Here is a 115,343-nt window from a genome sequence, read left to right as displayed (position 1 = left end):
GCGACCTCCTGCGGTAGTAACATTGCGACGAGTGCATTTCACCGAGGCTAGATCGATGTCAGTAGAATACAATTCAATCTGTTCCAAGTAAGCAAGAGCCGCACCCACTGCCCCTGAACCGCAACATAGGTCAAGCACTATCGACTTTTGACGAATGAGGGCGGCAGCCTGTCTAACGAGAAATGCTGTACGTTGTCTGGGAACGAAAACTCCCTTATCCACAATAATCCGCAGTCCACAGAACTCAGCCCAACCAATAATGTGTTCAAGAGGCATGCCAGTTGTTCGCAGTTCTACCATGTCCGAAAGTTCAGTCGTAGTCCCTGCCGAGGCGATGAGTAACCTGGCCTCATCTTCAGCGAAAACACAACCAGCTTCCTGAAGTTTAGTAACGATAATAGAAAAAATTTGATCGCCATGAATCTCATAATCATTCAAAGACTAAATTCCCTCACTTCACAATTGATGTAATTTTGTGTAGTTGATTTTATTCTATCTTAGGAGGCAACACAACACATGATTTGATAAATGGAGGGAGGGGTGGGGATATTGTAACCTGCTGGATTCCTTGATGATGGACAACACAAAACGTTTGAAACTGGAGCAAAACGAGATCGGGCGCCAGGAAAAGGCTCTTATCCAAGAACGGTACACTAAGTGCAGATGGAAGGTATTTTACAAAATAGTAAATATTGACGTTTTAAAGTATAAGTAAAAGGGAGAACAAGATGAGTAGCAGGAACAAAAATTAAAGTGTCACGCGAGTCTTTTTAGAGTGGTATGAGGGAAAGGAATTTACTGAGAGATTAGAACATAAGAAGAGGCACACGTGTTAAAACAACCCTGTGCTTTTTTATTTGGGGCAATTGGAGCGAATATTGGTGCGAAACGTTAAATAAATGCTTTCGTATTAATGGTTTTGAGCACATTGGATTATCGGAGACCACCAAGTGATTCCTCTTGAAAGGAGGGCACTAGTTCGAACCCAGTCCCGATTACCAGAATAAAAATAAGAAAACCCTTGAGGAATACTCATAGTGGGGGGGAAGTGGGTAGGACTAAAGTAATTTTTCTTCAAAACTCGTACTTCTGTGCTCAATGGCGCTTGAACACTCTAAAATGTAAAAATTGGTAAATTAAAGCAGGAACATGTCGTTCCTAGTAGAATATAACACTCAATAAGTAATTGAGGTGAAAAAGTTAAATGCTGTTTGTTCTGTTTTCAACATTGGAATACCTCGCGATATTTGCTCTTATGACTACGCTATTTAGGTTTGGTTTTTTAGTACATATTAACCGGATTCTCTTTGTGAGTTTGGTCTTAATGCTTTTCTCGTTTGGGCTACGACAATTTACGCCATATGGAGACTATGCAACCATAGCCCAAGTCGTCATAATCTTTGGGGCATTAATTCTGGTATGGAACGTTAATTGGGGACATGCTGCCTTAATGACCATGATAACAGCAGGAATATACTTGGGGATTCAGATGGTAGAAGTGTTCTTCCTGACCGTCGTAGGAACCCTAGAAACAATTGAATCGTTAGAGGATCGAAGCATCAACACTGGGTTTATATTCCAGACAATCTCCGCATTACTTACCTTTGCATTATGCTATGGACTTAGGAAAATTGGACTGCAATTTACCTTTGTCAGAGACGGAGCGCCTTTCTCTATTTACCATAGAATCAACATGGTTATTTTGTCACTAATCATTGTAACAGGTGTATTGATAACGGTCTTGTTTAAATTAGCAAGTACATATGGAATTGCTTCCTTAGTCTGGATCTTCTTTGGGATGGCAATCGGAATCACAATACTGGCATGGTTGGCTATAAAAAGGGATGGGGAATATGATTGAAACTCTTGCTGAAAGAATAGCCATACAACTAAAGTCGATCAATCCACATGAAACGAAGTCAGTCCCTACAATGAAATTTGGGTTAATCCTTATCATCAACATGCTTCTCATCATTACGATTAGCCTTACCATTTCACTAATGATAGGGACATTTCAAGGAACATTAATCACATTGGCCGGATTTTTAGTACTACGCCAATTTTCAGGAGGATTTCACTATTCATCGTCTGTCTACTGCACCATGACAAGTATAGTGGGAGCTGTATTCATCCCTCTAATTACCCTACCTAATGATTTTGTCACCCCGATTATTATCATCACATTAGTCCTAGTAGCACTTTTTGCACCGCAAGAAATGGAAATGCAATCACGACTATTCAAACAGAATCAGACTTTGCTCCTCAAGGCCATTTCAATTCTCATCGTCAGTTCATTATTTTTCATAGACAGCGAGACACTGGTTAAGACCTTCTTTGTGCAATCACTGACGCTAATTCCACTGAAAGGAGGTGGAAAAGATGAAAAATAAAGCGATGATGTTCGTAGCGAAACATGTTTCTGCAATTGCTTCATTTGTTGCGGTACTGGCAGTATCTACAGCATCCTTCGGTTTCGTAGGGAAACCTGAAATTCCAGAAGAATTAAAGAAATAAGATGCAATGAACGACACAGACCATTTCTCACTCGACTTAATCTCGAACGGGAAAATTGGTTGCCCCATTGTGCTTTTGTAAATCATAATTTTATAAACAGATCCATGATTGTATTGTACTTATAATATTCCCAACCCCTTGGTAGACAAGGGGATTTCTTATTTTATTGCGCCTGGGTCATTGGATGAATCCAAACGGGCTGTCTCTTAGTCGGAAAATAGACTTTTGAGACAACCCATTTTTTTATATACGCCTAACGCTTGTTAAAACTTGGAAAGAGCGAATTTAGCTGTAAAATTCATTTTTTTCATATAGGAAGAATTCGCTCCGGCTTGAAATTGTACAGAAATATTGCCGTCTTTTTGTGCTTGGAATACACGTCCGTAAGGTGAATTCGCATGGTATGTACCAATCACTTGATTATCCGCATCAAAGACTGTATAAGAGATCGGGAATCCTGAATTGTTTACAAAAATCGTAAGTTCTTCTCCCTTTTTAAGCGGAAAGGATTCTTTTTGCGTCACTTCGTATGAACTCAGAGAATAGTATTTCGTAATCTCTTGAATGTCTAAAGCTGTTGCTGCTGCGCTAGCTTTTGAGACTTCCAATCCTGGCAAATTTGTACCCAAAAGTACTGCAATTCCTAATGCCCCTGCTAAAATGGCTTTTTTCATAATCGTAATGCCTCCTTTTTTGCTCATCCATGAGCGAAAGTAAATATTTGGAAATTATAACCATTATAGTCTCGTTGATAACGGTTATCAATAAGTTTTTTTGTTAGATTACCTCACCGCTCATTCTCCGCACACAACCTCTCCGTAAACCCAGGCTCCTCTTGCGCCAAAAACTTAAAATAACAAACAAATTCATGATTCCTTACAGCTAAACTATTCAACTGAAAATCCAACAAATACTTCCGAGCCACATGCCGATAGTACAATCCTTTCTTCGTAAACGGAGAAGGGTACACCTTGGATGGCAAAGTTGGAATAATATCATGAACATTCCCAATCCGAAAACTGTTCTTTACGGTCTCATTAAACCGCGAAGCAAAGACAGGATGGAAGGTTGCAATGGCGAACTACAAAGTGATGTGGGAGAAAAAGGAAAAGGGGCGCGTACGCAACGCTCCCCATTACAAAGGTTTTGAAAGAATTTCAATTCCCACATCAATTGTTTTCTCTACTCCCATGAAGGTTAGAAAGATTTTCGCTCTATTTTTGTGTTTATCTACTTTTTTGATAATGCCTTCCAGTCCTTTTAGGGGACCAGATTCTACGATCACCTTTGAATTTTCCAGATAAACTTTCGAGTAATCGACAACCTCACCGTTTCCCATGAGCTGGAGTATCGGAGTGATTTCTTTTTCGTCAATGCTCGAATAATAAGCGCCCTCATCCTGCGAATAGTAACTACCGTTATTGACCAAACGCAAACTTCTAGGAATTTTTTTGATTTTGTGGAACATATCGTTAGTCATTTCGGTCTTAATAAGTACATACCCGGGAAAAATATTCTTCATGACATTATACACAATGCCTGACTTTTTCTCAGGAACCAATCTCTTCGGTACAACGGACAATAATGATTGCTCATTAAAATAGAGTCTGAGGTATTTTTGAACGACTTCTTCTTTTCCGGATTCTACGAAGATAGCATACCATTTCAAGGTGGGTAATCCTTTCATTATGAAGTGTATTCGCAAGTATCTAGACCGCTCTAAGTTTCCCCCAAAAAATAGGAATGATGTAGTAGATATCTTTTTGAAAAATTGTGGTAGTATACTAAATATATCCAATTCTTTCGTATTATGCAATAAATGTGATATTATGGTATTAATGGAAAAAATATGGATATCAATCCATGAAAGTTTCTTATCGAAAGTAAAATCCCTTAGCGAATTTAATCGATGTTTCGGCACGTTAAAGGAACGTAGGGAGCTCATACAGAGAAAGAAACGGTAGTGTGTATATTTATTTACCCACGAACTGGGGAAGCTCTGCCCTTTGGCATAGTAGGAGAACGAGAAAAGGCGGAGATTGGATTGCATATGTTTCCACAGATTTCTACGAAAGAATTGGTTATAAAAGGTACGGATAGAGAGTTTCGTGCCAGTTTGTGCATGGGCTACTTTTCTGTTCCCGCAGATTTTTTAAAAATAGTAAAATTCCTGCACCCGAAAGAATTCGAGTACTATTTTCATCTGGAGTATGAGCGGAGAGTAAAAAGCTACCTGACAGGGAGATATGTCGCCAAAAGAGCCGTTTCGTGTCTGACTGGAGAAGACAGCTTAGAGCGAATATGTATTGAACAGGGCATTTTTCATCACCCTGTCGTGAACTTACCGCATACAACCAATGTTCAAGTGAGTATCACTCACTGTGACGATCTTGCAGCTGCCATTGCTTTTTCGGAAGAACTACCGTTGGGGATTGATATGGAGAGAATTAGCGTTGATAGAAATAAAGTTCTGGAAACGCAAATGACTGTGAAAGAGAGCAGCTTGTTGTCATGCTTGCCTTATTCCTATGAAACGACTCTCACTCTTTTCTGGACAGTCAAGGAAGCGTTATCCAAAATTTTGAAGACAGGCTTAACCACTTCTTTTCATATCTATGAAATAAGCCAAGTGGAGGCAAGGGATGGGGTTGTTTATAGTCTTTTTGATAACTTTCCTCAATACCGTACTGCATCCTATATCCTTGGTGACTATGTGTGTTCGATCACCTACCCGAAGAAGACAAAGTGGAGTGTTGCTGTCGTAAAGGATGTACTTCAGGAGATAGAACAATCCATGACAAATCGCTTATGAATTCCCCACAACGGTCAATTGACCAAGCTGTGGGGAGTTTTCTTTATAAAAACCTTTTTTAAAAACAAGGGGTGCATCATACATGGAAAATCCTGTTGTGTTTATGTTTTCTGGACAGGGGTCTCAGTACTATCAGATGGGGAAAGACCTTTTTGATCAGAATCCGGTATTTCGCAAATGGATGCTTAGGTTAGATGAAAAGGTACATTCCCTGATCGGGGAGTCTGTCCTTGCCCAGTTATATGATGACACGAAGCGTCGAGACGACATATTTGATCGCACCCTTTATACGCATCCCGCCATTTTTATGGTGGAATACGCTCTTTCCCAGGTTCTCTTGGAAAGTGGAATTAAGCCCGACTATTGTCTGGGGAGCAGCTTGGGGGAGTTTGCGGCGGCGGCTGTTTCTGGGATCATGCCTGTGGAAGAATTGCTGCAACTCGTGGTTGAACAAGCCACCCTATACGAAACGTATTGTCAGAAAGGGCGTATGCTTGCGATTCTCCACAATCCCGATTTGTATTATGAAGACCCGCTATTGCATCGAAATAGTGAGTTGGTAGCGGTGAATTTTCATTCGCATTTTGTCATTGCCGGGAGCAGTCATCAGCTACAACGCATGGAGGATTATATAAAAGGCAAAGGGATTATTTGTCAACGACTACCCGTATCGTATGCGTTTCACTCCGCTTACATCGATCCGGCTGAACCACATTATCGGGAGGTATTAAAACAGAAATCATTTGGAATTCCCAAGATTCTCTTTGTCTCGGGTGTTCATGGTGAAATCATGAAGGAACTGCCAGCTGACTACTTTTGGCAAGTGGTAAGAAAACCAATGCAGCTTCCAAAAGCTGTCCAAGAGCTGGAGAAACGGCAAAGCTACATCTATTTGGATTTGGGACCAGCAGGGAATTTGAGTAATTTTACAAAGCGAAATCTGCGGCAAGATTCGCAGTCAGAGTGCTACTCGATCATCACTCCTTTTAAAAAGGATGGTGAAAATGTAGAGCGCATCAAGCAACTATTCGCAAAGAAACGATTGAATACAAACAGAAAGGAAGACAGAAAAATGACCACATATGTTTTCCCAGGGCAGGGCTCCCAAATAAAAGGAATGGGGGGCTCTCTGTTTGATGAGTTTCCGGAAATAACGGCCAAGGCTGATCAGATATTAGGTTATTCCATCAAAGAGCTATGTCTGCATGATCCCGAAAAACAATTAAGTAAAACACAATTTACCCAGCCGGCTTTGTACGTGGTAAATGCGCTTAGCTATCTTAAAAAAGTAAAGGAAACCGGGAAAAAACCAGATTATGTGGCGGGGCATAGCTTGGGTGAGTACAACGCACTTTTTGCTTCAGGGGTGTTTGATTTTGAGACAGGGTTACACTTGGTGAAAAAAAGAGGCGAGTTGATGAGTCTGGCCGTCGGTGGAGGTATGGCGGCTGTGATTGGGTTTACTTTGGAGCAAGTGGAACGCGTATTACATGAAAATAATTTGACTAGCATCGATATTGCCAATCACAATTCTCCCTCCCAATTTGTGATTGCAGGTCGGAAAGAAGATATTGACCGTGCCAACCCTGTTTTTCAGGAAGCGGGCGTAAAAGTATACATACCGTTAAAGGTGAGCGGAGCATTCCATTCCCGTTACATGAGTGATGCGAAGCAACGCTTTGAGGACTATTTGAATCAGTTTGCGTTTTCCAGCATGAACATTCCTGTGATTTCAAATGTTTACGCAAGACCCTATAAAGAGCGCGATGTGAAACGGAATTTGGTGGAACAAATCACACACCCAGTGAAATGGAATGACAGCATTCGATATCTCCTGGCTTTGGGGGAAAACGAAATAGAAGAAGTTGGCCCTGGTACTGTTTTGACCAAATTAGTTACTACGATCCGAAATGAAGCAGAGCCGCTAATCATAGAAGAGGCAGAAGAGATATCGAACAGCATGGAGCAGCCAAAAGGGATTACCGCTTCTTCGCTGGGAAATCAGCAGTTTAAACAGGACTACAAATTGAAATATCCCTACCTGGCAGGAGCGATGTACAAGGGAATCTCATCGGAAAAGCTGGTCATTAAAATGGGGAAAGCCGGGATGATGGGCTTTTTCGGAAGCGGTGGCTTACAGCTGGATAGAATCGAGCGTGCCATCCAACAGATTCAACGTGAACTACAGCATGGCGAGCCATATGGGATGAATTTATTGCATCATCCAAGTGACCCGTCTATGGAAGAAAAAACCGTCGAGTTGTATCTTGGTTATCAAGTGAGGGTGATCGAAGCATCTGCCTTTATGGCGATTACCCCTGCGTTGATCATCTATCGGGCCAAGGGATTAAAGCGGGGGATGAACGGGCAAGTCGAGGCGGCAAACAAAATTTTTGCCAAGGTATCACAGCCTGAGGTAGCGGAAGCCTTTTTAAGTCCCGCACCTGAGTACCTGATAGAAAAATTGGTGCAAGAACATAAACTCACGAGGGAAGAAGCGAGTTTGTTACGGGAAGTTCCGATGGCGGATGAGTTAACGGTCGAGGCCGATTCAGGTGGAAATACCGATCACGGTGTAGCTTCTGCTTTGATGCCAGCGATGATCAGGCTACGAGATAACATGATGCACAAGTATGGATACCGTAAGCTGATCAGAATCGGGGCTGCGGGTGGCATTGGAACTCCTGAAGCTGCTGCGGTCGCTTTCATGCTTGGGGCGGATTATATTGTCACAGGCTCGATTAATCAGTGCACAGTGGAGGCGGCGACTAGCGAGTCGGTGAAGGATTCGTTGCAGTTGGCCAATGTTCAAGACACAGAGTATGCTCCAGCGGGTGAAATGTTTGAAATGGGAGCCAAAATTCAGGTGTTGAAAAAAGGCTTGTTCTTTCCAGCGAGAGCGAACAAATTGCACGACCTCTATCGTCAATACAACTCGCTTGATGAAATCGATGAGAAAACCAAGAAGCAGCTCCAGGAAAAATATTATAAACGCAGCTTTGAAGAGGTGTATGAGCAGATGAAAACCACATGCCCACCTCAGGAGCTGAAAAGAGCTGAACGAACACCTAAATACAAGATGGCGTTACTTTTCAAATGGTATTTTAACCGCTGTTTTGACTGGGCTTTGGATGGAGCCGAAAGCTATAAAGTGGATTATCAGATTTACTGCGGTCCAGCACTAGGTTCTTTTAATCAATGGGTGAAGGGAACGGCTGTTGAAAACTGGAGAGACCGTCATGTTGATCAAATCGGTGAAATGCTAATCAAGGAGACAGCCAGCCTTTTGAATCAGCGTATCCACGCCTTAACAGGTTCAAGCAAGTAGAGAAGCAATGACTCTCAAATAAGAAGGGAACGGCGAAAATGAATTTGGAACTAGTAGAATACCACCCTAAAGGCGTTTCTAGCGAAGCGCCTCTTCTTTTTGTGCATGGAGCATGTCATGGAGCATGGTGTTGGGAAAAAAACTTTCTTCCTTATTTTGCTGACAAAGGCTTTTCTTCCTATGCGCTGAGTCTTCGTGGACACGGTGAAAGTGACGGCTTTGAAAATCTTCATACCTACACACTTCAGGATTACACAGATGATGTTCTTGAAGTGATCGGGCTTCTGAAAAATAAGCCAGTGCTGATCGGACACTCCATGGGCGGAGGAATTGTGCAGAAGATTTTGCACCAGCATCCAAATATAATCTCAGGTACCGTTCTGGTTGCCTCCATTCCTCCGCATGGAGGAATGGGTGACTTATTCCGATTGATGTTCAAAAATTTTAAAGAAGCTATGCAATTATTTACATATAACGAAAAAAGAGATGCCTCATTGCTCGCCAATGTCTTTTTTTCCAAGGAGCTGCCGATTGAAAAAAAGGACGAGTGGGTGAAGCTCCTGCAGCCTGAATCACTGAAAGCAAGAACCGAGATGAATGGAAAAATTTTGCCAAAAACCATCCGTGCGAAAGCTCCGATGCTGGTTCTCGGCTCCAAGCAGGATCGGATGATTTCTGAGAAAACAACGCGCCGAATTGGCAAAACATACGGAATCGAACCTGTTCTGTTCCAAAATATCAGTCATGATATGATGCTTGATCCTGAATGGGAAGACGTTGCTGGCCACATTTTGGCTTTTTTGAACGAATCTATATCTGAATCGCGGAGGTAGGGAATAACATGGAAGGTTCTTATCAAATCGCAAATATTGCCACGAATGTTGAGGTAGAGATAGAACGTTTGAAATCGCAGGTGGAGTTGTTCTGGGATAAAGAGCTGAAGCATTATATCGAGTTTGGTCTGACAGATGGGATGTCGGTTATAGAGCTAGGCTCGGGACCAGGATTCGTGATGGAAAAGGTCATGCAGGAGTTTTCAAATTGCAGAGTGACGGGATTGGAGCTTGATCCTCTTCTTGTTGATTATTCAAGAAACTATTTGACACAAAAGCAATCTGATCGATTTGAGATTGTCGCGGGATCGATTATGGAAACCGGCTTACCAAGCGATTCCTATGATTTTTCCATTACTCGACTCGTATTGGAACATTTACCAGACCCAGTCGGCGCGGTTCGTGAAGTGGCGAGGTTGTTAAAACCAGGTGGCAAAGCGGTATTTATCGATAATGATTTCGAGATGCACATCATGACCACTCCACATGTACCAGAATTGAGAGAGCTGTATGATGCTTACTGTGCAGCACGCTATGCGGAAGGCGGCAACCCGAAAATTGGTCGTGAACTGCCAACGGTCCTCAAGCAAGGCGGACTTGGAAAAATAGATTTCGAAGTCATTTGTGCTCATAGCGAGCTACTCGGGTACGAAATGTTTCTAAAGTCGGAGGGTGTAGGCATTCCTGTGCAGTTGGTGCGTGACGGTTATTTATCCAGCAAGGCGCTGGGCAAGCTATCTGTTGCATGGAGAAATATGCTGAATACGGAAGGTCATTCTATTCTCAGACAGCTATACATGGCTGTTGGTGAGAAATCGGTGTAGAAGAAAGGGGGGAGTCGAGTATGAAGGTACTTTTTCATTCATTTCATGATATAGAAACCGTAGTGAAAGAAGTAATGACCGACTTATTAAAAGATACGACGAATCCCTTGGATTTCGATAAAAGCTTTGTGGAATTAGGTATCAGCTCGGTATTGTCTGTAGAAATGGTAGAGATGATGAATGAGAAGCTAGGCATTGACTTGGGGATTGAGGTCGTTTTTGATCATGAGAATACCAAGCAACTAGCCACGCACATTTTCGAAAAATATAAGCCAGCAAGTGCGAATGAAACGCTACAGAAAATCGCTCCAACAACAGAGCGTACCCAGGCCGATCACGGTTCATCAACGATTGCGAGCAAGATGGGGAAAATCATTGCTCAGCTATTGGATACACCTGTGGAAAGCTTGAATTTCGATAAAAGTTTCATAGAGCTGGGCATTAATTCTGTATTAGCGGTCGAATTAATAGAAGCAATCAATGCTGATTTGGGGATTCAACTTGGTGTAGAAGTAATTTTTGATTATACAGAGGTGGGTGAGCTGGCTTCATATATCTCTCTGCAATTTGCAACAAAGATGGCAGCAGAGGACAGCGAATTCCTGCCTACTGTTTCAGTAAATGAAATACGCCACTCCGATATCGCGATCATCGGAATAGCAGGCAGATTTGCTGGCTCGGATTCGGTTGAAGAGTTTTGGGAGCATCTTGCGTCTGGCGACAGCTGTATCGAGGAAATCACGCGCAGTGGTTGGGAGGCGGATCAATATTACGGCGGGCTTCTTAAGGACATTGATCAATTTGATTCAACCTTTTTCAATATTTCGCCTGACGAAGCAAAAAGTATGGACCCTCAACAACGTCTGTTCCTGCAAGAATCCTATAAAGCTTTTGAAGATAGCGGATACTCGGTTGAACAGTTATCAGGGAGAAAAGTAGGTGTATTTGTTGGGGGACGCCATTCAGACTACAAAGAGAAATCCGTGTTGGCTGAAGGTATCTCTTCACAAACGATGCTAGGCAATGAGATGTCGATGCTAGGGGCAAGACTCTCTTACTTTTTAAATCTCAAGGGACCAAGTCTTGCTGTTGATACAGCTTGCTCCTCTGCTTTGATAGCCATTCATTTAGCCTGCGACAGTCTGCGCAGGGGAGAAACGGAAATGGCTCTTGCAGGCGGAGTGGCGATTCACAGCTCCCCTGAATTTTTTGTGATGTCCTCGAAAATGGGCGTGGTCTCACCCGATGGGACATGCAACACCTTTGACAATCAGGCGAATGGAATGGTGTTTGGAGAAGGCGTTGGAGCCGTCGTACTGAAGCCAGTTGCGCAAGCAATGGAAGATGGCGACCATATATATGCGATCATCAAGGGCTCGACCGTGAATCAGACAGGAAAGTCAAACGGCATTACAGCACCGAGCATGCTTGCGCAAAAAGAATTGATTATGGATGCCTATAAAAATGCAGGGATTGATCCGGAGACGATCAGTTATATCGAAACGCATGGGACAGGAACGCAACTGGGTGACCCTATTGAAGTGAAGGCATTGATGGAAGCATTTCGTTCGTTTACCGATAAAACACAATTTTGCGCGATTGGCTCACATAAGCCCAACATCGGTCATACCACGATGACATCCGGACTGGCGAGTTTGTTTAAAGTGGTCATGGCGATGAAGTATAAGAAGATCGCTCCGACGATCAGCGTCAAGGAAGTCAATAAGCATATCAAATTGACCGGAAGTCCCTTTTTCATCAATACCGAGCTCATTGAATGGAAGACCAGTGATGCGACTCCGCGAAGAGCGGGAGTGAGCGCTTTAGGCTCGAACGGAACCAATTGTCATCTGATTCTGGAAGAAGCGCCGATGGTACCGCAATCAAGTAATCAGCAAGCAGGAGCATATTACTTGTTCCCGTTTTCAGCCAAGAGCGAGTCAGCTCTCACGCAAAAAATGGATGAAATGTCCCAGTGGTTAGCAAAAGAAGCGGGACGTTTTCACGAGCAAGATATTTCCTATACCTTGTTCACAGGAAGAAGTCATTTTTCGCACCGTTGTATGCTTATTGCCAAGGACGCAGATGAATTACGGCAAAAAATCGCGGAAGTAAAAGAAACGGGAACAGCTGCTGATTATTTTGTCGAGTATGAAACCGATTCCGTGCGGCTAGAAAAGAGCTTGAAAGAGTTCGGAGAAAAATTAATGGCAGAAGTAGCAGAGAACGGTTCGCTAACCACCTACGAAAGGAAAGAGAAGCTGTCCACGCTTGCCGATTTATTTGTAAAAGGATACAAGCTGGATTGGAGTTCCTTATATAAAAACGGCAGTTACAACCGGGTGCCTTTGCCAGCCTATCCATTTAGAGGGGAACGCTATTGGCTGCCCAAAACAAAGAGACAGGATCGCTTGCCCAATACCCACCCCAAATTGTGGAAGGAGATGGATGAGCTTCTCTGCAAGCTGTTATGGGGGCAAATGCAGTCCATCGGTTGGTTTACAGACAAGAGTGTGAATGTCGCCGACCTCAAGGCAAAAACAGGCTTCCATCACCGTTATGAAAAATGGATAGAAGAAAGTATGGCGATGCTAACTCGTCATGGCTATCTCGATGGCTTTGATGGAGAGCAATGCTTGGTGGTCGATCCGACTTTTATCGAGGTAGAAGCTGTATGGGAAGAATGGGATCGACGTAAGGCGGCATGGCGTGAGGATGCCAATCTGGAAGTGCGGATAAGATTGCTGGAAGCTACGATGAAATCTCTGCCGCACATTGTAACAGGCAAGCGACTTGCTACGGATGTCATGTTTCCAGGCTCTTCTATGGAATTGGTACAGCATATTTATAAAAATAACCCGGTGGCAGATCACTACAATGAAGTGCTAGCGGAGACAGTCGCAACCTATGTGGAAGAACGGTTGAAACAAGATCCTTCTGCCAAAATTCGCATCATGGAGATTGGTGCGGGGACGGGCGGAACGAGTACGTTTGTCTTTGAAAAGCTGAAGCCTTATCAGCAGTTTATTGAAGAATATTGCTATACGGACATCTCCAAAGCGTTTTTGATGTTCGCACAAAAGGAATATGGACCGCACGTTCCGTATCTGACCTATCAAATTTTTAATGTGGAAGCGCCTTTTGCTGAGCAAGGAGTTCGAGAGGGCTATTACGATCTGGTGATTGCGGCTAATGTGTTGCATGCCACCAAAGATATTCGCAAAACCTTGCGCCATACCAAAGCTGTTTTACGAGAAAACGGTTTGGTTCTTTTAAATGAGATTAGCAGTAATTCCTTGTTCCTTCATCTGACCTTTGGTCTTTTGGAAGGCTGGTGGCTGTCTGAAGATACAGATGTACGTATTCCTGGTTCTCCTGCCTTAACACCGACAAGTTGGCAAACGGTGCTGGAGAGTGAGGGATTCCACACGATCTCTTTTCCAGCTCGGGAAGCTCATGATCTGGAACAACAGATTGTGATTGGAAAAAGCGATGGCGTCCTTCACCCTGATGTTCGCGTCGGTTCGATTGTTTCGCCTATCGCGCGAGAGACTTCACATCAGGCAAAAGCAGAAGGGAAACTCCCTTCGCAGCCAGCACCCCAACACATTCCAGGCCAGTTTGTGGTGATCGAGCAGACGGTGACGGATTATGTAAAGGATATGATTATTGAAAAGCTGGTCACTGCATTGGAAGTCGATGTCGATTCGATCGATGTGGACGAACCTTTCAAAGATTATGGATTGGATTCCATTCTTGGCGTTCGATTGGTTCAAGAGATCAATCAAGCGTTGGTGATTGAAATTGAGACGACGATTCTTTTTGATTACAGTACGGTAAATCAACTTACCAGCTATATTTTGTCTGAGTACAAAGAGGTCATTGCTCAAGCGTTAGGGCAAAAGATCAGTCTATCCGAGCAGAGGGAAGATTCCGTCTCTGCTCTTCAGACTGAGATGTTCATTCAAGCAGCTCCACTGCTTTCAGAGGCAAAAGTGAGCGTGTCAGAAAAAGCTTCGTTCCTCACCGAACCCATTGCGATTATTGGAATGAGCGGTACGTTTGCCTCATCTGACAACGCTGACGACTTATGGGATCACTTGGTGAACGGCTCGGATTTACTTGCGAAAGTGACTCGTTGGGATTTATCAGCGTACGGCCTGGACGACGCAGAGGGCTATCAATACGGCGGGCTTGTAGAAAATATTGACTTGTTTGATCCGCTTTTTTTCAACATCTCCGGTCTGGAAGCTGACTATATGGACCCGCAGCAACGATTCTTTTTGGAGGAATCCTGGAAGGCGTTGGAGGATGCTGGCTATGCGGGTCAAGGCGTGCAAGGAATCCAATGCGGCGTCTACGCAGGATGTGCCAAAGGTGATTATGATCGTCTCGTGGGAGAAAATCCTCCTGCCCAAGCCTTCTGGGGAAATATGGAGTCTATTGTGCCTGCTCGGGTTGCTTATCATCTGGACTTGCAGGGACCAGCTGTCACGATTGATACTGCTTGCTCGAGTTCCTTGGTGGCGATTCATATGGCGTGCCAAGCCTTGCGTACAGGTGAGGTCGACATGGCATTGGCAGGTGGTGTCTTCATTCAATCTACGCCGGGCTTCTATTTGTCTGCCAAGCGAGCGGGTATGCTGTCACCGACAGGACGCTGCCATACGTTTGATGAGCGGGCAGATGGCTTTGCGACGGGGGAAGGCGCTGGTGTCGTTGTACTGAAACGTCTCTCGGAAGCGATCGCTTGTGGCGACCATATTTACGGTGTCATTCGAGGCTCGGGAATCAATCAGGATGGGACGACGAATGGGATTACTGCGCCGAGTGCGAAATCTCAGGAGCGCTTGGAACGCAATGTCTACGATACATTCGACATCAATCCTGAGCAAATTACGATGGTTGAGGCTCATGGAACAGGAACCAAGCTGGGAGATCCGATTGAGTATCAAGCGCTAACTCGTGCTTTTCGGGCCTATACGGATAAAAAAGAATATTGTGCGATTGGATCGATCAAGACGAATATTGGTCATACCCAGATCGCAGCAGGCGTTGCAGGGGTCATCAAAGTCCTTTTGTCATTGAAACACAAACAAATAGCGCCATCCCTACATTTTGAAGAAGGCAACGCCAACATTAAGTTTGCAGACAGCCCGTTTTATGTCAATACAAGCCTGAAGGAATGGTCAGTGGAGCCGCAAGCCAAACGTTGTGCGGCGATCAGTTCCTTTGGAGCCAGCGGTACAAATGCGCATATGGTAATCGAAGAGGCGCCTCAGGTAGAGCGGAATCATGCGAAAAAGCCGGGCTATTTGATTGTGCTGTCGGCGCGCACTTTTGAACAGCTACGCCAGCAGATTGCCCAATTGCTTTCGTTTTGTGAAAAAGCACCGGAGACGGATTGTGGAAATATCAGCTATACGCTGTTAGTAGGCAGAAAGCATTTCCATCACCGCTTCTCTTGCATTGTTCAACATACAACCGAGCTTGTTCAGCTTTTGAAAAAGTGGCTGGAAACAGGAAAGGCATCTCAGGCTTTTGTTTCCGAATTACATGAAAAAGATCATCGTGAACAAACCGCATTGAAACGTTACGGAAATCAGAGCATCGAGAATCTGCATGTGACGAGTCAGGCGAGCGAATATTTGGAACAGTTGTCTGTGATCGCGGAATTGTTTGTGCAGGGATATGGATTGGACTACGACAAGCTGTTTGCGAACGATCAGTATTCTCGTATTTCACTTCCCACGTATCCTTTTGCCAAGGAACGCCATTGGGTACTTGATAGTGAAACAAAAGCAAATGCAAGGGTAGCAGCAAAAAACACCACAACGTCCGTGATCCATCCGATGCTACATCAGAACACTTCTACTTTCTCCGAGCAACGGTTTAGCTCCACCTTCACGGGAGAAGAGTTTTTCTTGGCGGATCACGTAGTCAAAGGGCAGCGGGTGTTACCGGGAGTTGCCTATCTTGAGATGGCAAGAACCGCGATGGAGCAGGCTGTAGGAGAGAGAGTCCACGGGGATACGGCGATTACACTACAAAATGTCGTATGGGCTCGTCCGATCGTTGTAGGTGATCAGCCTGTTCGGGTACATACGGGTCTCGTTCTCGAAGAAGATGGTGAGGTATCCTACCACATCTATAGCGAGGCAGAGGGTAGTGATGCTGAGATCGTGGTGCACAGTCAAGGAAATGCTGTACTTACTCCGCACTCAGAGTTGCAAATGCTTGATTTGCCCGTTTTGCAAGAGCAGTGCAGCGAGCAGGTGATTTCATCCGAGGAATTCTATGAGTTCTTCAGAGCGATTCAAATCGATTATGGATTCGGACATAAAGGAATAGACAAGGTATATGTCGGGCCTGGACAAGTCTTGGCAAAGCTGATTTTACCATTATCGGTCACCGGCTCAGAGGATCAGTTTGTCTTGCATCCGAGCTTGATGGATTCAGCTTTGCAGGCCTCTGTGGAGTTGACGCTCTCTTCCCGCCACGTGATGTCGTCGGATCGTATGGCAAAACGCAAGCCAGTGATGCCTTTTGCCCTGGAGGAGATTGAAATTATCAGCCCGTGCACCTCTGAGATGTGGGCATACGTTCGCTACAGCGACGGCTGCCAAGCAGGGGATAAGGTAGAAAAATACGATATCGATCTATGTGACGACACTGGAACGATTTGTGTACGAATGAAGGGATTCACATCTCGGGTACTGGAAAGAGAAATCCAAACAGATCGTACAGCAGCAAAAGCGCCATCTGAGACCTCCGGCGAATCGCTGATTGGAACCATGCTGCTCAGCCCTGTGTGGGAAGAGGTTGTGATGGACCGTAGTTCGGAAACCCCACTTGCAAGCGATCATATTCTGATTGTTTGTGCAGATGACAAGAACCGAAGCCTTGTTCAACAACGCTATCCTCGGGCAGCTGTTATGGAGATTACGCCCGCAGAAAGTATGGATGAAATAGCGGTGAAGCTGGAGCAGATTGGTTCGATTGATCATATCATCTGGATTGCGCCATGGATTGATTTGGAATACCTGGCAGAAGAGGCGCTCATCATCGAGCAGGAGCGCGGTGTATTTCATGTGTTTCTCTTGCTAAAAGCCCTGCTCAAGCTGGGCTACGGTACCAAGGAGCTAGGATGGAGTCTTGTAACCTTCCAGACCCAGCCAATTCATCAAAACGATGTGGTCAACCCTATTCATGCCAGTCTTTACGGATTAGTCGGTTCGATGGCAAAAGAATACACAAACTGGCGTATTCGACTCGTTGATCTGGAAGCTGGTCGTGCTTGGCCAATGGAGGAGGTTTTCACCCTTCCGCCAGATGCCGAGGGGAATGCAACGGTTTACCGCGGAGGGAAATGGTATCGTCAGGAATTGATTCCATTACGTCAACCGCAATGGGAACAGGCTTCCTACAGGCAGGGGGGAGTCTATGTTGTGATTGGAGGAGCTGGCGGTATTGGCGAAGTCTGGAGCGAATACATGATCAGCACATATCAAGCACAAATCATCTGGATTGGACGCCGAGAAAAGAATCCAGAAATCCAAGCCAAAGTGGATCGACTTGCTAAGCTCGGACCTGCTCCTATTTATATGACGGCGGATGCGACGAATCGCAAGTCCTTGTATTTTGCCTATGAAGAGATCAAAAAGCGGTATAAACAAGTGAACGGAGTCATTCATTCCGCGATTGTCCTGCTCGATAAAAGCCTCGCGAATATGGACGAAGATCGCTTCCGTGCCGGACTTTCGGCAAAGGTAGATGTAAGTGTGCGGATTGCTCAAGTATTTGATCGGGAGCCGTTGGATTTTGTCATGTTCTTCTCATCGATCAACTCATTTACCAAGTCGCCTGGACAAAGCAATTATGCGTCAGGTTGTACGTTTAAAGATATATTCGCGCACCAGCTTTCATTGCATAGCCTCAGTGCAGTGAAGGTGATGAATTGGGGATACTGGGCGAACGTAGGCATTGTTGCCACCAAGGACTATCAGGAGAGAATGGCACAGGCAGGATTAGGCTCGATTGAACCTCGCGAAGCGATGGCGGCTTTGGAAAACCTGCTTGCGGGACCGATGAATCAAGTCGCGTTGGTGAAAACAACGAAATCGCAGGCCATGCTTACGGTAAATCCTGATAAATCGATTCACATCTATCCAGAAAAACTGGTATCACATATCGAAAGTGTAAAGAATGGTATGCCCAAACTAGAGTTTTCGTCTCAACGCAGACAATCTGAAATGGAGGCTTATAAATGAATACAATGGATAAGCTTCTCAGTGAACTACTCTATGGTCAATTACAGTCAATCGGGCTGTTCACGGTAAAAAAACAGACAAGAGCAGAACTCAAAGCCAAATTGCATGACAGGTACGGTAAATGGCTGGAAGAAAGCATAGCCGTTCTCGTGCAAAACCATTATCTTGCGTACGATGGAGAGTCACTCATCGCAAACGATACCACCCCTATTGATCTCGATACAGCATGGAAAAAATGGGAGGAAGAAAAAACAACATGGCTCAACGACCCGAATAGTAAAGCTCAGGTGATTCTAGTAGAGGCAACCATGCGTGTACTGCCAGAGATTTTACTAGGAAAGATTCCAGCTACAGAGATCATGTTCCCTAATTCCTCGATGGAATTGGTGGAAGGGATTTATAAACACAACGAGATTGCGGACTACTTTAACGAAGTGCTCGCCAATACGATTGTTACGTATGTGAAGCAGCGTACGGAGCAAGATGCTTCTGCACGGCTTCGGATTTTGGAAATCGGAGCAGGTACAGGTGGAACCAGTGCGATCGTACTACCAAGGCTAAAAACCTTTCAGAAGCATATTGAGGAATATTGTTATACCGATATTTCGCAAGCCTTTTTACTTCACGCCGAAAAAGAATACGGGGCCGAAAATCCATATCTCACGTATCGGATTTTTAATGTGGAAAAGCCTATTGAGGATCAGGGGATCGTTGCGGACACCTATGATCTGGTGATTGCCACGAACGTATTGCATGCGACAAAAAATATTAGCCAAACCTTGCTCCACGCCAAAACAGCTTTACAGAAAAATGGCTTGCTGATTCTGAATGAGTTGACGAGCAATACCTTGTTTGCTCACTTGACGTTTGGCTTGCTGGATGGTTGGTGGCGCTATGATGATCCAGAATGGCGTATTCCCGGCTGCCCTTTGTTAACGGTTGAAACATGGCAAAAGGTGTTGAAGAAGGCAGGATACCGATCTGTTTTCTTGCCAGCAGAAGAGCAGCTGGATTTATGTCAACAGATTATTGTGGCAGAAAGCGATGGGGTAATTCGTCGTAGCAGTCAGCCGAGGCAGTCGGCGGTTACAGTTGCGTATTCGCCTGCAAAAAAGCAAGCCACAAAATGGAAGGCGAAGCCACTCAAAAAACAAGTGCCTGTACGCACTACACCAGCGAAAAAGTCAGGCAGAGTCACAGAGGAATTGCTTCGCGAAAAAAGTACGGCTTATATGAAAAGGTTAATTGGCGAAACACTTAGAATACCGACCCATCAGATTAAATCATCAGCCCCATTAGAGCAATATGGGATTGATTCGATTCTGGTTGTGCAATTGACCAATTCGCTTCGCAAAGATTTTGCGGATATGAGCAGTACGATATTTTTCGAGTATCAAACGATTGATGCCTTGATAGAGTATCTCATAGAGACGCAAAAGGAAGCGTTGATCAAGGTAATAGGATTAGAAGCACAAGAAACAATTGACGAAACATACCAGAACGAGATAGAGAATGAGGAAATGACCGTCTCTGCTTCAACGGCGTACACCGATCTTCCTATGAGAAAAACGAGACGCTTTTTATCCGTTCGGGAACAAGAGAGCAAGGAATCGATTTCGCCTTCATCTGTGGTGCGGGATGTGGCGATCATCGGTCTTTCGGGACGTTATCCGCAGGCGAAAAATGTGGATGAATTCTGGAATCGTTTAAAAGAGGGGAAAAACTGCATTTCTGAAATCCCTAAGGATCGCTGGGATTGGAAAAGCTATTTTGATGAGGAAAAAGGCAAAAAGGAAACTATGTATACAAAATGGGGCGGATTTATCGATGATATGGATAAATTCGATCCCTTGTTTTTCCAAATCTCTCCAAAAGAAGCGGAAGAGATGGACCCGCAAGAACGGTTATTTTTACAAGAAGCCTATGCGAGTATCGAGGACGCTGGATATACGCCTACCACTCTGTGTGAAAGCAGAAAAGTAGGCGTTTTTGTCGGCGTGATGAATGGCAATTATCCGGCGGGAGCTACTTATTGGTCGATCGCGAATCGGCTCTCTTATCTATTAAACTTTCAAGGTCCAAGTGTGGCGGTGGATACGGCTTGCTCCGCTTCTCTCACAGCGATTCATTTCGCCTTGGAAAGCTTGTACAGCGGTACAAGCGAGTGTGCAATCGCAGGGGGAGTCAATCTCATTGTCGATCCCGTCCACTATATGAAATTATCAGCTTTGACGATGCTCTCTCCTTCGGATCAATGCAAGTCCTTCGGCGATCATGCGGATGGCTTTGTGGATGGAGAGGGTGTGGGCGCTATCGTCTTGAAGCCTTTTGATAAGGCGATAGCAGACGGTGACCATATTTACGGAGTCATCAAAGGAAGTATGATGAATGCCGGTGGGAAAACGAATGGCTATACCGTTCCGAATCCGCAGGCACAGGCGCAGTTAGTTACAGATGCCTTGCAACGTGCCAAGGTACATGCAAGAACGGTCAGTTATCTAGAAGCACACGGAACAGGGACGGAACTGGGAGACCCGATCGAGGTTGCTGGACTTACTCGGGCCTTTGAAAAAGACACACAGGACAAACAGTTCTGTGCATTGGGTTCAGCGAAGTCGAATATTGGACATTGTGAAAGTGCGGCAGGGATTGCTGGCATAACGAAAATATTGTTGCAGCTGAAGCACGCGAAATTAGTGCCATCCTTACATTCCAGCACGCTCAATCCCAATATTGATTTCAGCAAGACTCCGTTTGTGGTTCAGCAAGAGCTGGCGGAATGGAAACGACCAATCGTTGAGATCAATGGCACAATCAATGAATATCCACGAATTGCAGGGATTTCCTCGTTTGGTGCGGGGGGAAGCAATGCCCATGTGATTATTGAAGAATATATTCCGGAAGAGCGACAGCGATCCAGTAGGAAGATCACACCTCAGAACCCGGCTATTCTTGTTTTGTCAGCAAAGAATGCGGAGAGGTTGTATGAGAAAGCACAGCAGCTGTTAGCCTTTATCCAAGAACACTCCTTATCCGATGCGAACTTAGCCGACATGGCGTACACGCTTCAGGTAGGACGTGTAGCTATGGAAGAGCGTATTGCTGTCCTTGCTGGCTCTGTGAAAGAGTTGCAACAAAAACTAACAGCTTATGTAGAAGGGCAAGTGCATATTGCTGATTTGTATCGTGGTCAGGTAAACCGAAATCAGGAAATGCTGGATATTTTGACGTCCGATGATGAATGGGAAGAAACGATTGCGAGATGGATGGAACGCGGTAAATACAGCAAGCTTCTCGACCTGTGGGTGAAGGGCTTACATATCGATTGGAACAAGCTTTATCAGGAAGAGCAACCGAGTCGTATCAGTTTGCCGACGTATCCTTTTGCCAAGGAATCTTATTGGATCGAAGCCAAGTCTGGTAGCAGCAGTGCAGGGGTAGGCTCGATTCACCCTTTCTTGCATCAAAATACATCCGATTTCATGGAACAGCGGTTTAGCTCCACGTTTACGGGACAGGAGTTTTTCCTGAGTGACCATGTCATCAAGGGACAACGTGTCTTGCCAAGTGCGGCTTATCTGGAGATGGCACGGGCAGCGATAAAGCTTGCTGCGGGAGGGCTGGGTTCGGAGCAAGAACAGGAAGGACTTCGTTTCAAAAATGTGGTCTGGACTCAACCTTTGGTTGTTGGGCCAGAGCCCGTTCAGGCACATATCGAACTCTATCCTGAGGCGAATGGTGAGATTGTTTTTGAAATTTACAGCGATAGCATGCAAGACCAGGAGCAAACGGCGGAGATTGTACACAGTCAGGGAAGTGCCGTGTTATGTTCCATTCCAGACATTCCACCTTTCGATCTCACCGCATTGCGGGAACAGTGCAACCTCAGCACACTCAGCGCGGAACAATGCTATGAGGCTTTCAAAAAGATGGGAGTCGACTATGGGTCTGCACATCGCGGAATAGAGCAAATTTTGATTGGTCAGGGGCAGGTGCTGGCGAAGTTGTCTCTGCCTTCTTCCGTGTTGAAGACGCAAGGACAATTTGGTCTGCATCCGAGTTTGCTCGATGCAGCTCTACAGGCTTCGTTTGGCTTGATGATGGCAACGAATGATTTTTCGCTGATTCTTCCCTTTGCTCTTGAGGAATTGGAGATCGTAGGTGCTTGCTCCGCTTCTATGTGGGCACTCATTCGTTACAGTGAGGGTAGTAGCGCTGGAGATAAAGTGGAGAAGTTTGATATCGACTTGTGTGACGAGAACGGGAATGTCGGTGTGCGGATGAAGGGCTTTTCTACGCGCAAGACCACAAATGAATTGGTTGGATCAGGAGCAGAAGCGCCTAAAGATACCGTTACTTTTGAAGAGGAGAAGGCCCTAGATTCCTCCTCACTAATGGAACAGGCGACCCGTTATTTTAAAAAGCTGCTTTCCTCCGTCATCAAATTGCCAGCAACGAAAATGGAAGCAGACGCCTCGTTGGAAACATACGGTGTCGATTCCATTGTGGCTATGCAGATGACCAAGGAGTTGGAAAAGCGATTTGGTTCATTACCAAAAACGCTATTTTTTGAATACCAAACGATTAAAGAATTAACTGGGTATTTCCTTGAAAACTACCGTGAAAGCCTGATGCGCATCCTGGGGATGGGAGAAATTGCGGAAGTCCCCCTCACGCAAGAGCCGGAAGCAACGATTGTGGACGAGAGGACAGCACAGACAGAGCGCAGGAGCAAAAAACGCAGGTCTCAACGATTCGCTTCCCTGCGTATGGAAACCCAGCGAGAAAAAGGAGCGTTGGACATTGCCATTATTGGTATGTCTGGACGCTATCCGCAAGCATGGAATATACATGACTTTTGGGCAAATCTGCGCGACGGCAAGGATTGTATTACAGAAATCCCAAAAGACCGCTGGGATCACAGTCTGTACTTTGATGAAGCGAAGGACAAGGTCGGTAAGTCCTATTCCAAATGGGGCGGCTTCATAGATGGGGTCGATCAATTTGATCCGCTGTTCTTCCATATTTCCCCCCGGGAAGCAGAGTTGATGGACCCACAGGAGCGGTTATTTTTACAGTGTGTCTATGAAACGATAGAGGATGCAGGGTATACGCGCGATGCTCTTGGCAAGCATGAAGGCTTGGGAGGCAATGTAGGGGTTTACGTAGGAGTTATGTACGAGGAATACCAGCTCTATGCGTCCGCTGAACAGGCGTTGGGCAGAGCGCTTACGATTGCGGGGAGTCCAGCTTCCATCGCTAACCGCGTCTCCTATTTTTGCAATTTCCACGGTCCGAGCATGGCGGTCGATACGATGTGTTCTTCTTCATTGACGGGAATTCATTTAGCGTGTCACAGCTTGCAACGCGGTGAATGTGAGGTTGCGATCGCAGGTGGTGTGAATGTTTCTATTCATCCAAACAAATATCTGTATTTGTCGCAGGGTAAGTTCGCTTCCAGCAAAGGACGATGCGAAAGCTTTGGGGAAGGCGGCGACGGATATGTACCTGGTGAAGGAGTCGGAGCGGTACTGCTCAAACCTCTGGAAAGAGCAATCGCTGATGGAGACCACATCTATGGTGTGATCAAAGGAAGCGCCATTAATCATGGTGGAAAAACGAATGGTTATACGGTTCCCAATCCTCATTCTCAATCAAGAGTGATTCGTCGAGCTTTTGAAGAAGCAGGAATTCACCCGAGAACGGTCAGCTATATAGAGGCACACGGTACAGGGACTTCCTTGGGGGACCCGATTGAAATTGCTGGATTGACGAAGACTTTTCAGGAATACACGAAAGAGAATCAGTTCTGCGCGATTGGTTCGTCCAAGTCAAATATCGGGCATGGTGAGAGTGCGGCAGGGATAGCAGGGTTGACCAAGATATTGCTGCAAATGAAATACAAGAAGCTAGTTCCGTCCCTTCATTCCCGCACATTGAATCCGAACATTGATTTCAGCAAGACTCCATTTGTGGTACAGCAAGAGCTGGCGGAATGGAAGCGACCAGTGATTGAAATCAATGGGGTAACGAGAGAATATGCAAGGATTGCGGGGATATCCTCCTTTGGAGCAGGAGGGGCAAATGCTCATCTCGTCATTGAAGAATACATCGAAGAGGAACACCGCCCACCAATCAGCATCTCTGCAAAAAATCCAGCTGTCATCGTTTTGTCAGCGAAGAATAAAGACCGTCTTCGGGAGCAGGTACAGCGGTTGCTGTCTGCTATTCGGGAGCAAGTGCTGACGGACAACGAGCTAGCAGAGATTGCCTACACGCTTCAAGTAGGACGTGAGGCGATGGAAGAGCGCTTCGCTGTGATCGTCAAGTCGATCTCCGAGTTGGAAGCAAAGCTAACGGGTTATCTGGAAGATGAGGATGATAGACAAGACCTGTTCACGGGTCAGGTAAAGCGGAATAAAGAAACGATGGATGTTTTCGCCGCAGATGAGGATTTACAACAGGCAATCGATACATGGATCGCAAAAGGGAAATACGCAAAGATTTTGCAGATGTGGGTACAGGGACTTATTTTTGACTGGAACAAACTTTACGGGGATATGAAGCCTCGTCGAATCAGCTTACCTGCTTATCCTTTTGCAAGAGAGCGCTATTGGCTGCCAAAGGTGGAGTCAAAAGCCACTGGTCTTATCGCAGCAGGAGCGCTGGCAACCCTGCATCCCATGCTGCATCAAAATACGTCGACACTTTCGGAACAACGGCACAGCTCGACTTTTACAGGGCAGGAGTTTTTCCTGAGAGATCATGTCGTGAAGGGGCAAAAAGTCTTGCCTGGGGTAGCTTATCTGGAGATGGCGCGAGTGGCTGTGGATTTGGCAGCAGGTGTCCGATCTGATAACCAGTCGGCGATCCAATTGAAAAATATCGTGTGGGTCAAACCAGTTATTGTGGAAGATGCACCGATCCAAGTACACACAGGACTATACCCGGAAGAGAATGGTGAAATCGCTTTTGAAATCTACAGCCAGCCAAGGGAAGCCGAGGAGAATCTAGTAGTACATAGCCAGGGAAGAGCAGTACTACGATCAGCTATGGAAGCGCCAACTCTCGACCTTTCTGCCATTCAAGCACAGTGCACAGAGAGTAGTTATGGCGCAAGCCAATGCTACGAAACATTTCATGGGATAGGTCTGGAATACGGTCCATCACACCAAGGGATTGAGAAGCTGTTTGTAGGGTCAGACCAATTGCTGGCGAAGCTGATCTTGCCTTCCTCCGTTACGGATACAGCAGGAAAATTTGTCCTCCATCCGAGTATCATGGACGCCGCATTACAGGCATCGCTCGGTTTCATGATGGGCACTTCCGACCTTCAGCCGTCCTTGCCTTTTGCCTTGGAGCAATTGAACATTTACAGTGCTTCTATAGCTGCAGTATGGGCGTTGGTTCGATACAGTGACGGCAATGCCGCTACGCAAAAAGTGCAGAAGCTCGACATTGATCTGTGTGATGAGCAAGGCAAGGTTTGTGTAAGCATGAAGGGATTCACAACAAGGGTGCTCGAGGGTGAGAAAGCTGCCGGAGTTGTACAAGGCAGCAAAGGTGCAGGGGAATCGAACAAAATCACTGGTACGCTCATGCTGCAGCCTGCTTGGATCGAACAAGCCATTCCTAAGGAAGCCAAAGCTCCGGAATATGAACAGCATGTGGTGATGCTCTGCGAACCAGAGAAAATTTCTTGGGAAAGCATTTCCTCTCAAATAAACGGTGCGAGATTTCTTGCGTTGCAATCCGATCAGCAAAGCATAGCGGAACGATTCCAAGCGTATGCTGTTCAGGTTTTCGAAGAAATAAAAGCCCTTCTTCAAGCAAAACCAAAGGGGAAGGTGCTGATTCAGATCGTTGTCCCTCTCCGATCAGAGCAACGACTATTTGCTGGTATAGCTGGCCTGTTGAAAACGGCACAGATCGAAAACCCGAAAGTAATCGGACAGCTGATCGAAATCGATTCAACAGAAGATTCAGTGGGATTGGCGGAGAAGCTGAGAGCAAACAGCCTTTGCCCAACCGACAGCCAGATTCGCTATCAGTTAGGGAAACGATATATGGCGGGATGGAGTGAAGTTGCAGCTTCACAGCATGAAGCAAGCGTGCCGTGGAAAGACAACGGGATTTATTTGATTACGGGCGGAGCAGGTGGCTTAGGACTTATTTTTGCCGAAGACATGGGGGAGAAAGCCCGTGGCATCACCTTGATTCTGACGGGACGCTCTGCGCTGACTGAGGCGAAGCAAGCAAAGCTTCGTAAGCTTGCGGACAACGGAACCAGAGTCGAATATCGCCAAGTGGATGTCACGTACAAACAGGCTGTGGAGGATTTGATCCAAAGCATTCAAGCAGAGTTTGGCGATCTTCACGGCATCATTCATAGTGCAGGCGTGACTCGCGACAACTTTATCCTGAAGAAAACCAAAGAAGAAGTACAAGCAGTTCTCGCGCCAAAAGTTGCGGGACTCATTCATTTAGACGAAGCGACTAAGGGGCTGAATCTGGATTTCTTTGTGCTCTTTTCTTCAGCCGCTGGAAGCTTGGGCAATATGGGCCAAGCAGATTATGCGGCCGCAAACGCCTTTATGGATACCTACTCCGCTTATCGCAACGAACAGATCGCGCTAGGCGAACGGCAGGGTCAGACTATCTCCATCAATTGGCCTCTGTGGAAAGAGGGCGGAATGCAGGTAGACGAAGAGACAGAAAAGAGATTGTGGGACGACCTTGGCATGGTTGCTATGCAGACGGCTTCGGGTATCAACTGCTTGTATCGGGGGTTAGCTTCGGGACAAGATCAGTTGATGGTAATGGAAGGCGATTTTGTGCGGATGAAGCAAAAGCTGATTGGAACAAAGGCAACGTCTGTGACCGCATTGACAACACCAGCTCATTCGAACAGCTTGCAAAGCGAAGTTCAAGCGTCTTTGCTGAAAATGGTCGCTGATTTGCTCAAGGTCGATAGAGCGGATATTGAAATCCACGCTGAGCTCCATGAGTACGGCTTTGACCAGATTAAGCTGACCGAATTTACAAACAAGCTGAATCAAGACTATGAGCTTGCACTTACTCCAACTGTACTGGTAGAGTACCCGACTCTTTTTGCTGTCTCGCAACACTTGATGGATGTCTACCCGGATCGGTTCATCCAACAGTTCCAACCAGCAGAGAGCGCAAGTACCTCTGCAAAAATAGAGAACGAACAGCCTGTGTCCGTTGGGCAACAAGATATGCTTCGGGCAAAAGTAAGGGAGTATCTGAAAAAGGAAATTTCTGCTGTTATCAAGCTCCCAGCTTATAAAATCGATGAGGATGCTCCGCTGGAAAAATACGGGATCGACTCGGTTATGGCGATGCAATTGACCAATCAATTGGAAAAAGCATTCGGTTCGCTGTCGAAAACGTTACTCTATGAATACCAAAACATAGAGGATTTGACAGGCTATCTTTTGGCGCATCATGGAGACAAAATCATCGCAATTATGGGGGCTGGGAAAACATCAGAGACAAGTGCAGTTGAGAATGTCACTAAGGTGCTTGCCCCTACTAACTCCATAACAGAACATCGCCGTCGTTTCTCACAGTTTGTTACGCGTGAGCAGGCAAATAAACAAACAACATCTGACCTGGACATTGCCATTATTGGTGTTTCGGGTCGCTATCCGCAGGCAGCCAATGTACAAGAGTTCTGGAACAATTTGCGGGACGGCAAAGATTGTATTACAGAGATTCCGCAAGAGCGCTGGGATCACAGCTTATATTTTGACGAGGCTCGGAACAGACAAGGAAAAGCATACAGCAAATGGGGAGGATTCATAGACGGTGTCGATCAATTTGATCCGCTGTTCTTCCATATTTCTCCGAGGGAAGCGGAAATGATGGACCCTCAAGAGCGCCTTTTCCTGGAAACCGTGTGGAATCTGCTCGAAGAGGCAGGACACACGCGAGAGGTATTACAACGTCAATATGAGAATAGAGTCGGCGTCTATGTAGGGGCGATGTATCAGCCTTATCACGCCTTTGATACGGATATGGAAAAGGGCTCTATCATTTCCCTCTCTTCCTACCATTCGATTGCCAACCGAGTGTCTTACTTCTTTAATCTGCAGGGTCCAAGCATGGCGATTGATACAGCGTGTTCTTCATCTGCCATTGCCATTTATCATGCCTGCGAAAGCTTGATGAAGGGAGAAAGCTCGCTTGCTATCGCGGGTGGCGTGAATGTTTCGATCCATCCTAAGAAATACCTGGGATTAAGTCAGGCACAAATGATTGGAAGCCACGCAGACAGCAGAAGCTTTGGAGATGGAGACGGATATTTACCAGCAGAAGGCGTAGGCGCTGTACTATTGAAGCCTTTAGCAAAAGCGATGGAAGATGGAGATTCCATTTTAGCCGTTATTAAATCAGCTGCGACCAATCATGGCGGACGTACCAATGGGTTTTCCGTGCCTAATCCCCATGCACAAGCGCAATTGATGGAAGAAAATTTTGCTCGGGCGGGCATTGATCCACGGACGATCAGTTATGTGGAAGCCGCCGCGAATGGTTCGCTGTTGGGAGATCCAATTGAGTTGAAGGCGTTAACGAATGCTTTTTCGAAGCAGACAGACGATGTCCAGTTTTGTGCGATTGGGTCGGTGAAGTCGAATATCGGTCACGCCGAAGCAGCTTCTGGTATTTCTCAGCTGACAAAGGTGATCTTGCAGCTACAGCATCAGGAATTGGTTCCATCTATAAAGGCGGAGCCGTTGAACCCGCATATCGATTTTGCAGAAACACCTTTTTATCTGCAAAAAGATCGACAAAAGTGGGAGCGACCAGTGGTGAGAATCAATGGAGAAGAACGAGAGGTTCCACGCCGGGCGACGATCAGTTCGTTTGGAGCAGGCGGGTCAAATGCTCATTTGATTCTCGAAGAATATATTCCACCGCAGACAGAGATGAAATCCATTTCTTCTGCCACTTCACCCCAGATCGTGGTTTTCTCGGCAAAAAATGCGGAGCGATTGCGTGCCGTTGCCCAGCAGATGCTTGCATTTGCCAAGCAGCAAGCGTTTTCCTTGGCGGATTTTGCCTATACGCTTCAAGTCAAACGAGAAGCCATGGAATGCAGGCTGGCTATGGTGGTTCAAGATCGAGATGAATTGATCCAAGGATTACAGGCGTATTTGGAAGCGGTCGAACAAGGCAACGAGCCAAATTCATCGATTCCTATCTATACAGGAGATCTCGAAGAAGACCAGGCAGGAGTGCGAAATCTTCTTTCAGGCAAGGTAGGAGATACGGTGTTGCAGGTTCTTTTGGCAGAAAATAATCTGGAAAAGCTTGCCCTTCATTGGACACAGGGAGGCAAAATTCCTTGGGAATCCTTGCATCCACAAGAGCGTCGCAAGCTATCGCTGCCTACCTATCCTTTTTCCAGAGAACGCTATTGGCTCTCCACTTCCGAGGGTGAGGAGCAGCAACTCGGAACTGAAACGATCCGTCAACCTATGGAAAAAGCGACGTTAGCAATTGATATCAACCCGGACAGCCCAACAGAGGAGAACATCCAGCGGGATATGGCACAATTTCTCGCACGGGAGTTACACCTTTCGGAAGGGCAAATCAAGATAAACAAATATTTCTTGGACTATGGCATGGATTCGATCATGGTTACCAAGCTGATTCGTCATTTAGAGCAGCGCTGGAACATCAAAATCAGAGGGCGGGACGTGCTGGAGAACCCAACGATGAAGTCTTTGGCTCATCTACTTGCTTTAAAAATAAGAGAGTTGAGTCATAAAGAGATTGCTTCCACTACAGATTTAGAAACAACACCTCAGATTCGCAGTGAACGGACAGAGAATCTGTTGCAAAAATTCAAAGAAGGCCTGCTAAGTCTAGAAGAGATCGAACAGTTAATCGACAAAGGAGGGATGATATGATGCGACGGGAAATCCTCATGGCTTACAAAGAAGGTAAGCTGTCTGCTGCGGAAGTCCAAGAGAAGCTTCTGGAGCTGGAAAACCCATCGTTTACAAGTCCTCTGTCCGTCGGGCAGCAAGGATTGTGGATGTTGCAAAAAATGTCTCCTACGATGAGTGCTTATAATGTTCCGTTATGCTTTTGCATCCGCCAGAAATTAGACGTAGCGTTATGGAAACAAGCTTGCCACCATGTGCTAAAACAGCATCCAATTTTACAGAGTTCGATTATGGAAAAGCATGGTGTTCCGTATTTGATTCAACGCCTGGAGCAATCGCTTGCCATTGAGCAGGAGGACATCTCAAGCCTAGCGTCCCAGGATGTATGGCCATATCTCAGGCAAAAAGTGAAAGAGCCCTTTTCATTAGAAAAGGGTTCTTTACTTCGCATTCATCTATTGTCGCGTTCGGAAGAAGAGCATTTTGTCCTGATTACGATTCATCATATGATATTTGACGGACATTCCTCCTTGCTATTATTACAAGCATTGGTCCAAAACTATATCGAGCTGGTTGAAGGAAAGCAGCCAAAAGTAACACCGAATTCAACCCATTACGCTGACTTCGTAAAATGGGAACAGGACATGATGGCAAGCGCGGAAGGTGGGGAACATCGTTCTTACTGGCTGGAGCAATTGTCAGGGACGCTACCACAACTTGAGCTGCCTGCCGATCGCCCGCGTTCTTCTGCACCAAGCTTTGAGGGGCAGGTTTTTACGCACGTATTCACAAGAGATTTGAGTCAGCAGGTGAAGAAGCTCTCCAAGCATTACCGCATGAACCCATCTGTTCTCTTGTTAGGGATATTTAAAGCCTTACTGTATCGCTATACAGGTCAAACAGATGTGATTGTCGGCATGCCGACGATGGGACGTCCAGAAGAGAGATTCGATTCTTTGATCGGTTATTTTGTCAATATGATCCCCATCCGCAGTCAGGTAACGGGGGAAAAGTCTTTCGCCCAGTTCATTCGGGAATTGCAGCTTACGTTGATTGACGGGATGGATCACGCTGTCTATCCTTTTCCAGCGATGGTTCGAGAGGCAAATATTCCTCGACTTCACGGGAATTCACCCGTATTCGATATCATCTTTACGTACCAAAATTTTCTGCAATCGCAAAACTTGCAGCGATTTTATGATGAATACCAGAACAAGCTTGCCATCGAATTAATTGAGGGTGTTCATCAAGAGGGTGAGTATGAATTTGAGTTAGAGGTATTTGAGCAGGAAGCCGAGTTTGTATTGAATCTGAAATACAATCCACATGTATTTGACCAAGCGACGATACAGCGGATGGCAGAGCATTATCACAATATCGCAAACGAAGTCATCCAAAATCCTGACATCGCTTTGGATGAGATTCAACTTATTTCTGCTGAAGAACGAAACATGCTGCTGGTTGAGTGGAATGCGACCGAAGTGGCATTCCCACAGGATCTATGCATCCATGATTTGTTCGAGAAGCGAGTCCAACAAACGCCAGATGCTGTGGCTGTTGTTTATGAAAATCAGTCGTTGACCTACCGTGAACTGGATGAACAAATTACCAAGCTGTCGGTCTATTTGCAGGCCGAGGGAGCGGGTCCTGAAGCTACAGTAGGGATTTGTGTCGAACGCTCCTTGGAAATGGTCATCGGCATTTTAGGTATTCTGAAAGCTGGCGCAGCTTATGTTCCATTGGACCCAACCTATTCCACAGAGCGGTTGGCATACATGGTGGAAGATAGTAAAAGCAGTTTGGTGCTTACCCAAGCTCGCCTTTTGGACAAGGTATCTTCAGCCGCAGGAGAAAATACGAAATGCATCGTGTTAGACAGGGAGTGGGGAGAGGTTGAGCAGGCAGCACAGCGACAAAAAACACTCAACCGGGTAGTAAACCCATCCAATCTAGCTTATGTGATTTATACATCAGGAAGCACAGGGAAACCCAAAGGGGTCATGGTGAGTCATGAAAGTATCATCAACACCCTCTTTTTCCTGGAAGATCGTTATCCCGTTACGGAGAACGACGTTTATCTGCTCAAAACCAACTATGTGTTTGATGTTTCGTTGTCCGAGCTGTTTGGTTGGTTCATTGGCAGAGGACATCTGGCCATTCTTCCGCCACATGGGGAGAAGTCACCAGAGATGTTAGCCGAATCTATCGCGAAGCATCGCGTGACTCATGTCAATTTTGTTCCAGCGATGCTGAATGTCTTTGTAAACGGCGTTGTAGCGAATCAGTCATTCCTACAGCATTGTCCGCTAAAATATGTAATGGTTGCGGGCGAAGCCTTTCCAAAAGAGTTGGTGAAAAAGACGGTTGCTACTTTTCAAAAGGCGAAGATCGAAAATATTTACGGACCAACAGAAGCCTCTATTTATGCGGCATGGTTCTCCTGCTCTGAAAATGAATTGGTCAGCAGCAATACACCGATTGGTAGACCTGTCACGAATACGCAGCTCTATATTGTTGATCGCTATATGAATCCCGTGCCAGTTGGTGTTCCAGGAGAGCTTTGTATTGCAGGAAAAGGATTGGCTCGCGGGTACTTGAATCGCCCAGAGCTTACCGCAGAGAAGTTTGTGGATAACCCGTTTACACCGGGAACCAAGTTGTATAAAACAGGTGATTTAACACGTTGGCTGCCTGACGGAACGATTGAGTATTTAGGTCGAATCGATCATCAAGTAAAAATTCGCGGCTTTCGAATTGAATTGGGTGAGATCGAGAGCCAGCTAATGGCTCATCCACAGATCCAAAGCGTTGTCGTGTTGGTGAAAGAAGAGGGAGATCATAAGCGGTTGGTTGCTTATTTTGTTCCGAGAGCAGGTGCGAACCATGAACGGCTTGAGCCGGCAAAATTACGGGATTATTTGAGAAAGAATTTGCCAGAGTATATGCTCCCGGCATTTTTTGTTTCCATGGATAAAATCCCGTTAACCGCTAATGGAAAAGTGGATCGCCCAGAGCTGCTGAATCAAAAGCTTGTGGTAACACAGGCGAAGAAGCTGAGCCTGCCGCAATCTGATATTGAGCAAAGGACTTTGAAAATTTGGCAGGATGCCCTGAATGTAGAGGGGATCAGTACAGAAGATGGCTTTTTCGATGTGGGCGGAGACTCGATTCTCGCTACCATGGTTGTAGCCAAAATGACGGAAGAGTTTCAGTGCGATCTAAATGTGACCACGCTGTTTAAGTACGTCAATATTCGAGAGATTAGCGAATATATCGCAGCCATGAAAGAGAATGAATCGGATGAGCAAATGGATTTGGTCAATCCGAACCAGGCAACGGCGTACAGCGAAGGGGAAGTGGAGGAGACTTATCCTGAATACTATGAGGATAGTATCGCGATTATTGGAATCTCCTGCCACTTCCCGGGAGCGAAAAATCATAGAGAGTTTTGGGAGAATTTACGAAACGGCGTAGAAAGTGTACGTTTCTTCTCTGATGAGGAAATCGATCAATTACAGCTGCCTGATGAATACTTGCAGAATCCGAACTTTATTCCGGTGCAGTCCACCATAGAAGGAAAGGATCACTTCGATCCAGGATTCTTTCACTTGTCAGCCAGAGACGCAGAATTTATGGACCCGCAGTTTCGACTGTTATTGACCCATTCATGGAAAGCATTGGAGGATGCAGGGTATACACCGAAACAAGTACCGCAGACGGGTGTATTTATGTCGGCGAGCAATAGTTATTATCAAGCACTCTTGCCGCATTTCACCAAGGAATCACCGAATGTCATGAAAGACCCCAATGAATATGTCTCGTGGGTTTTGGCGCAAGGTGGAACCATACCGACGATGATTTCTCATAAAATGGGGCTGAAGGGACCGAGCTTTGCCGTCCATTCCAATTGTTCTTCCTCGCTGGTTGGATTGCATCTGGCTTATCGCAGCCTGCAATCGGGAGAATCGAAAGTGGCTTTAGTAGGGGGCGCAACTATTTTCCCTACGACTTATACCGGGTATGTCTATCAAGCTGGATTGAACTTTTCCAGTGATGGTCACTGCAAGACGTTCGACGCGTCAGCAGACGGCATGATCGGTGGAGAAGGAGTCGGCGTGGTTGTCCTCAAAAAAGCTTCCGATGCAATCAAGGACGGCGATCATATTTATGCCCTCATGAGAGGAATTCGCATCAACAATGATGGGGCAGATAAAGTCGGATTTTATGCGCCAAGTATAAAAGGTCAGGCTGAGGTGATCCAGCAAGTATTAGATGACACCAAGGTTCATCCTGAAACGATCAGCTACATCGAAGCGCATGGAACGGGCACTTATTTAGGAGATCCGATAGAATTTGCGGCGCTCAATGAAGTGTATACAAAATACACAACCCATAAACAGTACTGCGGACTTGGATCGGTGAAGACCAATATCGGACATCTCGATACAGCCGCAGGGTTAGCAGGTTGCATTAAAGTAGCACTAAGCTTATACCACAATGAAATTCCTCCATCGCTAAACTATGAAAAGCCGAATCCGAATATCAATTTGGATCAATCACCGTTTTATGTGGTTGATACGCTCAAAAAATGGGAGGATGCGCCTGTTCCCCACAGAGCGGCGTTAAGTTCATTTGGTCTAGGCGGGACGAATGCTCATGCCATTTTTGAACAATGGAAGATTGGGGCAGAAGCTAAGCGTGTCAGCGTGCGTGATGATAACAACAATCGCGTTTATTTCGTTCCGTTATCCGCCAAAAACGACGATCGTGTTCTAGCGTATGCCCAGCAACTCGTTGATTTCCTTAGAGATAATCAGGAGCGAGTCCATATAGCAGATTTGGCCTATACTCTCCAAGTGGGAAGAGAAGCGATGGAGAGCAGGGCTATTTTTATTGTCAAAAATATAGCGGAACTCATTCAAAAGCTGGATGACTTTTTGAGTGGAGCCGAACAAACAGCAGGTAGCTTTAGAGGAAACGTAAAACAAGCAAACCATGAAGTCTCCCAATTGAAAAAGAATGAGATGAATCGTGAGCTAATTACCAAGCTGTTTGCAGATAACAATGGAGAAAAAGCAGCCGAGTTGTGGAGCAAAGGTATGGATATCGAATGGGAAGTCCTGTACAACGATGCAAAACCACGTCGCATCAGCCTGCCTACCTATCCTTTTGCTGAGGAGTCCTATGGGGTTCCCGAGGGAGCGGCTTCTGTACAGATTTCGCCAATCTCTTCAGCAACTCCAACGCCAGAAACGCTCCTTCTCCAACCGTGCTGGAACGAACAGGAGATCAGTCAAAAAGCGGGTTCACCTGATTTTGCAGAGCATCTCGTGATCCTTTGTGAATGGGCTGAGGAATTCCAAGAGCGTATCGAATCCGAAATGAACGGAGTGCGCTGCCTGGTCTTACAACCACAATCACAGCAGGAAAATATGGCAGAACGGTTCCATGCCTACACCGTCCAGGTATTCACGGAAATCCAGCGAATCCTTGCCAATAAACCAAAGGGAAAAGTTCTGCTTCAGCTTGTTGTGCCTGCCAAAGAGGAACAGCAATGCTTCTCCGCTCTATCTGGTTTGCTGAAAACGGCTCAATTGGAGAATCCCAAGCTGATTGGACAGCTTATTGAAGTGCAAGCGGAGGACAAACCAGCGGAATTGGTCCATAAGCTGCAACAAAACAGCACCGATGAGAAAAGTAAGCATATTCGTTATCAGGATGGCAAGCGATGGGTGAGCGGCTGGACCGAAATGAAATCTTCTGGGCAAGCGGAGCATGTATGGAAAGATAATGGGGTTTATCTGATTACTGGCGGTGCTGGCGGATTAGGCTTGATTTTTGCCAAGGAAATCGCTCAGAGAACGAAGGGAGCGACAGTAATTATCACGGGTCGTTCTCCCTTGGATGAAGAAAAAACAGCCAAATACAGCGAATTGAAAGCACTAGGAGCCAATATTCAATATCGTCAGGCTGATATCACACAAAAGCAGGCGGTAGAGGACTTATTCCAAGCTATCAAGCAAGAGTTTGGTAGCCTCACTGGCATCATTCATGGAGCGGGAGTCATTCGTGACAGTTTCATCATTAGAAAAACAACGGATGAACTGGAACAAGTGCTGGCACCAAAAGTTTCTGGACTCGTGCATCTCGATGAGGCAAGCAAGGATATGGCGCTTGACTTCTTTATTCTCTTCTCTTCTGGCGTGGGATGCTTCGGTAATGCAGGACAAGCCGATTATGCTGCTGCCAATGCCTTTCTGGATCAATACGCCAAGTATCGTCGTGGTTTGGTGAAAGCAGGCAAACGACAGGGCCAAACACTCTCCATCAATTGGCCGCTGTGGAAAGATGGCGGTATGCGTGTTGATGAAGCGACAGAGAAGAGCATGGAGGCCAGAGGCATGGTCGCGATGTCGACTGCAAGCGGCATTCAGGCGCTGTATCAAGGGGTGGCTTCTGGCTCTGTGCAGATGCTGGTTATCGAAGGTAATCTGCCGACACTCAAGGAACAATTGCTAGGTACTCCTGCCGTGACGCAGTTCGATTCCACACCGATACAGGATGCGAATTTATCGGTCCATGCAGGTGTGTTAAAAGATAAAACGCTCTATCAGCTAAAAGTGATGTTCGGTCAAGAGACAAGGCTTGGAGCAGGTAAAATCGCTATCGATGAACCGTTCGAAACATACGGAATCGATTCGATTATGGTGATCCAGCTGAATAAAAAGCTAGGTGACGTCTTTAGCGAATTGTCCAAGACCATCCTGTATGAATACCAGACCCTTGACACCCTTGCAGATTATCTCGTCGCTGATCATCATCAGGAATGCATGAAATGGACGGGGCTTGATCGTCAGAGTGCGGTCAATCGCGGAACATCAACACCACTGGTGCGTAACGACCGTGAAACATCCAGCCATGAACCGACTCGCAGTGTAGCCGTGCAATCAGGAAATCAAATAGCGCGGGAGCCGATTGCCATTATCGGCATGAGTGGACGTTATCCAAAAGCGCGATCGTTGAATGAGTATTGGGAGAATCTGAAATCTGGAAAGGATTGCATTACAGAAATTCCAGAGGAACGCTGGTCACTGGATGGCTTTTTCGAGCCGGATCCAGTCAAAGCTGTAGCAGAAGGAAAAAGCTATGGCAAATGGGGCGGCTTTGTAGACGGATTCGCTGACTTTGACCCTCTCTTTTTCAATATGTCTCCGTGGGAAGCGATGCATTTCGATCCGCAGGAACGATTGTTTATGGAGTCTTGCTGGGAAGTGCTGGAGGACGCAGGGTATACGAGACAACTGCTTGCAGAAAAGTACAATCGACGAGTCGGGGTGTTTGGAGGGATCACAAAAACAGGGTTCAGCTTGTATGGACCTGATTTATGGAAGCAAGGTGAATTGATTTACCCGCACACATCGTTTAGTTCACTGACGAATCGTGTTTCCTATTTCCTCAATCTCCAAGGTCCGAGTATGCCGATTGATACGATGTGCTCCGCTTCGCTCACAGCGATTCATGAAGCGTGCGAGCATCTGTATAACGGGGATTGTGAACTGGCGATTGCCGGCGGAGTCAACCTGTATCTGCATCCTTCCAGCTATGTCTTTTTGTCTGCTCTGCATATGCTTTCCGTAGATGGACAATGCAAAAGCTTTGGGCAAGGCGGAAACGGTTTTGTACCGGGGGAAGGTGTAGGTACAGTGCTGCTCAAACCACTGTCGAAAGCAATGGCAGATGGCGACCATATCTATGGATTGATTCGTGGAACCAGCGTGAATCACGGCGGAAAAACCAATGGCTATACCGTACCGAATCCAACTGCTCAAGGAGAGCTGATTCGCCAAGCATTGGATAAGGCAGGCGTTCATGCCAAAACGGTAAGCTATATAGAAGCGCATGGAACAGGCACGGAGCTTGGCGATCCGATTGAAATTACGGGTCTCATCCAAGCCTTCCGCAAGGATACGCAGGATACGGGATATTGTGCGATTGGTTCCGTTAAATCCAATATTGGTCACTTGGAAGCGGCGGCTGGAATAGCAGGAGTGGCAAAAATATTGCTGCAAATGAAGCATCAACAGCTGGTCCCAAGTCTGCATGCACAAGAGCTGAATCCGAATATTCCGTTTTCGAAAACGCCTTTTGTCGTTCAGCAAGACTTGGCTGAATGGAAACGGCCGCTCATGGAAGTGGATGGAGAAAGGAAGGAATTCCCGAGAATTGCAGGGATTTCTTCTTTTGGTGCAGGAGGGTCCAATGCACATGTCGTGATTGAGGAATATATTCCTGAGGTCAAGGAACGGCCTTCAATTACGATCACTCCGGAAAATCCGGCGATCATCGTCCTGTCAGCGAAGAATAAGGAGCGTCTCATCGAACAAGTGCAAAGGCTGTTAGCGTCGATTGAGGAGCAATCCTTTACAGATGTGGATCTGGCAGATATTGCTTATACGCTCCAAGTGGGACGTGAGGCAATGGAAGAACGCCTGGCGCTGATGACGAGTTCGCTTACAGAATTGGTTGAGAAGTTGCGTAGCTTTCTTGCAGGTGATGACAACATTGCCGAGCTCTATCGCGGTCAAGTAAAGCGCAGCAGAGAAACAGCAGACATCTTCACAGGCGATGAAGAATTTCAAGAAGCGATTGAAAAATGGATGCAACGCAAAAAATTCTCCAAGCTTCTCGATTTCTGGGTGAAGGGCTTGCATCTTGACTGGAATAAGCTTTATGACGACAAAAAGCCTCGTCGGATTAGCTTGCCTGCGTATCCTTTTGCCAGAGAGCATTACTGGCTGCCCAAACTGAAGACACAGCCGTCAACTCATACACAAGGTACACTTGGTCTGACTGCTTCCCTTCATCCTTTGCTGCATCAAAATACTTCGGATCTCAGTGAGCAAAGATTCAGCTCTACTTTTGATGGTCAGGAATTCTTTTTATCGGATCATGTTGTAAAAGGTAAGAGAATCCTGCCTGGGGTTGCTTATCTTGAGATGGCTCGAGCTGCTGCGGATCTAGCAGCGGGAGCGTTGGAAGATGAGCAATACGTCATGGAGCTTAAAAATGTTGTATGGGCGCAACCGATTGTGGTGGAAGACAAGCCTGTTCAGGTACACATCGGCATTTATCCTGAGGATAACGGCGACCTTCGTTATGAAATATACAGCGAACCGCAAGAAAAACAGGCTGAATCGGTGGTACATAGTCAAGGAAGCGTGGTGTTTGCAGATATCACTGCTGCACCCACGCATAAACTCGATGTGATCAAAGTCCAATGCAGCTATCGCACGCTTCATGCAAATGAGTGTTATGAAGCCTTTCAAACAATGGGACTTGTCTATGGGCCAGCCCAGCAAGGAATTGAGCAAGTATACGTGGGAGAGGGACAAGTATTGGCCAAGTTGGCCATGCCTTCCAAAGTTGCCGAGACGCAAGGAGAATTCGTCTTGCATCCGAGCATGCTGGATTCGGCCTTACAATCCTCTATCGGATTATTGCTTGGCGCAGGCGATACAGCGATTCTGAAGCCAATCCTGCCTTTTGCACTGGAGAAGCTGAGTATTTTTAGCCAGACTTCTTCCCGGATGTGGGTGTGGATTCGACAGGCTGACGGTAGTAGGACGGGAGACAAGGTACAGAAAGTAGATATTGATTTGTGTGACGACCAAGGAACGGTTTGCGTTCGTATGCAGGGCTTCTCGGCACGAGTGCTGGAAGGCGAAGTAGAGACGGTAGATTCCAAAGGGAAGCTCGGAACACTGCTGGTTCATCCTGAGTGGAAGGAACAAGCGGTTGTGAGCAACGCCGAAGCCGCTGACTATACACAGCGAGTCGTGATGATAGTTGAACCGGATCGCGTTTCTTGGGACAATCTCCAAGCCTACTTGAATGGAGTCCGTTGCATTCCTTTGCGATCCGCTCAAGAAGGCATTGCCGAGCGTTTCATTGATTATACGACGCAGGTATTTGAGGAAATTCAAGAGATTTTCCAGCAAAAAGTACGCGGCAAGATATTGGTTCAGATTGTCGTTCCCTTGCGAGCAGAACAGCCGTTTTTCACTGCGTTCTCTGGATTGCTGAAAACGGCGAAATTGGAGAATCCCAACCTGATTGGACAGGTCATTGAGGTAGAATCGGGCAACGACGAATTCGAGATTGCTGAAAAAATAAAGGAGAATGTACGCCGCCCATTGGATGTTCAGATTCGATATCAATCTGGAAAGAGATATGTATCTGAGTGGGTAGAGCTGGATGCTCCACAAGAGACGAGCATTCCGTGGAAAGACGGTGGGGTTTATCTCATCACTGGTGGGGCAGGCGGACTGGGTTCTATTTTTGCCAACGAAATTGTACAGAAGATTCAACATGCGAACCTGATTCTGACAGGGCGTTCCCCATTGGATGAAGAGAAGCAAGCTAAACTCCAGGAATGGATAAAATCGGGAGCAAGAGTCGAGTACCGCCAAGTTGATGTGACGCAGAAACAGGAAATGGCAGATTTGATCCGGACGATTCAACAGGACTATGGACGTCTTCATGGCATTATTCATAGTGCTGGCGTGCTTCGTGACAGCTATATCCTCAAGAAAAACAGGGAGGAAGTCCAAACGGTTCAGGGTCCGAAGGTTACGGGTCTCATCAATCTGGATGAAGCCAGTAAAGATGTAGAACTGGATTTTCTGGTGCTGTTTTCCTCGGTGGCAGGTAGCTTGGGGAATATCGGACAAGCTGACTATGCTTGCGCCAATGCCTTTATGGACAGATTTGCCTACTATCGCAACGGACTGGTTGCACGAAAGCAACGTCACGGACAGACATTGTCCATGAATTGGCCGTTGTGGAAAGAGGGCGGAATGCAGGCTGACGTAGAGGCTGGTGACATGTTGAAGCATAGCATGGGAGTAGTCGCTATGCAGACTTCGACGGGTATTGCAGCTATGTACCGAGGCTTAGCCTCAGGAAAAGCGCAGGTCATGGTGATGGAAGGTGATCTGGCTAAGCTCAAGCAAACCCTGTTTTTACAAACACCCGTCAACAGTTCTCAATCGAAGCATGCTCCTGTCCGATCGGAAGCTTCGGTAACGGTGGATAGCAGCAGTCTGTTGCAAAAAGTGGAACGGACTTTGATGCAAACTGCGTCGGAGCTGCTTCAGGTGCATACCACAGATATCGATGGCAAAGTGGAACTTTCTGAACTCGGATTTAATCAGGTTCTACTGACTGAATTCGCCAACAAGCTTAGTCAGCATTATCACATTGGGCTGGTTCCGACTGTATTCGTAGAGTGTCCGACGCTTCAGCAGCTTGCTTCCTATTTACTTGAAGAATTTGAAGACATGCTAGTCAAACAAATGCAGCCAGTGGCATCGATCACACCAACCAAGGTAGAGCAAACTGAAAAACAAAAGATCACCAGTGTGGAACAAAATGTTCTCCACGAGAGGGCGACTCATTTTGTTAAAAAGGAATTTGCCGAGGTTCTGCAACTGCCCGTAAATCGAATCGAAGAAGATGCCTCGATGGAGACATACGGAATTGATTCGATTCTATCCATGAAATTAACCAACCAATTAGAGAAAAGCTTTGGCTCACTGCCGAAAACGTTATTTTTTGAGTATCAAACGATTCAAGAATTGATTGGATATTTCTTGGCCTCCTATCGAGACAAATTCATTGAAATCTTGGGCCTGAAGGAACAGCAGGAAACAGTTGTTATCCAAGAAACAGTATCCGTTACAAAAGAAGAAAACACGTCGAAAAGGCAAAGGAACAGCCATCGCGGAAGAAGTCGCAAAGGCTCGCGCTTCATTACGACACAGAAGGAAACCCAACCAGCCAAAGGAGCTTTGGACATTGCGATCATTGGAGTTTCTGGACGTTATCCGAAAGCGCGGAATACACAAGAGTTCTGGAACAATCTGCGCGATGGCAAGGATTGCATTACGGAGATCCCCAAAGAGCGCTGGAATCACAGTCTGTATTTTGATGAGGATAAGAACAAACGGGGGAAAACCTACAGCAAATGGGGCGGATTCATAGACGGTGTTGATCAATTCGATCCGCTGTTCTTTAACATCTCACCTCTGGAAGCAGAAATCATGGACCCGCAGGAACGATTATTCCTGGAGTGTGTGTATGAAACCTTAGAGGATGCGGGCTACACCCGCGAATCTCTTGGCTCATCTCAAGGCTTCGGACTTGGCAGTAATGTCGGTGTTTATGTGGGCATCATGTATGAAGAGTATCAACTGTATGGCGCACAAGAAACCATGCTGGGCAGACCGATGGCCCTTGGCGGAAGCTTCTCATCTGTAGCGAACCGTGTTTCTTATTTCTTTAATTTCCATGGTCCTAGCGTAGCTGTTGATACCATGTGTTCCTCCTCTCTAACAGGCATCCATTTTGCTTGCCAAAGCTTGCTGCGCGCTGAATGCGAGGTTGCGATTGCAGGTGGTGTTAATGTTTCGATTCACCCGAATAAATATTTGATGCTCGGACAGGGAAAATTTGCTTCCAGCAAGGGACGATGCGAAAGCTTTGGGGTTGGCGGTGACGGCTATGTGCCTGGCGAGGGTGTCGGGGCAGTACTGCTTAAACCTCTGGCGAAAGCAATTGCCGATGGAGATCAAATTTACGGTGTGATTAAAGGAAGCGCCATTAACCATGGCGGCAAAACAAATGGCTATACCGTACCGAATCCGAATGCACAAGCGAGCGTAATTGGGCGTGCTCTGAAGGAGGCTGGAATTGATCCACGGACGATTAGTTATTTGGAAGCTCACGGTACAGGTACTTCTTTAGGTGATCCCATAGAGATCGCAGGTTTGACCAAAGCCTTCCAAGCGTACACAACAGACAAGCAGTTCTGCTCAATCGGATCAGCGAAGTCCAATATCGGGCATTGTGAGAGTGCAGCGGGAATTGCCGGCATAACGAAGATCCTATTGCAGCTCAAACACGGGCAATTAGCACCATCACTGCATGCAGAGGTGCTAAATCCGAATATTGATTTTAGCACGACTCCGTTTGTCGTACAGCAAGAGCTGGCGGAGTGGAAACGTCCAGTCATTGACGGTCAGGAAATTCCAAGACGCTCCGGTGTGAGCAGCTTTGGTGCGGGTGGCTCGAATGCTCATATCGTCATCGAAGAATACATTCCAGAACATGAACAACTCCCAGCTATCCAAGTAAGACACACGAATCCAGCGATCATTCTCCTGTCAGCGAAGAATGAAAGCCAGCTCCACGAACAGGCACAGCGTTTGTTAGCTGTGATCAAGGATCAGTCCATTTCTGACATGGACTTAGCAAATATTGCTTACACGCTTCAAATTGGGCGGGAAGCCATGGAAGAGCGCCTGGCTGTGATGGCCAGCTCCATGCAAGAGCTTCAGGAAAAGCTGACCCAATTTGTAAATGGACAGGAAGGCGTCAGTGACGTATTCCGAGGACAGGTGAAGAGCAACAAAAAGACGATTGCCGTGTTTGAAGCGGATGAAGATTTGAAACAGGCAATCGATGCTTGGATAAGCAAAAGAAAATACGCCAAGCTGCTTGATCTGTGGGTAAGTGGAGGCGTGATTGATTGGCACAAGCTCTACGGTGACAAGAAACCTCGTCGCATTAGCTTGCCTACGTATCCGTTTGCAAGAGAACGTTATTGGATTCCTCAAATGGAGACGCAATTTGTGCGCGAAGTTGCAGCCGCATCAGAAGGGGCGCTCTTCCTTCACCCATTGCTCCAGAAAAACACGTCTGAATTGTTGGAACAGCGGTATAGCTCTACGTTCCGTGGACAGGAATTTTTCTTGGTAGATCATGTTGTGAATGGACAGCAGCTCTTACCGGGTGTTGCGTATCTCGAAATGGCACACGAGGCAATTAATCAGTCAGCGGGAGCCTTGAAGGCGGGACAGAATGGCTTAATGCTCAAAAATATAGTGTGGGCCAAGCCGATTGCTGTACATGATCAGCCGGTCGATGTTCACATTGGTCTTCAGCTGGCAGACAGTGGAGAGATTGGCTATCGAATCTACAGTGAGCATACAGGAAACGAAGCAGAAGAGATTGTGCATAGTCAGGGAAGTGCCGTATTCCATTCGGTTGCCGAGACGCCAACGCTTGATCTCGCTAGGTTACAAGCCGCGTGCAGCCATAGCATTTTGAGTGGTAGCCAATGCTATGACGTTTATAAAGCAATGGGAATCCATTATGGCCCAGCCCTGCAAGGAATTGAGCAAGTGCATATGGGCACGGAGCAGGTGTTGGCAAAGCTGATCTTACCTTTGGTTGTTTTGGGGACAGAAGAACAGTTTGTGCTGCATCCAAGTATGATGGATTCAGCTTTGCAGGCGGCGATTGGTTTATTTATGGGGGCAGATGACTGGAGTCTCGCTCACAATCTTGATTCGCTAAAGCCAATCTTGCCTTTTGCGCTGGATGAGCTGGAAATCTTCAGTCCTTGCACGCCGCAGATGTGGGCGTATATTCGCTACAGTGATGGCAGCAACGCATCTGATCATGTGCAGAAGCTGGATATTGATTTATGTGACGAGCAAGGAAATGTTTGCGTCAGAATGAAGCGATTTTCGTCTCGTAAGCTGGACGGCAAAATGGAAGACTTCGAAGCTACAGGGGCACAAGAGATGTTGATGGTTCATCCTTGCTGGCAGGAACAGGCAGGTGTTCAGAAAGCGGAGACTCCCACCTATGCACAGCATATCGTAATGATGGCGGAAGGCTTTGAATCGTCGCTTGCCAGTATATCAGCACAGATGAACGAAGTGCGCTTGATTCCTTTGCAATCCCAACAGGATGACATTGCCGACAAGTTCGAGGCCTATGCTTCCCAAGCATTTTTGGAAATCCAAAGCATCTTTCAACAAAAGATACTTGGCAAAGTGTTATTACAGGTTGTCGTTCCCGACAAAGCGGAGCAATCATACGTAAGCGGACTTTCAGGCTTGTTGAAAACAGCTCAGCAGGAGAATCCAAATGTAATCGGCCAATTCATTGAAATAGACCCAGGTGAACATGCGGCAGAAATCGTAAACAAGCTGCAAGAAAGTGCCTGCCAACCTATGGACGATCGAATTCGCTATCAAGCGGGTAAACGTTATGTACTGGGCTGGTGCGAAACCAAGCCATTGCATGATGAGGTCACCATTCCGTGGAGAGATCAAGGAACCTATCTGATTACGGGTGGAGCAGGTGGTTTAGGGTTGATTTTCGCAAGGGAAATTGCGAGTCAGGCGAAACAGGCAACCTTAATTCTCACGGGACGTTCTCCTCTTCGTGAAGATAAACAAGCGATGCTTCATGATTTGCAAAGGTCAGGGGCAAGTGTTGTCTACCGTCAAGTGGATGTGACGGACAAGCAGGAAGTAGTCCAGCTCATCCAAAGTATTCAACAGGAATTCGGAGATCTTCACGGCATTATCCATAGCGCGGGTGTTGTTCGAGATAACTTCATCCTCAAGAAAACGACAGAAGAATGGAACCAAGTAGTAGCGCCAAAAGTTGCCGGCCTTACGAATTTGGATGAGGCAAGTAAAGATCAGCCTCTCGATTTCTTCGTCCTCTTTTCTTCGATAGCAGGAAGTATAGGAAATAGTGGTCAGGCAGACTATGCTTGCGCGAATGCCTTTATGGATGGCTATGCGAAATATCGGAATGAACGGGTGCAGGCAAAGCAACGTCAGGGTCAAACGGTCTCCATCAACTGGCCGCTCTGGAAAGAGGGCGGGATGCAAGTAGATGAAGCGGTTGAGGAGATGGTAAAACAAAGGGTTGGAATGATCGCTTTGCAGACCGCGACGGGTATTCGTGCTTTTTATGAAGCCGTAGCTTCTCGAAAAGATCAGGTGATGGTAATGGAAGGAGATCTACAACGCCTCCACGCAGCAGTGGTAGGAAGACCGAAGAAAATAGAACAAGACGTCAAAGTTCCAACCGCAATACAACCAACAAGTCATCATTTGCCAAAGGAAAAAGCGATCTATTATTTCAAAAAGCTGGTCTCTTCCGTCATCAAGCTGCCAATAGACCGCATCGAAGCGGACGCCTTATTGGAAAAGTACGGAATTGACTCGATTATGGTCATGCAATTAACAAATGAATTAGAAAAAACGTTTGGTTCGTTGTCGAAAACATTATTTTTCGAATATCAAACCATCGAAGAAATTGCGAAATACTTCCTGGCATCGCATCGAGAGCAAATGATGAGTATCCTTGGCATGGAGGAGAAGGAAGCACCAACGTCATCCCCTGTTAAAAAGTTGAGCGTTGCACCGTCGATGGCTGCTGCAACGGCAAAACCGGTGATCAACAACCGCAGGAGCAGAGGCAACGCGTTGAAGGAAACGACGAGAGAAACCAAACCAGCAAACGACGCCTTCGATATTGCCATCATTGGGGTTTCAGGTCGTTATCCGAAAGCTAGAAATATGAATGAGTTCTGGCGCAACCTGCGTGATGGCAAAGATTGTGTCACTGAAATTCCCGAAGAGCGTTGGGATCACAGCCTGTTTTTTGATGCAGATAAGAAAAAGCAAGGAAAAACCTACAGCAAGTGGGGAGGCTTCCTTGACGGTGTAGATCAATTTGACCCGTTATTTTTCAATATCACACCAAGAGAGGCTGAAATCATGGACCCGCAAGAGCGCTTGTTCTTGGAATGCGTCTATGAAACGTTAGAGGATGCCGGGTATACTCGTGAATCTCTCGGCTCAACACCTGGCATGGGTCTAGGCGGTAATGTCGGGGTTTATGTCGGAGTCATGTACGAAGAATACCAGCTCTATGGAGCCCAAGAAACGATGCTCGGCAGACCGATGGCGCTAGTAGGAAGTCCAGCCTCCATTGCGAATCGGGTTTCTTATTTCTGCAACTTCCATGGACCTAGCATGGCGGTAGATACGATGTGTTCCTCTTCCCTGACAACCATTCATTTGGCTTGCCAAAGTCTACAGCAAGGGGAATGTGAGGCTGCTATTGCAGGTGGAGTCAATGTATCGATTCACCCTAATAAATACTTGATGCTTGGGCAGGGCAAATTCGCATCCAGCAAGGGACGATGCGAAAGCTTTGGTATCGGCGGTGACGGGTATGTACCTGGCGAGGGGGTTGGGGCAGTCCTGCTTAAACCTCTGGCGAAAGCAATTGCCGATGGAGATCAAATTTATGGTGTGATAAAAGGAACAGCGGTTAACCATGGAGGAAAAACGAATGGATACAATGTACCTAGCCCGAATGCCCAAGCTCGGGTTATTGGACGTGCTTTCCAAAAAGCTGGAATCGATCCACGGACGATCAGCTATCTGGAAGCGCACGGTACAGGGACCTCTTTAGGTGATCCCATTGAAATAACGGGCTTAACGAAGGCTTTCCAAACGTATACAAATGACAAACAGTTTTGTGCCATTGGATCGGCGAAGTCCAACATCGGGCATTGCGAGAGTGCAGCGGGAATCGCAGGAGTGACGAAGGTCTTATTGCAGCTCAAGCATGGACAATTAGCACCATCCCTGCATGCTGAAGTACTCAATCCGAATATAGATTTCAGTATGACGCCGTTTTTTGTTCAGCAAGAGCTTGCAGAGTGGAAACGCCCTGTCATTGACGGACGGGAAGTTCCACGACGTGCCGGTGTGAGCAGTTTTGGGGCGGGCGGATCGAATGCTCATGTGGTGATCGAAGAATATATGCCAAAAATGCAAGAGCAGCCTACCGTAATGGCAAGTCCGCAGAATCCTGCCTTGATACTCTTTTCAGCCAAGAATGAAGAACAGCTTCATCAACGGGTACAACGACTGCTCGGAGCCATTGCGGAACAAGGATTGTCCGATACAGATTTAGCTGAAATGGCGTATACCCTTCAAGTGGGACGAGAAGCGATGGAAGAACGTTTGGCTGTAATGGCAGGCTCGATGATGGAACTTGAAGAGAAATTGAAGCAATTCATAGGAAGACAGAAGGACATTGAGGACCTGTACCACGGACAGGTAAAACGTCATAAAGAGACCTTGGCAATCTTTGCAGCAGATGATGATATGCCGCAAATAATTGATTCCTGGATGAGCAAAGGCAAATACGGCAAATTGCTGGACGTTTGGGTCAAAGGGCTGAACATGGATTGGAGCAGCTTGTATGGTGAGAGTAAGCCTCGCCGGATTAGTCTTCCAACGTATCCATTTAGCAGAGAAGCGTATTGGGTACCTGGTGGATATACGTCATTTACAGGGGCAGCATCTCAATCCAAATATGAGCAACTTCCCGTTCAGCCAGACATGCGCATCGTGAAAAAGCAATGGAAGGCTTGCCCAGCGATACCAACTAAGGCAGCTCATCGAACGATAGGGATTTTTACAACGGATGAAACGAAGCATTTGGCGATTCAACTATCGAACCATTTTGCTAAGAGTGAAATTCTGGAGCTGAATGAGCTCGAATCACGATTCCATCAGGATGAGAGTGAGTGGAAAAACTATGATGGCATCGTAGATTTGGTCGGTTGTGGACATCAGCATACCGATTTGCTGGCTTGGATTCCATGGCTGCAACAACTCGTTGAGAATGGTCATAAAGAAGGCTTGAATCTATTAGGTGTGACAAAAGGCTTGGAGTCTTTCCGGAATGACTCTGTCAATTTGGCGGGTGCCTCACGTGTTGGTTTGTACCGCATGCTGCAAAGTGAGTATAAGCATCTGCAATCACGCCATGTGGATCTAGATCCATTGGCTGATGGAGAAGAACTTGTGCAACAGATTGTAGCAGAGTTTTTCATTGATGATCAGGAAACAGAGGTTTGCTATCGATCAGGTGAGCGTTATAGCGCTTATCTTAAGGATGAGATGGTAACAGACATTCAGGAGCCAGTGCTTGTTTTCCCTGAGAACCATGTTTTATTGATCACTGGCGGTACACGGGGGCTTGGGTATCTATGCGCCAAGCATTTTGTAGAGCGTTATGGTGTTAAAAAACTGGTGCTCACAGGGCGAGAAAGTCTGCCGCCACGCGAGCAATGGGGAGCCTATGAGACGCAAAGCACTTCCGTAGCAAAGAAAATTCAGGCGATCCAAGCTTTGGAAGCGCAAGGCGTACAGGTTCAAGTCTTATCAATACCCTTAACCGATGAAGAGGCTTGGCAACAGCATTTGTACGAGTTGAAACAAACGATGGGACCTATTGGCGGGGTGATTCATTGCGCTGGTTTTAGCGATGATCAAAATCCTGCGTTTATTCGGAAATCGACGGATGGAATTCAGCAGGTATTACAACCGAAAGTAGCTGGGCTGCATACGATATTCCGAATATGCAAGGACGAGCCTTTACAGTTCTTCGTTCTCTTTTCATCTGTTTCCGCAATCATTCCATCCTTGGCTGCGGGTCAGAGCGATTATGCGTTAGCCAATGCCTATATGGATTATTTTGCAGAGGCACATGCGGATTCTTGCCCGATCATGAGCATTCAGTGGCCGAGCTGGAAGGAAACAGGAATCGGTGCCGTTACGACCAGAGCCTATCAACAAACAGGCCTGGTACACATCACTGACGAGCAAGGACTGCGATTACTGGATCATATTCTTTCGAAAAAGATAGGTCCGGTTGTTTTCCCGGCAGTCATTAACCAAGAGCTGTGGAACCCTCATGAGTTGATGCAACACAAAAAGCAAGAAGCTTCTGCTGCGAACCTTTCGTCACATCGTCCAGCAGATGGCAAGCCGACGCAAAGCGTAGCGGATCTTGTGAAGACAGCACAAACAAGACTGATTGAGCTGTTTGCGAAGGAGCTGAAAATAGATCCTGCCAGATTGGAGATAGACAAAGAGTTTCCAGACTATGGGATCGATTCGGTGTTGCTGGCTCAAGTCATGAATGAGATCAGTAAATGGTTGGGCAAGGACTTGGACCCGACGATTTTATATGAATATCCCACCATCGAAACACTTGCAGAATGGCTGACCAGTAATCACGGCAATTCCATCGCTGACGATCTGAGGCTGACTTCTCCTGAATGGAACGACGATCCGAAGAGTCAGCCCATTCGTAGGGAGACTGTGAAAAGCCAGCTGGTGAGTAGTCCGGCTACCCCATATAGGGAGGTAAAAGCAAATCCATCTGACATTGCAGTCGTGGGGCTCTCTTGCCGTTTTCCGGGTGCTCGTAACGTGGAAGAATACTGGAACTTGTTAGCGGAGGGTCGTTCAGCCATTGGTGCTGTGCCCATGGAACGCTGGGGTTATGAAAATTCCTATTATGCAGGACTTCTGGACAACATTACTGCTTTTGATCCTTCTTTCTTCCTGATAACAAAAGAAGATGCGAAGGCCATGGACCCGCAAGCCTTATTGGTGTTGGAGGAAAGTCTTCACCTATGGCATCAGGCTGGATACACACCAAAGGACGTCAAGGGAAAAGCGGTAGGCGTCTACATCGGGGCAAGAAGTAATCATCGCCCAAGTGAAGATCGTCTTCATCAAACACAAAACCCGATTATGACCGTGGGACAAAACTATTTGGCTACGAATATTTCCCAGTACTTCGATCTTAGAGGTCCCAGCATGGTTATCGATACCGCATGCTCTTCGGCGTTGGTCGGAATGAATATGGCGATTCATTCCCTTCTGAGTGGAGAGATTGAGGCCGCTATCGTCGGCGGGGTTAACGTGCTAAGTGGTGATGAAGCGCATCGGATGTTCCATCAAAGAGGAATTTTAAGCGAAGAGCCAGCCTTCCATATTTTTGACAGGCGTGCGGGCGGCCTTGTATTGGGAGAAGGCGTAGGGATGGTTCTATTGAAGACCGTGGAGCAGGCACTGGCAGATGGTGATGAAATACAGGCCGTCATCAAGGGAGTAGCGGTCAACAATGATGGACGAACGGCAGGTCCTGCCACCCCGAATTTGCAAGCCCAAAAAGAGGTTATGCAGTCGGCACTGGCTAAAGCTGGTGTGGAGCCGGAACAAATCAGCTATATCGAAGCGAATGGCTCGGGTTCAGAGGTTACAGATTTACTTGAACTCAAAGCCATTCAGTCTGTCTATCGCTCATCTCATACGGCCGCTTGCGGTTTAGGATCGATCAAGCCCAATATCGGTCATCCCTTATGTGCAGAAGGGATTGCCAGTTTGATAAAAGTCGTGCTGATGCTCAAACACCAACAATTGGTTCCGTTCCTGTCAGGGCAAGAGCCGATGACCCATTTCCATATGGAGTCAACGCCTTTTTATTTTCAGCGACAGCTTTCTGAATGGAACGATTCGCCTAGAATAGCAGCGATTAATTGTTTTGCAGATGGGGGAACCAACGCCAACGTCGTTTTACAATCCTGGGAGGAGGCAGTCTCACGTCCGAACAAACGACATTCGATTGCACCTCCGACGTTAAACCGAATTGACGTCTACCGTGAAGAGGCAGGTCGTTCAACAAAAACACGGACATATCTGAGCCAGAAACCCAACTATACGACCAGTATTTGGAAACGACAAATAGTGGAGGGATAAAAGTGCATGATCAGTTTCTCATAACGATCAACCATCCAATCCTCAAAAATCATAAAGCGCACGGTCAGGAACTGTTGCCCGGATTAGCCCATATCGATCTGTTATATCAAATGTTTCGAGAAAATGGTCATGATTACAGCGAGCTTGAGCTTCGTAATCTAACGATCTATCATCCGATCATGGTGGGACAAGATTATGATGTCATGCTGAGCATTCAGTGCACGCAAGGCAAAGCAGGACAGTGGCAGATTCGGATGGAGGGTCAGACACAGCGCAACGGCATTTTAGACTCGGAGAAAAAGCTGTATGTCACTGCTGAAATGCATCAAAGTGCTTCCGCGCAGTTCGATGAAACGCTGGATCTACTCATGATAGAACAAGCGGCAAACAAAAAGGTCAATCTGCATGACGTGTATGAGCAATGCCGCCGTCAGGAATTGGTGCATACAGGTTTTATGAAGGCAGAAGGAACGATTTACGAAACAGATTCAGCGGCGGTAATGGATATTTCACTCGGTAAACATGCCCTTCCCAGTGCGGAAGGGTTCATGTTTCACCCGACATTGATCGATGGGTCTGCTATCGGCTCGATGGTATTGTTCACCTCGGTAGTCCAAGAAGAACAACGGCTATTTTTGCCGCTTTTTTATGAATCTTTTCGGGCCACAGCTCTATTACAGCAACATTGCTTTGCCAGAGTACAAACTTCATCCATTCAGCGAAAAAATGAACTGATGTATATGACGCTGGAGTTCTTTGATCGTTCAGGCAAAAAGATAGCTCATTTGCAAAATTTTGCGGGCAAGTTAGTACGTGATCCTGGTCTGATCAATCCCAATAAAAAAGAAGTACCTCAGCTCCGAGCGGATATCCAACCATTGAAGCAAACGGTATCTCTCTCGAAAGAATCTGTTCATGAATCGAGTGAGCAACAGTCTGCCTTAGCGAATCAAGCACAAACTTTTTTACAACAACTGCTGGCAGATCGATTACAAGTTCCAGCCACGTTGATTGATACGCAGATTGGTTACTATGAAATGGGGCTAAACTCACCGGGCTTGTTGGAAGTGGTGCAGGCTGTTGAAGCAAAAGTAGGAGCGCCGCTGGCTCCTACTTTATTGTTTGAGTATACGAATATTGCTGAGTTGGCCGCCTATCTTGCCGAGAATCATGCTTCCGTATTCAGCGGGCTTGATGTGATAAAACAGGAAGGTAGCCAAGAGTTGCCGCAACCTGCAAGGGTCGTAGATTTATCAGCAAGCTCTGAGAATCATGCAGCGAATGCCAATGAAGAAATTGCCATCATCGGGATGGCAGGGCGTTATCCAGAGGCAAGAAATCTTCAAGAATTCTGGATGAATTTAAAAGAGGGCAAAGACTGCATCAAAGAAGTCCCGAAATCTCGCTGGGATTGGCAGCGGTTTGGAGAACTCAAATCCCCTTCAGGAAAGCAGATGTCCAAATGGGGAGGGTTTATTGAAGACCCGGATTGCTTTGATTCTCCATTTTTCAGAATATCGCCGCGGGAAGCAGAAACGATGGACCCCCAAGAGCGTTTGTTTTTGGAAACGTGCTGGGAAGCGATGGAAGATGCGGGTTATACGCCGAAGACGATTGTTCCGCCGCGGGGGAGCAGTAACAGGCGGCAGGTTGGTGTCTTTGTTGGCGTGATGCACAAGGATTATTCCCTAATCGGAGCGGAAGCGATGTCTCGGGGAGAAATGTTCCCGTTATCCTTGAACTATGCACCGATTGCTAATCGCGTTTCTTATTTCTGCAATTTTCATGGCCCGAGCATGGCGATTGACACCGTATGCTCATCCTCGCTGACGGCTGTTCATTTGGCGCTGGAGAGCATCAAGCGCGGAGAATGTGAGGTAGCATTGGCGGGCGGCGTCAATTTATCCTTGCATCCTGGCAAATATTTGTCCTATGGCATGATGGATATGCACTCTAGTGATGGCTATTGTCATACCTTTGGCAAGGATGGCGATGGGTATGTTTCTGGAGAAGGTGTCGGTACCGTCGTGTTAAAGCCATTGCGCAAAGCGATTGAGGATGGAGATCATATTTATGCCGTGGTAAAAGGAAGCAGTGTAAACCACGTCGGATCGGTGAGCGGGCCTTCCGTGCCAAGCCCTGTTGCTCAGGCAGAAGTGATTACAGCATGCCTGGAAAAGAGCGGTGTGGATGCGCGAACGATTGGTTATGTGGAAGCGCACGGGACCGGAACTTCTTTAGGCGATCCAATTGAAATTCAAGGATTGGTGAAAGCGTTCCGTCAATATACAGAGGATCAGCAGTTTTGTTCCATAGGCTCAGTGAAATCAAATATCGGGCATGCAGAATCTGCAGCGGGTATCAGCGGTCTGCAAAAAGCTGTCCTTCAGCTCCACCATAAAACGCTCGTTGCTTCCTTGCATTCCAAGGAAGTGAATCCGTTTATTGATTTTGCGCAATCTCCTTTTTATGTACAGCAACGGACAGAAGAATGGAAATCGGTGAGCATGGAAAACGGTCAAGAAGTCACTGTTCCGAGACGAGCAGGGGTTAGTTCGTTTGGGGCTTCAGGGTCCAACGCCCATATTATTTTGGAAGAATACATCCCAGCTGGAACCAAGCCGAAAGCGCCAGCCATTGGCTATAAAAATCACCCAGTGATGATTCCGCTATCTGCCAAGAATAAGGAACGATTGCAAGCCTATGCACAAAGATTAGCGGAGTTTCTAAAAAGGGCATCATCAGACAATCACCCTCAACCAAGTGAGGAAGAGAAGCGAAATCAGCTTCAAGTCATGCTGGAGAAGAAGCTCCGCAAGATTTTATCCAGTATTATTCATGTGGGAGAAAATAGCATTGAGATGGAACAAGAGTGGCATGAATACGGAGTAGACCTCGTTCAAATCACACAGTTTAAGCAAAAACTGCAAGAGGAGCTACATATTCAGCTTGATATCAAGGAGTTCGATCAAGGCAGCTCCATTGCTTCCGTCATTGCTTCTCTCGTGGATAACCATCAAGACGATATAGAGGGCGAAGTTCAGTCTTTTGCTGATCCAGCAATGCAAATCGATCTGGAAAATGTGGCGTATACCTTGCAAGTTGGACGAGAAGGGATGAAAGAACGAGTAGCCTTTGTCGTCGAGGATATACCTGAGCTGATCGGAAAATTGGAAGCTTATTCGAGAGGCGAGAATACGATCGGTAATTGTTGGGAAGGGCGCTTGAAGCCGAACAACGAGTCATCTGGATTCCAAAGCTGGATTGCAGAAGGCAACATCAGAAAAATGGCTGAATTATGGGTGACTGGCTATGAAGTCGATTGGGAACAGCTTTATCTTAATAACAAACCTAGACGTGTTCCCTTGCCGACGTACCCATTTGCGAAAAATCGTTATTGGATTCCAGAGAGCAAAAATAAATCTGTAAGCGGCAAGACAGCAGCTCCATTCACGAGCGAAGCGGCCATTCATCCACTGTTGCAACGGAATACTTCTGATTTTTCTGAACAGAGGTTTAGCTCCACTTTTACAGGTCAGGAGTTTTTCCTAACGGATCATGTCGTGAATAATCAAAGAATCTTGCCGGGAGTTGCCTATCTGGAAATGGCCAGAGCCGCAGCAGAGCAAGCAACGGCTGCCTTGACCGAAGAACCAGCCAAGATTCAACTCAAAAACGTGGTTTGGACACGGCCACTTGTTGTGGGGGACCAACCTGCACAGATACATATCGGTCTTGTTCCCGAAGAGAATGGTGAGATTACTTTTGAAATCTATAGCGAGTCGGAGGCTATGGATGCAGAACCCGTCGTACACAGTCAGGGCAGCGTCATGCTTCATTCTATTGCTGAGAAACATGCCTTGAATCTGCCATCCTTACAAGCAGAGTGCGGTCAACGTGCGTTTTCATCCGAACAATGCTACAGCATTTTTCATTCGATAGGAATGGATTATGGGTCGGCACATCAAGGAATTGACACCTTGTATGTAGGAGAGGGCAAAGTATTAGCCAAGCTGTCCTTGCCAACCACCGTTTCCGAAATGGAGAGCCCTTTTGTCCTGCATCCAAGCCTAATGGATTCTGCTTTACAGGCATCTATCGGGCTCATGATGGGTGGGGCAGCGGATGGCCATTCCAGTCGCAAGCCCTCCTTGCCTTTTGCCATGGAGGAAGTGGAAATCCACGGAAAGTGCACATCCTCAATGTGGGCGTACGTTCGTTACAGTGCTAACAGCAGCGCAGATGACAAGGTGCAGAAGCTGGATATTGATTTGTGTGATGAACAAGGAACCGTTTGTGTACGAATGAAGGGATATTCCATGCGAGTGCTGGAGGATGGGAAGCCAGCGAGCCACGTTCCTTCGAGCATAGCTTCTTCCGTGACCTCACTAGAGCCTCCTGTGGGGAATCTCATGCTGTCCGCTGTGTGGGATGTGACTCCAGTTGAGAAGGGGCAGCTTTTCCCTACTGCTGATGAGCAGCTTGTCATTGTGGGGGGAAATGAAGAGAATAGCAGCGCCATTCAACAATATTATCCACGAGCAAAAGTGTTGTCCATTACGGCTGAGAATACGATTGAGGAAATCGTACACCGACTGGAAGAGCTTGGTTCCATTGATCATCTGGTGTGGATCGCTCCTTTTGATGCGATAGATTCCTTGGCGGATCATCGATTAATCGCGGGGCAAGATCAGGGAGTAATTCTATGCTTCCGAACGATTAAAGCCTTGCTTCGCTTGGGATACGGAAGTAAGGAGTTGGGGTGGAGCGTCATCACGGTTCAATCCCAGCCTATTCGCCATACAGATGTTGTGAATCCTTGCCACGCCAGTATTCATGGGTTAATTGGTTCGATGGCGAAGGAATATCCAAACTGGAAGATTCGACTCATGGATGTAGAGGCCGAAACTGAATGGCCGTTGGATGATATGTTGAGGCTGCCAAGAGATCGTCAGGGGCGTCCATGGGTTTATCGTCAGGGTGAATGGTATCGCCAGCAGTTGCTTACCGTCGATCATCCTCCGATCGATCAGACGCGTTTGAAGCAGGGTGGCATTTATTTGGTGATTGGCGGTGCTGGTGGCATCGGCGAAGCATGGACTGAATATATGATTCGTACTTATCAAGCCCAGATCATATGGATTGGCCGTCGTCAAAAAAATGAAGAGATTCAAGCGAAGATGGATAGACTGGCCGCTTTGGGACCAGCACCAGACTATTTAGCAGCGGATGCAACGCAGCAGAGAGCTTTGCAACAAGCTTATGAACAGATAAAGCAAACGTATAAACGGATTGACGGAGTTGTTCATTCTGCCATGGTCTTGGTTGAGGAAAGCTTGGAAACTATGCAAGAGGAAGGTTTCCGAGCAGTGCTTTCGTCTAAGGTTGATGTGAGTGTGAACATCGCCTTGGTATTTGAGGAGGAACCTTTGGATTTCGTATTATTCTTCTCTTCGCTCATGGCAGTTACCAAAGCTCCGAAGCAAAGCAACTACGCTGCCGGATGTACCTTTAAGGATGCATATGCTCATCAACTGACCCAAGCATGGCCATGTGCGGTCAAACTGATCAATTGGGGCTATTGGAGTAGTGGGCAAGTAGAAGATTCTCATCAAGAGATGGTAGAAACTTATCGTCGTTTGGAGCAAATCGGCATTGGCCTTATTCAGCCTCCAGAAGCCATGCAAGCTGTAGAGACACTTCTCGCAGGAGCCATGGATCAAATTGCTTTAATGAAGATCACAAAGCCTATTGTCATTGAAGGGATGAAGCTTGAAGAATGGGTGGATGTTCACCCTGAACTTTATCCATCCATCCTACAGCTGTCTGCCCATGAAAATGAAGGGCTTACTGATGTGGTGGCTGCCTTCATCGAGGAGCGGTTGAAGCAGGAGCAATCTGCGCGAATTCGGATTCTGGAAATCGGAGCAGGTCCAGAATCCACCAGTTCCTTGATTTCACAAAAACTACATGCCTATCAAGAGCTTATCAGCTTCCAAGTTTTTGATACAGAAGCGGCGTTTGGTGAACAAGGAATGCATGCTGGTGAATACGATCTGATTATCACAGCTGATAAACTCCATGCAGCTCAATCAATTCGCCAAACCCTGCGAAACTGCAAGAATCTCTTAAAAAGGAATGGTCTGCTTCTAGTAAAAGAGATGACCGATCAAAACGTGCGTAAAGACCTCGCAGAAGGTCTTTTACTACCTCTGGAAGCTTGGCAGAAAGTATTGAGAGATGAGGGCTACCGAGTTGTCTCCTATCCACAGTTGATGATTGCTGAAAGTGACGGCATTGTCCGCAAGTCCAAACAACAGCAGAAATCAAGTGGGGTCTCAGCCTCTACTCAGCCAAGTCCTCCAGCTACAGACAGAGGAGCAAGCACGGAGGAAATGCTTCGGGAGAAAAGCATAGCCTATTTCAAGCAATTGGTCGGAGAAACACTGAAAATTGCATTTGACCAGATCGACTCTTCTGCCGCCCTTGAGGAGTATGGCATTGATTCGATTATGATTGTGCAAATGACGAATGTCTTACGGAAAAAATTGCATCAGATCAGCACGACCCTCTTTTTTGAATATCAAACGATTGATGCGCTGGTCGAGCATTTCATGACAACACAAACGGATGAATTACTAGCATTAGTAGGAATAGATGAGCAGCAGCCTGTTCAAAAGCAAACAACCAACTCAGCAGCTTCTGCAAAGCCAACCAGAGAGCAAGCTGGAACGACAGTTCGAAAGGCAAAGCCTCGCCGTTTCCTGCAAGCTCTTGATACGGAAGCAGAAAAACCAACAGCGCCGTCCAGACAGGATGTGGCGATCATTGGTCTTTCAGGCCGGTATCCGCAAGCGGAGGATGTCTGGGAGTTTTGGACTCGCCTGAAAGAAGGGAAGAATTGCATCACGGAAGTACCGGAGGATCGTTGGAATTGGCAAGAATTTTTCAGCGAAGAAAAAGGAAAAAGAGGATACATGTACACCAAATGGGGCGGTTTCATCGAGGATATGGATAAATTCGACCCGCTATTTTTCCAAATATCGCCTAACGAAGCAGAGCAGATGGACCCTCAGGAGCGCTTATTTTTACAAACGGCATACGCCAGTATGGAAGATGCGGGCTACACTCCTGCCACTTTAGGAGAAAGCAGAAAAATTGGTGTGTTTGTTGGTGTCATGAATGGAAATTACCCAGCAGGAACGAGCTACTGGTCGATCGCGAATCGACTTTCCTACCTGTTCAATTTCCAAGGACCAAGTCTAGCAGTGGATACGGCGTGCTCCTCTTCTTTGACGGCGATCCATTTAGCCTTGGAAAGCCTGTACAGCGGAACAAGTGAATGTGCCATCGCTGGCGGCGTCAATTTAATTGTCGATCCGTTCCACTATATTCGACTGTCTGGAGCGACTATGCTTTCTGCTGGTGACTGCTGCAAGTCGTTTGGCGACCAAGCGGACGGCTTTGTAGATGGAGAAGGTGTGGGAGCCATCGTATTGAAGCCTCTGCAAAAGGCGATTGCCGACGGTGACCACATATACGGCGTGATCAAGGGAAGCATGCTCAATGCAGGCGGCAAAACAAATGGATACACGGTTCCCAACCCCATCGCACAGTCGCAGGTAATCCACGAGGCATTGCAGCGGGCAGGAGTGGATGCTCGTGCCGTCAGCTATATCGAAGCGCACGGTACAGGTACCGCTTTGGGCGATCCAATCGAGATTGCAGGACTGACTCGCGCATTCGGACAATACACGAAAGACAAGCAATTCTGCGCCATCGGCTCGGCGAAGTCGAACATTGGGCATACGGAGAGCGCGGCAGGAATTGCAGGCTTGACCAAAATATTGCTTCAGATGAAATACGGTCAAATCGCACCATCCTTGCACGCTGAGGTAATGAATCCAAACATTGATTTCAGTGATACACCATTTGCTGTTCAGCAAAAGCTGACAGAATGGAAACGACCCATCATTGAAATCAACGGAGTAACCAAGGAGTATCCGAGAATCGCTGGGCTATCGTCATTTGGGGCGGGAGGAGCCAATGTCCATATTGTCATCGAAGAGTATCTCGAAAAAGATAGACAGCCCAAGAGTAGCATTCAGCCACAGCAACCAAAAATGATCGTGCTCTCAGCGAAGAACGAAGAGAGACTGTTCGCTCAAGTGAATCGATTAGTGAAGGCGATCAAAGAAGAATCATTCACCGATGCCCAATTGAGTGATATCGCCTTTACGCTTCAGGTAGGACGGGAAGCGCTGGAAGAACGCTTGGCTGTTATCGTCAGATCAGTGGGTGAGCTTGCGGAAAAACTAACGCAGTTTACAGAAGGTGCAGAGAACATTGCCGAGCTTTATCGTGGGCGAGTGAAGCGCAATCATGACACGGTAGCCCTTTTTGCTGATGAAGATATGAAGCAAACAGTGGAGACATGGATTGCCAAGGGGAAATACGCAAAACTGATGAACCTTTGGGTCAAGGGCGTCTCTTTTGACTGGAATAAGCTATATAGCGAGGATAAGCCGCGCCGCGTCAGTTTGCCTACCTATCCGTTTGCTAGGGAGCGTTATTGGATAGACGTTCAAAAACCAATGGCAACAGGTAGGACGGAAGCTTCTTCCGTTAGCGGGGATATCCTCCATCCATTGCTTCACAAGAACACCTCTGACCTTTATGAGCTGAGATACAGTTCTAGCTTTACAGGGCAGGAGCCGTTTTTGGCTAATCATCTTGGAAACGGGCAGTGCCTCTTGCCACTCACTGCTTATCTGGAAATGGCACGGGCGGCAGTGAAACAGGCAGCAGGAGATCGAGAGGGGACTTTATCTGGAATTCGAATGACTCATATTGCTACAGATGTTCCGCTATTGGTGGGCGATGATCTGGTTCAGGTACACCTGGGTATCGATCCAGAGGAAACTGGAGAGCTTGCTTATGAAATCTACAGCGAATCGAAAGACGAGGATACCAGGTCTGTGGTACACAGCCAAGGTATGGTCGAATTCACTTCGCTCGTGGAAGCACCAATGTTGGATCTAACTGCCTTGCAAGCCGAGAGCAGCGAGATGCTTACTGCCCGACAATGCTTCGAGCTGTTTCACGGGATTGACCAAGTATACAGGGCGCGGGGACAAGTACTGGTAAAACTCTCCTTGCCTTCGATTGCTAGGGAGACAGCAGGACAATTCGTTCTCCATCCTAGCCTGCTGGAGTCTCTGTTGCAGTCATCTCGTTATCTCATCACGGAGTCTATATCATCTGACAACATCAGCTCCATCCAACCAAGTGGTACTTTTACCCTTGAAGAGCTGGAGATCATAAAGGATCATCCTGCTGTCATGTATGCTCTCATTCGATCCAGTGAGGAATCGGAGAACAAGAAAATAGATATCGATTTATGTGATGAGGCAGGCAAAATAGGCGTGAGGATGAAAGGTTTTGCAGTTGGAAGTGAAAAGCCTGGAGCGACGGTGAGAGAGACTCAGGAAGCAGTGATTTCCGCTCCACCGCTGATGGGAACCACGATGCTCACTCCAGTATGGAACGCTGTATCGGTAGAAAAAGGGGAAGTCATTCCAGCAACAAGTGATCAAGTAGTCATCGTTTGTGCCGAAAAAAAGGACAGAAGTCTCCTTCAACGTCATTACCCTCAAGCTTCTGTTATACAGCTTCAGCCAGTTGATTCTATAGAGGTTATCGCAAGTAAGCTGGAAGAGCAGGGTGTGATCGATCATATCATGTGGGTTGCTCCTGACAGCCCTTTGGAATCCGTAAAAGAGGAGTCCTTGATGATCGAGCAGGAGCGGGGCGTTATTCAAGTTTTCCGTTTGATCAAGGCTTTGCTTGCGTTGGGATATCAGACGAGAGACTTGGGCTGGACGATCATTACTGCTCAGGCGCAGGCTATCTACAAAAAAGATACGGTTCATCCAACGCATGCCAGCATCCACGGGTTGATCGGATCGATGGCGAAGGAATATCCGAACTGGAAGGTAAGACTCGTTGATTTGGAAGCGCATGCCGATTGGCCGCTACGCGATATTTTTGCTTTACCTGCCGATGCTCATGGAAACGCTTGGGCATATCGTGGACACGCGTGGTATCGCCAGCAGCTGATACCCGTGCAGAGTCCTTCCATCAACCAAACCGTCTACAAACAGCATGGAGTCTATGTTGTGATTGGAGGCGCGGGCGGTATTGGACAAGCGTGGAGCGAATACATGATCCGCACCTATCAAGCACAAATCATTTGGATCGGTCGCCGCAAGAAAGAGGAGTCGATTCAGAACAAAATAAATCAACTTGCTGCCCTAGGACCTGCACCGCTTTACATCGAAGCCGATGCTACAGATCGCGAGTCGCTGCAATCTGCTTACGAAGAGAGCAAGAAACGATTTGGCCAGATTAACGGGGTGATTCATTCCGCCATTGTACTCCTTGATAGAAGTCTGGCGAATATGGACGAGACGACCTTCCGAGCCGGACTGGTACCAAAAGTAGAGGTAAGTGTGCGGATGAGCCAAGTGTTTGGCGAGGAGCCATTGGATTTCGTCCTGTTTTTCTCCTCGATTAACTCGTTTACGAAATCGCCTGGACAAAGCAATTATGCTTCAGGCTGCGCCTTTAAAGATGCTTTCGCCCACAAGCTTGCCGAGGAATGGACGTGTGCGGTGAAAGTAATGAACTGGGGATACTGGGGCAGTGTGGGAATCGTTGCGTCCAAGGGCTATCAGGAACGAATGGAACAGATCGGCATTGGCTCGATTGAACCTTCAGAAGGAATGGAGGCATTGGAAGCCTTGCTATCAGGTCCGATGAATCAATTGGCGCTGATGAAAACGATCAAGCCACTCGATATGGAAGGAATCCATACAAGCGAATCTGTTGCAGTCATTTCAACCAAAATTTCCTCCAGCATGGCAAGCATTAAAAACAAGTTGAAAGTAAAAGAGATGCCGAAAGCAGCCTATTTTGCTTCAGAATTGGATACGGACACGGACAGCTTGTTTGAAAACGTACAAGCAACGATCATTCAACTCGCCTCTCAAATCCTGAAGGTAGAGAGCGACGAAATAGATACGGATATTGAACTAAAGGAGTACGGATTCGATCCAGTCAAGCTCACCGAATTTTCTACCAAAATTAATCAGACGTACAAGCTTGAGCTGACACCTGCTGTGATGATGGACTATCCAACGCTTAAGCACATCACTGAATTTCTAGTCAATAGCACCCTGAAATCTCAATCAGAAAGAGAACAGGACAACCCGGTTCTATACGTGTAAGCCGAAGGAGTGCCTAGAATGAACAAAATGGACGAGCTTCTCTTAAAGTTACTGTGGGGTCAAATGCAGTCGCTTGGCTGCTTTACGGAAAAGAATCAAGCGCTCAGCGGTCTCAAAAGAAAAAGCGGTCTGCTTGACTTATATGACCTGTGGCTCGAAGAAACGGCTTCTGTTTTGGCTCGGAATGATTATCTCGTTTACGATAGCGCCACATCTACCGTGATCGATATTGCGCCCATTTCCAGTACGGCTGTCTGGCAAGAATGGGAGCAAGAAAAAGAAGTCTGGCTAAAAAATTCGGATACGAATGCGCAAGTCAATCTAGTCGAGGCAACCCTGCGTGCTTTACCGCAAATTCTCACTGGAAAGGTGCGGGCGACAGAAGTCATCTTTCCCAATTCGTCGATGGAATTAGTCGAGAAGGTATACAAAAATAACACGGTTTCCGACTACTTTAATGAAGTCCTTGCCGATACAGTGGTTGCTTTTGTTGAGGAACGGCTAAACCAAGATTCTGCGGCCCGTATTCGCATTCTCGAGATTGGTGCAGGTACGGGAGGAACGAGTGCCGTCGTTTTCCAAAAACTAAAGCCGTATGAAGAGCATATCCAGGAATATTGCTATACAGATCTCTCCAAAGCCTTTTTCATGCATGCAGAAAAAGAGTATGGACCAAGCAACCCTTATTTGACCTATCAGATTTTTAACGTAGAAGAGTCGGTGACGGGACAAGGAATTGATCTGGGCGGATATGATATTGTCATTGCAGCAAATGTCTTGCACGCCACCAAAAATATTCGCCAAACGCTGCGTAACGCGAAAGCTGTTTTAAAGAAGAACGGCTTGCTACTGCTAAATGAAATGAGTAAAAACACCATCTTCCTCCATCTTACCTTTGGTTTGCTGGAGGGATGGTGGCTGTACGAAGACCCAGAGCTGCGCCTTTCAGGCTGCCCTGGGTTATCTTCATCAACGTGGCAGAAAGTATTGGAGGAAGAAGGATTTCAGTCGGTCTTTTTCCCAACAGAAGATGCGCACGCGATGGGGCAGCAAATTATTGTTACGGAAAGCGACGGCGTGATCCGCCAACAGCAAATAAAGCAGCCCAAACCTACGCCGAGCGTAAATGCGGAACAGCCAAAAGCTAAGAGAGTGAAAATACCTTCCTCTCCAGAAAGAAGGGCAATCCAGGACGTCCTGCGCGAAAAAAGTACGGAATACATCAAACAGTTGATTGCTGAAACACTGAAAATGCCGAGTAACCGAATGGATGCTTCCGAGCCGTTAGAGGCATATGGCATGGATTCCATTTTATCTGTACAACTGATCAATCAATTTCGGAAAATTTTCGGCGAAACCATCAGCGGCACTCTGTTTTTTGAATATCAGACAGTAGATGACTTAGTCGAGCATTTACTAGAGACACAAAGAGAAGCGCTAATTTCGCTCACAGGATTGGAAGATCACAAGCAGGAGCCAAATCAAACGGAAGATCATGTTGATGTTGCTCCATTGCCGAAAACCGAAGGGAAACGAAACCCAAGAAAAACGAGAGCATTTGTGTCATCTGCTCATTCGCAAATGACGGCGTCCAAGCCTGCCTCCTCCGGTAAAATAGCGATTATTGGCATGAGTGGGCGCTTTGCTCAAGCTAACAACTTGGACGAATTTTGGGATAATTTGGTACAGGGTAAAAAGTCTATTTCAGAAATTCCAGCCGAGCGCTGGGATTGGACAGAGCATTATCATCCAAATCGGGAGGAAGCCATTTCCCAAGGAAAAAGCTATAGTAAATGGGGTGCCTTCTTAGAGGACTTTGATCAGTTTGATCCGTTATTCTTTCATATGACTCCGCGAGAAGCGGAAAATATAGACCCTCAAGAGCGCCTCTATTTAGAAGAGTGTTGGAAGGCGTTAGAAGATGCAGGCTATGCCTCATCGAAGATGTCTACGGAGCTACGAAAGCGAACAGGGGTTTTTGGTGGCATTACGAAACAAGGATTTCATTTATATAGCACGGAAACCACCCATCACTTTCCGACAACCTCATATGCATCGATGGTAAATCGGGCTTCCTACTATCTAAACTTACAGGGTCCGAGTATGCCGATCGATACGATGTGTTCCTCAGCTTTAGTAGCGATTCATGAAGCATGTGAATACATCCGGAACGGGAAGGGAAGCATGGCGATTGCTGGTGGGGTGAATCTGTACACCCATCCGCATACCTACTTCGGTCTGACAGTGGGGCAGCTCATCTCGCAAACTTCTGACAGTGCTGCCTTTGGGAACGGCGGAATAGGTTTTGTGCCTGGTGAGGGAGTGGGTGCGGTTGTTCTCAAGGATTACGATCAGGCTGTGCGGGACATGGACCATATCTATGCCGTGATACGTGGAACCGCTGTCAACCATAAGGGGAAAGCCAATAGCTATATGACACCAAGCCCCAACCCAATTGCAGATGTGATGGCAGAAGCACTGGAAGAAAGTGGACTGGACTCTCGATCCATTAGTTATCTGGAAGCTTCTGCCTATGGATCAGACATCGTCGATGCCGTAGAAATGACAGCGGTGACGAAAGCTTTTCACAACCGTCAAGGAACAGAAGGGGATTATCGATTTGGTTCGGTCAAACCGAATATCGGGCATTGTGAATCAGCTTCCGGTATGTCGCAGCTGATGAAAGTGATTTTGTCGTTACAGCATAAGACGCTGGTTCCAACCTTGGTTCCTGACGAATTGAATCCGAATATTCATTTTGATCAACTCCCCTTTCAATTACAGCGAGAGGTATCGGAATGGAAGCAGGTCACAGTAGATGGGCAGATAGTCCCCCGGCGAGCAGGCATTACCAGCTTTGGCGGCGGTGGAGTGAATGCCCATCTTATCGTTGAGGAATACAACCGAATTTCACCAAGCAGTGTATATGATTCAGAACCTCAGCTGTTTGTTTTTTCGGCCAAAACGAAAGAGAGGTTGCAAGCGTACATTCATCGCTGGATTGGTTATTTGCATAAGAACCAGCATATCGATGTAACGAATACAGCCTACACCCTTCAAATCGGAAGAGAAGAAATGCCTTGCCGTTTAGCTGTCATCACCAATAATCAAACAGAGCTTTTACAGCAACTGGAATGCTGGTTGGAACAGCAAGAAGAGACGGAACATTGCTTTTTTGGCGACCTCAAGGAAAACAAAGAATTGATGTCAGACCGGGTTACGCGGGCAATCGAATCAAGAGATACAGGAGAACTGGCAAAATTATGGGTTCTAGGCAATCCCATCCCTTGGCAGAAGCTGCATGATGGGAAGGAGTTATCCCGAGTAGCTAAGCTCCCAACCTATCCATTTAAGAGGAGAACGTGCTGGATAGAACGCAATCAAACGAATCGCTCTAGGAGGGAGACGAGCATGACATCCGCTCATCCAGAATTCGAAAACAAGGCCGTGGAGATTTACACCTATAGTGCAAACAGCAGCGAAGCGGAGTTTTCAGAGGATTACTTGACCGTATGTCCATTTGAAAGGAAGATTCCAGGCTTTTCAATGAGCCGTGTCATATTGAACCCTGAAAAATATCCGTTGGAAAGAGAAATGGTAAGAGAGAAGCAAGTAGAGATGCGCCAAGTACTCTTTTATAAAGAAAATTTCTCTCGTGTCCAAAAAGTATTGGACTTTGGATGTGGTCATGGGACAGATGTGATTCAAATAGCAGAGCTCTATCCGCATATCGAAACCCACGGATTTACGATTACCAAGGCGCAAGCAGAGCTTGGCAATCAACGAATCGCCCAGAAAAATCTGGGAGCTCGTGCGAAAATTTTCAACAAAGACAGCTCCAAGGATGCCTTTCCCGATCACTACGACATCATTGTCGGGATTGAAGTGAGCTTCCATATTCGAAATAAACATGGATTATTTCAAAATATCTCTACTTCTCTGAACGAAAAGGGAACCGTTCTGTTGATCGATTACATAGCGAACACGCGAGGACCGATCGTAGACCAGAACGTAGAAGTCAGCATTCCCACCGTGCAAGAATGGATTGAGCTTTTAGCCGAGCATCAGTTAGTAATCGATGAAATCATTGACGTATCGCCGCAGATTGCTAACGCCTTGCATGATCCTGACGTGGAACAGTACATCAAGCATCTGCCTAAAGCCGTTCAAGATTTGTATATCAACACGGTCAATCAATCTATCTCTCTTGAACGAGGGTGGATCAGCTATTGCTTGTTTAAGCTGAAAAAGGCTCCGCATCTTGCGTACACGAAGCGTTGTGAATGGAATGCCAGCAAAATTTCGAAGAAAAGGCCTTATCCAGAAGCATTAGCGGAAATGGTAAACAGCGGTTATATTCCTTATCCGAAAAAACAAACGAGAGCTCTCCCGAATCCAAATCAGCACGACCACATCCTTCATTGGAATAGGGAAACCATCAAAGAATCCTTGGTGGAGGCTTTTGCCACCGTTTTGGGTCATCAACGAGAAGAGCTGGAAGAAGTAGAGACCTTGAAGGATATAGGAATTGGCTCTCTTAACGCCGTTGCCTTATCCGAAATGATTAACAGCAAATTCAATCTGAAACTACCGACCAGCGTTGTGTTTGAACATCATACATTAGATTCGTTGGCAAGCTATATTGCTAGCCATTTGCAGCAATACGAGCCTAGCCAGCACTATGCAAGTAAACCTTTCGAGTCGGATGCTCAGAATCAACCAATTTCATCTGAAAATTCTGAACAAAAACGCGATTTGGCGGCAGATCAGTCCATTCCAGATCGGACTAAAATCAAAGCGAGCCTGATCGAGGTGTTTTCGACCGTTCTAGGCTTGAGACAAGAAGAGCTGGAAGAAGTGGAAACCCTAAAAGAATTGGGAATCGGCTCGCTCAATGCTGTTCAACTATCCGAAGCCATCAATAGCAAGTTTCATCTGAAACTACCAACGAGTGTTGTATTTGAACATAATACGCTAGAAGCATTGGCGAGCTACATCGCGACTCATCTACCAGAGCAACAACCAGCCCAAACAGACTCGTTTTACCAAAAGCATAGAAATCTTGAAGAGAAGCCTGCTTATACAGAGAGAGTCTCAACTCGGAATATTGCCTACGAACCGCCTAAAGCAGCTTCCGATGATATTGCGATTATTGGGATATCCTGCCGTACAGCAGGTGCAAAGGGGCAAGAGGAATTCTGGGAGCTCGTCAGTCAGGGCAAAGATTGCATCAGAGAAGTGACCAACCCAGACTGGCGCGCCTTTTTCAAAGAAAATGCACTCGTCGATATTCCGATTAAATACGGGGCGATGGAGGATATTGAATATTTTGATCCAGCGTTTTTCAAAATTTCTCCTACCGAAGCCCAATCGATGGATGTCACGCAGCGCATCCTTTTACAGGAGAGCTATAAAGCGCTAGAGGATGCAGGTTATACCCCGTCCATGCTGAGAGGACAACCCGTTGGAACCGTTATTGGCGCAATGGCGGGAATGACGGTGGAACAAGATTTCTCTCATTTTGGCATGCTCGGATCGGATACGAGTATACTCGCCTCGCGCATCGCTTATTTCCTTGACCTGAAAGGACCAGCTCTGGCTGTGAACACAGCTTGCTCATCCTCTTTGGTTGCAATCGATATTGCTTGCCAAAAGCTAAAGACGGAAGAGGTCAATCTGGCCATTGCAGGAGGAATTACGATTTATTCCCATCCGGCCCCGTTTATCTCGATGAGTAACGCAAGGATGCTTTCTCCTACAGGAGAGTGCCGCCCGTTTGACAATGGAGCTAATGGCATTGTCGTTGGGGATGGCGTTGGCGTTGTGATTTTAAAAAGATTGCAAGATGCGTTACGGGATAACGACAGCATCTATGGTGTCATCCGAGGCAGTGGAACCAATCAGGATGGACGGACATTGGGTATTACCGTGCCTAGCTTCCAAGCGCAAAGCGACCTGCAAAAATCCATTTACGCGAAAACACAGATTGATGTGGAAGACATTCAATATATTGAGGCACACGGAACCGCGACAAAATTAGGGGACCCTGTTGAGATTCATGCGCTGAGTGAATCGTTCCGCCAATTTACGCCGAAGAAACGATTCTGCGCAATTGGTTCTTTGAAAGCCAATATCGGTCATACCACAGCAGCGGCTGGGGTATTGAGTGTCATCAAGGTTTTACTCAGCATGAAAAACAGGAAGATGGCCCCTTCGATCCATTTTGTCAAAGAGAATGAACACATTGATTTTGAAAACAGCCCTGTTTATGTGAATACCAAGCTGCAAGACTGGCAGACCAATTCCAAAGGCTCTCGATTGGCAGCGGTCAGCTCTTTTGGCTTCAGCGGCACCAATGCTCATCTGGTGATCGAAGAGTTTGATAAAAGCAAAGCCAGATCCACTGCTCCTGTTGAGGGTCAAGAGATAACGACGGGAGTCTTCGTGCTGTCAGCTGAATCACGTGAACAATTAGTGGCCTATGCCAAGAAAACAAAGGCATTTATAGAAAGGCATCATGATGTGAAACTAGCAGATTTCCTTTATACCTATCAGACTGCTAGAGAATCCATGTCTCATCGAGTAGCAGTCGTGGTCGACAGTAAAGAAAAGCTGATTGCGCAGTTAGAGCAATTCATACAAGGGAATGGGGCAAAAACGGCTGATCTGTTTATCGGAGAAATAAACAAAGCGGGCGGAATCAAGATCGGCGATACCGAAGAGGGAAGGGATTTTATTCGCAATCTCGCTCTGAACAAGAAAATCAAAAAGCTGGCGGAGCTATGGGTTCATGGCAACGAAATAGAGTGGGGAGCTCTTTATCCAAAAGGAATGGTGAGCCGTCTATCAGGTTTGCCAAGCTATCCTTTTGCCAAGGAACGATACCGTTTACCCAAAGTTGTCGTAGGCAACCGAACCCATCAAGAAGCAGCCGCCACCTCCGAATTGACAGCAAAAAAACATGAACACAGAACAGCAGACATAGCCAACTCAACTGAGCTACCTCGTGTTCAGGCAGAAGAAGCTGATGGGAGGGAGACAGAAATCCAAAACTCGGTGATTCATCATGATGTCATACCTGCTGACGAAGATGGTGCACCACGTAACGAACTCGTGAAAAAAATTGCTGCTGCGTGGGAAGAGGTACTTGGCGTGAAAAAGGTTGACATCCACAAAAACTTCCAAGACCTTGGCGGCGATTCAATCATGGCCACACAAATTATTTCCAGATTGAAGAATAGCTTCCCGGTTGATTTGAATTTAGACAATCTCTTTTCCGCGCCAACCGTGGCAGGGATGGCGGAGCTGATTGAAGAGGAACTGATTGCTGCTATTGATGAGCTTCCGGAAGAAGCGATTTTGGAGCTATTAAGCTGATGAATTCATCTATAAGTAAGGCAGCAGAATCACCATGTGGGAAGGAGCAATCCGATGATCAATGATAAGGAATCAGCTAAATCAAGAGATGAGTTACTTGCCGAGAGCAGATCGAAGCTTTCCGAGAAGAAACTGGCATTGCTGGAGAAGCTGAAAGGCTCAAAACTGGAGACGAAAAAGACCGGGATTCCGCGGCGTTCAAGAGAGGGCTTCGTGCCCCTCTCTTTTGCCCAGCAGAGACTATGGTTTTTAGACCAGTTGGTACCTAACAGTCCTGCCTATAATGTGGTTGCCGCCTTCCATCTATCGGGTGAGCTTCACACAAACATCATGGAGCAGTGCGTAAATGAGATAGTGAAGCGCCATGAAGCCCTGCGAACCACCTTTCAAGTCGCAAACGGAGAGCCGTATCAGTTAATAGCGCCTGCCTTGCAAATTCCTTTTCCTATTGTCGATCTTACAGGACATCCTGAGGCAAAGAGGGAGGATGAGTTTCGCCGACTCGCTAAAGAGGAAAGCATGTATGTTTTCGATCTAACCAAGGGACCCTTATTGCGTGTCACTTTATTCAAACTCGGCGAGGATTTGAATATTCTACTTTTGAACGTTCACCATATCATCATAGACGGATGGTCAGTCGGGGTTTTCTTCAGAGAAATGGTTCTGCTTTATCAGGCATATCTTGCGGACAAGCCTTCCCCATTGCCTGAGCTTCCGATCCAGTATGCTGACTTTTCAAGCTGGCAGCGGGAATGGCTTCAAGGAGAAGTGCTTGAGAAACAGCTTGCTTACTGGAGAGAAACCCTTGGAAAAGAAAGCAGCGCGTTAGAGCTGCCAGTAGACCGTACAAGACCTCCTATCCAAACGTTTCAAGGAGGGAGCCTAAAACTACAAATTCCCTCTTCACTTTCACATGCCATAAAAGCGCTGAGCGAGCAAGAAAATGCCACGCTGTATATGGTCATGATCACCGCCTTAAAGATATTGTTGCATCGTTACAGCGGGCAAAATGATATCCGGGTGGGAGTGCCCGTAGCGAACCGTAACCGAGTGGAAATGGAGAATCTGGTCGGCTTTTTTGTAAATACGTTGGTCCTTAAAACAGATGTTTCCGGCAATCGAAGCTTTAGAGAGCTGTTGTCGCGTGTGAAAGAAACAGCGAACAGCGCATACAGGCATCAAGACGTACCGTTTGAACGATTGGTGGATGAATTGCAGCCTGAGCGTAATATGAGTCAAAATCCACTGTTTGAAGTCTGCTTTGTGTTGCAGAACTTTCCTATGCCGAAAAAATCGGACATGTCTGCATTAGGCTTTTCCTTGGTCAAATTCGAAGAGTTCCGTAACAATACATCCAAGTTTGACCTCTGGATTCAGGTTGTAGAAAAAGGGGATATCCTTGACCTAGACGTTGAGTTTAATTCCGATATTTTTAATGAATCGACAATCAGTCGTATGTTAGAAAGCTTTACAATCGTGCTGGCAGGCATTGTCGCGAATCCAAACCAGCTGATTTCAGATTTGCCGATTTTGACCGCTGCTGAAGAGCAAAAGCTGTTGGTTGAATGGAACGATACGAAGACGTACTACCCACAGCAAGATAGGTGCCTACATGAGATTATCGAGGCACAGGCTGCCAAAACACCAGATGCCCCAGCCGTAATTTTTGAAGAGGAGCAACTCACTTACCGTGAATTGGATCAACGGGCGAATCAACTGGCTAACCATCTCCGAAAACAGGGAGTAAGAGCGGAAACGCTTGTGGGCATTTATATGGAGCGCTCATTAGAGATGGTCATTGGGCTGTTAGGTATCCTCAAAGCAGGCGGCGCCTACGTTCCCCTAGATCCAAGCTATCCGCAAGATCGGGTTGCCTTTATGATCACGGATGCGAATCCTTCTTTCCTCTTGACTGCGGAAGGGCTGAAGAACACGCTCCCTGAATATGGTGGACAACTCATTTGCCTCGATTCAGATTGGGAGACAATTAGCATAGAGAGCCGTGTGGCGCCTGCAAGCGGAGTCAACAGCGACAATTTGGCGTACATGATTTACACCTCAGGCTCTACTGGCAAGCCAAAAGGTGCGATGAATGCCCATCGTGGTATCGTCAATCGACTTTTATGGATGCAGGAACAATATCAACTGAATGAAACCGATCGCGTCATGCAAAAGACGCCTTTCAGCTTTGATGTGTCGGTTTGGGAATTTTTCTGGCCGTTAATGACGGGCGCCTGCATGGTAGTAGCTCGTCCAGAAGGTCACAAAGATACGACTTATCTGGCACGCCTGATCAAAAAAGAGAAAATCACCACCATGCACTTTGTTCCTTCGATGCTTCAAGTATTCCTGGAGGAGACGGAAATTAGTGGCTGCGATACGCTACGACGAGTTATTTGTAGTGGGGAAGCCTTATCTTATTCAACGCAGGAGCGCTTTTTCGAGTGTCTCGATGCGGAATTGCACAACCTCTATGGTCCTACAGAAGCGGCGATTGATGTCACGTACTGGGCATGTCAAAAAGGAAGCAAGCTCAGATCCGTGCCGATTGGACGCCCTGTGGCAAACACTCAAATCTATCTGCTAGACGAGCACCTGAAGCCAGTTCCCGTCGGTGTTGCCGGCGAGCTGCACATCGGTGGTGTACAGCTGGCTCGCGGATACTATAACCGTCCTGAGCTGACAGAAGAGAAATTCATCCCTGATCCGTTCAGCAATAAAGAGGGAGCACGCCTTTATAAAACAGGTGACTTGGCACGTTACATGCCGGATGGAATAATCGAGTATCTGGGCCGAATTGATTTTATGGTCAAACTAAGGGGCTTCCGTATCGAGCTGGGTGAGATTGAAGCTGTACTAGATGAACATCCACATGTACAAAAAGCGGCTGTGATCGTTCATGAATCCGAGCAGAGACCAGGGCATAAGCAGCTGGTATCTTATATCGTGCCAGATTCACAGTCCAAGGAAAAACTGAAAAAGGCAACAGAAGAAGCACTTCCTGCGGAGCAGGTATCAGAATGGCAGGATGTCTTTGATAAAGCCTATGATGATGAAAATAAATATGAGGCCGATTTCAACATTACCAGCTGGAACAGCAGTTATACGGGTCAGCCTCTTTTAGCGGAAGAAATGCGTGAATGGGTCAATTCGACGGTTGATCGTATCCTTGCCTTGCAACCGAAAAAGGTACTCGAAATCGGGTGCGGTACAGGGCTGTTATTATCCCGGATAGCGCCTCATTGTGAACAGTATTGGGGAACGGATTTTTCGTCGATGGCGTTGGATTATATTACTGCGAATCTGATCAACCAAAGAGAGGATTTATCCAATGTCACACTGCGTAAGAGCTATGCGGATGATTTTAGTGGATTAAAGGGACAGAAATTCGATGTGATCGTGCTCAACTCTGTGGTCCAGTATTTCCCGGATGCGAGCTACCTGTTGGATGTGCTGAAAAAGGCCATACATGCCATGAATGACAAAGGAGCAATCTTTGTCGGGGATGTTCGTAATCTTTCTTTACTGCAAACCTTCCTCACTGAGGTTGAGATGGAAAAGTCACCAGCGACGTTGACCACAGATCAATTGCAGCGCCGCGTGCAGAAGCGAATGAGACAAGAGCAGGAGTTGGTTATAGATCCTGCATTTTTCTATGCGCTTCAAGCGCAGTTGCATCAGATCAGCCATGTAGAAATCAAGCTGAAGCGTGGAAGTCATCATAATGAATTAACTCGCTATCGCTATGATGTGGTTCTTCATCTCGGCAAAAAAGTGCAGCCAATTGAGGACTTTTCCTGGCTGGATTGGCATGAGGAGGGCTTCCGAAATATGGATGAACTTCGTCAAGTCATGACCAAATATAAACCGCAAATCTTAGGGCTTACGAATATTCCTAATTTGCGGTTGGACAGGGCGAATCGATACCAGTCGTTGCTTGCTGACAGAGATGTACTCAAAACGGTGGAAGAACTGAGAACAGATCAGAATCAGCCAGGCACTGGAATGGACCCGGAGGAGCTTTGGCAGTTGGGCGCTGAGCTTCGATACAGTGTGGATATCACTTGGATGGGTGATAGCGAGGATGGCAGCTATGAAGCTGTACTCCGACCTGAGCATTTACTAGAAAAAAGACAACGTAACACAGTGGTTACCGCGTGGCATCGTCCAGCGAAAAACTACCAGCCGATCGAAACGTATGCGAACGATCCTTTGACAGACAGAGTTGCTCGCCAGTTCATTCCAGAGTTGCGCAGTTATTTACGGGATAAGCTGCCAGATTACATGGTTCCGTCTATCTTTGAGTTTATCAAGGAAATGCCAGTGAACATGAATGGAAAATTGGATCGCAAAGCGCTTCCTGCGCCGCTTATGGAAGTGCCAGAGATGGAAGGAGATTTTGTGCCACCAACGACGGAGACGGAAAGAATTCTTTCCGATGTCTGGGCTGAAATATTGGGCTTGGATAAGGTTGGCATACATAATAACTTCTTCGGATTGGGCGGGGACTCCATTCATACCATTCGAGTGGTTGCGAGAGCAAAACAACTCGGTTTGGAAATGACTCCACAACAAATTTTCCAATTCCAGACCATAGCTGAACTGGCAGAGGTTGTAGGTGGGGTTTCCACCCAAAGTGCGAAGCGAACTCCAACAGCAGTAGAGTTACCAACGCTTGATAAGCATCAGCTGGATCGGATAAAAGCAGACAACCCATACATGGAGGATGTTTATCCGCTAACGATCATGCAAGAGAATATGCTTTATCGATACAAGCATCATCCAGAGCCTGGTTTGAATGTGGTTCATCATGCTTTTCGCATAGAGGGTGGCCCTTTCCATGTATCTGCTTTTGAGCAGGCATGGCAGCATCTCATCCAACAATTCCCTGCACTGCGAACCTCCTTCATCTGGGAACAGCTGGATGAACCGATGCAGATCGTGCATGAGAAAGTGGATATCCACATCAAACAGGAAGATTGGCGTGGCATTCCGGAAGATGATCAACATGAACAATTGCAATCCTACATTCAAAAGCTTAGACAACAAGGATTTGAAATGGGTCAAGCTCCACATGCGCATCTTGCTCTGCTTCAAGTAGGAGAGGATGTCTACTACTTTATTTATGTCTTCAACCTGATGTTGCAGGATGGCTGGAGCTATACGTTAATCGTAAAAAGACTATTCGAATATTATCAAGCGTTTTCCCAAGGGAAGGCGATTGATATTGTGCCTGTCTATCCTTACCGGGATTATGTTGCGCTACAAAAAGGGCAGGACTTAACGGATGCGGAGTTGTTTTGGAAGAAAAATCTGAAAGGAATGACCAGCTCCACTCTTGAATGGGCGCAAGCGAGCAAGAAGAATATTTCTGCCGATGAGCCTCCCTATTCTCAAGAAAGGTTCATCGTTTCGCCAGAAGTCTCCTCGGCGCTGTTATCCTTGTCCAAGAAGTATCATCTGACGCCATATACATTGGTACAGGGGGCTTGGGCATTGTTGCTCCATCATTACAGCGGCAAGGAAGACGTAGTTTTTGGTACGATCTTCTCCGGCCGTAGCATAGCGAAGATGGAGGTCGAACATTCAGTCGGGCTTTTCTTCAATATTCTGCCCATTCGCGTCAGCATCGAGCAAAACATGAGGTTCTTGTCTTGGCTCCAAAACATGCAGTCCAAGGTAGTAGAGACGAGTCAGTACGAGTATACGCCGCTGAAAAAAATATACGAGTGGTGTGATATTCCACGAGATCGGCTTTTGTTTGACAGTTATCTGGTAAGCGAACAGCTCCCTGATTTCTCTTCCGTGTTTAGAGGATTTAATGATGTCCTCGGCGCTACCATCTATGATTCGATCGCTCAGACGGAGCATCCATTACGAGTGGAGCTCCTTTTCTATGAACAAGTGCTGGTCCTGCATATCAACTACTATCGACGTTTCTTCAACGATAAGGAGATTAGCAGTATGCTGCAGCATTTGAATACTCTTTTAGAAGAATTGGTAGCGAACCCAGAGCAAAAGGTAAGCGAGTTAGTCAATGCGATAACGTATCATCCCCAACACTAAATTTGCGAACAAGAGGAGAGGTTACTATGTGTGGAATTGTGGGATGGCTTGATTGGGATGACGATTTGTCATCCCAGCATGCTATTTTGCACAAAATGGCTCAAGCGATCCAACATCGCGGGCCAGACGAAGAGGGATATTGGTTGTCTCCTCGGGCAGCGATTGCGCATCGGCGCCTGATCGTAATCGACCCAGAAGGCGGCAAGCAGCCAATGGTCTACCGAGAAGGAGATCAGACGTGTGTCTTATCATTTAATGGCGAAATCTATAATTATTTGGAACTGCGCCGCCAGTTAGAGCTGCTCGGACACTCCTTTCAAACCAATTCCGACACGGAAGTATTACTGCACGCTTTTTTGGAATGGAGAGAGGAATGTGTCCGTCATCTCAATGGAATTTTTGCATTCGCCATTTGGGACGAAAAAAATCATCGATTGTTTTTAGCGCGTGACCACTTGGGTGTAAAACCATTATTTTATTGTCAACGAGGGAGCTCGTTCTTGTTCGGCTCCGAACTGAAAGCCTTGCTCGCCCATCCAAAAGTGAAGCCTGAGGTAGAAGCGGATGGGTTAGCGGATATTATCGGACTCGGTCCGGCGAGAACGCCTGGATTTGGAATTTTCCGCAATGTCAATGAGGTTCGAGCTGGACATTGTGTAACAGTTACAAAGGATCAAATCAGGACAAGGCCATACTGGAAACTGGAAAGCAAAGTGCATACTGACGATATGGATACAACGACAGAAAGGATACGCGCCCTGTTGCAAGACACGGTACAACGTCAGTTAATTTCTGACCTGCCATTGGTTAGTATGCTATCTGGCGGTTTGGACTCTAGTGGCTTGGTAGCTTTAGCTGCTGAAGAGCTTCGTAAAAAAGGGAAGACGTTGCACAGCTATTCGGTTGATTTTGTTGACAATGATCAGCATTTTGAAGAAGGCTTGCTGCACATTAGCTTGGATGCGCCATGGGCAAAATCAGTCTCAGAGCATGTACAAACAAAGCATCAAGAGATTACCTTCAACGCTCAGGATCTGATTACTCATTTTCATATGCCGTTGAGAGCGCGTGATCTCCCGGGATTAGGGGAGACGGATACCTCGCTCTATTTGTTCTGCCGGGAAATGAAGAAAAAAGCGACCGTTTCGCTATCAGGTGAATCGGCAGACGAAGTGTTTAACGGGTATCCTTGGTTTCAAAAGGAGAAATTCTTGAATTCAGGCAAATTCCCTTGGATGGAGCATGATGGGTGGAGTTCATTTTTAAATGAAGAAGCCATTGAAAAAATCCGCCCACAAGAATATCTTCGCAGGCGGTATGAAGAAGGGATTGCAGAGGTACACCCTTTGGAAGGGGAGACAGCTTTGGAAGCGCAACAGCGCAAAATGTCGTACCTCTTTATCACACGCTTTCTTCCGTTGCTATTGGATCGCAAAGATCGAATGAGCATGTATACGGGGTTTGAAGTACGCGTTCCTTATTGTGATTATCGTCTGGTTGAATATTTATGGAATGTCCCATGGAAAGTAAAAAATATTGATCAAATCGAAAAAGGCTTGCTTCGCAGAGCGTACAAAGGATATTTGCCGCATGAAGTATTGTACCGCAATAAAAGCGCATATCCGATGACCTATCACCCAGAGTATTACCATGCGATTTTGGACCATATGAAACAAATTTTAGCGAACCCTAATTCGCCTCTACTACCATTGATTAATAAGTCTGTGATCCAATTTGTACTGGATGGAAAAGCACCTATGAATCTAGCTCAATCAACGAAGCTGATCGAATACCTCGTTCAGATAAATATGTGGTTAGAGGAATACAAGATTTCCATTCGATAGAAGCCCTTTGGATTTGCTAATAAAAAGGACAGTCAGGATGTTTTTTTCCTGACTGTTTTTCTTTCAAAAATTGTAGTTGAAGGGGTGTGTAGTAAATGAATGTCAGTGAGGTAAATCAGAATAGGGTAATCCCACAACGACTGCCTGCAAACGGAAGTGACAGGTTTAATTACATGGTCAGCTATCTTTCCGATTGCCAACTTCAAATGGTGTTGGAAATGGATGGACATGTGAATCAACAGCGATTGCTTCATGCGATGGAGGCAAGCACCATTGCTGAGCCTATCATTGGTTGCCGCTTTATAAAAGATTCAGTCCGCCCCTATTGGGAGCGACGCAGCGATTTGGGGTCAAGTGGTTGGTGTTCCTTGCAACTTCTCCCTGATTCCGATTCCGAAGAGAAAGCCATCGATGAATGGCTGTCGAGCCCGATGGACATCGATGCTGATGCGATGGTCAAAGTTCGCATTCTGCGGACCTCGATCAAAGATATCATTTGCATCAAATTGAATCATCTATGCAGTGATGGTGCAGGGTTGATAGAGTATGTTCACTTGCTAGCTTCGCTATATAGTGAGCTTGCCCAAAACCCTCGCTACGTTCCCAAGTCAAACCCTGAGGGCAGGGATCAGAGTCGTTTGTTCAAGGAGATGGGTATTCCAAATGGCGGGATGCCGCAAGCTCCAGAACCCCAGGGACCAACCCTTCCTTTTACGCCTGGAGAACCAGCCAAAAGGAGACAAGCCATACGCAGAATACCGCGCGAAGAGTGGTTGGAGCTGGCGCAAGGATTTAAACAAAAAGGGTTCACGGTAAATGATGTGTTATTGGCTGCCTACATGCGCGCTTTATCTCAACAGATGGAGAATGTTCCGGCTGACCAAATCAAAGTCATGGTGACTGTTAATGTAAGAAAATTCTTGCCCACGGGCAAGGCAGACGCCATTTACAACTTGTCTGGCGTTGTTCACGTTTCCATGAATCAAGCAACTGGGACATTTGCAGATAAGGTGAAAGAAGTAGCCGAATTCATGAAGAATCAACGCGATAATAAAGAGATTCTGCATGATGCGGTAAACACTTTTGCCTTTGTGGAAAATTTAGAGTTCCAACACACCTTGAAGATCATACAGGATGTAAGAAAACAAATTGTAGCAGATGGAAACAGCACGCCAATATTATCAAATTTTGGTATGATTAGTACAAGTCAGATATCATTCGATGATGTGAAAGTCGCAGGTGCGTATATCGTCTCGCCAGCCTATTACGCACCAGGACTAATGCTTGGAGTCAGTACGTATCAAGATTGCATAACCCTCAATATTTCCTTCTTTGAATCGAATACAGACGTTGGGGTAATAGAAAAACTCCTGGATACCATGTTAGAGGATATTAAGTCATACCGAGAGTAGCCGTTTGCAGCAATACCCTACCCATTTCGATAAGGAGTGAATGAAATGAATAAAGTCGTATTCCCTAATGAAATATCAGGTGCCCAGAATCTGCAACAACAGTTTGAACCCTACGGCTGGTATGCAGAAATGAGAAAAAATAGCCCAGTCCATTACGATGAAAAGCAACGGGTTTGGAATGTATTTCTGTATGCGGATGTAGAGCGTGTGCTGACCGATTATCACCTCTTTTCAAGTGATACAGGCAAACGAATCGCTGGTTCTCTCGCATTGAAAGAAAAGGGCATCACAGAGATGGACCCGCCTGATCACGGAAAAAGAAGAGCTCTCTATACAAAGGCATTCTCAACAAGAACACTCCAGGAGTGGGAGCCGCGTATTCAAGAAATTTCACGGCATTTGCTAGAGGAAGTAAAAGAAAAGCAAAGCATCAAAATTTTAGGTGATCTCGCAACTCCGATGCCGGTGATTGTCATTGCCGATTTGCTCGGTGTACCGTCCAGTGATTGGATGCTGTTCAAACAATGGTCCGATGTTCTCATCGCTTCCGGGACCCGTGAAACGTATGAAGATATAAACCTCAAAAAGGAAGAAATTATGAAGGAAATGGCCGTTTATCTCTCTCCTATTATTCAAGAAAAAAGAGAGAACCCGGCAAAAGATTTTCTTTCTGATTTAACGCAAACAGAATACAAAGGACAAAAACTATCTGACCCCGAGATTATTGATATTGCTATCAGCTTGCTGCTCGCTGGAAATGTAACGACAAGTACGCTACTGTTCAGTGTTTTCTACTGCTTTTTACTGGATCGACCAGGCGTTTATCGTGAATTAAGAGAGAATCCACAGCTGGTAGATCAAGCGATCGAGGAAGTATTGCGCTTCCGTCCACCAGCACAGGTTTTGATGCGCAAGGTTCAAGAAGATACGGATATGTTCGGAAGTCTGATGAAAAAAGGCGAAATCGTCATGGCATGGCTTGGTTCCGCCAATCGTGATGAAAATACCTTTGCACAGGGAGACCAATTCGATATCCATCGACCTAACAGTAATAAGCATTTAACCTTTGGAAAAGGCTGCCACTTATGCCTGGGCGCACCACTATCCAGACTGGAAGCAAAGGTGATGCTAACAGAAATGATCAAGTGCTACTCTGACATCTCAATCGGTGGATTTGACAACGATCTGATCCTCAATGTGACGAGAGGCTAATCCTATTTTCTTATCAAGCAGTTGAGCAGGAAGGTTATCCCTGTTCGACTGCTTTTTCACTTTCAGGGGATATTTCTATGGAGTTTAGATTTTCTAGAAAATAAAAAAGTAAGGAAAATAGAATTCCTTACTTTTCAATACTTATCTTTCCGAATCACCAAATAAACAATTACCCCAATAACGGGGAAAAACAAGGTAGCAACAAGCCCGATGATAGCGAATTCCTTGCTATTCCCTCGTCTCCTTGCATCGCGGTATACCCATATACTGATGACAATGTTAATGATGTTTAAAAATAAGAATAGCAATAACGGGAGGAACACAATAAAGCTAGAAGGAGCATCGCCTACTTGAACCAAAGAATCACCTGCTTTTGAATATTTTCAAGACTTTCCCAATTATATATAAAGAGGAGAGAATTGTGAAATCGATTGATTGAGCCATTTTCGTAACGATTACCGGGATGGAAACTTCCCCCGAACCTCTTCCAAAAAAGCTTGCACCGCCGGGGCTAAATAACGATTTTTCATATACGCCAAATAAACCGTCCGCTCCAACGCAGGCGAATCAATCGTTTTCCGAACAAGCGAAGCATCTGTTGATCCAGACAAATAGTTCTCTGGAATAATCGTAACCCCCAGATTCTCCCTCACCAACGTTAACGCGGTTTCAAAGCGCTCAATCTCAAATTTGATTTGCGGGTTCACTTGTTCAAACGAAAAAGCCGTTAAAATATCCTCCCTCGTCTGAAATCCCTCTGTACTAATGATGAAAGTCTCCCCCGACAAGTCTTTTAATCGAACCGATTCCTTTTCCGCCAGAGGATGATCCTTGTGCAGCACCAGCATTAAGCGCTCATCATACAGAGGAAAAGATTCGATATCTTCTTCATCGATGAATTGGTTAGTTATGAGTAAATGCGTATGATACTTCCGCAGTGATTCCTTTACAGCTTTCCCGCTTAGCACCTCGATTAGCTTGATGTTAATGGAGGGAAAACGCCCCTGATATCCGCGAATGACTTTTGGAATCCAATGCTTCACGGACTCAATGATGCCGATGATGAGATCTCCGCTGCCAGTCAGTTTTACTTCTTCCATTTCTTTTTTCAGCATGTTCATTTGGGAAAGAAGCAGCAACGATTTCTGATACAAAATTTTACCAGCATCCGTTAATTCCATTTTTCTCGTGTTTCTCTCGAGCAGTGGAGAGCCGACTTCTTGCTCCAGATTTTTAATCGCGTTACTTAAGGAAGGCTGTGAAATATGCAGTTTTTGTGCGGCTTTGGAGTAGCTCAACTGATCGCAAACTGTCACAAAATAGTGCAAATGTTTGATGTCCAACTGGATCGCCTACCCTTATTTATAGCTTTAAGCTATCAAATTATTTAAATTATATATTAGAAATAATAAGTTTGTCATTATATAATCAATAAACAAAAGGTTCAGAAAGGATGAATAGCTTGCCAAAGAATGTATCAGCAGAGTTGTGGACCGGCCGGACTGACCATACGGAGAGAAGAAGCAGTTTTCGCTACCATCAGATTGTAGAAATAACGGACTTGGATACATTGCAAGCTGCCAAGGATCGCACAGTCGCTATCATTGGGTTTGAATGTGAAGAGGGAGTGAGGCGCAATCAAGGACGATTAGGTGCAGCCAAAGCTCCAAACGCAATTCGGCAAGCGCTTGCAAGCCTTCCTTGGAAAGTGGAGGAAGGGAAACGGATTGTAGATGTGGGAAATGTTGCTTGCCCAAACGAAGAGCTAGAAGCTGCCCAAGAAGAATTGGGGAACGCCGTTTCTGCAATCTTTTCCAAATCCATGACGCCCATTATTTTAGGCGGAGGCCATGAGACCTTGTATGGACATTACGTAGGTGTCCGAAAGCATATTGGAAAAGAGGCTTCTCTGGGCATTATCAATATTGACGCTCATTTCGATTTGCGTTCCTATGAAGTTCAGCCTTCATCGGGGACGATGTTTCGACAGATACTAGAGCATGACAAAAATAGCAGCTATTTTGTGTTGGGGATTCAGCGTTTCGGAAATACGCAGGAGCTATTTGATAAAGCAGATGAGCTCGGTGTCCGTTATGTGTATGAAGAAGAGATGACAGAAGCACGAATGTATGAAATTACTTTATCTGTAAGCGAATTCATCGAAAAACACGACCATGTCATGCTGACGCTATGTACAGATGTTTTAAACGCAGCTTTTGCACCGGGAGTAAGTGCTCCATCTCCTTTTGGCTTAACACCAATGGTTGTCCGTACTTTGATCCGTACCGTTGCCGCTCATAAGAAAACGCTTTCTTTTGATATTTGTGAAGTGAATCCGCTTTTAGATGAAAACGGAAGAACAGTAAAGTTAGGTGCTTACTTGACGAATGAAGCCATCATGGGATTACTAGAGAACAACTAAGGGGAGACAACTATGACGTTAGCACTTAATCAAGTAACAACGATTTTTCTCGCAGTAGCACTTCTCGTATTAGGTACATTCCTCGTAAAAAAGGCTAGTTTCTTGCAAAAGTTTTGTATCCCGGCACCAGTGGTTGGAGGCTTGTTGTTCGCTATCATTGCAACGGCTTTGAAAGCGACCGGAATTTTACAAATTACATTGGATACTTCCTTGCAAAGCTTGTTCATGCTCACGTTCTTTACAACCGTTGGATTGGGAGCAAGCTTTAAGCTGATCAAGCTGGGCGGTAAGCTACTCGTTATTTACTGGCTGGCATGTGGATTCTTGGCTTTGGCACAAAACGTAATTGGTGTGTCCTTGGCTTCCGTGTTCGGCATTCATCCATTGATCGGGATGATGGCAGGGGCGGTTTCCATGGAAGGTGGACATGGAGCGGCTGGCGCTTTTGGACAAACGCTTGAGGACATGGGCATTCAATCTGCGCTGGCGATTGGAATCGCGGCAGCTACCTTTGGTCTCGTAGCTGGGGGCTTGGTCGGCGGACCAACTGTGAAATATTTGATTACCAAATACGATCTGAAGCCGACGGAAACCGAAGAAGTAGTAGAGACAGTGGAAGAAAAAGTACAACCGATTACGTCGAATACCTTCTTCATCCAAGTCCTGTTGATTACATTCTGTATGGCATTGGGAACGTATTTGGGAGAGCTGTTCTCGACTGCAACCGGATTTGTTTTGCCAGGTTATGTAGGAGCGATGTTTGTAGCGGTGATTGTCCGTAACATCGTAGACAAGCTCAATCCAAAGGCAATCGACATGAAGAGCATCAACCTGATCAGTGATGTGACGCTAGGAATCTTCCTGTCCATGGCACTGATGAGCATCAAGCTGTGGGAAGTTGCAGACCTTGCGCTTCCAATGCTCGTGATCGTTTTTGTTCAAGTAGTATTCATCGTTTTGTTTGGGATTTTCGTCCTGTTCCGTTTGCTTGGCAAAAACTACGACGCCGCAGTCATGGTCGCAGGCTTTACAGGACATGGTCTGGGCGCTACACCAAACGCAATGGCGAATATGGCGGCAGTAACGGGAAGATTTGGTCCTTCCAGAAAAGCATACCTGGTCGTTCCGATCGTAGGTGCCTTCCTGATTGACGTGTTCGCGATGCCGATCATTATTACCACGATTAATTTGTTTAAATAAAGACGATTCAAAAATCCCTTCATGCTGGAGAAATTCGAGCTGGAGGGATTTTTTGCTGTCTAGAGTTTTACAAATAATAGAGAGAAAAGGAAATAATTTCTTGACCGTTCGCATCTTGTTCGTATATATTTAAATACGAACACATGTTCTTTTTTCGATAACTTTGCAAAGACCATCTCACCCAAAAACACAAGTTTCAGGGATGAGATGTGGAATGCTGACTTGCCAAGAGACAGCGGGAAGGGGATGAAAAGGGGCATCAACTTCGAGGCAAATTTGAGGTACTGATGCAGAGTCAAAGATTGCACAAGTAGAAGCGAATGGAAAAAATATTTAGTTTTTTTTGCGAAAATTGTAACGTATTGTCATTTTTTGCGTATTAATTGGCAAGAACAACCAAAAATTAGAAAATGTGGAGGGGAGAAGAATGAGAGAACTTCATGCTGATGTGGTAATCATTGGGGGAGGTACTGGCGGCTGCGCAGCAGCACTGGCAGCAGCGAAATCGGGAAAATCAGTCATTATGACGGAAGAAACCGATTGGATTGGCGGTCAATTTACGAGCCAAGCGGTACCGCCAGATGAGCATCCATGGATCGAACAGTTTGGTTGCACGCGGAGCTATCGCACATTCCGTGACAGCGTGCGTGACTATTACCGTAACCATTATCCAATGACGGCAGAAGCACGCGTCATTCCGAATCTTGACCCTGGTAACGGTTCAGTAAGTCGTCTTTGCCACGAACCAAAAGTAGCGCTCGCTGTTTTTTATCAGATGCTTGCTCCTTATATGAATAGCGGTAGACTTACTATTCTGACTAATCATAAGTTGCATGCCGTTCGCATGGATGGCGATAACGTACTGTCGATCACAGTAGAAGATCGAAAGCATCATGATTTTCATGAATTGGTAGCACCATATTTCTTGGACGCGACAGAATGTGGAGATGTACTCCCGCAAGCCGGCGTAGAATACGTACTTGGCGCTGAATCAGTGGATCAAACGGGAGAGCCAAATGCTGTTGTCGGGCCGCCGCAGCCAAATGATATTCAGGCGTTTACGTATTGCTTTGCCATGGATTATTTGGAGGGAGAAAATCATACGATTGCCAAGCCGGAAACGTATGACTTCTGGCGTAACTACAAAGCAGATTTCTGGCCGGACAAGCTGCTCAGCTGGACAGGCTCCAATCCGCGCAATACTGCTGAATCTGTACGATATGAGCTGTTCCCGGGTACTAAATATTTTCCGCTCTTCACGTATCGCCAGATTGCTGATCCGAAAAACTTCCAAACCGGTTTGTACAAGAGTGGTGTAACAATGGTGAACTGGCCGCAGAATGACTACTGGTTAGGCTCGATCATTGATGTGCCAGAGGAAGAGCGTCAGCGTCACCTCTACGGTGGTAAACAACTGAGTCTCTCCCTGCTGTATTGGATGCAAACAGAGGCTCCTCGCCCAGATGGTGGACAAGGGTATCCAGGACTGCGACTGCGCAAGGATGTAGTGGGAACAGAGGATGGACTGGCGATGTATCCGTATATTCGTGAATCCCGCCGGATCAAAGCGGAATTCACTGTGCTGGAGCAGCATGTGAGTGCATTTGTCCGCAATACAGGCAAAGCAGAAGCCTTCCATGATTCCGTTGGGGTCGGCAGCTACCGAATCGACCTGCATCCGAGCACGGCAAACCGAAATTACGTCGATGTGTCTACGTATCCGTTCCAAATTCCGTTGGGCAGCTTAATCCCTGTGCGTGTAAATAACCTGCTGCCAGCGGGCAAAAATCTCGGGGTTACGCATATTACAAATGGATGCTTCCGTCTCCACCCAGTAGAGTGGAACGTCGGTGAAGTAGCTGGTTATTTGACAGCTTATTGCTTGCAATATGGCCTGACTCCTCGCGCTGTCCGAAACACACCTGATGAGCTGAAAAAGTTCCAAGCGTTCTTGTACGCGGAAGGCGTAGAGTACTTCTGGCCAACGATGTACGCAGTGTAAGCAGTTAAACGATCTGGTTGCCTGAGTTCGGGATTTCACCGAACTCAGGTTTTTTCATGGAGAGCGGAGATCAGATTCAGAAAAAGCAATCCGCAAGATTTCCTCGACAGTTTCCTGAGGTGTCTGCTCGGAAGAATCGATCCATATGCCGAGCTTTGGTGTTTCGGTCTGTAAGATTTTATTGAGGTGGGGAATCGTCCAAGCACCATACCCTGTTTTGGAACGGGAAGCTTCTCTCTCTTCAACCGCTTTTTCGCTTGGCGTGAGTACTACAATATACAACGGACGGTTACGAATCATTTCAACAAATTCACTCAAAAAGGGGCCGACCACAACATCCTGGACAACGACATTAAATCCTTCCTCAAAAAAAGTGTCTGCCGTAGAGGCTGTTATTTTGTAGCGCAACCACAACTGACGAATGGCTTCTTCTGACGGTTCAGGCATATATTCCTCTCTGCCATTTACAATCATTCGTCGGAATGAATCCCCCCGCAAATGAACGCCTCGATTCAATTTTTCAGCAAGTAACTGAGCTACCGTTGATTTTCCAGAAGCCATAATTCCAGTAACGAGAAATATACATCTGTCTGGAGCGTGAAGATTGGCATTCTCGTTCAACATCATAATCCCACCTTACTCATTCGATGTTATGTACGTTTATATATGGTAATCATTGGATAATTCTTATCTTTTTGAATCATAACATAGCGGTCATGAAAACGCGATTTAGAAAATGATGAGTCTTGAGGCTGCACAGTCTAGGATGGAGCATCTATTCCATCTGGAGTTTGTTTCAAATAAAAACTTCACATATTTGTCCAGAAGAACATAGACAAAAGGATGTACAATTTTACTAAAGGACAAAAATACGGAGGTGCCAAGGTATGGTGAACCTGATCAAAATCAGAGCGAGTGTATTTATCCCCCTGTCATGGACAGATCCTAGGACTGATCCGCAAACAGGAAAAGTCATTCAATTCGAAGGCGATTCACGTGAATTTACCCCCTATGCTATTAACACCATGCGTTCCAGAGTGGAGCAAGAGGTTGTCGTAGACTTTATGAAAAAAGAAATTTTCACCTATCAGAACACGGGAATTACAACAGAGAAGATTACGAATCCTGATGGCTCGATTCAGCTGCGAAAAGGAAAAGCGAGTACAGAGGGCATTTTGTGCAGGAATATGGTATGGAAATCGGATGAAGAAGTGAGCTTTGAAATGAGTGCTAGTGCGAGTAATCCCCTGAATGAGCATGCGCCTCCGGTGGACTACTTATTATTGGTAACTGCGAAAAGGGACGGTCTTGTACAGATCGAAGGAGCGCATGATGGCTTCCCTTGCTTTGAATTTTATAAGCAAGCGGATTTTGGGCCGTTCGAGACGATTTATACCCATGATTTCCGCGAAACAGGTGATACTCCGGCAGCCTTGGCAGGGGACATGGAATATCAATTTCGTAAGACTCTGTAGTAGAACACATTTTCTTCATGGAACTGTTCAGCTATCAGTACCTTTCACTTTGTTTTCCTTCCACCAGTAGAACAATGTTGTAACGATAAAAATACCAATCAATACCATAGTCAAAAAAGGGGTCATAGCCAGGAGCCTCCGGATCTTTTATTTATTTCGCAAGTAGCCCATACAATTTCTTTCGATCTACCCACAGCAAAAGGCCACACATGACGGTGAGAAGTAGACTATAATTTTGAGCCGAAATATCAAATGCAAAATTGACGATGGTAATATTCAAGGTAATGGGAAAGAGACAGATTGCCGCGATCGTTCTGGTCCTCGGAAAAAGAAGGAGCAACGCACAGGCCAGTTCAGCAATTCCAATAAATAGTTCGTAAAACCGTGAGTAGCCAAAAAAGTGCCACGCCAAAATAAGCGGCTCATCTTGACTGGGGTCAAACGTAAACGTTTTGGGAGGGCTGAATTGACCAGGTATCTTCACTATCCCATAAAGGAAGAAAGAAAAGGCTAAATAAAGCCGCATAGTAGCTGGAATGCTCTTTGAGAAAATGCGTTTCCACCTGTTAGCTGTGTCCATGCAAATCACCTACCTTTTCAGTTTTTCTCATCAAAAGGTAGAAACGCTGATAGGACGGAAAGGTTACAAAGAATACGTTTACGAGGAGGTTTTTATCGTGAGTAATCCGACTATGCTCGATCAATTCCCAGTCATCGAAACAGACAGATTGATCCTTCGACAACCTGATCAACAAGACATAGAAGATATTTTTGAAGTGTTGTCACATGAAGAGGTGGCGAGATATGTAGGGATAGCGAGGTTTCAATCGATAGCAGATGCTGAAAATGAACTTCGTTGGTATCGAGAACTATTTGAACAAAAACAGGGAATCAGGTGGGCGGTCACGGATCGTTCCACTGGAAAATTTCTTGGCAGCTGCGGCTACAAACATTATCATGCTGTACATAACAAAGCGGAGATTGGGTATGATCTGAATTTTTCGTGGTGGAATAAGGGGATCATGTCGGAAGCACTGCGGCCTATTATCGCGTACGGGTTTACGCATATGCATCTAAACAGAATAGAAGCAGACGCAGATACGCGAAATACGGCATCTATTCATTTGCTCCAAAAGTTTGGCTTTCAAGTGGAAGGAATCCATCGAGAAACGGAATTTGAAAATGGGATGTACATTGATCTTGTGAAGCTGGCGCTGCTTCGAAAAGAATATGAATTGAATTCATAAAAGAATCGTAGTCGACAAAAGGCGGGGGAAGGTACGGAATTTTTCATCGTACAGACCCCCGCTCATTTTCTCCCCACTTCTACAGCCACGCGCAAAGCAGACTCAATCGCCCCTTGAATCCAGCCGTGATATTCATTCGAGGTATGTTCCCCCGCAAAATAAATTCTTCCTTCAGGCGCACCGATGTAGGGAGTTAATTCCGTCTCCTGCAACGGTTTGAACAAGGAAAAAGCACCAGCAGCATGAGGCTGCAATGCCCAATTATGTGTGACCCCCGTAACAAAGGTAGTGTACACTTGCTCCCCATGAATGTCAGCCAGATGCTTTACTGCTTGCATAACTTGTTCTTCTTTCGACATGCTGAGCCACGGAAGGTCGTCATCCTCCCATGTGTAACTGACCAAAACGACCCCACCAGGCTTATCAAAACCGTGGTTGGGAAAGTAGGAGAGGCGAATAGGCGAATCGGTTACGGTTTGTCCGCTCCTTATTCCCTGTGCTTCCCAGAATCGCTGAGAAAACTGGACGCCTATTTTGGATGAGGAAACATAGTGGAGTTGACGAATGGCTTTCCACTTTTTATAGGAAAATAGGTCGTACGGTTCGACCCGAACAAACTGCAAAACGGTAAAAGGAATGGTAACAATCGCGATATCACCGGTCATCTGAAACAGTTCGTCTGTGTCGGTACGCATGCCAGAAATGGTAATTTGATTGTCTGTCTGGACGATTCGCGTCATTTTATGTCGGAAGTAAATATTCTCCTGTAATTGCGGGAGAAATGCCTGGGGTAGCTGGTCAAATCCCCCTGCTATTTCGTAAAACCGTGTAGAAGGATCGAACAGGATGAAGTCTCGTAAAATTTCGGGAAAGGCGAGCTCAGGGAATCCTTCGAAGCCAGTCATGACCTTGATCATATCGATAGCGGGGGCGGATAAGGAAGGGCCAACAGGATTGAAGCGCATAAATTGATCCATGGAAAATCGATCGTACTTTTGGACGACGAGGGGCCAATTCTTCGCTGGATCGAGGTTGATGAAGTCGATGACAGGCTTAATGGCTTGCCCGGCCAATTCGTCGAAGGTACGGCCTTTTTCATGTGGGGCTACAGGGAAGCGGAGGATGTCGGGATCGCGTTGATAGATCCAACGTCTTGTTTTGATGCCATTTACTGAGATGATGTCGTTGGGAGAACTGTTGATAAACGGATGAAGGGAAAGAGCGAATTTCGTCACGTATGCCAGGGTAAGTTCGTGCGTGTGAGGAATCCGCATGGCACCAGCTTCTAGATAATGGCCATGGGTAAAAGGAGAGCGCAATGTAAAAACTCTTCCGCCCACCCGGTCCGCTGCTTCCAAAATCGTTACGTTGTGTCCCGCTGCTTTTAGCAACGAGGCAGAAACAAGACCAGCCATTCCTGCCCCGACGATGATGATATTGAGGGGGGAGTGGGTTTGTGGGAGACCACTGCGAATAATGGACAGCATTTCAGGTTGTGTTAAGGAGAAGGAGGGATTATTCATAGATTGTCACCTTTCCATTCTTTTCCGGTACTATAATCCTATTCCATGGGTTACTCGGGTATGCGTTGTGTAAGCCGATCATACAGAACTCTACCATTTTCATCCAAGGAATGATAGGATGGAGAAAAGGGGAACAAATGATCGGAGGAGTTCGCATGTTACCAATGGATGTTATTTGGAGACCAGCGACAGGTGTCGGTTATGAGCACTTGAGAATACGAGAGGGAGCGAACCGAGTCCACATAAATAGCTTGGTGGTCGGGAAGCTGGATGATACAACCATAACAAGAATCCAATATGAAATTGTCCTTGATTCAAATTGGGTCACGCGAGAGGTTTCAATGGGAATCATGGGCGAAGAAGGAGCTTTGCATCTCTCATCGGATGGCAGGGGAAATTGGACGAACGAAACGGGTGAGCCCATATCCGAGCTTTTGGGCTGTATCGATATTGATATTTCTTGTACACCTTTCACGAATACACTGCCGATCCGCCGTTTGTCGTATACCCTATTGGAACCACAATCTATCCAAGTAGCCTATTTCTCAGCCCATGAGCTGACGTACAGACAAGTGCAACAGCAATATACGTTGCTAGAAAGCAAAGGGGACTCTTCTGTCTATCAATACCGGGCAGGAACATTCATGGAGAACATTACAGTAGATTCGAACGGACTTGTTCTGATCTATCCCGAACTGTTTTTGCGTGAGCAGTTGTAACGAGACAAGAAGTGATCGTTATAACTGAATGGGTTCAAGTCGTCTCAGGCAACATTTTGGAAGCAAAGGAAAGGGGTAAGGGTTTTATACCTTTTCCCTCAAAATCAGCGTTCTACTGCGTGACACACCCATAGTAAAAACGGGGTGCGGTTGGTCTATGAATGACCGCCGCGCCCCGTTCTTTTTATTATTACAATTTTATCTTTTTCTGACTAATTGCGTGTATATATTTCATTGTAAGTTTCCATAACACTTTCCCCAACAAAAACATCAACACACCACTCACAATAGAAATTGGCAAGTACTGCATTGGGCGGGTTGCTGTAAATGCTCCAAATTCGAATGTTATTCCGGCAATATCATGTCCCATAAGATACCCGATAAATTTAATAATTCCGCCTATTGGTGTAATAACTCCACTAATCATTAAAGCAATGGAAAGAGTACTGATAATCGGCAAAACAAAAATACCGCTTACGCCTGCAAAGCTGCTACAAAATGCAAATACAGCGCCGAATTTACGCCAACTAAATGTACTGTTCTTTGAAATGGCTTCACCTAAGTATGCTTTCGCTAATTCTTTTGGGTTTCCTAACCGTTCGATGATTTGCTCAGAAGATACACCATTATGTTGCAATTCAAGCATTACACTTTTGATTTCTTTTACAATGTCAATACGCTCGGGAGTGGACATAGGCTTCAAATGTTTTCCGATTTTTTCAAGATAGTCATTCATAATTTTATCCATAATTTAACTCCCCTTAATTTCTAATATAGCTGTTAATAAATTATCCCATTCTAAGGACATAGCGTTTAAGTATTCGTTTCCTTTTTCTGTAAGGGTATAATATTTTCTCGGTGGCAAGCCCTCTGTACTATCTTGCCAAGATGAAGAAATATATTCTTCTTTCAATAATCTTCTAAGCAAGGGATAAATTGTATTTTCTTTTGCAGCAATAATAGGATACTGCTCTAACTTACTTATGATTTCATACCCATAATATGGTCGTTGCTTTATTAGCAATAGAATACAAAAATCGAGTGTTCCTCGCTTAATTTGTGATTTCCAATCTTCTACATTCATGTATTGTACCTCCTGCATATACATCGTACAACACAGTATTTGGTTAATCAATAGTATATCAGAATTTTTTTATTCAACGTAATAGAGATATTTTGAAAGAAATACAGTACCAACAACCGCCGAACGCAAGCAGAAACAGCGGGCAATGTTACGCATTAGTGGCGCATAAGCCCTTGTATAGCGCGGGTTTTCCGGGCGCGTTTTGAGAGGGGCAAGGTTTAAAAAGTTGCCGACGAAATCCCAAAAATCCCCAAATCCTTTTTTAAAAGTAAGTTGGGGATTTTGAACCAGAAAGGTATATTTTTAACTATAAAAACTATGACAAAATTTCCCTTTTTCCTACTTGCTAAATTCAGCAAGTAAAATATTTGTAAAAGGATTAGGACTGTTATCTCTACCTAAACTGTTCAAACTGACGACCAACGTATGCTTGCCTCCAAGTGTACCTCCAGCAAAAGTAGAAAACCCTAGAATGCCACCTGTGTGTCCCCATATCGAGACACCGTTTGGAAGCATAAATTCAATGATTCCAAGACCATATCCATCCATTCCTGCTTTTCCTGTAGGAACTGTAGTAAGCATTTCTTTTAGTTGCTGTTCCTTTAGTAATTTGCCACCGAGCAAGGAAGAGAAGAATTTATTTATGTCGTCAGCAGTAGAAATCATATCTCCAGCCGAGCTACCTGCACTTGGGTTATAAAAAGTAACGTCTTTTATCTCACTTGCTTCGTCTGGTTGAGAATATCCCCGAGCATGCTTGGTGCCTGGAATAACGCTTGAATTGCCAGGTAGGAATGTATCCGACAATTCAAGCGGTTCAATAATCCGATTTTCAATCTCTTCCGCGTAGCTGTTTCCGGTTACTTTTTCAATAAGAATCCCCAGTAATACGTATCCTGTGTTTGAATAAGACCATCTCTTTCCTGGGGCAAAGTCTGGGGGCAGAGAAATCCCTATCTTCACTATTTCTTCAGCCGTATACGATTTTTTTGTATCCATAAAATCAGCGTCTTTTGACCTTGAGTATTCAGCGATCCCACTTGTATGATTCAATATTTGCCGGATGGTAATCTGTTTACCATTATATCCGTTTCCTTGAATGACACCAGGCAACCATTTTTCGATGGAGTCGTCTAGATTCAAGCGGTTCTCTCCAGCTAATTGAAGTACAACCGTTGCGGTGAACGTCTTCGTCACGCTACCAATGCGAAAGCGAAAATCTGTTTCCATTGGTTTCTTTGTGCTCAGATCCGCTACCCCAGCCGCATAACCCCACGTTTTTCCACCCTCAGAAGTTTTAGCAAGTATCCCCGGGAATCCCAGTAGCAAAGTTTCCCGCATTGCTTGCTCGACGGAATTATGATCTCGTTGAGTGCTTGTTTGTAACGAACTAGATACATTTTGAGTGGGCTCTGCTTTTACAATTGAGGTTGGCGATGTGTATAGCAGGGAACTTCCAGTTATTACAAGGGTCATACTTGCAAATATAATTTGACTATGTATTTTCATAAGACATTCCTCTTCTCTATTCATATTGTATAGGTGGTTGCTTGTTGTTCCCTATTAATCACACAGCTATCATCTCCACAATTGTTTTACCAACGCCATTCTGTCCTAACAATCGGTAAATTCCTCTTTTTTCACATGTATGTTCCCCCCTAAATGCCTTCTTTTCCTTGAAACACTCTTGTAAACGGGTTTGTTTTTCATATATACGTCATATCTGTTCCGCCTTTCACGCCTACCTCCTGTATATACATCGTACAACACAGTACATCAATCAGCAATAGTATATCAACTTTTATTCAACGTAATAGAGATATTTTGAAAGAAATTCAGTACCAACAACCGCCGGGGGACTGGGAGGTGGTAAGCGAACAGCTTGTCAAAATTTTTGAAGGCTATGGTGTAAAGGTGTACAAATTCGAAGCGGATTGACGGCAGTGGATCACATGCGCTATAGTGAAAAGAACCTTATCTAGGGAGAGATGTTGATGTCGGCGGTCGTTCTTAACTAAAGCAATTCCATACAGAAGGTCTTGATTCATCTTTCGAAATTTTGCCATGTAGCAAAGTTTCTTTGTGCTGGATGATAATCGGCCTTGGAATTAGTTAAGAACAACGGATATCATACAATGCCTTAGGTGGAAACCCTATCATTGCGCCCAAAATCCGTGCTGTGTTCAGCGCGGTTTTTTATTTGCTTGCGTTTTGTTTAGGTAACCCAAAAAAAGGGCGGAGAATGACATTTGTTCATTCTTCGCCCTTTTTTATTTTTCATAAAAAAGGAGAAATCAGTCATGAATGAAAAAGCATTACAACGTCTCGAATACGACAAAATCAAAGAAAAGGTAATGGAATACGCTTTATCGTACGCAGGGAAAAAGCATGTAGAACAAATGATGCCGATTGACTCTGTCAAAGTAGTGCGAAGTAAGTTGGACGAAACAGCAGAAGCCAAGAACATCCTGCAAAATGGAGCCAGTGTACCGATTCCCGCGCTGGAAGGGATGGAGAAGATCCTTTCCCTTCTGGGGACGGGATATGTATTTGGCGTAAACGATTTTACCAATCTGTACCTGTTTTTAACGAGTTGCTCACAGCTAATGAAGTACATGGCGACAAAAGCACAATTGGCACCACGCGTAAGCACTTATGCAGCATCGATGTACGACGCCACCAAATTGAAAAATGAAATCGAACAATGCATCCGTCATGGGCAAGTTGTCGATTCTGCCAGCAAAGACTTGTTGAAGGTGCGTAAGCGCATCATCGTATTTGAAGAGCGCTTGAAAAGACAACTGGATTCCATCATGAACAAATATCGTTCAATCATGCAAGAAAATGTCATTAGTACACGCAATGGACGTTATGTTATTCCCATCAAAAAAGAACATCGCAAGCAAGTGGCTGGCAGTGTTTTAGATGAATCGGCGAGCGGTCAAACCGTCTATATGGAACCGACTGAGATCAGCACCGTACAGTTTGAACTCACAGCACTCAAGGCAGAGGAAGAACGCGAAGTAACAAAAGTACTAATGCAATTGTCCGCGTTCGCAGAAGAATATACGCATGAACTAACTGTGAATGTCGAGACCGTTGGCATGTATGATTTCCTTTTCGCAAAAGCGAAGTACGCATTGGCAATCGGAGGAGCGAATGTCGAACTAAACGAAAAAGGGATCATCGATGTCAAGGAAGCACGGCATCCGCTACTCGGACCGAAAATGGTGCCGCTTCATATGAAGATTGGTCGAGAGTACAAATCGCTTATTATTACAGGTCCCAATACAGGCGGGAAAACATTGACGTTAAAAACCATCGGGCTTTTAACCATGATGGTGCAGTCGGGTTTGCTCGTACCCGTACAGGAAGGCAGTCGCTTCTCTATTTTCCGTAACATCGCGGTAGATATTGGGGATGGGCAAAGCATCGAGCAAGCGTTAAGCACGTTTTCCGCGCATATTCATAATGTCCTGGAAATCTTGCAGATTACCGACGCCTCGACCCTCGTTCTGATTGATGAGATGGCTACTGGTACAGATCCAGGAGAAGGTGTCGCCTTGTCGATTGCGATTTTGGAGGAGCTGCACAGAAGAGGTGCGACGGTGATTGTGAATACGCATTTTAACGAAATCAAGAATTTTGCCTCCGCAACTGCCGGGTTCCAAAATGCGCGAATGGAATTCGACGAAGAGACCTTGCAGCCACTGTATCGCTTGCGCATCGGAGAAGCTGGCCAGAGCTACGCATTCCTGATCGCATTGAAGCTAGGTATCCCGTCCGAGATGATTCAGCGTTCTCGGGAAATTACTCGGAATGGATTCACGACTACGACTACCACTACGGAAAGGCTGGAACAATACCAAGACGTTGAGCAGGAAGAGGATGAGACTCCAAGTTATGTGGGGACACGAATAATAGAAAACCCAGAAGAAGTGGAGGTAGTGGTGGAAGAGGAAAGACAAGAGCGTCTTCCACAGGAGATGTCAGAAAAAGCCGCAGATACGCCAGCCACGCCTGAGCGTGACAAACCATTTGCTGTTGGTGATTGTGTATTCATCTCCTATCTAGGGAGAACCGGCATCGTGTTTGCTGCGGAGGACTCCAAAGGCATCGTTGGCGTCATGATTCAAAATCAGAAATATAAAATCAACAAAAAGCGCCTCGTCTTGCATATTGAGGGCAAAGAACTGTATCCGGCCGACTATGACATGGACATCGTATTCGAGACAAAAGAGAACCGGAAGAAGCGCAAAATGATGAGTCGCAAGCATGTCGAAGGATTATCGATCGAGACGAAGCGGGAGGGGTGACGTATACGGGCAAAAAGCCGATTTTCTCTAAGAGAGAATCGGCTTTTTGATATTGATACGATGAATGGGCTACTTGGCCGTATGGCTAACTGTCATTTGTTTACTAACAAGCACCATGATGATCGCCAATAGCAAGAAGTAGAGTGGCATGGTGACGAGCGAGCCATTATGAAAATAACTCATGCCGCTGGTGATAAGACTGACGACGATGTAGTAACCCAAACCAAAAATAGCGCCAGCAGTCCCGAGTACATCGCTGTAGTGGACAAGGGCTAAACTCAGGCAGTTTGGAATCATGATTCCGATCCCCAGCAGAAGAGTAAAGATAGAGGCTACCATGATCGCCATTGAAACAACGGACGGACTCACTCCATACAAAGTGAAGCTTGTGAGGCATACCGCCCCTAAAGTCGTCACCAGTGAGCCGATCAGGATAATGTTCTCAGCCGGGTATTTGGTTAGCAGTTTTTTCGAGAGCATGGCTCCGATCACAGAAGCCAACGCTACGAAAATACCCAAAAGCCCAAACACACCAGGTGTCATGCCGAAAAACGCAATGAAAATAAATGGAGCTTCGGCATAGTAACTGAACAATATGCCATTTGTCGCCCCAATTAAGAAACCAAAAGCCAAAATCTTTTTGTCCGTAACAAGTCGTTTGGCTACAGCAAGCGTGCTTATCTTGGAAGCTGTAGATGTTTTGGTCTCGGGCAACGAGACAAACGCGTAAGCAAAAATCGCTAGGCTCATCGCAATCAGCGTGAAGAAAACAGCCTGATATCCAAACGATTGATCCACCCAACCACCGATTAATGGGCCAATTGCAGGCGTAAAAGCGAGAGCAGCTGAAATCTGAGAAAAAACAGCGTGACGCTTGGTGGTGTCGGTACTCTCTCGCAAGATGGTTTGGGTTACCACCGATCCTGTACTCGCACCGAAGGCTTGAATGAAGCGGCTCCATAACAACCAATCAGCCGAATCAGAGAGATAGCAACCAAAGCTGCCCAGTCCGTAAACGAATATTCCCCAGAGCATGGCAGGGCGTCGACCGATAGAATCAGAAAGTCTTCCCCAGCAAAATACACCAAAGGCAAAACCGAGGAAGTAAATACTGAGTGTCAGTTGGATCGTATTGTTACTGGCATGGAGACTATTGGCGATATCAGGTAACGAAGGTGTATAGATCGTTTCGCTAATTTGCGGAAAACCCACCAGGATCATTAATAGTAACAAAGACGGTGTTGAGATTTTTCTATTCACTTGTACATTCCCCCTATATTCCGAAAATCTCAAACAGCGCAGGAGGGAGATTACGGAATTGGGGGTTTACATTTAATGAGTCTTGAAAATGAAAGCATATTGTCACCTTACATAAGTAATAGGGGGAAATTTTTCAATAGAATAGCATTCATTTGGAATCGGTGACAAGTCATTTTCGTCTGGTGGTTTACTCACACTTTTCTCTTTTTCCTCGATGTAGGGCTGTACGGAAGCTGCTTCCACAGCCGCAGGTTGCGACTGCATTCGGATTTTGGATCGTAAATCCACCCATCATCCCTGTCTCTTTGTAGTCGATTTCGACGCCATCGACATACGGATAGCTTTCCGGATTGACGACTAGCTTCACACCATCCATATCGATTGTAGTGTCGCCTTCTTGATAGGTATCATCAAAACCGAGTCCGTAGGTCATCCCGGAGCACCCTCCATCCTTCACGCCAAAGCGAATGAAGAGAGAAGGGTTTTCTTCTTCGAGCATATTTTGAATGCGAGACACGGCAGCTTCGCTGATTTGAATCATCGTGAGACCTCCCTTTTTTATGCTTACTGTTCACCTACGATCACAACCTCAGGAACAAGGTGAATGCCTGATTGGTTGTGAACTTTTTCCTGGATCTGCCTCATGAGTGTCCGTACATCAAGTGCGGTGGCATTGCCGGTATTCATAATAAAATTGGCATGCTTGCTCGATACTTCCGCACCTCCGTACCGCATGCCCTTTAAGCCAGCATCTTCAATGAGCTTTGCAGCAAAATGACCTGGGGGATTTCTAAATACACTACCTGCACAGTCAAACGGCAGAGGCTGTGTTTTTAAACGTTTTTCTTTATATTGGTTCCACTGGAGCTTGATGCTTTCGCTGTCGCGCGGGGTCAGCTCAAAAATAGCTTCCGTGATAATGACATCAGTATCTTGCAAGGAAGAGTGGCGATAAGAAAAATCCAAATCTACAGCACGCAAGGAGCGAATGGCTCCAGTTTGCGTGATGACTTCGGTTGAATGGAAAATGTCCGATATGTCCGATCCGTTCGCGCCTGCATTCATATACACAGCGCCGCCGACAGACCCGGGTATTCCGCCTGCGAACTCCAAGCCACTGAGCCTGTGCTTGTTTGCCAACGCTGCAAGCTTGATCAAGGAGTAGGCGGCCCCTGCGTAAATCTGATTGCCCACGATCCGGGCATAGTCCAAAGCCTTGTTTAATTTAATGACCGCGCCGCGATAACCCTTGTCTGTGACTAAAAGGTTGGAGCCCTTTCCCATCACCATCCATGGGACATGATGTTCATTCAGTATTTGTAGGACCATGATCAGTTGGGATTTACTGCTCGGTGTAATCAGTAAATCCGCAGGTCCGCCAATTTTCCAGGTAGTATGTGCCGCCAAAGGCTCCTGATAAGTCACTTCGACCTGTCGTTCACGGAGAAGGGAGAATACAGGTTTCATACGTTTCACCTATCCTTCTTGGAAAAAAGCACCTTGCACTACAATCACAGTATATGCACTATTTTATATATATTCAACTAAAATGTTTAATAAATTGTAGTTACTTAGACTACACGATGTACAAAGAGTGTCACTTTATAAACATGTTTGTTGAATTAGTTATACATAGGACATATACTGTGAGCGTATCGTTCTTTTCCAAATAAAGGGGCGAAGAGAAAATGGAAAGATATAGACACCTGTCAACACGTGAATACATTCTTTTGCTGCTGAAAAGGGAAGGGGAGCTCAGCACAAAGGATTTGCAAAACAGGCTGGAGCTCACAAAGGTAGCTGTCAGCAGGCAAATGATCTACTTGGAAAAAGACGGTTTTGTTGTGTGCAGAGTAGGTCGTCAAAAAGCAGGCAGACCGATGCACTACTACTCGTTGACACAGCAAGGTAACGAACAATTTCCGAATGATTACGGGCAATTGGCCGTGGATTTGATGGAACATATCGTGCTGGCAGACGGGGAAGACCGTGTAGATCAATTTTTCGCAAGACAGCAAGAGAAGATTATCCAGAAATACGAGGGACAAATGGAAGGAAAAGTGCTATCTGAAAAGGTGGCAGAGATGGCACGCATCCAAGATGACAACGGATTTATGGCGAGATGGGAACAGGTAAGTGATGAGGAATTTGTGATCACGCAGCACAATTGTCCCTATTTTAAAGTAGCAGATCGTTATCAGATGATCTGTGCAAGAGAGCTTAATTGTTACCGAGCGTTACTCCAGACGAGCGTAGAGCGGACAGAATGCGTGGCAATCGGCGGAAAGAAATGTGTCTATCAGATCCGTTCTACGCAATCGTAGCTGTAAAGCATCATCACGGCAGATGAAACGCCAAAAGGGAGGGAACGAAAACAATGACCAACTCGAATCCATGGGATGCTGACTGGGAAGTATCTGAACCATTGGCACGCTCACTCATCTTTCAGCAGTTTCCGCAGCTATTTTCTATGCCGATCAAGCTTATCGGCTGTGGTTGGGATAACGTGGTCTTTCGAGTGGGGGACGACTATGTTTTCCGTTTTCCCAGGCGGAATGTCGCTGTTGAATTGATCAAAAAGGAAGGGGTGCTGCTGCCAATGCTTGCGGCATTCCTGACGGTACCGTATCCCAAGCCAGTTTTTTATGGTGAGGGTAGTGACGACTATCCATTCCCTTTTTTGGGGTACACGTATGTACCGGGTACGTTTCCAAAAGGCTTGACCGACGAGCAACGTGCTTCATCGGCAGTGGCACTTGCGACGTTTTTAAAAAGCTTGCACGCGTTTCCGCCCCAGCGTGCCCGCGAGAACGGGATCGAGCATGATCACAGGAACCTCCTGGAAATTGCACAGAGAAAAGAAAAGATGCAGACGTTCTTGTCTACCTTAGCTGTACATATTTCGAAAGAGGATCGGGATGCGATCGCGAATTATTTAGGGCAAATCGTGATAGACCGAATAAGTCCTCGTGAAGTGCTTCTGCATGGAGACTTGCATGTTAAAAATATGCTGGTAGATGAAGCTGGGCATGTATCAGGCATCATTGACTGGGGAGATCTCAATGTCGGTCACCCGGGAGCGGATTTGAATGTGGCCTACAGTTTTTTACCGCCACAAGCCCGCCAGCCATTTTTTCATGCGTATGGAGAAGTGGATGAAGAGACAAAAATATTGGCCAGGATGATGGCGGTGTACATTCCGATGCTGCTCTGGATGCAAGCCATTGATCACCACGACGAAGAAGTGGCAGAGGAAGCAAGAATGACGATACGGCGAGCACTCGCTGACGAATAGGGCATCGGTAACATGTTTCGGGGGACAAGCTGCTTTAGCTCATCCCCCGATTTTCTTATCCAATTCCTAACTCTTCCATTTTTCGATACAGGGTGCTTCGCGCAATTCCTAGCTTTTTGGCAGCGGCGCTGATGGACGGTGCTTGTGTGATGGCTTGCTGGATCGTCTGGCGCTCTAATTCGCGCAATAATGGCAAAGGTTCCCCGGATGCCTCTTGAAATCCATACTGCTGCTGCCATTCGCACGGAAGATGGTGAGAGGTGACCCACGAATCATCGTACGCATGTAAAAAGGCTCTCTCCACGATATTGCGCAGCTCACGAATATTTCCGGGCCATGAATGCTGCTGCAAGATCGCCAGGGCAGATTCACAGATACCTGTCGGACCGCCAGCGTATTGGGTATGAAGCTGCTGGAGGAACTCGTTAGCCAAGCTTGCAATGTCTTCCTTGCGTTCGCGCAGGGAAGGGATGCGTATTTGCAGGACATTGAGCCTGTAGTAAAGGTCTGCACGAAACTGTCCATTCCGTACCTCTTCTTCAATGGAACGATTGGTGGCAGCGATAATCCGAATGTCCAATGGCTTTTCTTCGTGAGAGCCCAATCTCGTCACTTTACGTTCTTCGAGGACGCGTAGCAAAAGCACTTGAAGCTCCATGCTCATTTCCCCGATTTCATCGAGAAATAATGTTCCTCCATTTGCTGCTTCAAATTTTCCTGATTGCCCGCCTTTTTTTGCTCCAGTAAAAGCTCCTTCTGTATATCCAAATAGCTCACTTGCGATCAGTTCACGCGGAAGTGCTGCGATATTGACTGCAAGAAAAGGGCCGTCCTTTCGCGAACTGGAGGAGTGGATGGCACGTGCCAGGACTTCTTTGCCACAGCCTGTTTCTCCGAGCAATAGCGTATTGGATAGAGATTGTGCAGCGATACGCGCTGTATGTAGTTGGGCTTGATAGAGGGGACTATTTGTATGAATCTCTGAAAACGAGTAACTGCTAGCTGTCTTTGACAAGGCTGACGTGCATGGGCGAATAAGAAAGAGGCGATACCACGTCTTTTCCCCTAGATCGAGTTCCTCCAAGAACCAATTGGTTAAGCGTTCTTGTTCCCAATCAGCTTCGAGAACAAGGCCTTCAAATAACGAAAATCGTTCTTGTGCCCGCTTGTTAGCAAAAAGTACGACGCGCCCGTCACTGAGTGCGATTAAGCATTCTTGGCTGTTTTCGGCCCATGCGAAAAGAAGACTCTTCCAATTGGGAACAGAATGAGAGGCATGACTGAGAGCTGGAATTATAGGATCAGTTTGGAGTGCGGAAGAACGTCGCATAGTGACAAGGGATAGCGGAAAAAGCGGCAAAGAGCCATTTTGTAGCAAGTGGATAAGCGCATCTCTAATCAGAGAAAATTCGTAGGGTGAAAGATTCGCAGAGGCCTTTAATTGTTGATAGAGAGAATGAAAGACAGCATGGGAGATCGCGCGATGATGGGAACGCTCGATTACGGAGGAAGAATTGAAAGACGAGAGCAGCATGCCGGCTTCAAAAATCGTTCTCGCACCCTTTCTTGGTTATAGTTTGTCTGTTCGATCGTGGGACAGGTGTCCGACAAGGAAGCAGGGAAACAAACGACACACACAATGACGAAAGCGATACAAGAGAGGAGGGACATTTCCGGTCAAAGATAGATCAACTACATGACCTGTTTTGCGACAAGCTCTTTGTAATAAGTATACAGGAGAAAATAGCCAAAAGAATCGATATTATCAAATTTTTATCGAAACCAGCAAGCATTGGCATGTCATTTGCTTCTTTTTGTGTATGTACGGCATACGCAATTTTGAACAAGTGAGGGGGAAGCAGCATGCCAGAAGTTTTATTTCGAGTTGACTTGAACAAACCGATGGAGGAGCAGGATACACCTGGTCACAACAGATGGCATCCAGATATTCCAGCTACAGTTTCCGTGAATCCAGGAGCTGTTTTTCGCATGGAATGTAAGGACTGGACGGATGGGCAGATCGCTAACAACGATGATCCTTCCGACATTCGCGATGTCAATCTCAATCGCGTCCATGTGCTTAGTGGACCTGTCTGGGTGAATGGAGCAGAACCAGGCGACCTCCTGGTTGTCGATATTCTCGATATCGGGGCACTCCCCCAATCGGAATGGGGCTTTAACGGGATTTTTGCTAAAGAAAACGGCGGGAGCTTCCTCGTCGATCATTACTCGCAGGCGGCCAAGTCGATCTGGGACTTCCACGGCATTTACACGACCTCTCGCCATTTGCCGGGAGTCAAATTTGCTGGCATTCTTCATCCAGGCTTAATCGGTACGGCGCCGTCCCATCAGCTACTGGATCGCTGGAACCGAAGAGAGAGCGACCTCGTAGCGACAAATCCTGAGCGAATGCCGCCACTCGCGAATTTGCCGACCCCGCACAGTGCCGTGTTGGGCAGTCTAAAAGGCGCAGAGTTTGATCGGATTGCCAGAGAAGCGGCTCGAACAGTTCCCCCTCGCGAGCATGGCGGAAACTGCGATATTAAAAACTTGTCCAAAGGTACTCGCATCTACTTCCCGGTTTATGTAAATGGAGCGAAGCTGTCCATGGGCGATTTGCATTTTTCACAAGGAGACGGAGAAGTGACCTTCTGCGGCGGAATTGAAATGGCTGGTTGGCTGGATCTTCATGTGGACGTAATCAAGGGCGGGATGGCGAAGTATAACATCGTGAACAACCCTGTATTCAAGCCGGGCCCAGTAGAGCCTCGCTATACGGAATACCTCGTTTTCGAAGGAATTTCCGTCCATGAGACGACAGGGCAGCAGCTGTACATGGATGCGCATGTCGCTTACCGCAATGCTTGCCTGAATGCCATCGAGTATTTGAAAACAGCGATGGGATTCACGGGGGAGCAGGCGTACATGCTCTTGGGAACGGCACCCGTGGAGGGAAGAATTGCGGGCATCGTCGATATTCCGAACGCGTGCTGCACCTTGTCTATCCCGACAAGCATTTTTGATCGAGATATTTTGCCGAAGTAAGAAAGAGACCGCGAGAGAGGGAGCCAAAAACGATGCCGAGATACGATTACATGTGCGAGGAATGTGGTCCATTTGTACAGTGGCTGAAGATGAGCGAGCTGACAGAGAGCGTTGCTTGCCCCGATTGCCAACAGCTGTCAAAACGTTTGTATGCTGCACCAGGATTGATCATGACACCGCAAGCGCTGCGCCAACGGATTGAGCGTGGTGTGGAACCGAAAATTGTACGGAAACAATCGCATTCCCATGAAGGAGCAGGGTGTAGCCATGGGAATCACTCGCATGGTGGCCATGTCCACAGCCGTGGGGGCAAGCGACCTTGGATGGTAGGACACTAAACGGATTGATGAATAGGGCGTTCATTCTGTCTCCATTTGTCTGAATAAACGCCCCTTTGCTTTTACCGCAGATATCCTCCGTTGTTGATGTCAAAAGTCGCTCCGGTGTAGTGTTTGGACTTCTCCGACAGCAGGAAAACGACGGTATCCGCCACGTCCGCAGGCAATACAGGGCTGTCAATGAGGCCATGAGCGAGATATTCTGCCCGACGCCACTCTGGAATGGTGTCCATCATCGACGTAGCAACCATGGTGGGTGCTACCGCATTGACCCGGATGTAGGGAGAGAAGTTCATCGCGCAGCTTTTCGTCAAGCCGAGAATCGCCGCCTTCGAGGCTCCATAGACTGCATCCGAGCTGCCCTCGATTCCGGATACAGAGGACAGGTTGACGATCGTTCCACGTTTTTTGGCAGGAAAAAGGAGCTTCCCGAACATCTGTGAGAAATAAATGTAACCTTTTACGTTAATCGCGAGCACTTTTTCAATCGTTTCGAAGTCGTAGTCCAGTATGTTTTTCGCTAGGTAAATGCCGGCGTTATTGACAAGACTGGTACAATCCGCATGCTCTGCCTCGATATGCGCAAAAAAAGCCGCGACTTCCTCGTAATGGCTAACATCCACACGATATGTAAGCAGTGTGTCTGCTTGATCCATCTCTTTTTCCAGTGCGAGCAAGGCTTCCTGATTGAGGTCACACGCGATAACAGCGGCCCCTTCTTGCAGGCATTGCGTTACTACGGCTTTCCCGATCCCAGAAGCTGCTCCCGTTACAATTACTTTTTGATTGTTCAGCATATCTGTACCTCTTTCTGTCAGTGTTTTAGTAGAAACATAGGTAGAAAATATGAAATGCTTTATTCAAATATAAGATCGTTTAGAAATATTTGTCTACAAGGTGGGGATTTTGATGTTACTAGCGATTCCACGAGCAGAGATTCTTGCGCGGCAGCAAGCTTATGTATTACCCACGTGATTTGAAGTATTTGAGTCATGGGAATAGTTTAAGTGGAAAGAAAAAACGTCGAGTGGTCATCTTGATGATCGTTAGGCGTTTTTTTGCTTTTTCTCAATCAAGTGCAATTGCAGTTTTGTCAGGTCTCTCGTACAATTGGTGAGAATTGTTATCAATGAATTGCTACATCATGATGTAAGAGGAGTCAGTTATGGGAAAAACAGACAAATCTCGTGATCCGAATGTCATCACTGTAAATGATGTGCAAGTTTTGTCCATTTCAAAAGAATGGAAACTTGCAGAAGCGAGAGATAGAAGCGAACAAATCATCATTTTGGTAATAGAGGGCAGGGCGTCGTTTCGGTTGGATCAGACAGGAGGGATGCTTAACCAGGGAGATTTCATGGTCATATCTCCAGAGGATATGCAGGAAGGGTTCGCTCTTTTGCCCATTACGGAGAACATCTATGTTTGTTACGTGGCGCTTTTTGCTGCTCATGCCAGAAAAGAAAGGGATGGCTGGCTCATAAACGAAGTGATGCTACCGATCCAGGGAAAGCACCATATCGAAACAATCTCCTTGATTCACCACCACATCGAACAATTGCATTTGGCATGGAGAAAAGATCACTTCGATCAGCCAACCATGCAAATTCTTTTTCTGAAGCTATGGCAAGCTATTATGGCTGGAGTCACGCTGCAAGAGAAAAAAACAGATCGTCAGCAACTTCTTCAAGGGATCGCTGAGCATATGGAGCAGCATTGTGAGGAGACTTTTCAGATTGAGGAGATGGCTCGCTACTCAGGAATGACGCCGACCCTTTTCTATCAGCAGTTTAAGGAGTACACCTCGCTCACTCCCCTGCAATTCATCAATCGGAAACGAATGGAGAAGGCCTGTCAGCTTCTGGTGGCGGAGGACGTGATGATTCCCGAGGTAGCTAATGAAGTGGGCTATCGGGATGTGTACTATTTCAGTCGGATGTTTAAAAAGATCGTTGGCGTTCCCCCTTATCGCTTCAAGAAATCGTTACAAAAGAAAATCGCCGTACTCCATCCAGCAATCATCGGTGATCTGCTCGCATTGGGGGTTTCGATCCAACATCTGATCCCTGTTTGGGAAAAGCATCGGCAAAAGAGACCGTACTCCCAGATGGAAGCAGCCACGCTGGAGTTTGACTTGTACCGTCTACACCAGATGGAGCCGGATTTGATTGTCGGTACAGATCAGGTTGCACCCTGGCTTGAACAATTGGAAGCCATTGCACCGACCTTGCTCATTCCTTTCAAAACAACGACCTGGCGGGATCATTTGCAGCAGGTAGCTGCCATGCTGGGAATTGCAGAAGTGGCGACGAGTTGGCTCTATTACTATGACCTGAAAGCAGTTGCAGCCCGCGAGCGTATCCGCAAAAAAATTGGGAATCAAACCGTTATGGCAGTGAGGGCTTGGGATGGTGGAGCCCGTATATTTGGTGCGAAAAGGCGGAAAATTTCCGATATTTTATACGGAGACCTCCAGGTAAGACCTCCAGTGGGAACAGAACATTTTGCCTTTCTGGATATCGCGGGCCTGGATGAGCTTCATGATTTTCAGGCTGATCATATTCTGCTATTCGACGAAAGGAAAATTCGAACAGATGTACGCAAGCATTGTTTGAAAGGGAATGTACATCGAGCTGGGGTATATCCTTGGCTGCATTATTCCGCACTAGGCCATGAGCAAGCCATATCAGAGGCGCTCACGCATCTTGCAGAGTCACAGGAATGTACAAAAAAGGAATCAGGTTCTTCAATTTTCTTGCGGCCACAAGTTTGTGATAATGATTGAGAATGAGTATCACTATTGTTGGAGGGAACGAGATGAAGTCACCATTGTATCCGATTGCACAAGCGATCTGTGACCGCAGAACCATAAAGAAATTCAAGCCAGACCCGATTCCACTGGAACTGATTCGTGAGTTACTGGATGTAGCTGTCTGGGCACCTAACCACGGACTACGCGAGCCCTGGCGATTCGTTCTGTATATGGAGGAAGGCAAACGGATTGTCGTCGATGCCATTCTTCAAAACGCCATGAAAAAAAGAGATCCGGAATTACTCTTACGTGTCCCGGCGTATCTATTCGTTATCGTTAATGAAGACTCTCGGCAAAGAGAACGGGAAGAGGACTATGCGGCAGCCTGCACTTTGATTCAAAACTTTCAGCTAGCGGCGTGGGAGCGGGGATTGGGCGTTGTTTGGAAAACGGAACCGTTCACGTATCAAGCAGGTTTTTTGCAAGCGGTTGGGGTACGTGAGGAGGAAAAACTCGTAGGAATGCTTCAGCTTGGCTTTCCGGAGGTCATCCCGGAAGCACGAGCGAGAACGGCTGCAAGCGACAAGCTGACCGTGATTCATTCGAACGTTGCTCTGGAGGATAAGAAGGGAAATGTCACTGTCACAGCCGATCGCTAAAAATGCTTCGATTCGAACCAGGCCGTGGATGGCGACCGTGTTGATTGTTGCGGGGATTTGCGCCATCGTGTTCGGGCTAGGTTCATCCATTATCACGGGAGTAGCTAACATCTCGTTTGCGACCGTATGGAACTCGATTTTTCACTATGATTCTAGCAACGAGCATCACGTCATTATTCAAACACTGCGAATGCCGCGTGCCTTGGCAGGAGCGCTGGTAGGAGCTGCTTTTGCCGTAGCAGGAGCCATTATGCAAGGAGTCACGAGAAATCCGATTGCCGATACGGGCTTGATGGGCATTAATGCAGGGGCTGGATTCGTGCTCGTACTCGTTTTTGCTTTTGCACCAGGACTCCCTTTTGAGTCTATTATTCTCTTTTCTTTTATGGGAGCGGGTGTGGGGGTAGGGCTTGTTTATGGACTGGCCTATTTTTCCAAAAACGGTTTGACACCTTTACGACTCGCGTTGGCGGGGGCAGTCGTCAGCTCGCTCATCTCAGGTATCAGTCAGGCGATTTCCCTGTTGTTTCAGATCAACTACGATCTGGCTTTCTGGTCAGCAGGAGGGATCTCTACAGCGGAGTGGTTTCAAGTATCCGTCATGATACCATGGATTGTGGGAGGAATCATTGTGGCAATGATCCTTTCTCGCTCCATTACCATTTTGAGTCTGGGAGAAGAGATCGCAGCGGGACTCGGACAAAAGACCAGGCTAGTGAAGGGGTTGTCGGCGGTTGTCGTCATGGTACTGGCAGGTGCTTCGGTCTCAACGGTTGGCGGTGTTGGGTTTGTCGGTCTCGTTGTTCCACATATCGTCCGTTTTCTGGTCGGGGTTGATTACCGCTGGATTATTCCTTGCTCGGCAGTCATGGGAGGCGTTTTGGTTGTTTTTGCAGACATTGGAGCCAAAATGATAGCGATGCCCTACGAGACACCGCTTGGCGCCATTATCGCTGTCATCGGAGTCCCTTTCTTCCTGTACCTGGCCCGTAAGGAAAGGAGGGAGTGGTAGTGGACATCGATCTATTTTCCCAAAAAAGAAAAAGCCGTAGTGTCCGACTGATCCTTCTTTTCGCGGTACTTTTGCTTGTCGGTTTTGTCCTGAGCTTGAACACGGGACCGTACAGTATTGGGCCCTTCGAGGTGTTGCAGACGTTGCTGGGGGAGGGTTCGAAAAAGCAGAATCTCGTGTTGTTTGAGCTGCGGCTTCCTCGCATGGTGATTGCGGTTATGATCGGGGCTGGGCTGGCTGTATCGGGAGCGATCCTGCAAGGAATCTCTCGCAATGGTCTGTCTGACCCAGGCATTCTTGGAATCAGTTCAGGTGCTGGACTGGCCGTATTGTTGTTCGTCTCCTTGTATCCCGCGACGAACATGGCACCGCCTTTTTTGATGCCGTTTCTCGCACTCATCGGTGCCACTGCCACAGCAGCCATTATCTATATGCTTGCATACAAGAAGGGGCATGGCATATCTCCTACCCGTCTCTTGCTTACAGGGATTGCAGTAGGGGCGGGACTTAGCGCCATCAGTATTATTTTGACACTTCAGTTGAATCCGCGAAACCTCGAGTTTGTCGTTACTTGGCAAATGGGATCGTTGTGGGGTTCCAATTGGAAGTTCGTGTTGGCACTTTTGCCGTGGATAGTGATCCTGCTGCCGTACGTGTATCGGAAGGCAAATGTGCTGAACCTGCTCAGTATGAACGAACAAATTGCAGCAAGTCTGGGCGTATCTCTTCAACGGGAGCGACTGGCCTTGATGGCGGGAGCGGTTGGTCTAGCTGCGTCGAGTGTAGCGACAGGCGGAGGCATAGGCTTCATCGGCTTGCTTGGCCCGCATATCGCGCGCAGATTGGTCGGACCCCAGCATCAGTACATGCTGCCTATTACGGCGCTCGTCGGTTCATTGCTCGTATTGGCCGGGGATACGATAGGGAGAAGCATCATGCCGGCTACGGAAGTACCAGCGGGTATTGTCATTTCCCTCATTGGGGGGCCTTATTTTTTGTATTTGTTGATCCGGACAAAGGGGTAAGACACGTTTGAAATCAGGAGATGAAAAAAGGAGTTCAATCGATATGAAAAAGAAATTATCAGGCATTCTGTCTGTAATCATAGCCACAGTTGTCGTGGCGGGGTGTGGAGCAGGACAGGCGACTACAAACACAAACGCTACCAATAAAGCGCAAACGGCTGAAGCGGGAGTAGCACAATCCGATACGAAAGGGACAGGGGAGCCTGTGTATCCTCGAACCATCAAGCATACGATGGGGGAAGTCACATTGGAGAAAAAGCCGGAGCGTGTCGCTTCTGTCGATATCATGGGAACCGATTACTTCCTCGTGCTAGATTTTGCTCCGATTGTATCGGAAGGCTTTGATTCGACGAAAAGTAAGTCACCAATTTTTGCGAAGTATGCGGAAGGTAAAACGGTGAAGGATCTGGGTGGAAAAACGAATTTGGAGACTTTGTTGGAGATGGACCCAGAGGTTATTGTCATGACAAGCACCGGAAAAGGCTCCAGATTTGAGGAATTCAACAAAATGGCTGATTCCATCGTCATTGATTTCTCAGTGGATGCACCCACTCGCCTCATGAAAATAGCTGAAGTGATTGGCAAAGAAGAAAAGGCGAAGCAAGTTTTGGCCGATTTTGATAAGCTGAAAAACGAAGCAAAAGCAGCAGCAGACAAGCATAAAGGAGAAACTGTGCTATTCCTCGTGTCCAATGGTAAGGATTTTACGGTGATGCATCCCAAAAACTTCCCAATTTACTATGAGGAAGTGGGACTAACACCGATAGCAGGATTGCCCGAGGATGGCAAGATTGGGGGGCGTATCGGAATCGAGGCGTTGAGTGAGCTCGCTCCCGATCATATCTTTATTGCTGAAAACCGCCGTTCGGCAAAAGCTGAGGAGCCGGAAGGGTTGATTCATATCTGGAAGGATCATCCTGTCTGGAAAAACCTCAAAGCAGTGAAAAACAACCAGGTTTACACGATGGATACACTCGCGGGCGATACGTTCTTCCTGGGAGAAATCGCTGGATTGGAAGCCATTAAGAACAATCTCGGAAAATAGATAATACGTATGTGAGGGCCCCTTTCGAAGAGACGACGTGAGGGGGATTGCTCGATTGGACATGTCAGCATGATAAAGAAGCACTCTACAAGATTAGTAGAGTGCTTTTGTTCATTTCCGATTGCCTGATTCCGTATAGGCATAGGTGATAGCTTGCGTTGCTTGTGCAGTCAATTGGATACGCGCTGGGTTTTTCACTTCTAAGGTCATAACGGACATGACGACTGTTTGCATGGTGACGAGAAAATAGATTCAAAAAAAGATATTTTTCAAAAGTGGTGATTCCACGGAAAAATCGTTTCTCCTTCTCATGTAAGAAAAAATAGAAAGTAGTTAGAAACGATATGTATTACACTGCCATTCACGCTCTCTTTCGTATGTCATCGAGTTGGTTGCTGTCCTCTCGATTGCTTTTATTATACGGATAAAAGCGGAAAGCACGCAAAAGCACGGATGTTTCATTTCCGTCGATTTACAGCTGGAATGGATCGTTTTTGCCAGTAGAAAACACTTGCTCTTTTTGTTAATCGTTGTGGCTCACCCGCAATCATGAATTCTGTGAGAGGTCTCATCTATTTTCTCATCAATTTCTAATCTCTCTCTTTTTTTTCCTTCATCTATCCTTTTTATGATAAAGGAGATCAAACAAAACCAGTCGAAAAAAGGAGCGAGATCATATGAAAAAAGTAGTCATGACCATGGTAGGAGCACTGATTGTAGGGAGTCTCAGCGTATCAGCCTTTGCACATAGCAACCAATATTACAGCGTACCGCAAAAGAATACTTCTACCGTGTACCTGCAAATCGACGATGATGTGAAACACAACTGGGCGAAGCTCGTGCGCATCACGCCTGAAAAAGCCCTGAAAAAAGTTCGGGATGCACAGTCTGGTATCATTACCGAATGGAAGCTGGATGAAGAGGACGGTTTCCTCGTATACAAAGCAGAGATCAAAAACAAGCATCAAGAGATTGATGTATACGTCGATGCGATGACTGGTGAGGTGTGGCAAACAGTTGACCACGATGACGACGATGATCATGACGACGACAACGACGATCAGTGGAACAAACAACAAGTGAAAATCAGTGTAGAGCAAGCGAAAAAAATCGCTTTGGCAAAAGTGAACGGTAACATCAAATCCATTAAGCTGGATGAAGACGATAACCACTATGTGTATGAAGTGGAAGTGAAAACGGCTAAAGGACAGGAAGTAGATTTGGAGATTTCCGCTACGACTGGTGCTGTACTGGATGTAGACTGGGACGATTAATTTAATCAGCTATTTTTCTCAACCGATCCTTTACGATGTAGAGGGTCGGTTTTTTTGTGCCAGGGCCTCTAAAAATTCCATTGCTCCTTGAACCGTAGGTATCTTGCGGACATTCTCATCTGCAAATTGCTGGGCTTGCGGATAGTTCGTGGAAGCGATTTGTTTTGCGGCAGTCTCTACGTCATAGGGTGTATAGCGATGCTCAAAGCTGTCACCATCAAGCAGTAACCAGTATGCACCTGGTTTGTCGGCAAACGGCATGCCGACACTACCAGCATTGAGAATACGTAAATCGCCAAGGCGACGTTCAAATTGGACATGCGTATGACCACAGATGACCGTTTGTTGCAGCGTTCCCTCAAAGTAAGTGGCCACGACTGCATCCGGTGTAAGGGGAGTGAAAATATCTTCATCATTGGTGGGAATGGCGTGGCAGAATAGCACATCCCCGAAATCTTCTCGTTTTAACGTGTAGGTAAGGGGGAGTTGCGCCAGAAAGTCACGATGAGAGCGGCTTAATTGCTCCGCAACCCATGACGTGATTTCTCGGACAGAATCGGACATTTTTAAGGCCAGAGCCTCACCGTCAAAAGTGAGGACGACTTCACGATCGCCATTACCACGGATGAATTGCACAGGTGTATCCAGTTGAAAGAGCATTTCAAGTGTTTGGACGGGCATTGGGCCTGAGATGATATCTCCTCCGATGACAATCAGATCAGGCTTCACAACTTCGAGTTCTGACAATGTTGCATGTAGTGCAGGTACGTTCCCGTGAATGTCATACAAAGCTGCCACTCTCATTTCACTTCGCCTCCCATTTTTTTCCGAATGATCTCAAAACCTTATTTCCAACGATCGAGTTTGAACCTATAATGTATCTTGGGCACAACCTCTAAGCTATGGTATAATTTTGACGCCAAATCACGATTAAGGAGTATGGATGATGGAAAAAAAATTAATCTTCGGTCATAAAAATCCAGACACAGATTCCATTTGTTCAGCACTTGTGTACGCTGACTTGAAAACAAAACTGGGCGCGAATGTAGAGCCTGTACGCCTGGGTGTAATCAGCAGCGAAACAGCATTTGTGCTGAATTACTTCCAAGTAAAAGAGCCGCGCCTCGTAGAAACAGTGGCGAATGAAGTAAATGAAGTCATCCTTGTAGACCACAACGAGCGCCAACAAAGCGCGAATGACATTGAGCAAGTGCAAGTGGTAGAAGTGATCGACCATCACCGTATTGCGAACTTTGAGACGAGCAATCCTCTCTACTTCCGTGCCGAGCCAGTTGGATGCACCACAACCATTTTGAAGAAAATGTACAAAGAAAACGGCGTAGACATTCCAAAAGAGATGGCTGGCTTGATGCTTTCCGCGATCATTTCGGATACATTGCTGTTGAAATCTCCGACTTGCACAGAGCAAGATGTAGCCGCTGCTCATGAGCTGGCTGAAATCGCGGGTGTTGATTTGCAAGCATACGGTCTGGAAATGCTCAAAGCAGGCGCAGACCTGAGCGACAAAACAATCGCACAACTGCTCACATTGGATGCAAAAGAGTTCCAAATGGGCAATGCGAAAGTAGAAATCGCACAAGTAAATGCAGTGGATGTAAATGATGTACTCGCACGCCAAGGCGAACTGGAAGCGGCTATGAATGCAAACATCGCTGAAAAAGGTCTGGACTTGTTCGTGTTTGTTGTAACGGATATCTTGAATAACGATTCTGTTGCGATCGCTCTCGGCAGCGCAACGCAAGCAGTAGAAAAAGCGTACCAAGTAACATTGGTGGACAACAAAGCTGTTCTGAAGGGTGTTGTCTCCCGTAAAAAGCAAATCGTACCAATATTGACCGATACGTTCCAAGCTCTGTAAGAAATAAGAATGGCTGCCCAAGCACAAGTTGCGGGCAGCCTTTTTCTATGTTTACATTCCTTGGGTAGGGTTGTTGTGCATTTGGAACAAGGTTTGCTGGTTATAAGCATCGTCGCTGTAATGGGTGATGGCATGTTTATCTCTCGCTTTGAGACTAAGCAGTCCTGTTAATCCCCATCCGGCACCGAGTAAGGCTACAATGAAGCCGATGATATAGAGCATCGAAATCCCTCCTTGTATGGCTTTCTCTATATTTTAACAAATTATGAAAATAGAGTAACGCCAATTTTATTATGAAAATGTGTTTGACATTGACGGTCCGTAAATGTGTACGATCAATTTGTCAGGAGGAATGAACATGGAATATACGGTGCAAAAGCTAGGACTCCTGGCGGGTGTCAGCACCCGGACGCTCCGATACTACGATGAAATTGACCTTCTCAAGCCGGCGAGAATCAATTCGTCAGGGTATCGCATTTACGGACAGCAAGAGGTTGATCGATTGCAGCAAATCCTTTTTTACCGCGAGCTGGGTGTGAGCTTGGAGGAGATCAAGGAGATCCTGGA

General features: G+C 46.3%; 52 protein-coding genes (2 of these 52 only partly in view). 35 read left to right on the top strand and 17 right to left on the bottom strand.

Annotation, left to right across the window (positions count from 1 at the left end):
- On the bottom strand, positions 1-438 hold the 5' portion of the coding sequence (locus tag ACKKE8_RS21240) for a putative protein N(5)-glutamine methyltransferase (RefSeq protein ID WP_409174776.1). 360 nt of this gene lie to the left of the window's left edge; only the first 438 of its 798 coding nucleotides appear in the window; the start codon lies at positions 436-438; its stop codon lies off the left edge, out of view.
- Positions 439-1,204: 766 nt separating this feature from the next.
- Here ACKKE8_RS21240 and ACKKE8_RS21235 point away from each other — a divergent pair.
- The 3 genes from ACKKE8_RS21235 to ACKKE8_RS21225 are packed head-to-tail and all read left to right on the top strand — an operon-like array spanning position 1,205 to position 2,514.
- A complete protein-coding gene (locus ACKKE8_RS21235) occupies positions 1,205-1,861 on the top strand; it encodes a hypothetical protein (protein WP_409174775.1) in 657 nt (218 codons plus the stop codon).
- On the top strand, positions 1,854-2,390 hold the full coding sequence (locus ACKKE8_RS21230; protein ID WP_409174774.1) for an accessory gene regulator ArgB-like protein: 537 nt from the start codon (positions 1,854-1,856) through the stop codon (positions 2,388-2,390). The genes ACKKE8_RS21235 and ACKKE8_RS21230 overlap by 8 nt, the downstream gene beginning before the upstream one ends.
- On the top strand, positions 2,380-2,514 hold the full coding sequence (locus tag ACKKE8_RS21225; protein WP_015892250.1) for a cyclic lactone autoinducer peptide: 135 nt from the start codon (positions 2,380-2,382) through the stop codon (positions 2,512-2,514). Before ACKKE8_RS21230 ends, ACKKE8_RS21225 begins: the two co-directional genes overlap by 11 nt.
- A gap of 263 nt (positions 2,515-2,777) precedes the next feature.
- On the opposite strand, the gene ACKKE8_RS21220 is transcribed toward ACKKE8_RS21225, so the two are convergent.
- Both ACKKE8_RS21220 and loaP read right to left on the bottom strand, forming a co-directional pair.
- Positions 2,778-3,188 carry a hypothetical protein gene (locus ACKKE8_RS21220; RefSeq protein ID WP_409174773.1) on the bottom strand — a complete coding sequence of 137 codons (411 nt, stop codon included), beginning with the start codon at positions 3,186-3,188 and terminating at the stop codon, positions 2,778-2,780.
- A gap of 461 nt (positions 3,189-3,649) precedes the next feature.
- Complete coding sequence (loaP, locus tag ACKKE8_RS21215; protein WP_409174772.1) at positions 3,650-4,183, bottom strand: antiterminator LoaP; 534 nt, start codon at positions 4,181-4,183, stop codon at positions 3,650-3,652.
- A gap of 381 nt (positions 4,184-4,564) precedes the next feature.
- Between loaP and ACKKE8_RS21210 the strand changes: the two genes are divergently transcribed.
- The 13 genes from ACKKE8_RS21210 to ACKKE8_RS21150 all read left to right on the top strand — a co-directional run bounded on the left by ACKKE8_RS21210 (position 4,565) and on the right by ACKKE8_RS21150 (position 81,204).
- Positions 4,565-5,326 (top strand): 4'-phosphopantetheinyl transferase superfamily protein, encoded by a 762-nt coding sequence (locus ACKKE8_RS21210; RefSeq protein ID WP_409174771.1) that lies wholly within the window; start codon positions 4,565-4,567, stop codon positions 5,324-5,326.
- Positions 5,327-5,408: 82 nt separating this feature from the next.
- On the top strand, positions 5,409-8,654 hold the full coding sequence (gene fabD, locus ACKKE8_RS21205; protein ID WP_409174770.1) for an ACP S-malonyltransferase: 3,246 nt from the start codon (positions 5,409-5,411) through the stop codon (positions 8,652-8,654).
- Positions 8,655-8,692: 38 nt separating this feature from the next.
- The gene (locus ACKKE8_RS21200) at positions 8,693-9,487 is read left to right on the top strand and encodes an alpha/beta hydrolase (RefSeq protein WP_409174769.1); all 795 of its coding nucleotides are present in this window, start codon (positions 8,693-8,695) and stop codon (positions 9,485-9,487) included.
- A gap of 8 nt (positions 9,488-9,495) precedes the next feature.
- Positions 9,496-10,311, top strand: coding sequence for a methyltransferase domain-containing protein (locus ACKKE8_RS21195; protein ID WP_409174768.1), 816 nt, complete (start codon positions 9,496-9,498; stop codon positions 10,309-10,311).
- A 20-nt stretch (positions 10,312-10,331) separates the two neighbouring features.
- Positions 10,332-18,581 carry an SDR family NAD(P)-dependent oxidoreductase gene (locus tag ACKKE8_RS21190; RefSeq protein ID WP_409174767.1) on the top strand — a complete coding sequence of 2,750 codons (8,250 nt, stop codon included), beginning with the start codon at positions 10,332-10,334 and terminating at the stop codon, positions 18,579-18,581.
- Complete coding sequence (locus ACKKE8_RS21185; RefSeq protein WP_409174766.1) at positions 18,578-30,520, top strand: SDR family NAD(P)-dependent oxidoreductase; 11,943 nt, start codon at positions 18,578-18,580, stop codon at positions 30,518-30,520. Before ACKKE8_RS21190 ends, ACKKE8_RS21185 begins: the two co-directional genes overlap by 4 nt.
- Positions 30,517-52,005 carry an amino acid adenylation domain-containing protein gene (locus tag ACKKE8_RS21180; protein WP_409174765.1) on the top strand — a complete coding sequence of 7,163 codons (21,489 nt, stop codon included), beginning with the start codon at positions 30,517-30,519 and terminating at the stop codon, positions 52,003-52,005. The genes ACKKE8_RS21185 and ACKKE8_RS21180 overlap by 4 nt, the downstream gene beginning before the upstream one ends.
- Before the next feature lie 2 nt (positions 52,006-52,007).
- Entirely contained in the window at positions 52,008-63,293 is an 11,286-nt protein-coding gene (locus ACKKE8_RS21175) for an SDR family NAD(P)-dependent oxidoreductase (RefSeq protein WP_409174764.1), read from the top strand.
- 18 nt (positions 63,294-63,311) lie between these two features.
- Entirely contained in the window at positions 63,312-70,670 is a 7,359-nt protein-coding gene (locus tag ACKKE8_RS21170; RefSeq protein WP_409174763.1) for a beta-ketoacyl synthase N-terminal-like domain-containing protein, read from the top strand.
- A gap of 54 nt (positions 70,671-70,724) precedes the next feature.
- Positions 70,725-76,736 carry an amino acid adenylation domain-containing protein gene (locus ACKKE8_RS21165; protein ID WP_409174762.1) on the top strand — a complete coding sequence of 2,004 codons (6,012 nt, stop codon included), beginning with the start codon at positions 70,725-70,727 and terminating at the stop codon, positions 76,734-76,736.
- 26 nt (positions 76,737-76,762) lie between these two features.
- Complete coding sequence (gene asnB / locus ACKKE8_RS21160; protein ID WP_409174761.1) at positions 76,763-78,580, top strand: asparagine synthase (glutamine-hydrolyzing); 1,818 nt, start codon at positions 76,763-76,765, stop codon at positions 78,578-78,580.
- 95 nt (positions 78,581-78,675) lie between these two features.
- A complete protein-coding gene (locus ACKKE8_RS21155) occupies positions 78,676-79,992 on the top strand; it encodes a hypothetical protein (RefSeq protein ID WP_409174760.1) in 1,317 nt (438 codons plus the stop codon).
- Between the two features lie 45 nt (positions 79,993-80,037).
- The gene (locus ACKKE8_RS21150) at positions 80,038-81,204 is read left to right on the top strand and encodes a cytochrome P450 (protein ID WP_409174759.1); all 1,167 of its coding nucleotides are present in this window, start codon (positions 80,038-80,040) and stop codon (positions 81,202-81,204) included.
- 134 nt (positions 81,205-81,338) lie between these two features.
- On the opposite strand, the gene ACKKE8_RS21145 is transcribed toward ACKKE8_RS21150, so the two are convergent.
- Positions 81,339-81,563: a hypothetical protein gene (locus ACKKE8_RS21145; protein WP_409174758.1), complete on the bottom strand. Its 225-nt coding sequence runs from the start codon at positions 81,561-81,563 to the stop codon at positions 81,339-81,341.
- A 96-nt stretch (positions 81,564-81,659) separates the two neighbouring features.
- Positions 81,660-82,547: a LysR family transcriptional regulator gene (locus tag ACKKE8_RS21140; RefSeq protein ID WP_409174757.1), complete on the bottom strand. Its 888-nt coding sequence runs from the start codon at positions 82,545-82,547 to the stop codon at positions 81,660-81,662.
- A gap of 110 nt (positions 82,548-82,657) precedes the next feature.
- On the opposite strand from ACKKE8_RS21140, the gene hutG reads away from it, so the two are divergent.
- The 3 genes from hutG (at position 82,658) to ACKKE8_RS21125 (ending at position 86,828) form a co-directional block, all read left to right on the top strand.
- Positions 82,658-83,626 (top strand): formimidoylglutamase, encoded by a 969-nt coding sequence (hutG, locus tag ACKKE8_RS21135; protein ID WP_409174756.1) that lies wholly within the window; start codon positions 82,658-82,660, stop codon positions 83,624-83,626.
- 12 nt (positions 83,627-83,638) lie between these two features.
- Positions 83,639-84,826 carry a sodium/glutamate symporter gene (gene gltS, locus ACKKE8_RS21130; RefSeq protein ID WP_409174755.1) on the top strand — a complete coding sequence of 396 codons (1,188 nt, stop codon included), beginning with the start codon at positions 83,639-83,641 and terminating at the stop codon, positions 84,824-84,826.
- A gap of 427 nt (positions 84,827-85,253) precedes the next feature.
- Complete coding sequence (locus tag ACKKE8_RS21125) at positions 85,254-86,828, top strand: FAD-dependent oxidoreductase (RefSeq protein ID WP_409174754.1); 1,575 nt, start codon at positions 85,254-85,256, stop codon at positions 86,826-86,828.
- A gap of 54 nt (positions 86,829-86,882) precedes the next feature.
- On the opposite strand, the gene ACKKE8_RS21120 is transcribed toward ACKKE8_RS21125, so the two are convergent.
- Positions 86,883-87,452, bottom strand: coding sequence for an AAA family ATPase (locus ACKKE8_RS21120; RefSeq protein WP_409174753.1), 570 nt, complete (start codon positions 87,450-87,452; stop codon positions 86,883-86,885).
- A 263-nt stretch (positions 87,453-87,715) separates the two neighbouring features.
- On the opposite strand from ACKKE8_RS21120, the gene ACKKE8_RS21115 reads away from it, so the two are divergent.
- On the top strand, positions 87,716-88,303 hold the full coding sequence (locus tag ACKKE8_RS21115; protein ID WP_409174752.1) for a DUF3238 domain-containing protein: 588 nt from the start codon (positions 87,716-87,718) through the stop codon (positions 88,301-88,303).
- Between the two features lie 677 nt (positions 88,304-88,980).
- Entirely contained in the window at positions 88,981-89,550 is a 570-nt protein-coding gene (locus ACKKE8_RS21110; RefSeq protein WP_409174751.1) for a GNAT family N-acetyltransferase, read from the top strand.
- A gap of 62 nt (positions 89,551-89,612) precedes the next feature.
- Here the strand turns inward: ACKKE8_RS21110 and ACKKE8_RS21105 are convergent, their stop codons facing one another.
- Positions 89,613-91,073, bottom strand: a complete 1,461-nt coding sequence (locus tag ACKKE8_RS21105; protein ID WP_409174750.1) for a flavin monoamine oxidase family protein — start codon at positions 91,071-91,073, stop codon at positions 89,613-89,615.
- Between the two features lie 155 nt (positions 91,074-91,228).
- Between ACKKE8_RS21105 and ACKKE8_RS21100 the strand changes: the two genes are divergently transcribed.
- On the top strand, positions 91,229-91,792 hold the full coding sequence (locus ACKKE8_RS21100; RefSeq protein WP_409174749.1) for a putative glycolipid-binding domain-containing protein: 564 nt from the start codon (positions 91,229-91,231) through the stop codon (positions 91,790-91,792).
- 190 nt (positions 91,793-91,982) lie between these two features.
- Here ACKKE8_RS21100 and ACKKE8_RS21095 read toward each other — a convergent pair whose 3' ends face one another.
- The 3 genes from ACKKE8_RS21095 to ACKKE8_RS21085 form a co-directional block, all read right to left on the bottom strand.
- Positions 91,983-92,540 carry a DUF1700 domain-containing protein gene (locus ACKKE8_RS21095; RefSeq protein ID WP_064201971.1) on the bottom strand — a complete coding sequence of 186 codons (558 nt, stop codon included), beginning with the start codon at positions 92,538-92,540 and terminating at the stop codon, positions 91,983-91,985.
- Between the two features lie 3 nt (positions 92,541-92,543).
- Positions 92,544-92,876 (bottom strand): PadR family transcriptional regulator, encoded by a 333-nt coding sequence (locus ACKKE8_RS21090; protein ID WP_409174748.1) that lies wholly within the window; start codon positions 92,874-92,876, stop codon positions 92,544-92,546.
- Between the two features lie 339 nt (positions 92,877-93,215).
- Positions 93,216-94,385, bottom strand: a complete 1,170-nt coding sequence (locus ACKKE8_RS21085) for a serine hydrolase domain-containing protein (RefSeq protein WP_409174747.1) — start codon at positions 94,383-94,385, stop codon at positions 93,216-93,218.
- Positions 94,386-95,176: 791 nt separating this feature from the next.
- On the opposite strand from ACKKE8_RS21085, the gene ACKKE8_RS21080 reads away from it, so the two are divergent.
- The gene (locus tag ACKKE8_RS21080; protein ID WP_409174746.1) at positions 95,177-97,192 is read left to right on the top strand and encodes an endonuclease MutS2; all 2,016 of its coding nucleotides are present in this window, start codon (positions 95,177-95,179) and stop codon (positions 97,190-97,192) included.
- Positions 97,193-97,261: 69 nt separating this feature from the next.
- Here ACKKE8_RS21080 and ACKKE8_RS21075 read toward each other — a convergent pair whose 3' ends face one another.
- The 3 genes from ACKKE8_RS21075 to murB form a co-directional block, all read right to left on the bottom strand.
- Complete coding sequence (locus tag ACKKE8_RS21075; protein ID WP_409174745.1) at positions 97,262-98,452, bottom strand: multidrug effflux MFS transporter; 1,191 nt, start codon at positions 98,450-98,452, stop codon at positions 97,262-97,264.
- 187 nt (positions 98,453-98,639) lie between these two features.
- On the bottom strand, positions 98,640-98,993 hold the full coding sequence (locus ACKKE8_RS21070; protein ID WP_409174744.1) for a HesB/IscA family protein: 354 nt from the start codon (positions 98,991-98,993) through the stop codon (positions 98,640-98,642).
- A 23-nt stretch (positions 98,994-99,016) separates the two neighbouring features.
- Positions 99,017-99,919 (bottom strand): UDP-N-acetylmuramate dehydrogenase, encoded by a 903-nt coding sequence (gene murB / locus ACKKE8_RS21065; protein ID WP_409179176.1) that lies wholly within the window; start codon positions 99,917-99,919, stop codon positions 99,017-99,019.
- Between the two features lie 221 nt (positions 99,920-100,140).
- On the opposite strand from murB, the gene ACKKE8_RS21060 reads away from it, so the two are divergent.
- Both ACKKE8_RS21060 and ACKKE8_RS21055 read left to right on the top strand, forming a co-directional pair.
- Positions 100,141-100,776, top strand: coding sequence for a helix-turn-helix transcriptional regulator (locus ACKKE8_RS21060; protein WP_409174743.1), 636 nt, complete (start codon positions 100,141-100,143; stop codon positions 100,774-100,776).
- A gap of 53 nt (positions 100,777-100,829) precedes the next feature.
- Complete coding sequence (locus tag ACKKE8_RS21055; protein WP_409174742.1) at positions 100,830-101,747, top strand: phosphotransferase; 918 nt, start codon at positions 100,830-100,832, stop codon at positions 101,745-101,747.
- A 55-nt stretch (positions 101,748-101,802) separates the two neighbouring features.
- Here the strand turns inward: ACKKE8_RS21055 and ACKKE8_RS21050 are convergent, their stop codons facing one another.
- Positions 101,803-103,281, bottom strand: a complete 1,479-nt coding sequence (locus tag ACKKE8_RS21050) for a sigma-54 interaction domain-containing protein (RefSeq protein ID WP_409174741.1) — start codon at positions 103,279-103,281, stop codon at positions 101,803-101,805.
- 329 nt (positions 103,282-103,610) lie between these two features.
- Here ACKKE8_RS21050 and fmdA point away from each other — a divergent pair, with 329 nt between their 5' ends.
- Together fmdA and ACKKE8_RS21040 are read left to right on the top strand one after the other, a co-directional pair.
- Positions 103,611-104,792 carry a formamidase gene (fmdA, locus tag ACKKE8_RS21045; protein ID WP_106782843.1) on the top strand — a complete coding sequence of 394 codons (1,182 nt, stop codon included), beginning with the start codon at positions 103,611-103,613 and terminating at the stop codon, positions 104,790-104,792.
- A gap of 32 nt (positions 104,793-104,824) precedes the next feature.
- Positions 104,825-105,130 carry an FmdB family zinc ribbon protein gene (locus ACKKE8_RS21040; protein WP_409174740.1) on the top strand — a complete coding sequence of 102 codons (306 nt, stop codon included), beginning with the start codon at positions 104,825-104,827 and terminating at the stop codon, positions 105,128-105,130.
- Between the two features lie 62 nt (positions 105,131-105,192).
- On the opposite strand, the gene ACKKE8_RS21035 is transcribed toward ACKKE8_RS21040, so the two are convergent.
- Entirely contained in the window at positions 105,193-105,927 is a 735-nt protein-coding gene (locus ACKKE8_RS21035) for an SDR family NAD(P)-dependent oxidoreductase (protein ID WP_409174739.1), read from the bottom strand.
- A 368-nt stretch (positions 105,928-106,295) separates the two neighbouring features.
- On the opposite strand from ACKKE8_RS21035, the gene ACKKE8_RS21030 reads away from it, so the two are divergent.
- The 6 genes from ACKKE8_RS21030 to ACKKE8_RS21005 all read left to right on the top strand — a co-directional run bounded on the left by ACKKE8_RS21030 (position 106,296) and on the right by ACKKE8_RS21005 (position 112,897).
- Entirely contained in the window at positions 106,296-107,915 is a 1,620-nt protein-coding gene (locus ACKKE8_RS21030) for an AraC family transcriptional regulator (RefSeq protein ID WP_409174738.1), read from the top strand.
- A gap of 32 nt (positions 107,916-107,947) precedes the next feature.
- Entirely contained in the window at positions 107,948-108,541 is a 594-nt protein-coding gene (locus ACKKE8_RS21025; protein ID WP_409174737.1) for a nitroreductase, read from the top strand.
- Entirely contained in the window at positions 108,516-109,553 is a 1,038-nt protein-coding gene (locus ACKKE8_RS21020; RefSeq protein ID WP_409174736.1) for a FecCD family ABC transporter permease, read from the top strand. Before ACKKE8_RS21025 ends, ACKKE8_RS21020 begins: the two co-directional genes overlap by 26 nt.
- Complete coding sequence (locus tag ACKKE8_RS21015; RefSeq protein WP_409174735.1) at positions 109,553-110,578, top strand: FecCD family ABC transporter permease; 1,026 nt, start codon at positions 109,553-109,555, stop codon at positions 110,576-110,578. The genes ACKKE8_RS21020 and ACKKE8_RS21015 overlap by 1 nt, the downstream gene beginning before the upstream one ends.
- 43 nt (positions 110,579-110,621) lie before the next feature.
- The gene (locus tag ACKKE8_RS21010; RefSeq protein ID WP_409174734.1) at positions 110,622-111,623 is read left to right on the top strand and encodes an ABC transporter substrate-binding protein; all 1,002 of its coding nucleotides are present in this window, start codon (positions 110,622-110,624) and stop codon (positions 111,621-111,623) included.
- 677 nt (positions 111,624-112,300) lie between these two features.
- Positions 112,301-112,897: a PepSY domain-containing protein gene (locus tag ACKKE8_RS21005; RefSeq protein WP_409174733.1), complete on the top strand. Its 597-nt coding sequence runs from the start codon at positions 112,301-112,303 to the stop codon at positions 112,895-112,897.
- A 30-nt stretch (positions 112,898-112,927) separates the two neighbouring features.
- Here ACKKE8_RS21005 and ACKKE8_RS21000 read toward each other — a convergent pair whose 3' ends face one another.
- Positions 112,928-113,701, bottom strand: a complete 774-nt coding sequence (locus ACKKE8_RS21000) for a metallophosphoesterase family protein (RefSeq protein WP_409174732.1) — start codon at positions 113,699-113,701, stop codon at positions 112,928-112,930.
- A gap of 142 nt (positions 113,702-113,843) precedes the next feature.
- On the opposite strand from ACKKE8_RS21000, the gene ACKKE8_RS20995 reads away from it, so the two are divergent.
- Positions 113,844-114,776 (top strand): manganese-dependent inorganic pyrophosphatase, encoded by a 933-nt coding sequence (locus tag ACKKE8_RS20995; RefSeq protein ID WP_409174731.1) that lies wholly within the window; start codon positions 113,844-113,846, stop codon positions 114,774-114,776.
- A gap of 51 nt (positions 114,777-114,827) precedes the next feature.
- On the opposite strand, the gene ACKKE8_RS20990 is transcribed toward ACKKE8_RS20995, so the two are convergent.
- Positions 114,828-114,998: a hypothetical protein gene (locus ACKKE8_RS20990; protein WP_173628942.1), complete on the bottom strand. Its 171-nt coding sequence runs from the start codon at positions 114,996-114,998 to the stop codon at positions 114,828-114,830.
- A 136-nt stretch (positions 114,999-115,134) separates the two neighbouring features.
- Here ACKKE8_RS20990 and ACKKE8_RS20985 point away from each other — a divergent pair, with 136 nt between their 5' ends.
- Positions 115,135-115,343: the beginning of a MerR family transcriptional regulator gene (locus tag ACKKE8_RS20985; protein ID WP_409174730.1), read on the top strand. It continues 550 nt past the right edge of the window; the window shows 209 of its 759 coding nt (coding positions 1-209); it begins with the start codon at positions 115,135-115,137; the stop codon falls past the right edge of the window.

This window comes from Brevibacillus fortis (assembly GCF_046196545.1).
GTDB classification, from domain to species: Bacteria; Bacillota; Bacilli; order Brevibacillales; family Brevibacillaceae; genus Brevibacillus; species Brevibacillus fortis_A.
Note: the sequence above shows the minus strand (reverse complement) of the source record. Positions and strands in the feature narration are given on the sequence as shown.

Excerpts from the sequence above, each read along its gene's own strand:
- ACKKE8_RS21235 (WP_409174775.1), top strand. The coding sequence starts at position 1,205 with ATGCTGTTTGTTCTGTTTTCAACATTGGAATACCTCGCGATATTTGCT.
- ACKKE8_RS21230 (WP_409174774.1), top strand. The coding sequence starts at position 1,854 with ATGATTGAAACTCTTGCTGAAAGAATAGCCATACAACTAAAGTCGATC.
- ACKKE8_RS21225 (WP_015892250.1), top strand. The coding sequence starts at position 2,380 with ATGAAAAATAAAGCGATGATGTTCGTAGCGAAACATGTTTCTGCAATT.
- ACKKE8_RS21220 (WP_409174773.1), bottom strand. The coding sequence starts at position 3,188 with ATGAAAAAAGCCATTTTAGCAGGGGCATTAGGAATTGCAGTACTTTTG.
- ACKKE8_RS21210 (WP_409174771.1), top strand. The coding sequence starts at position 4,565 with ATGTTTCCACAGATTTCTACGAAAGAATTGGTTATAAAAGGTACGGAT.
- fabD (WP_409174770.1), top strand. The coding sequence starts at position 5,409 with ATGGAAAATCCTGTTGTGTTTATGTTTTCTGGACAGGGGTCTCAGTAC.
- ACKKE8_RS21200 (WP_409174769.1), top strand. The coding sequence starts at position 8,693 with ATGAATTTGGAACTAGTAGAATACCACCCTAAAGGCGTTTCTAGCGAA.
- ACKKE8_RS21195 (WP_409174768.1), top strand. The coding sequence starts at position 9,496 with ATGGAAGGTTCTTATCAAATCGCAAATATTGCCACGAATGTTGAGGTA.
- ACKKE8_RS21190 (WP_409174767.1), top strand. The coding sequence starts at position 10,332 with ATGAAGGTACTTTTTCATTCATTTCATGATATAGAAACCGTAGTGAAA.
- ACKKE8_RS21185 (WP_409174766.1), top strand. The coding sequence starts at position 18,578 with ATGAATACAATGGATAAGCTTCTCAGTGAACTACTCTATGGTCAATTA.
- ACKKE8_RS21180 (WP_409174765.1), top strand. The coding sequence starts at position 30,517 with ATGATGCGACGGGAAATCCTCATGGCTTACAAAGAAGGTAAGCTGTCT.
- ACKKE8_RS21170 (WP_409174763.1), top strand. The coding sequence starts at position 63,312 with ATGAACAAAATGGACGAGCTTCTCTTAAAGTTACTGTGGGGTCAAATG.
- ACKKE8_RS21165 (WP_409174762.1), top strand. The coding sequence starts at position 70,725 with ATGATCAATGATAAGGAATCAGCTAAATCAAGAGATGAGTTACTTGCC.
- asnB (WP_409174761.1), top strand. The coding sequence starts at position 76,763 with ATGTGTGGAATTGTGGGATGGCTTGATTGGGATGACGATTTGTCATCC.
- ACKKE8_RS21155 (WP_409174760.1), top strand. The coding sequence starts at position 78,676 with ATGAATGTCAGTGAGGTAAATCAGAATAGGGTAATCCCACAACGACTG.
- ACKKE8_RS21150 (WP_409174759.1), top strand. The coding sequence starts at position 80,038 with ATGAATAAAGTCGTATTCCCTAATGAAATATCAGGTGCCCAGAATCTG.
- hutG (WP_409174756.1), top strand. The coding sequence starts at position 82,658 with ATGAATAGCTTGCCAAAGAATGTATCAGCAGAGTTGTGGACCGGCCGG.
- gltS (WP_409174755.1), top strand. The coding sequence starts at position 83,639 with ATGACGTTAGCACTTAATCAAGTAACAACGATTTTTCTCGCAGTAGCA.
- ACKKE8_RS21125 (WP_409174754.1), top strand. The coding sequence starts at position 85,254 with ATGAGAGAACTTCATGCTGATGTGGTAATCATTGGGGGAGGTACTGGC.
- ACKKE8_RS21120 (WP_409174753.1), bottom strand. The coding sequence starts at position 87,452 with ATGTTGAACGAGAATGCCAATCTTCACGCTCCAGACAGATGTATATTT.
- ACKKE8_RS21115 (WP_409174752.1), top strand. The coding sequence starts at position 87,716 with ATGGTGAACCTGATCAAAATCAGAGCGAGTGTATTTATCCCCCTGTCA.
- ACKKE8_RS21105 (WP_409174750.1), bottom strand. The coding sequence starts at position 91,073 with ATGAATAATCCCTCCTTCTCCTTAACACAACCTGAAATGCTGTCCATT.
- ACKKE8_RS21100 (WP_409174749.1), top strand. The coding sequence starts at position 91,229 with ATGTTACCAATGGATGTTATTTGGAGACCAGCGACAGGTGTCGGTTAT.
- ACKKE8_RS21095 (WP_064201971.1), bottom strand. The coding sequence starts at position 92,540 with ATGGATAAAATTATGAATGACTATCTTGAAAAAATCGGAAAACATTTG.
- ACKKE8_RS21090 (WP_409174748.1), bottom strand. The coding sequence starts at position 92,876 with ATGAATGTAGAAGATTGGAAATCACAAATTAAGCGAGGAACACTCGAT.
- ACKKE8_RS21085 (WP_409174747.1), bottom strand. The coding sequence starts at position 94,385 with ATGAAAATACATAGTCAAATTATATTTGCAAGTATGACCCTTGTAATA.
- ACKKE8_RS21080 (WP_409174746.1), top strand. The coding sequence starts at position 95,177 with ATGAATGAAAAAGCATTACAACGTCTCGAATACGACAAAATCAAAGAA.
- ACKKE8_RS21070 (WP_409174744.1), bottom strand. The coding sequence starts at position 98,993 with ATGATTCAAATCAGCGAAGCTGCCGTGTCTCGCATTCAAAATATGCTC.
- murB (WP_409179176.1), bottom strand. The coding sequence starts at position 99,919 with ATGAAACCTGTATTCTCCCTTCTCCGTGAACGACAGGTCGAAGTGACT.
- ACKKE8_RS21060 (WP_409174743.1), top strand. The coding sequence starts at position 100,141 with ATGGAAAGATATAGACACCTGTCAACACGTGAATACATTCTTTTGCTG.
- ACKKE8_RS21055 (WP_409174742.1), top strand. The coding sequence starts at position 100,830 with ATGACCAACTCGAATCCATGGGATGCTGACTGGGAAGTATCTGAACCA.
- ACKKE8_RS21050 (WP_409174741.1), bottom strand. The coding sequence starts at position 103,281 with ATGCTGCTCTCGTCTTTCAATTCTTCCTCCGTAATCGAGCGTTCCCAT.
- fmdA (WP_106782843.1), top strand. The coding sequence starts at position 103,611 with ATGCCAGAAGTTTTATTTCGAGTTGACTTGAACAAACCGATGGAGGAG.
- ACKKE8_RS21040 (WP_409174740.1), top strand. The coding sequence starts at position 104,825 with ATGCCGAGATACGATTACATGTGCGAGGAATGTGGTCCATTTGTACAG.
- ACKKE8_RS21035 (WP_409174739.1), bottom strand. The coding sequence starts at position 105,927 with ATGCTGAACAATCAAAAAGTAATTGTAACGGGAGCAGCTTCTGGGATC.
- ACKKE8_RS21030 (WP_409174738.1), top strand. The coding sequence starts at position 106,296 with ATGGGAAAAACAGACAAATCTCGTGATCCGAATGTCATCACTGTAAAT.
- ACKKE8_RS21025 (WP_409174737.1), top strand. The coding sequence starts at position 107,948 with ATGAAGTCACCATTGTATCCGATTGCACAAGCGATCTGTGACCGCAGA.
- ACKKE8_RS21020 (WP_409174736.1), top strand. The coding sequence starts at position 108,516 with ATGTCACTGTCACAGCCGATCGCTAAAAATGCTTCGATTCGAACCAGG.
- ACKKE8_RS21010 (WP_409174734.1), top strand. The coding sequence starts at position 110,622 with ATGAAAAAGAAATTATCAGGCATTCTGTCTGTAATCATAGCCACAGTT.
- ACKKE8_RS21005 (WP_409174733.1), top strand. The coding sequence starts at position 112,301 with ATGAAAAAAGTAGTCATGACCATGGTAGGAGCACTGATTGTAGGGAGT.
- ACKKE8_RS21000 (WP_409174732.1), bottom strand. The coding sequence starts at position 113,701 with ATGAGAGTGGCAGCTTTGTATGACATTCACGGGAACGTACCTGCACTA.
- ACKKE8_RS20995 (WP_409174731.1), top strand. The coding sequence starts at position 113,844 with ATGGAAAAAAAATTAATCTTCGGTCATAAAAATCCAGACACAGATTCC.
- ACKKE8_RS20990 (WP_173628942.1), bottom strand. The coding sequence starts at position 114,998 with ATGCTCTATATCATCGGCTTCATTGTAGCCTTACTCGGTGCCGGATGG.